This is a genomic window from Mycobacterium sp. SMC-4 (assembly GCF_050205565.1).
Taxonomy (GTDB): domain Bacteria; phylum Actinomycetota; class Actinomycetes; order Mycobacteriales; family Mycobacteriaceae; genus Mycobacterium.
Genome location: NZ_JBNMQU010000003.1, coordinates 111,469 through 224,688 on the forward strand (window position 1 = coordinate 111,469; position 113,220 = coordinate 224,688).

Here is a 113,220-nt window from a genome sequence, read left to right on the forward strand (position 1 = left end):
CCGGCCGCCAGTTGCCGCACCACCGAACCCCACGCCAGGCTGAGCACGCCGGGCTGCAGCAACATCGGGGTCTCGTCGAGGCTACGGCCGAACCCCATGACGTCGAACATCACCGTCGCACTGTCATAGGTGTCGTAGTTGATGATCTCCATGCACCGGATCTGCTGAATGCTCTGGCAGGTGCCCGCCAGCGCCATGGGCAGCAGATCGTTGGCGAAACCGGGATCGATGCCGTTGACGAACAGGGTGGCCTCGCCCTCGGCCGCGGCGTGTTCGATCGGGCTGATCATCTCGTCGGGCAGCACTTTCCACGGGTGCTGCAGGAACACCGCGCTGCTGCCGACGACGTTGACGCCGGCGGCGAGGATGCGCCGGTAATCCTCGAGTGCCTCGGGCAGCCGGTTGTCGGCCATCGCGGTGTACACCACGCAGTCCGGGCCGGTGGCGAGTACCTCGTCGAGGTCGGAGGTGGCCGTCACTCCGGTCGAGACGTCCAGTCCGGCAAGCTCTCCGGCATCCTTGCCCACCTTGGACTCCGAGGACACCCACACCGCCGTGAGCTCGAATCGTGGATCGGTGATCAACTGCGTCAGGGCGTGCCGACCGACGTTTCCGGTGCCTACTGCGGCGACTTTGATTGCCATGGGCTGGGCTTCCTTACAGGTCGGGGAGGGGCATGTCGAGATTGGGGAACGTCAGACCGCCGTCGACCTCGAGGGTCTTGCCGGTCAGATAGCTGCCGGCCGGCGAGGCCAGGTAGACCGCAGCGGCGGCGATGTCGGTGGCGTCGCCCAGCCGGCGCAGCGGCGTCGCCTGCTCCATCGGCGTGCGCAGTTCGTCGTTGCTGGCCACGATGTCCAGTGCCGAGGTGAGGATCGAGCCGGGCGCGATGGCATTCACCCGGATGCGCGGGGCCAGGTCGAGCGCGGACAGCCGGGTGTAGTGCGCCAGTGCGGCCTTGGCCGTGCCGTACGCAGCGAAACCGCGCCCGGCCAACCGTCCTATCGCGGAAGTGACGTTGATGATGCTGCCGCCGCCGGCGTGCTCGAGCATCAGTGGAACCGCGGCGGTGGTCAGTGCGTGCGCGGTCGCGACGTTGAATGCGAACGCGTCGCGCAGATCCTTGACCGAGGTGTTCAGCAGCGCGTTGGGCATGGTGCCGCCGACGTTGTTGACGACGATGTCTAGTCTGCCGAACGCATCGACGGCCGCGGCGGCGAGCGCGGCCGTGTCCTCGGCGTGTGCCAGGTCTGCGGCGACGATGTGCGCACGTCGACCCGTCGCCGAGATCTGCTCGGCGACCTCCTCGAGCTGCGACTGCGTGCGCGCGGCAATCAGCACGTCAGCGCCCGCTTCGGCGAAGGCGACGGCCATCGCGGCGCCCAGGCCGCGGCCGGCCCCCGTCACCACGGCCACCTGATCATCGAGTCGGAACCGGTCCAGAATCACGGCGACACGCTAGCAAGGCGTTCTGGCCGGCGTGACCGGTTTCTGGAACACGTTCTATTTTGCCTGGACGCCGGTCGGGGCTCGGCGTCGGCGCCCGGGCTCACGCGTCGGCGCCCCGGGCGGGCTCACGCGTCACACGTATCCGCTTTTTGCAGCAGAAGTTCGAGTAACCCGCTGACAAACGTGGATATGTGTGACAGCTGAGGTCAGCTCTTCTTCGCGGCGGCTTTCTTCGGCGCAGACTTCTTGGCCGGTGCCTTCTTGGCCGCGGACTTCTTCGCGGGGGCCTTCTTGGCCGCGGACTTCTTCGCCGGTGCCTTCTTGGCCGGCTTGTCGTCATCAGAGTCCGAGTCGCCGTCATCAGAGTCGTCAGAGTCGGAGTCGTCGTCATCCGAGTCGTCGGACTTGCTCGAGGAGCGCGACGAACCTTGCTCCTTGCGGGCTTTCACGCTGGCCTCGAGCTTGGCCAACAGATCGGAGACGTCCTCGGTCTCGTCGAGCTCCTGAGGTTGTTCCTCGGTGGTGAACGCCTCGCCGCCTTCGAGTTTCGCCGTGATGAGCTCGCGCAGCTGTTCCTGGTAGTCGTCGTGGTAGCGGTCGGGGTTGAAGTCGTCGGTCATCGAATCGACGACCTGGCCGGCCATCTTCAGTTCCGCCGGCTTGACCTCGACCTCTTTGTCGAGCACCGGGAAATCGGGGTCGCGGATCTCGTCGGGCCACAACAGCGTGTGGACCATCATGACGTCGCGCTTGCTGAAGTCCTTGACCCGCAGTGCCGCCAGCCGGGTCTTGTTGCGCAGCGCGAAGTTCACGATCGCGATCCGGTCGGTCTCCTTCAGTGTTTTGGCCAGCAGCACGTAGGACTTCGACGACTTTCCTTCAGGCTCAAGGAAGTACGACCGGTCATACATCAGTGGGTCGATATCGCCGGCAGGCACGAATTCCAGAACTTCGATTTCGCGGCTGCGTTCCTCGGGCAGCGTCGCGATGTCGTCGTCGGTGATGATGACCGTCTGACCGTCGTCGGATTCGTACGCCTTGGCGATGTCGCGGTACTCGACGACTTCGCCGCAGACCTCGCAGACCCGCTTGTAGCGGATGCGTCCGTTGTCCTTCTCGTGGACCTGGTGGAACTTGATGTCGTGGTCCTCGGTGGCGCTGTAGACCTTGACCGGGACGTTCACCAGGCCGAAAGCGATGGAGCCCTTCCAGATGGACCGCATCAGCCCAGTATGTCCGATGCGGCGGCCCGATCGCGGGTGACACGGTCGGGCAGATCGGCGCCCGCGCGCATCACCGTCAGCGCCGAGGTCAGGGTGGCGGCCCGGACCGCGCTGTTCAACGCGTCCGTCTCGATCGCCGCGAGACGGTCTCGGCGCTGCCCACCGAGCAGATCCATCGACCACAACGCGTCGATCAGGCCGGTCATGAACGCATCACCCGCTCCCACGGTGTCCACCACCTCGACATCTGGCGCAGATACCCGCACCGTGCCGTCGGCACACATCGCCAGGGCGCCGTAACGCCCGAGCGTCACCACGACGACCGAGATCCCGAGTGCCAACCACGCCGCGGCCATCTGCTCGGGAGTGCGTGTCGGATCGAGGTAGTACAGATCCTCGCTGCTGACCTTCACGACGTCGGCCTTCTCCAGCAGCCGGTCGACGCGCGAACGTGCCACGTCCATGTCTTTGATGAGATCCGGACGGATGTTCGGGTCGAAGGTGACGGTGGCCGAGACCCGATAGGCGTCGACCAGAGCCTTGGCCGCCAGGCATCCGGGTTCGAGCACGGTCGCGATGGAACCGGTGTGCACGACCAACGGCGGGGGGACCTCCGGGATTCCGCTGAGCTGCCAGTCGATGTCGAAGGTGTAGGTGGCCGAGCCGGACCGGTCGAGCACCGCCCGTGCCGTGGCTGTTCGCGCGGCCGTGGTGCTGCCCGAAACCAGCTTGGCGCCAGACGATCCGACGTAGTCGGCGATGCGTCGACCGCGGTCGTCGGTGCCGATGTGGGTCAGGAAGTCGACGTCGCGGCCCAGGCGGGACAGCCCGACGGCCACGTTCAGTGGGCTGCCGCCGACGTGCTCGCGGGTCGGACGGCCGGCGCCTTCCACGATGTCGATCAACGCCTCGCCGATGACCAGTGCGCGCCCGGTGGTCATGACGCCGTCCCGGAGACGAGTTCTTCGAGCGTGGCCCGCGCCCCGACCCGGTGCAGCGAATCCAGCGTCCAGGTGTAGGCCTCCACGAACCGCTGCTGTTCGGCGAGATCGCCGAACAGGTCGCGGTACTCGATGAAGGCGGTGGGGTTCTCGCGCTGCGCTTTGGCGAGCGGCATCAGCGCTTCGGCGCGCGAGTCCTGCACGTCGATCGGCTCGCCTCGTTCGTCGACGCCCTCGGCATACCGGGCCCAACTGGCCACCACGGCGGCCGAGAGCCGGACCGGCGCACCGCTTTTCAGATTCTCTCTGACCACCGGTAGCAGCCACTGGGGGATACGGTCGGAACTGCCGTAACACAGCCGTGCGATGGTGTCCCGTACGCCGGGGTTGGCGAACCGCTCGATCAGGGTGCGCTTGTAGTCGTCGAGGTCGATGCCGGGCACCGGGCGCAGGGTCGGCGTGGCCTCGGAATCCATGTACTGGCGCAGGAAGTCGGCGAACAGCGGGTCACCTGCCGCGTCGTGGACCAGTCGGTATCCGGACAGATATGCGAAGTAGCACAGCGCCTGGTGGCCCGCGTTGAGCAGACGTAGCTTCATCAGCTCGTAGGGGGTCACGTCGTCGACCAGCAGGACACCGACGTCGTCGAGTGGCGGCCGGCCGTCGGTGAACGAGTCTTCGAGTACCCACGCGGTGAACGGCTCGGCCACCACCGGCCATTCGTCATCGATCCCGAATTCTGCTGCCACAGTGTTGATTACACCTGGTGTGGTGACCGGGGTGATGCGGTCGACCATCGAGTTGGGGAAGCGGGTGTGGATGCCGATCCATTCGGCCAGTCCGGGATCGGTGCGTTCGGCGTAGGCGGTGAACGCGGTCCGCGCGACGTCGCCGTTGCCCTCGATGTTGTCGCAGGACACGATGGTCGGTGCGGTGACGCCCCGCGCACGGCGCCGCGCCAGTGCCTCGGTGACCAGAGCGAAGACGCTCACTTCCGGCAGCGCGTCGAGGTGATAGCCGCCTTCGGTGATGGTGAGAGAGACGACGCGGGTCGTCGGTGCCGCGAGCATCTCGATCACGCCCTCGGGGTCGTCCGGGCCGTAGCGGTAGTCGACGATCGAGCCGATCACCCGGGCCTCCCGGGTGCCGTCGGGGTTCTCGAGCAACAGTGTGTAGAGCCCGTCCTGGGCGGCCATCACCTCGGCCATCCGGCGGTCGCCGGGCAGGAGGCCGACTCCGCAGATGCCCCATTCACGCGCCTTGCCCTGTTCGAGGAGACGGTCGACGTACATCGCCTGATGTGCCCGGTGGAATCCGCCGACGCCGAAATGCACGATACCGATCGAGATTTCGGAGCGGTCATAGGACGGCTTGGCGACATCGAGCTGTGCGAGCGTGTGCGCGTCGAGCTTCATGAGACTCTCACCACCGCTTTGACGCTACCCGGTGTGCGGTCGGCGTTCAGCGCCTCGGCGGCCTGCTCGAGCGGGAACCGGGCGGTCACCATCGCGTCGACGTCCACGCGCTTGGACTCGATCAGTGCGATCGCCGTGGGCCACGTGTTGGCGTAGCGGAAGATGCCGGTGAGGACGAGTTCCCGGTTCTGGATCACCTGGGTGGGCAACTCCATGGTCTCCGCGCCGGAGCCGACGAGCACCACCGAGCCGGCCGGGCGGACGGTCCGGATGCCCGCTGACACCGCCGACGGCGCTCCGGAGGCGTCGATGAACGCGTCGACACCGAGGTCGCCGGGCGGGCCGTCGGTCGGGTCGAGCACCGAGGTGGCGCCGAAGCCGAGTACCTGGCGCCGGCGTGCCTCGTCGGGGTCGCTGACGATGATCTCGGTGGCGCCGTATGCGTGCGCGAGTTGGGCGATGACGATCCCGATCGGCCCGGCGCCGGCGATGAAGACGCGGTGGCCTCCGCCGACGCCGGCTTTGCGGATGGCGGCGATGCCGACCGACAGCGGCTCGCACAGTGCGGCGGCATCGTCGGACACGGTGTCGGGGACGGGATGGGCGAACCCGGCGCCGATGGTGACGTAGTCGCAGAAGGCGCCGTCGATCGGTGGCGTCGCATAGAACTGCATGTGCGGGCAGAGGTTGTAGTGCCCGCGTCGGGTTTCCTCGGTGTCGGGGTCCGGCCGCTGCGGTTCGATCGACACCCGCTCGCCGATGCGTGCGGAGTCCACGCCGGCGCCGACGCCGACGATGGTGCCGGCCGCCTCGTGCCCGAGCACCAGCGGCGACTCGACCACGAACGATCCCAGCCGTCCGTGCCGGTAGTAGTGGGTGTCCGAGCCGCACACGCCGACCGACGACACCCGCACCAGCACGTCACCGGCCTGCGGGGTGGGCACCGGCCGCTCCTGCATCTCGATCGTCTCGGGAGCGACCAGTACGGCGGCCCGCATCTGGCCTTCCGGAAGGGATGTTGTCTGCGTCACACCGTCATGCTACCGTCATGAGCATCTGAACGGGACCGTGAGCATATGCTCACGGTGGATGTGAGGTGGTGTGGCCATGACGGTGTCGAGCGTCGACAGCGCTGCGACCCCCAACCGCGCCCAGCCTGAAGACCTCCGACTCGCACTGCGCGCTGCGACGCTGTACTACCTCGACGGGCTGACCCAGGCGCAGATCGCCACACGACTCGGCGTCTCGCGTCCCACCGCCGGTCGCCTCGTCGCACGCGCCAAGGCGCGCGGGCTGGTCCGCATCGAGGTGGTGGTGCCCCCCGATCTGCGCGACGACCTGCACGCGGAGGAGGAGCGCGATCTCGAGCAACGGTTCAGATTGACCGAGGTCGTGGTCGTCGGTCACGGGGTCGACGTCGGCGGTCCGGGCCACCCGGCCGCGTTCGCCAGTGTCGGACGCGCCGCCGCGGCCCTGCTGATGCGCCGGCTGCAGCCCGACGACGTCCTCGGCTTCACCTGGGGGCCCGAGCAGGTCGCGGTGGCGACCGCGCTCGCTCCCGGAGTGGCGACCTGTCGCGCGGTGGTCCAGCTCGACGGCTCGATGTCCAGCGCGGCATACCAGACCGGCGTCGAACTGTTCCTCAGTCGCTGCGCGGATACGCTGCGCGCCGAGACCATCCGTCTGCCCGCACCGCTGTACGCCGACCCCTCCACCGTCGCGTCGATGCGCAGTGACTCCATGATCTCCCGCACCCTCGAGGCCGGCCGACGCGCCGACATGATGCTGTTCGGTGTCGGAGCGGTGTCGACGTCGACCACCCTGTTCGAGGGCAGCTTTCTCGACACCCGCATGCTCGACGAGCTGGTGTCGCTCGGAGCGGTCGGGGAAATCGGCGGCCGGTTCTTCGACGCCGACGGCCGCCCCGTCGACAGTGAATTGCAGGACCGCGCGGTGTCGGTCCCGCTGGAGGATGTCCGCGCGTGCGCGCGGACGCTGCTGATTTCGTCCGGATCCGCCAAGCATTCCGCCACTCTGGCCGCTCTGCGCGGAGGTCTGGCCCGACTACTGGTGTGCGACATCGATTGTGCGCGTTGGCTGCTGACGCAGTAGGCGTCGCCGGAAAGAGAGGTCATCGGATGACTGGACATGTGTTACGCCGGATCGCGGCGTGCATCGCCTCGGCCGGGCTGACGTTCACGGCGGGATGCTCGGGAGCCGGCAGCCTGGGCGCATCGGAGGATCAGGTGACCATCGCCCTGGTCTCGAACTCCCAGATGACCGATGCGCAGCAGCTGTCCAGCGATTTCGAGGCGCAGAACCCGGGCACCAAGCTGAAATTCATCACCCTGTCGGAGAACCAGGCCCGCGCCAAGATCACCATGTCGACCGCGATGGGTGGTAGTGAGTTCGACGTCGTGATGATCAGCAACTTCGAGACTCCCCAGTGGGCGCGCGACGGCTGGCTGCGCAACCTCAGCGAATACGCAGCGCAGACACCGGGATACGACGAACAGGACTTCATCCCGTCGCTGCGCGAGTCGCTGTCGCACGAAGGTGACATGTATGCGGTCCCGTTCTACGGGGAGTCGTCCTTCCTGATGTACCGCAAGGACCTCTTCGAGCAAGCGGGCATCACCGTCGACCAGAGCCCTGACTATCAGCCCACCTGGCCCGAGGTAGCCGAGTGGGCGGCCAAGGTGCAGACGCCCGACCGTGCCGGAATCTGTCTGCGCGGCAAGCCCGGCTGGGGCGAAGTGCTCGCCCCGCTGAACACGGTGATCAACACGTTCGGCGGCCGGTGGTTCGACGAGCAGTGGAACGCGCAGCTCGACAGCCCCGAGGTCAAGAAGGCCGTCAACTTCTACGTCGACCTGATCAACGAGTCCGGTGAGCTGGGCGCGGCGTCGACGGGATTCCAGGAGTGCGCCAACCTGTTCGGACAGGGGCAGACGGCGATGTGGTACGACGCCACCTCGGCGGTGTCGGTGCTCGAAGACCCGCAGTCCTACCCGGAACTGGTCGGCAAGATCGGCTACCTGCCGGCGCCGATCGTCGAGAAGCCGAACGCCGGCTGGCTCTACACCTGGGCGTTGGGAATCCCGCAGGGCGCCAAGAACCCCGACGGCGCATGGGAGTTCATCTCGTGGATGACCAGCAAGGACTACATGAAGCTGGTGGGGGAGAAGCTCGGCTGGGCCCGCGTCCCACCCGGTAGTCGTACCTCGACCTACACCGAACTGCCTGAATACGAGAAGATCTCGCAGTCCTACGGGCCGCTGACGCTGCAGTCGATCGAGAACGCGACGCCCGATGAGCCCACCGTGCAACCGGTTCCGTACACCGGCATCCAGTTCGTCGGGATCCCCGAGTTCCAGGATCTCGGCACCCGCGTCAGCCAGCAGATCAGCGCCGCGATCGCCGGGCAGAAGTCGGTGGACGAGGCACTGGCCCAGGCCCAGCAGTACGCCGAGGTCGTCGGCCGCACCTATCAGGAGAACTCATGACCGTCGCCTCCGACAGCTCAGCCCTCGGAACCGGCGCCGACGCGCAAGACGTCGCCGAACGGGTCCGAAAGATCAAGGAACGTCAGGACGTCGGCGTCAGCCGCGCCGAAGGATGGCGGCGGCGAGGACCGCTGCTGCCGGCGCTGATCTTCATGATCATCGTCACCCAGGTTCCGTTCGTGTTCACGCTGTATTACTCGACGCTGTCGTGGAACCTGGTCCGGCCGGGCTCACGGCAATTCGTCGGCCTGCAGAACTACGTGGCGGTGGTCAAGGACAGCCAGTTCTGGTCGGTCGCCGTCAACACCGTCGTGTTGATCGTCGGCGTGGTGCTGGTCTCGGCGTTCCTGGGACTGCTCCTGGCGCTGCTGCTCGACCGCGCGTTCCTGGGCCGGGGCATCGTGCGGACCCTGCTGATCACCCCGTTCCTGGTCACACCTGTTGCTGCGGCGCTGATCTGGAAGACCACCATCCTCGATCCCAACAACGGCATCCTGAACTGGCTGCTCTCGCTGGTCGGGGTCGGCAAGGTCGACTGGATCGGGCAGTTCCCCCTGACCATGGTCATGGTGGTGCTGATCTGGCAGTGGACCCCGTTCATGATGCTGCTGATCCTCGCCGGCCTCCAGTCGATGCCGCGCGACATCCTCGAGGCCGGTCGAGTCGACGGGGCGGGTGCGTTCCAGCTCTTCCGCGAGCTGACGCTGCCGCACCTTCGGCGCTTCATCGAGCTGGGCGTGGTGCTCGGAGCGATCTATCTGGTCAACACCTTCGACGCGATCTACATGATGACGCAGGGCGGCCCGGGCATCGCCAGCGCGAACCTGCCGTTCTACATCTACCAGCGCGCGTTCCTGGGCTTCGACATGGGCCAAGCCGCGGCCATGGGCGTCGTGGTGGTCGTCTTCACGCTGATCATCGCGAGCTTTGCGCTGCGGTTGATCTTCAAATCGTTCACCGGAAAAGAAGAGGCGGCCTGACCGTGAGCACCACCGCTGTCGAGAATGACGCACAGACAACCGAATCCGTTGCCAAGCCGCAGAAGAAGAGTCGGCAGTTCAGCCCGTGGGGGTTGGTGGCGTGGCTGGCCGCGCTGGGATTCTTCTTTCCGGTGTTCTGGATGATCCTCACGGCGTTCAAGCAGGAGTCCGACGCGGCGACCAGTCCACCGACGTTGTTCTTCACCCCCACGCTCGACCAGTTCGGTGAGGTGTTCGATCAGGCGATCGGTCCGGCGATGCTGAATTCGCTGTTCGCAACCGGCATTTCGACGGTGCTCGTGCTGCTGCTCGGGGTACCCGCGGCGTTCGCGCTGTCGCTGCGGCCGGTGCGCAAGACTTCCGATGCGCTGTTCTTCTTCATGAGCACCAAGATGCTGCCGATCGTCGCGGTGATCCTGCCGCTGTACGTGATCGTGTCCAACATCGGTCTGCTGGACAACATCTGGGCACTGGTCATCCTCTACACCGCGATGAACCTGCCGATCGCGGTGTGGATGATGCGGTCGTTCTTCCTGGAAGTGCCCGGCGAGCTGCTCGAGGCGGCCAGCCTCGACGGGGCCAGTATGTGGCGCACCGTGCGCGAGGTCATCCTGCCGCTCGTGTCACCGGGTATCGCGGCGACCGCGCTGATCTGCGTGATCTTCGCATGGAACGAGTTCTTCTTCGCGGTCAACCTCACCGCCGTGAACGCGCAGACGATGCCGGTGTACCTCGTCGGGTTCATCGCCGGCGAGGGCCAGTACTGGGCGGTGTTGTCGGCGGCCGCCACGATGGCGGCGGTCCCGGTGATCCTGTGCGGCTGGTTCGCACAGAACAAGCTGGTGCGCGGCCTGTCCTTCGGCGCAATCAAATAGCCCGACACCCAACGAGACGGAGTAACGATGGCAACGATCACCTACCGCAACGCCTCTTGCATCTACGAGGGGTCGGACAAACTCGCGGTCGACTCGCTGAACCTCGACATCGCCGACGGCGAGTTCGTGGTGCTGGTGGGTCCGTCAGGCTCGGGCAAGAGCACCGCGCTGCGCATGCTCGCCGGTTTGGAGCACATCGACGAGGGCTCCATCGAGATCGGCGGCAAGGACATGACGGGCGTGCCCTCCAAGGACCGCGACATCGCGATGGTGTTCCAGAACTACGCCCTGTATCCGAACAAGACGGTCGCCGAGAACATGGGGTTCGCGTTGAAGCTGCGCGGGGTGTCGGCCGATGAACGGCGCCGCAAGGTGGAGGAAGCAGCCAAGATCCTCGACCTCACCGAGTTCCTGGACCGCAAACCGGCGAAACTGTCCGGCGGACAACGGCAGCGCGTCGCGATGGGTCGGGCGATCGTGCGTGAGCCGCAGGTGTTCTGCATGGACGAGCCGCTGAGCAACCTCGACGCGAAGCTTCGCGTGCAGACGCGCACGCAGATCGCGGCTCTGCAACGGCGATTGGGCACCACCACCGTCTACGTCACCCACGACCAGGTGGAAGCGATGACGATGGGCGACCGCGTCGCCGTGCTGCGCTCCGGAAAGCTGCAGCAGTTCGCGTCGCCCAACGAACTCTACGATCGGCCGGCCAACGCGTTCGTCGCCGGCTTCATCGGATCCCCGGCGATGAACCTGGTGACCGTGCCGGTCACCGCGGACGGCGTCAAGATCGGTGACTCGACGATCGAGCTGGAACGCGAGGACATCAACAAGGTCAGCGACGCGGGCCTTCGCGAGGTCACCCTCGGCATCCGGCCCGAACAGCTCGAACTCTCGACCGACGGTGGCGTCGACGTCGTCGTGGACTTGGTCGAAGACCTCGGCAGCGAGGCCTACGTATACACCCATGCGGGTCCGGGCTCCGGTGTCGAGCTGGTGGCCCGGTGCAATCCGCGCACCGCACCGAGGCTGGCGGACTCGGTGAAGCTGCGTCGTCACCCCGATGGGGCCGTGCACCTGTTCCACCCGCAGACCGGTGAACGCCTGAACTAGGTGTCTTCTGCGGTCCGGTAACGGGTAATACCGTGACGTGGTGGATCACTACGGGCGGGTGCGGCTGACCAATCCGGACAAGGTGCTCTACCCCGCGACGGGCACCACCAAAGCCGAGGTCTTCGAGTACTACGTCGATATCGCCGAGGCGATGCTGCCGCACGTCGCCGGGCGCGCCGTCACGCGGAAGCGCTGGCCCAACGGCGTCGGCGAGCTGGAGTTCTTCGAGAAGCAGCTGGCCAGCTCCGCTCCCGATTGGCTGGACCGCGGGACGATCGTGCACAAATCCGGCACCACTACCTACCCGCTGATCAACACCCGCGAAGGCCTGGCCTGGCTCGCGCAGCAGGCATCCCTGGAAGTGCATGTCCCGCAGTGGCGGTTCGTCGGAGAACCTGGTGACCTCCAGCCCGGCCCGGCCACCCGCGTCGTGTTCGACCTCGACCCCGGCGACGGCGTCACCTTCCGCCAGCTGTGCGAGGTTGCCCATGAGGTGCGCGACCTGATCACCGGCATGGGACTGACGGTGTATCCGCTGACCAGCGGCAGCAAGGGACTGCATCTCTACGTGCCCCTCGACGAGCCGATCAGCAGCCAGGGCGCCTCCGTGCTCGCCAGGCGGGTGGCCCAGCAGCTCGAGAAGACCATGCCCAAGCAGGTGACCGCGACGATGACCAAGAGCCTGCGCGACGGCAAGGTGTTCGTGGACTGGAGCCAGAACAACGGCAACAAAACCACCATCGCGCCGTACTCGATGCGCGGCCGCGACGAGCCGACCGTCGCCGCGCCGCGCACCTGGGACGAGATCGCCGACCCTGACTTGCGGCATCTGCGATTCGACGAGGTGCTGGAACGCGTCGAGCAGTTCGGCGACCTGCTTGCCGATCTCGACGAGAAGGTCCCCGTCGAAGACCGGCTGACCAAGTACCGCAGCATGCGCAACCCCGCGAAGACACCGGAGCCCGTTCCGCCCCGGCCGCCGGTGGTAGGCAACAACGACCGCTTCGTCATCCAGGAGCACCACGCCCGTCGGTTGCACTACGACCTGCGTCTCGAACGCGACGGCGTCCTGGTGAGCTGGGCGGTGCCGAAGAACCTGCCGGACAGCCCTGCCGAGAACCGGCTCGCCGTGCACACCGAGGACCATCCGCTCGAATACCTCACCTTCCACGGCACCATCCCCAAAGGGGAGTACGGCGGCGGCGACATGACCATCTGGGACACCGGCACGTACGAGACCGAGAAGTTCAACGACCACCCACCGGACGGTCCGGCCAAGGGCGGCGAGGTGATCGTCACCCTGCACGGCAACAAGATCGACGGACGGTACGCGCTGATCCAGACCGACGGCAAGAACTGGCTCGCGCACCGGATGAAGGATCAGGCCAATCCGACCTTCGAGGACTTCGCGCCGATGCTCGCCAGCCACGGATCGGTCGAGAAGTACACGGCCAAACAATGGGCCTTCGAAGGAAAATGGGACGGCTACCGGCTCCTGGTCGACGCCGACCACGGCAAGCTGTGCCTCAAATCGCGCAGCGGCCGCGACGTCACCGCTGAGTATCCCCAATTGCAGGCGCTGGCAGCCGATCTCGCCGACCACCACGTGCTGCTCGACGGAGAGATCGTCGCGCTCGACGAGAAAGGCGTGCCGAGCTTCGGTCAGATGCAGAACCGAGCCCGCGCCACCCGCATCGAGTTCTGGGCGTTCGACGTCCTGCGTCTGGACGGTCGATGGCTGCTGAAGGCCAGGTACCGCGACCGCCGGAAGATTCTCGAAACCTTGGCTGTGGGCGGAGCTCTCATCGTCCCCGACCTGCTCGACGGCGACGGACCAGAGGCGCTCGAACACGCCCGCGAACGCAAGTGGGAGGGCGTCGTCGCCAAAAAGTGGGACTCCACCTATCAGCCCGGCAGACGCTCGTCGGCGTGGATCAAAGACAAACTGTGGAACACCCAGGAAGTCGTGATCGGCGGGTGGCGGCAAGGGGAGGGCGGCCGCAGCAGCGGCATCGGAGCGCTGGTGCTCGGCATTCCCGGACCGGACGGGCTGGAGTTCGTCGGACGCGTCGGGACCGGCTTCACCGACAAGGCGCTCGCCGACCTCAAGAAGACCCTGAAGCCGTTGCACACCAAGGAATCACCCTTTGCCGCCAGGCTTCCTACCCAGGACGCGAAGGGAGTGACGTTCGTGCGGCCGGAACTCGTCGGCGAGGTGCGCTACAGCGAACGCACCTCCGATGGTCGCCTGCGGCAGGCCAGCTGGCGCGGGTTGCGGCCGGACAAGTCACCCGACGAGGTGGTCTGGGAACAATAAACGGTCAGTGGGTTGTCGCGGTGCTCTCTACGGTCGCGCCGAGTGTCTGATCGCCCCTTCGACCGCCGATTTTTTGTCGGTGGTCGAATGTATGTTCGAAGTATGTCGGGTGGGGATTTGCAGGCCGCGGTTGCGGTGTTGCGTGCTGCATTTGAGGAGGTGGCCGCCTGTGATGTGGATTTGTTGACCCGACCCGAGCTGGTTGGCGCCCTCGATGAGCTGGAGGCGCTGGGGTGTCAGTTGCCCACGATGAGTCACCGTCTGCTGGCCCGGTTGCAGGCCGAGGCGACACCGCAGTCGATGGGGGCCAAGTCGTGGAAAGAAGTGTTGACCGTGCGGTGGCGCATCTCGGCGCGTGAGGCGCGCCGACGGTTGGCTGAAGCCGCGGTGTTGGCGCCGCGGCAGTCCTTGATCGGGCCCGCTTTGGAGCCGGTGTTGGCGGCGACTGCGGCTGCGCAGGCCCATGGGTTGATCAATGGTGAGCATGTCGAGGTGATCCGTCGGGCTGTTGATCGGTTGCCGGGTTTCGTCGACACGGCCACCCGTGAGCAGATCGAGGTGGATTTGGTGCGCACCGCGGCCGGGGTGGGGCCCAAGGAACTGCATGACGTCGCTGAGCGGGTTCTGTTTCTGTTGGATCAGGACGGCCCCGAGCCTGATGACACGGAACGCGCCCGTAAACGCGGGATCACGCTGGGTAAGCAGCGCGACGATGGAATGAGCGCTATCAACGGGGACTTGACGCCCGAGGCGCGGGCGGTGTGGGAAGCCATTTTCGCCAAGTTCGCCGCACCCGGGATGTGCAATCCCGACGACCCGCAGCCGTGTACCTCGGGCACTCCGTCGCAGGCCCAGATCGACACCGATTACCGCAGCCTGGCCCAGCGTCAGCACGACGCGCTGGTCGCGGTCGGGCGTATCGCGTTGATGAGCGGTGAGCTCGGTCAACTCAACGGTCTGCCGGTGTTGGTGATCATCCGCACCACCCTGCAGGATTTGGAGTCCCGGGCCGGGGTCGGCAGCACCGGCGGCGGCACCATCATGCCCATCAAGGACGTGATCCGGCTGGCCTCGCATGCTAACCACTACCTGGCGGTGTTCGACCGCGCGACCGGGTCCGCGCTGAATCTGTTCCGCACCCGACGGATAGCCTCACCGGCGCAGCGGATCATGCTGATCGCGCGTGACGGCGGCTGCACCAAACCCGGCTGCACCGTGAGTGCCTATGGCTGCCAAGCCCACCACGGGTCGGCCGACTACTCCAAGGGCGGCAACACCAACGTCGACGAACTCGCCCTGGCCTGCGGATCTGATAACCGCAGCGTCGACGAGGGCGGCTGGAGCACCCGAATCAACGACCGCTGCGAAGTCGAATGGATCCCACCACCCCAGCTGGATACCGGCCAGGCCCGCGTCAACTACTACCACCAACCCGAACGACTCCTCCGCCCATCCGACGGACCAGAAACCTTGAGCGACAGAGAGACTGGGGCGATCGTCGACGGCACCGAGGAGGCCGACCCGGGGCCGGACACCGAGCCGCCCCCCGACGGTAATGGGGCCAGCGACGCCGAGCCAGGCACCGAGCCGGGCACCGAGCCGCCCGCCGCCGCCACCGACGATCCCGATGAACCCGGCGGGCCCGCACCACCCGACAACCGGGTGGCTTGACTGATGGCGCCGCCATCGAATGCCAGCTTCAGGCGACCACTCGGAAGTGCTTCGCCTTGGGGTCGGTCGCGTCAGGCAGTGTCATTCCGGCCGCGGCCCCCGAACGCAGGTAGTCGATCACCGCATCGTTGAGTTGCTCCCCGGGCACCACCGCCGGGATGCCGGGCGGATACGGCGTGATCTGTTCTGCCGCAACGCGTCCCGTCGCCTTGTCGGCAGACACTATCTCGGTGGCGCCGAAAAACGCGTCGCGTGGTGCGATGACGGTCTCGAGCTGTAGCTCCTCCGGCGACGGCAGCGCGATCTTCGGCGGTGGCTCGAAATCCCTTGCGGCAGACCGCCATGACGCCAGCGCGTCCAACAGCCGACCGGTGGTGTGCCGATCGTCGGCGAACGACATGGTTGCCAACATGCGCCGATGGTCGCTCATGCCGAGATCGAGCATGCAATGCTCCCGCATCCAATCAACGCCCTGGTAGCCCGATGTACCGGTCGCTTCGATGTCGATGAGCACCTGCAATCGGTCGAGGTCATGGGAGGCCTGTTCGCCCAGCAACTCGCTGTCGAGCACCTCGATGTCCGGGATCTCCTCAATCCGCGCGCGGACGTCCTCGGCAAGCTCGAGCGCCGCACCCAGCAGGTCGTGTCCTCGCTCGACCATGTGCCGACGCCACGCGTCAAGTGCCGCGTACACCATCACGTTCGGACTCGTCGTCATCAGCAGGTCAGCGCACTTCGACAACTTCACCGGATCGACGAGGTCGCCCTGAATGTGGAACACCGAGCCCTGCTCGAAACCAGCGCCCATCTTGTGCACGCTGACCACGCAGACGTCGGCGCCGGCGTTCATCGCCCAGGTGGGCAGATCCTCGTGGAACGGCAGGTGCGCGCCCCAGGCCTCGTCGACGATCAGCGGCTTGCCCCGGCGGTGGCACACCTCGGCGATGCCTTCCAGATCGGCGCATGTGCCGTACGGGCTGGGACTGACAATCAGCGCACCCGCGGCGTCAGGATATTTCTCCCACGCCTGAGCGACCTGCTCCGGCGAGGGCGGATGGGAGAAGTGCCGCTCGGCGTCCCACTGCGGGGTGACCCAGCGCGGCTGCATACCGGACAGGATCAACCCCGCCACCACCGACTTGTGGCTGTCGCGGCCGAGCAACAGTCCGCCGCCGTGACCGCCGGCGACGGCCATCATCGCGGCCTTCACCGACAGCGAGCTGCCGCACGTGGAGAAGAACGTGCTCTGCGCGCCGACAGCCTCGGCCATCAGGTCTTCAGCGTCCGACAGGTAGCCGCCACGCGACATCCGATCGTCCAGTCCGCCGGAGGCCAGCACGTCGTCGCGGAACGGATCCTTGCCGAGGATCGCGAGCGCGCGTTCGTCGGCGCCGCGGCCCTGGCGGTGACCGGGCGGGCTGAAACCGTACCGTTCGCTGCGGTGGTAGTCGGCCAGTGCGTCGAGGAGAGGTGCCTTCGTCTGATCCACGCTCCTCGACTACCCCTATCGCGGATTGTGAACCGAGGGCGTGCGGTCAGACAGGCGCCGAAGCAGCCTCGATCGCCTCCTGCATCCCGCGCGTCGCGAGCACATCGGCCAGCTCGTTGTCGGCGACCCCCGAGTGTCCCTTCACCCAGAACCATTCGACTTGATGTGGCGCACAGGCCAATTGGAGCCGCTTCCACAGGTCGACGTTCTTCACCGGCTGCTTGGCGGCCGTCATCCAACCATTGCGTTCCCAGCCGAGCACCCACTTGGTGATGCCGTTACGGACGTACGTGCTGTCGGTGTACAGGTGCACCACGACGGGCCGTGTCAACGCCTCCAGCGCCATGATCGGCGCCGTCAACTCCATGCGGTTGTTGCTCGTCTGCGGCTCGCCACCGCACATCTCGCGCACATGCGTACGCTGGCGCAGCACCGCGCCCCAGCCGCCGGGCCCCGGATTGGGCCGGCAACCGCCGTCGGTGTGGATGATGACGGGCTCCTCGGTGGACGCGCTCATGGGCTCTGAGGATAAGGGGCCGAGATCATCGCCGTCCGTACCGACATTCCCAACTCGAGGTTCCGCAGCGTGGTGATCCGGCGGCCGGGCTGAACCGCGTCCTTCACCGGCGCGGCGTGGTCGCCGAAGAACGCCGCGGTGGCGTCGATGTCGGTGACGACGTAGGTGATGCCCCACAGGGTGGAGGGTCCGTCGCCTGCCGATTCGGGTTCGCCGACGACTTCCAGGACGACCTCTCCGAGGCGGTAGAAGAGTTGGCGGATCGACCGTCCGCCGAGCTCGGTGTCGCGCTCGCGGCGCAGGTCCATGCCGGCGGCGGCCAGGGACGCAGCCGTGCGCTGCAGATTCGGTGACATCAGGACGACGTGGTCGATGGCGGTGACGCCGTTGGCGTGTGATCCGGGTGCCGCCGGTTGCGTGTCGGAGCGGGTCGTGGGGATGCCGTCGAGGTCATCGGCGTGGTGGTTCGCGAGCCCGGCCAGCGACCAGCCGACGATCCCGGCACCCCCGTCGCGCCCGAGCAGTCGGATGCACACCCCGCCGACTCGGCACACGTCGTCGGGGCCGACGTCGAACCCGGACCCCGTCCACGCGTCGGCGGTATCGGCGACCCGCAGCTCGTGCAGCGAGACGGTCATCGGCCCAGGTTAGTTCGCCCGGTGATGTCAGTGCCCGCGCCTAGCGTGCAGGGCATGGGTAGGAGTGATGCCGTGTCGGTCGCGATGGTGGTGCCAACGCCGGAGCTGCTCCGGCAGATGCTGCAGCAGAAGCCGGCGTGCTGGTCGTGGGCTGCCTTCGCCTCGGTTCTTTTTCAACGCTGGGCCGCGTTGGAGGAGCGCAAAATTGCGCAGGTGTGCGACGTCCCGGTGGCTCCGAGTGTGCAGCTGCGCAGCGCTTCGGAGGTGGCGGAGTTCGTCACCGGGCAGATGCGCGGAACCGACGACATCGTCGTGCAGGTCAACGCGTTCCTGGGGTCGCCTGGGTTCGCCGGGGTGTTCGGTCGTGCCGATGAGAGCGACGCCGACGCGGACGGCATTCTCGCGGCCGCGGACTACGTCGCTGACTGCTACGAACGGCTGCTCGAGTTGGCCGAGCACTCCCGCAGACAGTCGGTCCCAGAGCAGTACACCGGCCTGCTCGCGGACTGCACCCGGTTTTCGAATCAGCACCTCCAGGACTTCTGCGGCTTCCTCAACGACGTGCTGGACCGCCTCGACGAGATGCAGAACCGGGTCATATTGGGTCAGAAGCCGAGCACCGGGGAACCCCTGAGGATGCGCACCATCACTGACGACCGGTTGATCTGGTCGATTCTTGATCGACTCCAGGCGATGTGGTGATCTCAGAGGGGACAGCGGCGCAGCAGGAGGTAGGCGATGAGGTTCGGGATATCGACGTTCGTCAACGACGACACCATCGATACCGTCACCTTGGCGAAAGCCGTCGAGGAACGTGGCTTCGACTCCTTGGTGGTCGCCGAGCACACCCACATCCCGGCCAGCCGCGAATCTCCTTATCCGGATGGCGGCGACCTGCCGAGCATCTACTACCGCACGCTCGACCCCTTCGTGACCCTCGCGGCCGCGGCCGCGGTCACGTCCCGCATCGAGCTGGTGACCGGCATCGCCCTGCTGATCCAGCGCGACCCCATCATCACCGCCAAGGAAGCCGCCAGCGTCGACCTCATCTCCAACGGACGGTTCGTGTTCGGCGTGGGGGCGGGCTGGAACATCGAGGAACTGCGTAACCACGGCACCGACCCGAAAACCCGGGGTGCGCTGCTCGACGAACGCATCGAAGCGATCAAGGCGCTGTGGACCGAGGAACCCGCCGAATATCACGGCAGATTCGTCGATTTCGACGCGTCGTACCTGCGGCCCAAACCGGTGCAGAAGCCGCATCCGCCCATCCTCATCGGCGGCAATTCCGATGCCACCGTCAAGCGCATCATCCGCCACGGGGCAGGGTGGATCTCCAACCCGTTGCCCGTCGACGAGTTGACGCGTCGTGTCGCGCAGATGCGTGACGGCGCCGGCCACGACGTCGCGTTGACGACGTTCGGCACCCCGGTCAAGCCCGACTACTGGGAAGCCTTGGAAGGTCTCGGCTACCGACAGGCCAACCTGCTGCTGCCCACCAAGCCGCGCGACGACTCGCTCAGGGTGCTCGACGACCTAGCCGAGCGGGTCGCCACATATCGGGGCTGACGATCAGTCGTCGTCCTTCTTGTCGGAGTCCTTCTTGTCGTCGTCGGACTTGTCCGAGTTCTTCTTGTCATCGGACTTGTCGTCGTCGGACTTGTCGTCATCGTCGTCCGAGTCGTCGTCTTTCGACGATGTGCCGACGAACTCGAGCACGGCCCAGTGGCTCGGCGACAGCAACACCGACCACTCTCCCTTTTTGCGGCCGAGCTTGAGCACGCCGTCGTCGAGGTCCCAGACGGTGTCGTCATCGTGTTGAGATTCTTGTCCATCGGAGTAGGTGAGTTTGAATGCCATGCAGCGGAATGCCCGCAAACCGATCCGAACTAAACCGACGGGCTGCGCGCCAAGAACGTATGCACGATGTTGCGCTGCCACCCCGGCACCGTCATCTGTTCAACATCGACAAAACCATTGCGGCGCAATCGATCCTGGAATGCGCCGACACCGTCGAATTCGTTGACGCTGCGTCGTAGATAGCGGTAGAGGCCCGCGTCGCCCGAACGGATCCTTCCCGCGGGAATGATCACCGCGGCGCAGACGGCGTTCCACAGCAGCGTCGCCGTCCGTGAATCGCGCACCGAGTACTCGTGCACCGCGAGAACCCCGCCCGGGCGTAGCAGCGCACAGAGCGACCGCAGCACTGGATCCGGATCGGGCAGATTGCGGACCAGGTACGCGGCCAGTATCCCGTCGAACGGACCCGACACACCCGACTCTGCGAGATCCTCGGCGAGGCTGTGAACGAAGGTGACTGTAGGCGGCCAATTTTTCGCCCTGGCTTCGGCGAGCATGCCGGACGAACCATCGACGGCGACGATCTCGGCGTGCGGCGCGACTCCGAGTAGTGCCGCCGTCGAGGCGCCGGTGCCGCACCCGATGTCCAGAAGCCGCAACCCCGCACCCTGGTCAGGCAGCGCCATTCGCTGAGCGGAGAGCGTGAGATGGTCGTGGTAGCCCGGATTGGCGCTGACCAGGACGTCGTAGGTCGTCGCCCCCGCGTCGAAGGCGCCAGGAACGTCGTAGCGACCGGCTGTCATCGCGTCCGACTCTACCGAGATCACGCCGCTCTGCATCGCAGTCGGCGGTATCCGCCAAAGAAGCTGTGCAGCAATCTTTTCGACGGGCACGTCGCGAATCACGCTACAGTCGACGAGTGTCAAGCACGATCACATCGAGCAGTCGGCAAGTTCGCAAGACGTCGACAGGAACGTAAGGACCAGGTTTGGCACGCTATCTCCTTGCCGCGACCCCACTGCGGGGCCACCTGGCGCCGATGCTCGTGATCGGGTCCGGTCTGCAGTCTCTGGGCCACCACGTCACCGTCCTGACCGGGGCATCGCTCACCGACAGCGTGCGTGCTGCAGGTCTGGACGTGGTCGCCCTGCCGGACAACGTGCGCATCGACCCGCCCGCGGCCGCGCCGATGCTGTTGCGCAACCTGCCCGCGCCGCTACGTCGCTTCTGGCTGGGGCGCGCCGAACTCCGCTCGGTGTTCGTCGAACCGCTGGTGGCCGAGGCACACGCATTGCGCGGGATCCTCGACGAGGGTCCTGTCGACGCCATCCTGGCCGATGTCACTTTCACCGGCGCGCTGGCGATCCTCCTGAGCGAAGCGCCGCGGGCCCCGATCGTGGCGTGCGGAGTCGCGCCGCTGACGTTGTCGAGCGTCGACACCCCACCGTTCGGCATGGCCTGGCAACCCCAACAGGGGGTGGACTACAGCCGGATGACGGCCGCCGCGCACCAGGTGATCATGCGCGACAGCCAGCGTGCGTTCGAGGCTGCGCTGCGCCGCGCCGGAGTTGACCGCGTGCCGGTCTTCATCAGCGACTGGCCGCGGCTGGCCGACGCGCTGGTGCAGTTGTCGGTGGCCGGCTTCGAATATCCGCGCTGCGACCTCCCCGACACCGTGGAGTTCGTCGGCCCGGCACTGCCGAGCCCGGACGACGCCTTCGAGAAGCCGTCGTGGTGGTCCGATCTCTTCGCCGCGTCGACCGTCGTCCTGGTCACCCAGGGCACGTTCGACAACACGGACCTCGACCAACTCATCACGCCGACCTTGCGCGGACTCGCCGACCTCGACGACGTCCTCGTGGTCGCCACCACCGGCGGGCGCGCAGGACAGGAGCTGCCGCAGCACGTTCCCGCCAACGCCCGGGTCACCGATTGGGTGCCGTACTCGGCGCTGATGCCGCACGTCGACGTGATGATCACCAACGGCGGCTACGGCGGTGTGCAGTACGCCCTGAGCCACGGCGTGCCGCTGGTGGTGGCGGGTGAGACGTCGGACAAGGCCGAGGTGGCCGCACGGGTGACCTACACCGGTGTGGGCGTCGACCTGAAAACGTCCACGCCCACACCGCAGGCGGTGCGTGCCGCGGTCGTGCAGGTCCGCGACGACAGGCGGTACCGCACTGCAGCTCAGCGACTGCGTGCCGAAATCGACTGCGCCACACCGATCGACACGATCGCGAACACACTCAAGCGCTGCAGCGATGCCTGACTACACCTTGGCGATGACGTTCTCGGCGAACATCTCCAGATTGCGGATCTTGGTGTCCAGCGGTTCGGTGTCCTGCCCCATGATGTAGGGAATCCGGAAGCCGACGATCACATCGGTGACGCCCTTGTCCTCCAGGCGCTTGATGCCGTCGGCGGTGTAGGCGTCGAGCGAGATCACGTGAATCTCGTAGTCCTCCTTGTCGGCGGTACCGGCTTCGTCGCGGAATTTGTCGAGCTTGCCCAGCAGCGCGTCGAGCTCCTCCGGGTCGCCGCCGCCGTGCATCCAGCCGTCGTTGCGGGCGGCGCGGCGTAGCGCGGCATCGGCGTGGCCGCCGATCAGGATCGGCACCGGCTTCGACGGCGCCGGCGTCATCTTCGTCTTCGGGATGTCGTAGAACTCGCCGTGGAACTCGAAGTACTCGCCGGAGGTCAGGCCGCGGATGATCTCGATGCACTCGTCCATGCGCTTGCCGCGCCGGGCGAACGGCACGTTCATCAACTCGTAGTCCTCCGGCCACGGGCTGGTGCCGACCCCGAGCCCGAGCCGGTTGTCGAACAACGCCGCCAGCGACCCGGCCTGCTTGGCCACCAGTGCCGGCGGCCGGATCGGCAGCTTGAGCACGAAATGGTTGAACCGCAACGTCGTGGTCACCGCGCACAGCGCCGCCGTCAGCACGAACGACTCGATGAAGGCCTTGCCGTCGAGGAACTCCCGATTGCCGTCCGGGGTGTAGGGATACGTCGAATCCGACTCGAACGGATAGGCGAGGCTGTCGGGAATCGTCATCGCGTGATAGCCGGCCGCTTCGGCCGCCTTGGCCAGCGGGATGTAGTACGTCGGGTCGGTCATCGCTTCGGCATAGGTGAAACGCACATCGCCTCCTGAATCGGGTGACCGAATACTAGAACGTGTTCTAGTCCGCTGGGGCCGAATGTCGGGTGATCATGGACCGATGACACCGTTTCTGCTGCGTGCTGCACTGACCGGACTCGCGCTGTGGGTGGTGACGCTGCTGGTGCCGGGCATCAGCTTCGTCGGCGGCGACACCGCGGTGACCCGAGTCGGGATCATCTTCGTCGTCGCGGTGATCTTCGGCCTGGTCAACGCGTTCATCAAGCCCGTCGTGCAGATCCTGTCGATCCCGCTCTACATCCTCACCCTCGGACTGTTCCACGTCGTGATCAACGCATTCATGCTGTGGCTGACCGCGTGGATCACCGAGCACACCACGCGCTGGGGTCTGGCGATCGACGACTTCTGGTGGACAGCGATCTGGGCGGCCATCGTGTTGTCGATCGTGAGCTGGGCGCTGTCGTTGATCATCAAGGCACACTGAGTGGTATGCCGGAGCTGCCCGAGGTCGAAGCGCTCGCCGATCACCTGCGTCGTCACGCGGTCGGACTGACCGTCGGCCGCGTCGACGTCGCCGCACTGTCGGTGCTCAAGACCTTCGACCCACCGCCCACGGCGCTGCACGGACAACAGGTCAGCGGCGCCGAGCGGTGGGGCAAGTATCTCGGCCTGCGGGCGGGCGAGTGGTATCTGATCACCCACCTCTCGCGCGCCGGGTGGCTGCGGTGGTCGGAAAAGCTCGCCGCCGCCCCACTGCGGCCGGGGAAAGGGCCGATCGCGCTGCGCGTGCACCTGGGCACGCCCGGCGAAGCGCCGGGTTTCGACCTCACCGAGGCCGGCACGCAGAAGCGGCTGGCGGTCTGGCTGGTCGACGACCCGATGAACGTGCCGCAGATCGCCGCACTCGGTCCGGACGCGTTGTCGCTGACGCCGGACGCGCTCGGCGCGGTGCTGGCCGGACAGTCGGGCCGGATCAAGACCGTCATCACCGACCAGAAGACGATCGCCGGCATCGGCAACGCCTACAGCGACGAGATCCTGCACGTGGCCCAACTGTCGCCGTTCGCGACGGCCAACAAACTCAGCGACGCCCAACTCGCCGACCTGCACGAAGCGATGATCTCGGTGCTCACCGACGCGGTGACGCGCCTGGTCGGACAGCAGGCCGCGACGCTGAAAGGGGAGAAGCGCTCAGGGCTGCGGGTGCACGCCCGCACCGGCCTGCCCTGCCCGGTGTGCGGGGACACCGTGCGGGAGGTGTCGTTCGCCGACAAGTCGTTCCAGTACTGCCCGACGTGTCAGACCGGCGGCAAGGTGCTCGCCGACCGTCGGATGTCCCGGCTGCTCAAGTAGCGCCGAACTTGCATTCCACGCGCGTCAACTTGCGACTTGACGCGCGTGGAATGCAAGTTCGGCGGAACACGGGGGCGTTACGCTGCCGCCATGACGCGGCAGAAGATTCTGATCACCGGCGCCAGCTCCGGACTGGGCGCAGGAATGGCCCGCAATTTCGCGGCCAAAGGCCGCGATCTGGCGTTGTGCGCCCGTCGTACTGACCGTCTCGACGAACTCAAAGCCGAGTTGCAGGCCCGTCACCCCGGCATCGCGATCGCTGTCGCAGCACTCGACGTCAACGACCACGAGCAGGTGCCCAAGGTGTTCGGCGCGCTGCGCGACGAGCTCGGTGGCCTCGACCGCGTCATCGTCAACGCCGGGATCGGCAAGGGTTACCCGCTCGGCGGCGGCAAGCCGTGGGCCAACAAAGCCACGATCGAAACCAATCTCGTGGCCGCCCTTGTGCAGATCGAGACCGCGGTGGAGATGTTCACGCAGGCCGGCGGCGGGCATCTGGTGCTCATCTCCTCGGTGCTGGGCAACGTCGGTCTGCCCGGCCACAAGGCCGCGTACTGCGCGAGCAAGGCGGGGCTGAGCTCGCTGGGGCAGTCGCTGCGCGCCGAACACGCGTCCGGGCCGATCAAGGTCACGGTGATCGAGCCCGGCTACATCGAGTCGGAGATGACCGCCAAGTCGAACACGACCATGCTCATGGTGGACAACGACACCGGCGTGCGGGCACTGGTCGCGGCCATCGAGAAAGAGAAGGGCCGCGCCGTCGTACCGGGATGGCCGTGGTGGCCGCTGGTCGAACTTCTGAAGGTGCTGCCCCCACGGTTCACGCATCGCTTCGCCTGACAAATCGATCGAGTTACTTGACAGATGGTTGGGTTTTCCTAACACTTGGTTAGGTGAGTCCTGTCAGGCGGGGAGAGGCGCGCCCCATTCACAACCGCATCGGGGTGCTGCGCGCCGAGCGCAAGATGTCTCGAGCGCAACTCGCGGAACTCATCGACGTCAACCCGCAGACCGTCGGCGCGTTGGAACGAGGCGACCACTACCCGAGTCTCGATCTCGCGTTCCGCATCTGCGACGTCTTCGAGCTGCCGGTGGAGGCCGTGTTCTCGCGTGAACCGTTCACCCCGTTGTCGGCCGAGCTCTACCGGAAGAACACCTGAACCTGAGGAGAATGCTCATGCCGAACACCGCCAACATCATCGACCGCTACCAGCAGCGCCGCACCGAGCGCTTCCTGAAAAGCGAACAGGCATACGCCAATTGGCTACCGTCCTGGCGCACCCAGCGGCGCCGCCGCATCCTGGTCGTCGGCATCGCCCTGAGCTTCGCGGTCATGGCCGTCGTCAGCGTCGTGTGCGCCTTCGGATACCGCGAAGCCGCGCTGATCTGGCTGCCCGCCACGATCGTTTTCTTCCCGCTGTGGCTGATGCTGCAGATAGTCTCCGGTCGCCAAGGTGACGCTCCGCTGGCCACCCTCGACGAATTCGAACTGGCCCAACGCAACAACGCCCGATCGATCGGCCTGACAGTCACTCAGAACCTCATGCTGCTGCCGATCTTCTATCTCATATTCGGAGCGGTGATCACCGACTTCGACGACGGCAACATCGCCTACGCCGGGGGGCTGATGGCCATCACCGTGCTGCTCATCGGCGGATGCCTGCCGGCGATGATCCTGGGATGGACGCGACCCGATCCCGACGCCTGAGCATTCGGGACCTGCATCGGTAGTGTGGTCAGCCGTAGCCGTAGAAAGGAATGCGATGCTCTCCCTGACCATCTGGACCGGAGGACTGCTCGTCGCGACCGGCGTGATCGCCTACATCGCCAGTGGAGCGGTCAGCATCACCGCACTGATCCCAGCATTCGTCGGAGTCCTGCTGCTCATTGCCGCGCTGATCGGGCGGCGCTCCGACCGGGCCCGTCAGCACGCGATGCATGCGGCACTCGCGATCGCGCTGCTCGCCGCGCTCGGTGCGCTGCGGAACGTGTTCGGTCTCGGCGAGGTCTTCGCGGGCACCGCCGAACGTCCCGCCGCCGTGATCACCAGCACGATCATGTTCGTCCTGCTGCTGGTGTACCTGGCGCTGGGTGTGCGCTCGTTCATCCAGGCACGCGCCGCACGCTGAGTCAGACGCTGCGACCACGCTGCGCGCGGTACTTGCGGACCAGGGTGTCCGTCGACGAATCCGACTGTTCAGCAGGGGATTCGGTGTCCGTGAGTACCGGCAACAGCGCCTTGGCCTGGGTCTTGCCCAGCTCCACACCCCACTGGTCGAACGAGTCGATGCCCCAGATGACCCCTTCGACGAACACCTGGTGTTCGTAGAGCGCGATCAACTGTCCGACCGTCGACGGCGTCAACTTGCCGGCGAGGATTGAGGTGCTGGGCCGGTTGCCCGGCATCACCTTGTGCGGGACCACATCTGAGGGTGTGCCGTCGGCCGTGATTTCGTCGGCCGTCCTGCCGAACGCCAGCACCTGGGTTTGCGCGAAGAAGTTGCTCATCAACAGGTCGTGCATGCTGCCGGTGCCATCGGCGGTCGGCAGGTCATCGGTGGGTTCGCCGAACCCGATGAAGTCCGCAGGCACCAGTCGGGTGCCCTGATGCAGCAGCTGGTAGAACGCGTGCTGGCCATTGGTGCCGGGCTCGCCCCAAAAGATCTCGCCGGTGTCCGAGGTGACGGGAGTGCCGTCGGCGCGCACCGACTTGCCGTTGGACTCCATCGTCAGCTGCTGCAGATACGCGGCGAAGCGGGCCAGGTCATTCGAATAGGGCAGAACCGCACGGGTTTCGGCGCCGAAGAAGTTGTTGTACCAGAGTCCGATCAACCCCAGTAGCACCGGCGCATTGGCCTCCAGCGGCGCGGACCGGAAGTGCTCGTCCACCAGACGGAACCCCTCGAGAAATTCCGCGAAACGTTCCCGGCCGATGGCTGCTATCACCGAGAGCCCGATGGCCGAATCCACCGAATACCGGCCGCCCACCCAATCCCAGAAGCCGAACATGTTCGCGGTGTCGATACCGAACTCGGAGACCAGCTTTGCGTTGGTGGACACGGCGACGAAATGCTTGCTGACGGCGTCGTCCCCGAGTGCGTCGGTGAGCCAGCGCCGTGCTGCCGTCGCGTTGGTCAGCGTCTCGAGGGTGGAGAACGTCTTCGATGCGATCACGAAAAGCGTTGTGGCCGGGTCGAGTCCGTCGAGCTTGGCGACCAGGTCGGCCGGGTCGACGTTGGACACGAAGCGGGCCGAAATGCCGGCGTCGGCGTAGTGCCGCAGCGCCTGATACACCATCACCGGACCCAGATCCGAGCCGCCGATACCGATGTTGACCACCGTGGTGATGCGTTGGCCCGTCGCACCCTGCCACTCGCCGCTGCGCAACCGGTCGGTGAAATCGCCCATCCGGTCGAGCACCTCGTGCACGTCGGCGACCACGTCCTGACCGTCGACCGACAACGACGCATCCCGCGGCAGGCGCAGCGCAGTGTGCAGCACCGCCCGGTCCTCGGAGGTGTTGATGTGCGCGCCGGCGAACATCGCGTCGCGCTTGGCGGGCAGATCGGCTGCGCGTGCCAGATCGGTGAGCAGGCGCAATGTGTCGCGCGTGACGCGGTGCTTGCTGTAGTCGATGTACAGGTCACCGACCGTCATCGCCAACTCGGTGCCGCGACTCGGGTCTTCGGCGAACAACTCCCGGAGATGCGTGGCGCCGATGTCGTCGTGATGGCGCGACAGCGCCTGCCATTCGGGTGTGGCGGTGATGTCAGAGCCCATGTGCAGAACATTAGTGCGATCACTTGGGGGAAGGTGTATGACGTGGATATGGACACCGCGACGTTGTTGAAGTCAGTTCCCACCGGCCTGTGGATCGGCGGTGAGGAACGCGAAGGGACGTCGACGTTCAATGTGCTCGACCCCAGCGACGACGAAGTGCTGACCGCCGTCGCCGACGCCACCGCCGACGACGCCGTCGCCGCGCTGGATGCCGCCTGTGCGGTCCAGGCCGAGTGGGCGGCGACGCCGGCGCGCAAGCGCGGGGAGATTCTGCGTTCGGTCTTCGAGGCGATCACCGAACGTGCGGACGATATCGCCGCGCTGATGACCCTGGAAATGGGCAAGGTGCTCGCCGAGAGCAAGGGCGAGGTGACCTACGGCGCGGAGTTCTTCCGCTGGTTCGCCGAGGAAGCCGTCCGCATCGAGGGCCGCTACACCCACAGCCCGGCCGGGACAGGCCGCATCCTCGTGACCAAACAGGCCGTCGGCCCCTGCTACGCGATCACCCCCTGGAACTTCCCGCTCGCCATGGGCACCCGCAAGATGGGCCCGGCGTTCGCCGCCGGCTGCACGATGATCGTCAAGCCCGCCCAGGAAACGCCGCTGACCATGCTGCTGCTGGCCAAGCTGATGGACGAGGCCGGACTGCCCAAGGGTGTGTTGTCGGTGCTGCCCACCAGCAGCCCGGGACCGGTCACCGAGACGCTGGTCAACGATGGACGGCTGCGCAAGCTCACGTTCACCGGCTCCACCGGCGTGGGCAAGTCGCTGGTCAAGCAGTCGGCCGACAAGCTGCTGCGCACCTCGATGGAGTTGGGCGGCAACGCCCCGTTCATCGTGTTCGACGACGCCGACATCGACGCCGCAGTCGACGGCGCGGTACTGGCCAAGATGCGCAACGGCGGCGAGGCGTGCACCGCGGCCAACCGCTTCCACGTCGCCAATGCGGTCCGTGAGGAGTTCACCGACAAGCTCGTCAAGCGGATGAGCGAATTCACCCTCGGCAAGGGCCTCGACGAATCCTCTAAGCTCGGGCCGCTGATCAATGCCAAGCAGGTCGCCACCGTCACCGAGCTCGTCTCCGACGCCGTCTCGCGCGGAGCGACCGTCGCCATCGGCGGTGTCGCGCCCAGCGGACCCGGCAACTTCTACCCGGCCACCGTGCTGACCGACGTGCCCGCCGACGCCCGCATCCTCAAAGAAGAGGTCTTCGGACCCGTCGCGCCGATCACCGGCTTCGACTCTGAAGAGGACGGCATCGCCGCGGCCAACGACACCGAGTACGGGCTGGCGGCCTACGTCTACACACAGTCGCTGGACCGCGCACTGCGTGTCGCCGAAGCACTGGAGTCGGGGATCGTCGGCATCAACCGCGGAGTCATCTCCGACGCGGCGGCACCGTTCGGCGGCATCAAGGAATCCGGCTTCGGCCGCGAGGGCGGCACCGAGGGCATCGAGGAGTACCTCGAGACCAAGTACATCGCTCTAACCAACTAGTCGGCCCGTTCCTCTCCGCGAGCAGACGCGAACTCACCCGAAATGGGCCCGAATTGGGGGAGTTCGCGTCTGCTCGGCAAGCCTCGCGCGCGCCTCCCCGGTTCGGCCCCGCCGCGCCCATAGACTTCCTTGCTCGTAGTCGGACGCTTGCAGTCGGACAGGAGGAGGACCCCAGGACGTGACAGCCGTGAGTGCGGCGCCGATCCGTGTGGGGCCGCGCCGCTATGTCGGTCCCGGTCAAGTCATTCCGGCGCTGGACGGGGTGCGGGCACTCGCCGTCGCACTGGTGCTCGCCGCACACGGCGGCGTGCCGGGATTCTCCGGCGGGTTTCTGGGCGTCGACGTCTTCTTCGTGCTCAGCGGCTTCCTAATCACCTCGCTGCTCATCGACGAGGTCGGCCGCACCGGCCGAATCGGGTTGAAGGGCTTCTGGATCCGCCGCGCCCGCCGCCTGCTGCCCGCGCTGCTGGTGATGGTGCTGACCGTGGTGATGGTGCGCGAACTGTTCGCCTCGGAGTCGACGGAAGGTCTGCGCGCCGAAGCGGTCGCCGCGTTCTTCTGGGTCTCGAACTGGGTGTTCGTCGCCGACCAGACCGACTACTTCTCGCAGGGCGCTCCGCCATCACCGCTACAGCACACCTGGTCGCTGGGCGTCGAAGAGCAGTACTACGTGCTGTGGCCGCTGCTGCTGGCCGCGGTCGTGGCCGGCCTGGCCGCCCTCGCGTACCGCCGTGGTGTGCCGTTGTCGATCCGCGCGGTGCGGGTGGCGGTGCTGGTGATCGCGACGCTCGGCTGCCTCGCATCGGCGACCGCGACCGTGCTGTTCACCACCGAGGAGTCCCTCAACCGCGTCTACTTCGGCACCGACACCCGCGCGCAGGCGCTGCTCATCGGCGCCGCCGCGGCCGCGCTGCTGGTCCGTGACTGGCGCGGCATGACCGCCGGCCTGGAAATCCTGCGCACCCGGTGGGCTCGCTGGGTCGCCCGGATCCTTCCGGCCATCGGGCTGGTGATGCTGGTGACCGCGGCACGCTTCGCCACCGGCAGTGCCGAGGAGTTCCGAAGCGGGTTGCTGATCATTGTCGCGCTGGCCGCGATACTGGTGATCGCGCCGGTGGCGCTGGCACAGGACGGCCCGGTGGCGAAGGTGTTGTCGATGCCGCCGCTGGTCGGGCTCGGCGCCATCTCCTACGGCGTGTACCTGTGGCACTGGCCGATCTTCCTGGTGCTCAACGGGGAACGAACCGGCTCGGAAGGGTGGCAGCTGTTCGCGCTGCGCTGCGCGGCGACAATCGCCGTCGCGGCGGTGTCGTGGTGGCTGATCGAGCAGCCGATCCGCGAGTGGCGGCCGCGGCTGGTGCCGATGCTGCCGCTGGCGGCGGCGACCGCGTCGACCGCGGCCGTCGTCACGCTGACCGTCATGCCGCCCGGCGTCACCGCGCCGCGAGCGCCGGATCCGTTGATCGACTCCGCGGCGCTGGTGGCCCCCGAGGTGCCGGTGGCGGTGACGCGGACGCCGCAGGCCCACGCGCCCGGGGACCTGCAGGTCGCGGTGTTCGGTGATTCGATCGCGTGGACGCTGATGCGGTATCTGCCCGACACCCCGGGTGTGCGGTTCGGCGACTACACCACGATCGGCTGCGGCATCGCGCGCGGCGGACCGTACGAATACGTCGGCCAGGAGCTGAACCAGAAGCCCGAGTGCGATGCGTGGCCCAGCCGTTGGGCCCAGCGCATCAACCACGCCAAGCCGGATGTGGTGCTGCTGGTCGTGGGCCGCTGGGAGGTCGTCGACCGGATGAACGAGGGCCGGTGGACCCACATCGGCGAGCCCGGCTACGACGCCTACCTGCGCGCCGAGCTGCGTCGTGCCCTCGACATCCTGGGCTCGACGGGCGCCCGCATCGTCGCGACCACCGAGCCGTACAACCGGCGCGCCGAGAAGCCGGACGGCAGCCTGTACCCCGAAGACCAGCCCAAGCGCGTCGAACGCTGGAATGAGCTGCTGCGCAGCGTGGTTGCCGAGCACCCGAACGCCTCGGTGCTCGATCTCAACCGCAAGCTCAGCCCGAACGGCTACTACCAGACCCGGGTCGACGGCATCCGGTTGCGCAGCGACGGCGTGCACCCGACACCGGAGGCCGTCGAGTGGCTGACGCCCTGGCTGGTGGAGGGGCTCAAGCCGCTGTCAGTGACCGAGCCGGCCGCGGCCCAGCCGTAGCAGCAGCATCGCGAGGTTCTTGCCCTCGGGACCCAGCTCGCTGTAGCGCTCGATGACCTTCATCTCCCGGCTGTGCACCAGTCGGGTGCCGCCGGAGGCCATCCGGGCCTTGCCGATCATCTGCGACACCTCGGTGCGGCGCTTGACCGCTTCCAGAATCTCGGCGTCGAGACGGTCGATCTCTTTGCGCAACTCGTCGATATCGGGCACCTGGGTGGTCTCCGTCGTCATCTCGTGGTCCTCCGGATTCTCGTCGTGAAGGCCGGGCCTCATCCGGTGTCGGGCCTCACAAGAGACGAGCCCCGGGTCGCCGGAAGCGGACCGCGGGGCTGAGGGGAAAGCAGCTAAGCCACGGGCACCGCTGTCGGGTACCCGTAGATAAATCGCCACTGCGCGCGAAGCACTCGTCGAGTGTGCCACTACCCGCCGTGCCAGCGCAAAGAGTGTCGGCGGGCAGCGGTAGGTTGGTAACGATATGACTTCGCTTTACCCCGCCACCAGCACCGACGAGCTGCTCGAGGGTCTCAATCCGCAGCAGCGCCAAGCCGTCCTGCACGAGGGCTCGCCGCTGTTGATCGTCGCCGGCGCCGGCTCCGGCAAGACCGCCGTGCTGACCCGCCGCATCGCCTACCTGTTGGCGGCGCGCGACGTCGGGGTGGGGCAGGTTCTGGCCATCACGTTCACCAACAAAGCCGCCGCCGAGATGCGCGAACGTGTGGCCGCGCTGGTCGGGCCGCGGGCCCGCAACATGTGGGTGTCGACGTTCCATTCCACCTGCGTGCGCATCCTGCGCAATCAGGCCTCGCTGTTACCCGGGCTGAACTCCAACTTCTCGATCTACGACGCCGACGACTCCCGCCGGCTGCTGCTGATGATCGGCAAGGACATGGGGCTCGACACCAAGAAGCACTCCCCGCGACTGCTGGCCAACGGCATCTCCAACCTGAAGAACGAGCTCATCGGTCCCGAGCAGGCCGCGGCCGAAGCGTCCGAGGCCGCCGACGATCTGGCACGGATCATCGCCGAGGTGTACGGCGAGTACCAACGCCGGCTGCGCGCGGCCAACGCCCTGGACTTCGACGACCTGATCGGCGAGACCGTCGCGGTGCTGCAGGCGTTCCCGCAGATCGCCCAGTACTACCGCCGCCGATTCCGCCACATCCTGGTCGACGAGTACCAGGACACCAACCATGCGCAGTACGTGCTGGTGCGCGAACTCGTCGGGACCGAGGTCGTCGACGGGGTGCCTCCCGCCGAGCTGTGCGTCGTCGGTGACGCCGACCAGTCCATCTACGCGTTCCGCGGTGCCACCATCCGCAACATCGAGGACTTCGAGCGCGACTTTCCCAACGCCACAACGATTCTGCTGGAACAGAACTACCGCTCCACCCAGACCATCCTCAACGCCGCCAACGCCGTCATCGCCCGCAACACCGGCCGGCGGGAGAAGCGATTGTGGACCGACGCCGGTGAGGGTGAACTGATCGTCGGCTACGTCGCCGAGAACGAACACGACGAAGCCCGTTTCGTCGCCCAGGAGATCGACGCGCTCGCCGACGCCGGCAACGGTTTCAGCTACAACGACGTCGCGGTGTTCTACCGCACCAACAACTCCTCGCGCGCCATCGAAGAGGTCTTCATCCGCGCCGGCATCCCGTACAAGGTCGTCGGCGGTGTCCGGTTCTACGAGCGCAAGGAGATTCGCGACATCGTCGCCTACCTGCGGGTGCTCGACAACCCCGGCGACTCGGTGAGCATGCGGCGCATCCTCAACACCCCGCGCCGCGGCATCGGCGACCGCGCCGAAGCCTGCGTGGCTGTCTATGCCGAGAACACCGGCGCCAACTTCAACGACGCCCTGCTCGCGGCCGCCGAGGGCAAGGTGCCGATGCTCAACACCCGTTCTGAGAAGGCGATCAAAGGCTTCGTCGACCTGCTCGACGACTTGCGTGGCGGTCTCGACGGGGAACTCGGCGACCTGGTCGAAACGGTCCTCGACCGCACCGGCTACCGCGCCGAACTCGAATCGTCCAACGATCCGCAGGACCTGGCCCGGCTCGACAACCTCAACGAATTGGTCTCGGTGGCACACGAATTCGCCATCGACCTGGCCAACGCGCGTGCGCTGGCCGACGAGGAGCCGCAGGACGAAGACATCCCGGACACCGGGGTGCTCGCGTCATTCCTCGAGCGCGTCTCCCTGGTCGCTGACGCCGACGACATCCCCGAGCACGGCGCGGGCGTGGTGACGCTGATGACCCTGCACACCGCCAAGGGCCTGGAGTTCCCGATCGTGTTCGTGACCGGCTGGGAGGACGGGATGTTCCCGCACATGCGGGCGCTCGGCGACCCGGTCGAGCTGTCGGAGGAACGGCGCCTGGCCTACGTCGGCATCACCCGCGCCCGTCAGCGGCTGTACCTGAGCCGCGCCAAGGTGCGCTCGTCCTGGGGGCAGCCGATGCTCAACCCGGAGTCCCGCTTCCTGCGCGAGATCCCGCAGGAACTCATCGACTGGCGTCGCACCGAGGCGCCGCAGTCCCGGTTCTCAGCTCCGGTCGGCAACGCGGGCCGCTACGGCACACCGCGGCCCGCGCCGGGGCGCGCGTCGGCCGGTAAGCGTGCGCTGATCGTGCTCGAACCGGGGGACCGCGTCACCCACGACAAGTACGGGCTGGGCCGCGTCGAGGAAGTGTCCGGTGTCGGTGAGTCGGCCATGTCGCTGATCGACTTCGGCAGCGCCGGCCGGGTGAAGTTGATGCACAACCACGCACCCATCAGCAAGCTCTAGCTGTATTCGGCGGGCCAAGCCAAGATCATCACATGCCGACCGCCGTCCGACTCATCCGCTCGTCCACGCTGTCCGATGTCGCCGAGTACGCCTATGCGGCAACTGCTCCCGCGAATGCCAGGTTGATCTTCTTGGCGGGCGCCTGCCCGCTCAACGACGACGGCACGACCGCCGCGGTCGGGGACTACCCGGGGCAGGCCGCGGCGTGCGTCGAGACGTTGAGGCGGGCGCTGGCTGATGCCGGGGCCGCCCTGCAGGACGTGATCAGCACCCGGGTACTCGTCGCGTCCACCCAGCAGCAGGACCTTGTCGCCGCATGGGAAGTGGTCCGTGACGCATTCGGCGACCACGACGTGCCCAGCACGCTCCTCGGGGTGACGGTTCTCGGGTACGACCACCAGCTCGTGGAGATCGAGGCGGTCGCAGCCGTCGTCGATCCCTAGACGCGGGCCCAGCGTCCCGTCTGGGGAAGCGCGGCGAGTCCGACGGTGATGACCGGCAGCAGTGGCAGCGCATAGACCACGCCCGGCAGGTCGGCTCCGGCCACGAACAGGCCCGCGAACATCAGTAGCGCCACGACCGCGCCCACAACGATCAGCAACCGGCCGGTACGTTGCCGCAGCAGCATCATGATCAGGCCCGTGATGTTCGCTGCGGCCGAGATGGCGGTGAGGAAACCCATCGCGACGCAGAACAGCGGGTCGGTGCTCCACCAGCCGGTGATCAGATCGGTGGCGATGACGGCCGTCGCCCAGCCGGACAGGATGGCCATGACGGCCGTGGCGATCGCCGCCCACGGATTCGTCCGCGTCCGATGCGGCGCGACGGTTACACGCGGAACCAGACTGGTCGGCGGCTCGTGCGTTCGATGCTCCTCGCGCAAGCGCTCGTCGGTGGTTCGATGCTCCTCGCGCAAGCGCTCGTCGTGCGAAACGGGGAGGGCGCCGGTCGGATGGCGACGGATGATCCCGGTCGCGGGCTCCGCGGATGCGTCGCGCGGAGCGCGACGGAGAATGCGGGTTTCTGCGTCGGAGTCGGGAGCGTCAGCAGACGGGTGATCGTCGCGGGCCACTCAGCCAAAGTAACTGCCGGGGGCCAGCCCCCGCTTGGACAACCAACCCACCGGGTCGACGCGCGTGCCGCCGAGGTGGACCTCGAAATGCAGGTGCGGACCCGTCGAGTTGCCCGTGTTGCCCATCTTGGCGATCTGGTCGCCGGCCATCACGCGGTCGCCGACGTCGACCAGGATCGAGCTGTTGTGCCCGTACAGGGTCACGGTGCCGTCGGAGTGCCGCAGCTTCACCATGTTGCCGTAGCCGCCTTCGGCGCCGGCGGCGATGACGACGCCGTCGGCCGCCGCCAGAATCGGAGTCCCGATCGCGTTGGCGATGTCGATGCCGGCATGCAGCACACCCCAGCGGTAGCCGAAGCCGGAAGTCCACACGCCGCGGGTGGGCATGGCGTACTGGGGGCGCGCCAGCCGGGCTTCACGCTCGGCGCGTTCCTGGGCGAACGCGGCCGCCTTGGTGATCTCCTCGGCGTGCACCGCCGACGACGCGGCCGGGGTGACCGTGACGATCTGCATGCCGCCGGCCGAGCCGGAGGCGGCGTCGGCGACGCCGGTCATCGTCGGCGCGGACGCCAGCACCGTGCCGCTCGCGTCCTCCTGCGCACTGTTGGTGACCGTGTACGCGCCGGCCGCCGTGGCGCCGACGGCCATCGCGGCGACCATCAGGCGGCCCTTGACCGGCACTTCCTGCTTGCGGTGCGCACCGCCCCGGCGGCCCCGCATGTCGATGATGTCGGTCTTGGCGGTGCCGTCGCTGAGGTCGGTGTGACTGTCGCGGTAGGCGCGCGTCGACGTCGACTTCGCGTCGGTTTGGAATTCGGCGGGCACGGCAAGTCGCAGCGGAGCGAGGTCGTCGGTGTCGGTCAGATCATCGAGTTCCGGCGCGTGGATCACCTGCGCTTCGCGGTCGAACGCGGCGTGGGGGAGAACGTCGAGGTCCGAGAAATCGTCCATCGGACCGAACTCATTGAACGGAATGATGTCGGTGATCTCGCTGGGACCAGGTGCTGCGACGGCTACAGAAGGCCGAGGCGAGCGATGCTGAGGCAACCTGAAAAGTCCTTGTCGTCGTGATCAGACCGTTACTAAGACCAGTGGACGTTAACCAAATTCCAATCCGCGCGGCAACCCGAGCGCCGGATCACTTCGCGAATGTGACTTGAATCACCACCGCACCTGCGGTGAGATCGACCACATGAACGGTGGGCGGTAACAAGCACCGCCACCCGGGTGGATACAGTTCCCCACGAGCCCGTCGGGCCGCAAGTTTCTAGCCGCAGACAGACAGAATGTTTCGGAGTCCATGGACCTCTTCGAGTATCAGGCGAAAGAACTCTTCGCCAAGCACAACGTACCCACCACTCCCGGCCGGGTGACTGACACGGCCGAGGACGCCAAGGCGATCGCCGAGGAAATCGGCAAGCCGGTCATGGTCAAGGCGCAGGTCAAGGTCGGTGGCCGCGGCAAGGCCGGTGGCGTGAAGTATGCCGCCACTCCCGACGACGCGTTCACGCACGCGTCGAACATCCTCGGCCTGGACATCAAGGGCCACGTCGTCAAGAAGCTCCTGGTCGCCGAAGCCAGCGACATCGCCGAGGAGTACTACATCTCCTTCCTGCTCGATCGCGCCAACCGCACCTACCTGGCCATGTGCTCGGTCGAGGGCGGCATGGAGATCGAAGAGGTCGCCGCCACCAAGCCCGATCGGCTGGCCAAGGTGCCCGTCGACGCCACCAAGGGCGTCGACGAGGCCTTCGCGCGCGAGATCGCCGAGAAGGGCCACCTGCCGGCCGAGGTGCTCGACGCCGCCGCGGTGACCATCGCCAAGCTGTGGGAGGTCTTCGTCAAGGAAGACGCCACGCTGGTCGAGGTCAACCCGCTCGTGCGTACGCCGGACGACCAGATCCTCGCCCTCGACGGCAAGGTCACCCTCGATGCGAACGCCGACTTCCGCCAGGAGGGTCACGCCGAGTTCGAGGACAAGGACGCGACCGATCCCTTGGAGCTCAAGGCCAAGGAGAACGACCTGAACTACGTCAAGCTCGACGGTCAGGTCGGCATCATCGGCAACGGCGCCGGTCTGGTCATGTCGACCCTGGACGTGGTCGCCTACGCCGGTGAGAAGCACGGTGGGGTCAAGCCCGCCAACTTCCTCGACATCGGCGGTGGCGCCTCGGCCGAGGTGATGGCCGCGGGCCTGGACGTCATCCTCAACGACGATCAGGTCAAGAGCGTGTTCGTCAACGTGTTCGGCGGCATCACCGCGTGTGACGCGGTGGCCAACGGCATCGTCAGCGCGCTGAAGATCCTGGGCGACGAGGCCAACAAGCCGCTGGTCGTGCGGCTCGACGGCAACAACGTCGACGAAGGCCGACGGATTCTCGCCGAGGCCAACCATCCGCTGGTCATCCAGGCCGACACCATGGACTCCGGTGCCGACAAGGCCGCCGAGTTGGCGAACAAGTAAGGGACTTCAGCCAATGTCGATTTTTCTGAACAAGGACAGCAAGGTCATCGTCCAGGGCATCACCGGCGGCGAGGGCACCAAGCACACCAAGCTGATGCTCAAGGCCGGCACCCAGATCGTGGGCGGCGTGAACGCTCGCAAGGCCGGCACCAAGGTGGCGCACCAGGACAAAGACGGCAACGACGTCGAGATCCCCGTGTTCGGTTCCGTCGCCGAGGCGATGAAGGAGACCGGCGCGGACGTCTCGATCGCATTCGTGCCGCCGAAGTTCGCCAAGGACGCGATCATCGAGGCCATCGACGCCGAGATCCCGCTGCTGGTGGTCATCACCGAGGGCATCCCCGTGCAGGACACGGCCTACGCATGGGCCTACAACGTGTCCAAGGGTGAGAAGACCCGCATCATCGGGCCCAACTGCCCGGGCATCATCACCCCCGGTGAGTCGCTGGTGGGCATCACGCCCAACAACATCACCGGCAAGGGCCCGATCGGGCTGGTGTCGAAGTCGGGCACGTTGACCTACCAGATGATGTACGAGCTGCGTGACCTCGGCTTCTCCACCGCGATCGGCATCGGTGGCGACCCGGTCATCGGCACCACGCACATCGACGCCATCGAGGCGTTCGAGAAGGATCCCGAGACCAAGGTCATCGTGATGATCGGCGAGATCGGCGGCGACGCCGAGGAGCGTGCGGCCGACTACATCAAGGCCAACGTCAGCAAGCCCGTCGTCGGCTATGTCGCGGGCTTCACCGCCCCGGAGGGCAAGACGATGGGCCACGCCGGCGCCATCGTGAGTGGCTCGTCGGGCACCGCGGCAGCCAAGCAGGAAGCTCTCGAGGCCGCCGGGGTCAAGGTCGGCAAGACGCCGTCGGAGACCGCCCGCCTGGCCCGCGAGATCTTCGAGAGCCTGTAAGGGGTCACCGACCCTCGCGAGCAGACACAAAATCGCCCTCAGACCTACGGTTTGGGGGCGATTTTGCGTCTGCTCGGCACTCAGACCCGGCCACCCAGTTCCGTTGGCGGCGACGCGCTCCATTAGCGTGGCGAAACAACGCTGCCAGGAGGTTGGTCATGGTCGATCCGCGCACACCGGTCATCGTCGGCGTCGGGCAGTTCACCGAACGCATCGACGACGACGGCTACCGCGGCATGTCGGCAGTCGACCTCGCCACCGAGGCGACCCGGGCTGCGCTGGCCGACACGGGTGCCGACGTCTCTGCCGTCGCGCGTGCCATCGAAGTGTTCGCCGGCCTGCGTCAGTTCGAGATCTGCACCCCGTTCGCTGACCCGCCGCTGGGCGCATCGGACAACTATCTGCGGTCAGTGGCGCAGCGCGTCGGCGCTGACCCGGCCCGCGCGGTTCTCGAGCCGATCGGCGGCAACGGCCCGCAGAAGCTGACGACGGAGTTCGCCGGCCTGATCGCCGCCGGCGACATCGAGGTGGCGCTGATCGTCGGGTCCGAAAATGGCTCGACCCTCAAGTACTTCTCCGAGAAATCCGACAAGCCCGACCACACCGAACACGTCGGCGGGCAACTCGAGGACCGCGGATACGGCTTCGAGCAGTACATGAGCGACTACACCGTCGCGCACGGCCTGACCGGCGCGCCGGTCCAGTACGCCCTGCTCGACAACGCGCGGCGCGCCGCGTTGGGCCTCGGCGTCGCGGAATACCGCCGCGAGATGGCCGAGTTGTTCGCTCCGTTCTCGGCGGTGGCGGCGAAGAACCCGTACTCGTCGTCCCCTGTGGAGCGGTCGGTCGATGAGATCGTCACGGTCACCGACCAGAATCGGATGATCTGCGATCCGTATCCGCGTCTGCTCGTCGCCCGCGACACCGTGAACCAAGGCGCGGCCGCGATCGTCATGTCAGTGGACGCGGCGCGGCGCCTCGGGGTCCCCGAGGAGAAGTGGGTGTACCTGCGCGGGCACGCCGACCAGACCGAGCAGGCCTTGCTGGACCGCGAACGCCTCGGTGCCAGCATCTCTGCGAAACAGGCTGTGGCAGAAGCGCTCCGGGTGGCCGGCATCGGCATCGACGCTGTTTCGACGTTCGACCTGTACAGCTGCTTTCCGTTCCCGGTGTTCGCCGTGTGCGACGAATTCGGCTTGGCCGCAGACGATTCCCGCGGTCTCACGTTGACCGGCGGCCTGCCGTACTTCGGCGGCCCCGGCAACAGTTACTCACTGCACGCGATCGCCGAGACCGTCGCCGAGATGCGCGCCAACCCCGGTGCGTTCGGACTCGTCGGCGCCAATGGCGGTGTGATGAGCAAGTATTCGGTCGGCGTGTACTCGACCGAGCCTGCCGACTGGAGCGCCGACCAGAGCAAGGCGCTGCAAGCCGATATCGCCGCGCTGCCGAAGGTGCCCGCCACGCGGCATCCCGACGGGTCGGGGACGATCGAAACCTATTCGGTGCGCTACGACTGGCCGGTCCGCACCGGCATCATCATCGGCAGACTCGACGCCGACGGTTCCCGGTTCATGGCGATGACCGAGGATGCTGAGCTGCTGGCTCTGATGACCGACGGCGATCCGCTGGGCGCCGCCATCACCGTGACGCCCGACGGGGAGGTCAACCGCGCGGTGCTGCGATAGTCAGAAGAGGGCTCGTGTTCGCGAGAGTGCGCTCACGGTCGTGAAAGCGGTGCCATCGCGACCGTGGGTGCACTTTCGTGGTGGTCTGCCGCGGTTCCTCGCCAGAAGTGGATCCGGAAGTGCCCACTACGAGCGAATTTGTCGGGGAGTCTGTAGGTGCGCTGTGCAGACGCCGACTTTGTCGCTCGCCGTGGGCAGCTCCGAAGCCGCCTCTCGTGGCAACGGGAAAGTCCACGCCCGGCGCGCACCGCCTGCAGTGCGCGTCGGCTACACCAGCGCGCTGAGCTTGCCGGCCAGGCGTTCGACGTATGCGGCGACCTCGGAGTCGGACCTGTCAGGCAGTCCGAACAGCACTTCGGTGACACCGATTTCGCGCCAGTGGGCCAGCTTGTCGGCATCGGGTTTGAAGTCCAATGCCACGATCTGTGGCGCCCCGTCGCGACCCGCGGCCGCCCAGGTGTCCTGCAGCAGTTTGACCGGCTCGTCGATGACGAATTCGCGCGGCGTGGTGATCCAGCCGTCGGCGGAGCGCGCGATCCACTTGAAGTTCTTCTCGTTGCCCGCGGCGCCGACGAGCACGGGAATGTGCGACTGCACCGGCTTGGGCCACGCCCAGGACGGCCCGAACGACACGAACTCGCCCTCGTACTCAGCTTCCTCCTGGGTCCACAGCGCGCGCATCGCCTCCAGATACTCGCGCAACATGGTCCTGCGTCGGCCCGGCGGAACCTTGTGGTCGGCCAATTCATCGGTGTTCCAACCAAATCCGACACCCAACGAGACCCGGCCACCGGACAGGTGGTCCAGCGTGGCGATCGACTTGGCCAACGTGATCGGGTCGTGCTCGACCGGCAGTGCCACAGCCGTCGACAGCCGGACGCGCGACGTCACCGCCGCGGCGGTGCCCAGCGACACCCACGGGTCCAGCGTGCGCATGTAGCGGTCGTCGGGCAGCGTCTCGTCACCGGTGGTGGGGTGCGCGGCCTGACGCTTGATCGGGATGTGGGTGTGCTCGGGAACGTAGAACGTCGTGAAGCCGTGATCGTCGGCCAACTTGGCGGCCGCCGCCGGTGTGATTCCGCGGTCTGAAGTGAACAGCACCAACCCGTAGTCCATAGCTGAATTAGAACGTGTTTCAATCCGCCACCGCAAGGGTGGCCGCCCTGCCGGAGTTTCGGTCACGACGAGCGTTACCCGCGACGCAGCAGTGCCGAGTTGCTGTCATGACGCCATGTCCACCGAACACATCGCCGAACACGTCAAGTTCGCGTACTGGGTTCCCAACGTCAGCGGCGGCCTGGTCACCAGCGACATCGAGCAGCGCACCGACTGGAACTACGAGTACAACGTCAAACTCGCGCAGACCGCCGAGAACAACGGGTTCGAGTACGCGTTGAGCCAGGTCCGGTACGAGGCCAGCTACGGCGCCGAGTACCAGCATGAGTCCACCAGCTTCAGCCTGGCGCTGCTGCTGGCCACGCAGCGGCTGAAGGTCATCGCCGCCGTTCATCCCGGATTGTGGCAGCCGGGAGTGCTCGCCAAACTCGGCGCCACCGCCGACCAGCTCTCCGGTGGACGGTTCGCCGTCAACGTCGTCAGCGGCTGGTTCAAAGACGAATTCACCCACCTGGGCGAACCGTGGCTCGAACACGACGAGCGTTACCGCCGCAGCGCCGAGTTCCTGCAAGTCCTGCGCAAGATCTGGACCGAGGACGACGTGGATTTCCGCGGCGACTTCTACCGCATCCACGACTTCACCCTCAAACCCAAGCCGCTGAACACCGCACAGCGCCCCAACCCGGAGCTCTTCCAAGGCGGCAACTCCACCGCCGCACGACGCAACGGCGGGCGCTACGCCGACTGGTACTTCTCCAACGGCAAGGACTTCGAGGGCATCACCGAACAGATCGTCGACGTGCGTACCCACGCCCGAGAGGCCGGGCGGGAGGTCAAGTTCGGCCTCAACGGCTTCATCATCGCCAGGGACACAGAAAAAGAGGCGAAGGAAACGCTCCGCGAGATCATCGCCAAGGCGAACCGGCCGGCCGTCGAGGGGTTCCGGACCGCCGTCCAACAGGCCGGTAACGCCACCGCCGACGGAAAGGGAATGTGGGCCGACTCGACCTTCGAGGATCTCATCCAGTACAACGACGGCTTCCGGACCCGACTGATCGGGACACCCGAGCAGATCGCCGAGCGCATCGCCGCGTACCGCAAACGCGGCGTCGACCTGATCCTCGGCGGATTTCTGCACTTCCAGGAGGAAATCGAATACTTCGGAGCCCGGGTGCTGCCGTTGGTCCGCGAAATCGAGGAGGCGGAAAAGGACGCCGTGGACGCACCGGCGTTGGCAGGGGTGTGAGCGTTCGGCCTGCCCCGACGCGTGACCGGACGTCCGTCGGGTGCGCTAGCGTGGTTCATCGAACCAGAGGCGGTTCCTCGCGGATCGCAGTCGACTACGTCGTTGAACCCGATGCGGCGCCCGCACAGCACAGGAGAGGTCATGTCGTTTCCACAAGGCCCGCCCGGAGGCCCCGGCTACCCGCCCGCCCAGCAGCCCACCACTCAGTTCACCGCCCCGACTCAGCAGTTCGCCAAAGTGCCCGATCAGGACTTCGGCGCGCCCGCGGGTACCCCTGCGGCCAGCAAGCTGCCGCTGTACCTGACCGCCGCGGTCGCAGTGCTCGGCCTGCTCGTGTACCTGTCGAGCTTCGCGCCGCAGTTCACGATGTCGGCGTCGGACTTCCCGATGCTCGGCGAGATCAGCGGCAGCTCGATCGGACTGGCACTGGCCGTCATCGCGTCGCTGGTCGCCGCGCTGCTGGCCGGGATCAGCCTGCTGCCCAAGCAGCGCAGTTTCGTCAACATCGCCGCGGTCGCGGCGGTGCTGAGCTTCCTGCTCGTGGTTGCCGAGGTGGTCAACAAACCCGGTAACGCGACGGTGGACTGGGGCCTCTACCTGGTCATCGCGTTCACGCTGCTGCAGGCAGCCGTCGCAGTGGTGACGCTGCTGTTCGAGTCCGGGATCATCAAGGCCCCGGTTCCGCGTCCCAAGTACGACCAGAACCAGTCGTACGGTCAGTACCCGGGCTCGTACTACGGGCAGCCTCCGGGCCAGCCGCAACACCAGCAGCAGCGGCCGGGCTACCCGACTCCGTACGGCGGCAGCGGCGGCTACCCGAGCACCGGCCAGTCGACCGGAGGCTTCCCCGCGTCGCCGCAGGGACAGTCGCAGCAGGGACAGTCGGCGCAGGGGCAGTCGTCCTCGGGGCAGCAGCCGTCCGGACCGCCGACCCCGCCGACCGGCTTCCCGACCTACGGTCAGCCGCCGTCGGGCAGCAACCCCGGCACGCAACACCCGCCGTCGTCATCCTCGCAGTCGGGTCAGTCCTCGTCGTAGTCTGAGCCGCGCGTGCGCGAAGGTCGCGCCACCGAGCGTGTGCGAGGAGCGGCTCTGCCTGTGAACGGTCCACCAGTCGGGACGCGCCAGGCGCGTGATCTGGTCCGGGTGGCGTTCGGGCCTGCGGTGGTCGCGTTGGTCGTCATCGCCGCGGTGGTGCTGCTGCAGCTGCTGATCGCCAACAGCGACATGACCGGTGCGTTGGGCGCGATCGCCAGCATGTGGCTGGGGGTGCACCAGGTCCCTGTGTCGATCGCCGGCAGCGCGCTCGGCGTGATGCCGCTGCTTCCGGTGCTGGCCATGATCTACGGCACCGCGCGCACCACCGCGGCGGCGACCGTCAGCTCCTCGTGGTTCGTCACGCGCTGGGTGGTGGCCTCCGCCCTGGGTGGTCCGCTGCTGATCGCGGCCATCTGTCTGGCGGTCATCCACGACGCCGCGTCGGTGTTGACCGACCTGCAGACCCCCGACGCGCTGCGGGCCTTCGGCGGGGTGTTCGTCGTCCACGCGATCGGGGTGGCGGTCGGTGTGGGCTCGCGGCACGGTCGACGGCTGCTGGACGCCACGCCGCTGCCGGCCTGGACACCGGACGCGGTGCGCGCCGCGGCGGCCGGGGTCCTGGCCCTGTTGGGCCTGTCCGGCGCGGTCGTCGCCGGCTCGCTGGTCGTGCACTGGTCGACCATGCACGAGCTGTTCTCGATCACCGACTCGGCGTTCGGCCAGTTCAGCCTGACGGTGTTGAGCGTGCTCTACATACCGAACGTGATGGTCGGGGCCGCGGCGGTCGCTGTGGGCTCCAGCGCCCACGTCGGACTGGCCACCTTCAGCTCGTTCACTGTCTTCGGTGGCGAGGTGCCCGCGCTTCCGGTGCTGGCCGCCGCACCGACGCCGCCGCTGGGACCGGTGTGGGTGGCGTTGCTGATCGTCGCGGCGGTTGCGGGGGTGGCGCTGGGCCAGCAGTGCGCGCGCCGGGCGCTCCCGCCACTGCAAGCCACCGCGAAGCTGGTGCTCGCCGCGGCTCTCGCGGCGCTGACGATGGCGCTGCTGGGCCTCGCCGCGGGCGGCGAGCTCGGCAACTTCGGCGACGTGGGTGTCGACCAGGCCACGTTCGGCCCCGCGGTGTTCTTGTGGTTCGCCGGCATCGGCGGCCTGACGGTGGCGATGTCGGGCGGTCTGCAACCGCGGGTGCGACCCGCGCGCGTCACCGCCGAGGCCGAACCGGATGACCAGGACCTCGTCGACGTCGACGACACCGGCGAGGCCGACACCGAGATCATCGACGTCGACCCAGTCACCGCCCCGGTTGATGTCGACCCCGATCCCGAGCCCGCCCCCGACGAGCCGGAGGCAGCCCCTGCCGACCCCGTCGACTTCGACCCGGAGGAGCACTTCGTCGTCGACGAGGGCGGCGACGATCCTCCCGGCAACCGCGCACGCGGCACCGAGTGAGGACACATTAGGCTTCTCGCGTGCAGCCCGACGTGAGAGTGCCCCCGAGCGCGCCGGCACGGTTGGTCGTACTGGCGTCCGGGACCGGCTCGCTTCTCGCATCGCTGCTGCAGGCAGCCGTCGGTGACTACCCCGCGCGCGTGGTCGCCGTCGGGGCCGACCGGGTGTGCCCGGCATTGGACATCGCCGCCGCGGCATCGATCCCAACGTTCACCGTGCGCGTCGGCGACTATCCCGACCGGGCAGCGTGGGACGCCGCGATCGCCGATGCCGCCGCTGCGCATCAACCCGACCTGGTGGTGTCGGCGGGGTTCATGAAAATACTTGGCGCGGCGTTTCTTTCCCGGTTCCCGGGCCGCGTCGTCAACACCCATCCGGCGTTGCTGCCCGCATTCCCCGGCGCGCACGCCGTCGCCGACGCCCTGGCTTATGGCGTCCGCGTCACCGGTTGCACCGTGCACCTGGTCGACGGCGGCACCGACACCGGTCCCATCCTCGCCCAGCAGTCCGTGCCGGTGCTCGACGGCGACGACGAGGCCACCCTGCACGAACGAATCAAGGTGATCGAGCGAGAGCTCCTCGTGGATGTCCTGGCGGCGCTGGCTACCCGCGGCGTGACCTGGACGGGAAGAAAGGCGACCATAGGATGACCGCGACAGAAGGGCGCCGGCAGATCCGTCGAGCGCTGATCAGCGTCTACGACAAGACCGGTCTGGTGCCGCTGGCGCAAGGCCTGCACGAGGCCGGTGTGGCGATCGTGTCGACCGGGTCGACCGCGAAAACCATTGCCGCAGCCGGTGTTCCGGTGACCCCCGTGGAAGACGTCACCGGGTTCCCGGAGGTGCTCGACGGGCGGGTCAAGACGCTGCACCCGCGGGTGCACGCCGGCCTGCTGGCCGATCAGCGCAAGCCCGAGCACGTGTCCGCACTGTCCGAGCTCGGTGTCGAGGCGTTCGAACTGGTTGTGGTGAACCTTTATCCGTTCACTCAGACCGTCAACTCCGGCGCCGACGTCGACGAGTGCGTCGAACAGATCGACATCGGCGGGCCGTCGATGGTGCGCGCGGCCGCCAAGAACCACCCGAGCGTGGCAGTCGTGGTCGATCCGCTCGGCTACGACGGTGTGCTCGCCGCGGTGCGAGCCGGCGGTTTCACGCTGTCCGAGCGAAAGAAGCTGGCGGCGTTGGCGTTCCGGCACACCGCCGAGTACGACGTGGCGGTCGCGTCCTGGATGGGGTCGGTGCTGGCCCCGGAGGAAACCGACGGACCGCAGCTGCCGCCGTGGTTCGGTGCGACGTTCCGGCGGGCCGCGGTGCTGCGCTACGGCGAGAATCCACATCAGGGTGCGGCGCTCTACAGCGACGAGGGCGGCTGGCCGGGCCTGGCGCAGGCCGAGCAACTGCACGGCAAGGAGATGTCGTACAACAACTACACCGACGCCGACGCCGCGTGGCGCGCGGCGTTCGACCAGGACGACATCTGTGTGGCGATCATCAAGCACGCCAACCCCTGTGGCATCGCGGTGTCGTCGGTGTCGGTGGCCGACGCGCATCGCAAGGCCCACGAGTGTGACCCACTGTCGGCGTTCGGCGGAGTGATCGCGGCGAACACCACGGTCAGTGTCGAGATGGCCGAGACGGTGGCCGACATCTTCACCGAGGTGATCGTGGCACCGGCCTACGAGCCCGGCGCGGTGGAGGTGCTGACCCGCAAGAAGAACATCCGCGTGCTGGTCGCGTCCGAGCCGCCGCGCGGGGGCACCGAGTTCCGTCAGGTCAGCGGTGGCCTGCTGGTGCAGCAGCGTGACGCACTCGACGCCGCCGGCGACGACCCGAACAACTGGACGCTGGCCACCGGCAGCCCGGCCGATCCGCAGACGCTGGCCGACCTGGCGTTCGCGTGGCGTTCGTGCCGCGCCGTGAAGTCCAACGCGATCGTCGTGGCCAAGGACGGCGCGACCGTCGGCGTCGGTATGGGGCAGGTCAACCGGGTCGACGCGGCCCGGCTGGCAGTCGAGCGGGCCGGTGATCGCACCGTCGACGCCGTCGCGGCCTCGGATGCGTTCTTCCCGTTCCCGGACGGTCTGGAGACCCTCACGCGGGCCGGTGTGAAAGCCATCGTGCATCCCGGCGGCTCGGTGCGCGACGACGAGGTCACCGCAGCCGCCGAAGCAGCGGGCATCACGCTCTATCTCACGGGCGCGCGGCACTTCGCGCACTGAGTGCGGGCTTGGTGCACGCGCGGCAGCTTCGAACACTGAGTGTTGGGTTCGTGCACGCTTGAACGCAGCGGGCGTGCGCTAACCCAACGTTCGACGGCGTCATCCACAGCCTGGTCGACTGGAAGCAGTCAATTGTCTGCCAGCGGTGTCACTGTCCCGGCATGGGGAGTAACTGGCCGTTCCTCGGGACCGAACGCAGTGCAGAGCTGAGCCGACGCGCGCTCCGCAACCGCCATCAGCGTGTGTACCGCAACGTCTACCTACCGCGGGACGTGGCCGTGACTCCGGTCACCCGCGCAGCTGCCGCATGGCTGTGGTCGGGCCGCGCAGCGACGGTGGCCGGTTTGTCGGCGTCCGCACTGCACGGCGCACGCTGGATCGACGGCAACGCGCCGGCGGAGTTGATTCGCCGGCAAGCCGCCGCGGTCAACGGCATCGTCATCCACCGAGACACCTTGGCCGACGACGAAGTGTGCACGGTCCGGGGAATCCCGGTGACGACTCCGGTGCGCACGGCGTTCGACCTGGGAAGGTGGAATCCGCTCGTCGACGCGGTGATACGTGTCGACGCGCTCGCGAATGCCACCCGCATCACCTCTGCCGATGTCGAGCCGCTGGTGGACAGGCATCGCGGGGAGCGCGGACTTGTCGGCCTTCGCACCGTGCTCGATTCGATGGACAGCGGTGCTGAGTCTCCGCAGGAGACCAGGACGCGGTTGCTGCTGCTCGCCGCCGGGTTCCCACGTCCCCGCACGCAGGTCCTGGTGTGCGACGAACACGGGTACTTCATCGGCCGCCTCGACATGGGTTGGCAGCGTTGGAAGGTCGGCATCGAGTACGACGGTCCGCAGCATTGGACCGATCCCGCGGTACGGGCCCGCGATATCGACCGGTCCGCCGAGCTGCAGGAGCAAGGCTGGACGATCATCCGGGTCAGTCGAGACATACTCAAATACCGATCCGAGGTGTTCCTGGCGCGGGTGCGAGACGCTCTGCGCGCTGCCGGATGGGCCGACTACGAGCGGATCAGCCTCGATGCTGGACTCGCCGAGTGGACTGGCCGTCCAGTGTTGGATTGAGGCCCGCTTCACGGACACGACCGTGCCGTAGCCCCACGTTCGCGGTGGGTGAATGTGCAAAAACGCGAGCGAGCGGTCCAGAACTGGCGAGGCGTCGTAGCGTGGAGTGGTGACTTCACCTAACGACCTGCCCCGGACCGTCGGCGAGCTGCGGGCTTCGGGACATCAGGAACGCAGCGTCAAGGCCGAGATCCGCGAGAATCTGCTGACGGCGTTGCGCTCGGGTGCGGACGCCGAGCAGCTGTGGCCCGGCATCCTCGGCTTCGAGGAGACCGTCATTCCCCAGCTCGAACGCGCACTGATCGCCGGACACGACATCGTGCTGCTGGGCGAGCGCGGACAGGGCAAGACCCGACTCCTGCGCGCCCTGACCGGACTGCTCGACGAGTGGACTCCGGTGATCGAGGGCTCCGAGCTGGGCGAGCACCCGTACAGCCCCATCACCCCGGAGTCGATCCGGCAGGCCGCCGACTCCGGCGACGACCTGAAGATCGCGTGGCGGCACCGCAGCGAGCGCTACACCGAAAAGCTGGCCACCCCCGACACCAGCGTCGCGGACCTCGTCGGCGACATCGACCCGATCAAGGTGGCCGAGGGTCGCAGCCTCGGCGATCCCGAGACGATCGCCTACGGCCTGATCCCGCGCGCGCACCGCGGCATCGTCGCGGTCAACGAGCTGCCCGACCTCGCCGAGCGCATCCAGGTCGCGATGCTCAACGTGATGGAGGAGCGCGACATCCAGGTCCGCGGCTACACCCTGCGGTTACCGCTGGATGTGCTGGTGGTCGCCAGCGCCAACCCGGAGGACTACACGAACCGCGGACGGATCATCACCCCGCTGAAGGACCGCTTCGGCGCGGAGATCCGCACCCACTATCCGCTCGAGCTCGACGCCGAGGTCGGCGTCATCCAGCAGGAGGCCCACCTGGCCGCCGAGGTGCCCGTTTACCTGCTGCAGGTGCTCGCGCGCTTCGCACGCAGCCTGCGCGAGTCCACCTCGATCGACCAGCGCTCCGGGGTCTCGGCCCGCTTCGCCATCGCTGCGGCCGAGACCGTCGCCGCCTCTGCCCAACACCGGGCCGCGATCCTCGGTGAGGACGAACCGGTGGCCCGCGTCGTGGACCTGGCCACGGTGATCGACGTGCTGCGCGGGAAGTTGGAGTTCGAGTCCGGCGAGGAAGGCCGCGAGCAGGCGGTGCTGGAACACCTGCTGCGCCGTGCCACCGCCGAGACGGCGCAACGCCTGCTCGGCGGTATCGACGTCGGCCCGATCGTCACCGCGGTGGAGAACGGCTCGCCGGTCACCACCGGCGAGCGGGTGTCGGCGCGCGACGTGCTCGCCGCGCTACCGGAGGTGCCGGCCGTCGCCGAGATCCAGCGTCGCCTCGATGCGAGTTCGGAGGGGCAGCGCGCCGCGGCTGTGGAGTTGGCCCTCGAAGCGCTGTACCTGGCCAAGCGCATCGACAAGGTGACGGGGGAGGGTGAGACGGTCTATGGCTAAGAAAGCGCGGTATTCGCGCTACACCGGTGGGCCTGATCCGTTGGCGCCACCGGTGGATCTGCGCGAAGCGCTGGAAGCCATCGGCCAGGACGTCATGGAGGGCACGTCACCGCGGCGTGCGCTCTCAGAGCTGTTGCGGCGCGGATCGAAGAGCATGCGCGGTGCGGACAGGCTGGCCGCCGAAGCGAACCGCCGCCGTCGAGAACTGTTGCAGCGCAACAACCTCGACGGCACGCTCGCCGACATCAAGAAGCTGCTCGACGAAGCGGTGCTGGCCGAGCGCAAGGAACTGGCGCGGGCCCTCGACGACGACGCGCGCTTCGGCGAACTGCAACTCGACTCGTTGTCGCCGTCGCCGGCCAAGGCCGTCCAGGAACTCTCCGAGTACCAGTGGCGCTCCCCGGAAGCCCAGCAGAAGTACGAGCAGATCAAGGACCTGATGGGCCGCGAGATGCTCGATCAACGCTTCGCCGGGATGAAGGAGGCGTTGGAGAACGCCACCGACGAGGACCGGCAGCGCGTCAACGACATGCTCGACGACCTCAACGACCTGCTGGACAAGCACGCCCAGGGCCAGGACACCCAGCAGGATTTCGAGAACTTCATGGCCAAGCACGGCGAGTTCTTCCCGGAGAATCCGCGCGACATCGACGAGCTGCTGGACTCGTTGGCCAAGCGCGCCGCCGCCGCCCAGCGCTTCCGCAACAGCCTGTCCGAGCAGCAGCGCGCCGAGCTGGACGCGCTGGCCCAGCAGGCGTTCGGTTCGCCGTCGCTGATGAACGCGCTGAACCGGCTCGACTCGCACCTGCAGGCCGCCCGCCCGGGGGAGGACTGGACCGGCTCGGAACGGTTCTCCGGTGACGACCCCCTCGGCATGGGTGAGGGCGCGCAGGCGCTGTCCGACATCGCCGAACTCGAAGAGCTCGCCGAGCAGCTGTCCCAGAGCTATGCCGGCGCGAGCATGGACGACGTCGACCTGGACATGCTGGCCCGCCAGCTCGGTGACGAGGCCGCGGTGGATGCGCGCACCCTGGCCGAACTGGAACGCGCCCTGATGAACGAGGGATTCCTCGACCGGGGCGCCGACGGTCAATGGCGGTTGTCGCCCAAGGCCATGCGTCAGCTTGGTCAGGCGGTGTTACGGGATGTCGCGCAGCAACTCTCGGGCCGGCACGGCGAGCGCGACACGCGCCGCGCCGGTGCGGCCGGGGAGCTCACCGGAGCGACGCGGCCGTGGCAGTTCGGCGACACCGAACCGTGGAGCGTCACCCGCACGCTGACCAACGCGGTGCTGCGGGAAGCCGGCACCGGTCAGGCCACGCCGCCGCTGAAGATCACCGTCGACGACGTCGAGATCAACGAAACGGAGACGCGCACCCAGGCGGCGGTGGCGCTGCTGGTCGACACGTCGTTCTCGATGGTGATGGAGAACCGGTGGCTGCCGATGAAGCGGACCGCTCTGGCGCTGAGTCACCTGGTGAGCACCCGGTTCCGCTCCGACGACCTGCAGATCGTGGCCTTCGGCCGCTACGCGCGCACGGTCACGCCCGCCGAGTTGACGGGTCTGGAGGGCGTCTACGAGCAGGGCACCAACCTGCATCACGCGTTGGCGCTGGCCTCCCGGCACCTGCGCCGCCACCCGAACGCGCAGCCGGTCGTGCTGATCGTCACCGACGGTGAGCCGACGGCCCATCTGGAGGACTTCGATCGCGACGGGCGTTCTGCTGTTTTCTTCGACTACCCGCCGCATCCGCGCACCATCGCCCACACCGTCCGCGGTTTCGACGAGATCTCCCGCTTGGGGGCGCAGGTGACCATTTTCCGACTCGGTAGCGACCCGGGCCTGGCTCGGTTCATCGATCAGGTTGCGCGACGGGTCGGCGGCCGGGTGGTCGTGCCCGATCTGGACGGGCTGGGCGCAGCGGTCGTCGGCGATTACCTCGGCGCCAAGCGGCGCCGTCGCTGACCGCCGCCGGGAACTAGGAGCCTTTGCGTTTCTTGCGCTTGACTTTGACACTGCCCCACAGTGCGAGGCCGGAGACGCGCACGCAGGGCGCGCCGGGGGAGCCGTTGCCGTCGACGTGGTGGTCGAAATTCCCCATCACGGCGCGACCCCGGACGTCGGTGTTGACCTCCGGCGGGATCAGGATGGTCTGCCCGCCCATGATGGAGTAGGCCCGGATCTCGACGTCGTGGGCGGTGAAGTCGGCGTAGCGCAGATCGACGATGCCGCCCCCGAACAGTGCGAAGGTGGTCAGTTTCTGGGGGACGTTCCATCGGCCGCGGCGCTCGAATCCGCTCATGATCGCCAGCAGGACACTGGACGGTGCGGGTCGACCGGGGCCGCCGCGACCCCGCGTCACCGCCCCGGGTAGGTCGGCGGAGAGCCGGTCGAGTTCGTCCTGGGTCTCGGCGGCGTAGGCCCTGGTCAGCCGATCTTCGTACTCGGAGACGCCGAGCTTGCCGGACGCCGCTGCGTCGGTGAGCAGCTGGGCGACCTGGATCCGATCTGTGTCGGCGGCACGCATCGACCCGTTCCTCGAGGCGGGCGTGCTCATGGTGACCCTTTCCTCATCGACCGTTCCTCGCGCCGGTGATCGCCTTGGGCACACGCGGCATACATCGCCTACGAGCCTACGACGTACGCCAATTCATGCAAGAGGGTTGATCAAACTGTAAGCGCGCAGACCACCCCCGGTTCGGGACCGTTTCCGATCCGAGCAAACCGGTCGACTCCAGCGTCAATTTCGGTGCGGTGCGGTCGAAGTCGTCAGTACGACCGCGGCAGGCCGAGTGACGTCTGGGCGACGAAGTTCAGGATCATCTCCCGGCTCACCGGAGCGATGCGGGCCAGCCGGGACGCAGTGAGCACCGAGGCGATGCCGTACTCCTTGGTCAGCCCGTTGCCGCCCAGGCACTGCACGGCCTGGTCGACCGCGCGCACCGACGCCTCACCGGCGGCGTACTTGGCCATGTTCGCCGCTTCCGCCGCGCCGGCGTCGTCGCCGCTGTCGTACAACGCCGCAGCCTTCTGCATCATCAGCTTGGCCAACTCGATCTCGATGTGGTTCTGCGCCAACGGATGTGACAGACCCTGGTGCGCACCGATCGGCGTCTTCCACACCTGGCGGGTCTTGACGTAGTCGACGGCTTTGCCGATGGCGAAGCGGCCCATGCCGACCGCGCTGGCTGCGCCCATGATGCGTTCGGGGTTCAGCCCGGCGAACAACTGCGCGATCGCGGCGTCCTCCGAGCCGACCAGGGCGTCACCCGGCAGTCGCACCTCGTCGAGGAACAGCTGGAACTGCGATTCCGGGCTCAGGATCTCCATGTCGATCTTGGTCCAGCTCATGCCCTTGGCGTCGGTCGGCACGATGAACAACGCCGGCTTCAGGTTCCCGGTTTTGCGTTCTTCGGTCCGGCCGACGACGAGCACCGCCTGGGCTTGGTCGACACCGGAGATGTAGACCTTCTGGCCGGACAGGATCCAGTCGTCGCCGTCGCGGCGCGCCGTGGTGGTGATCCGGTGGGAGTTCGAGCCGGCGTCGGGTTCGGTGATCGCGAACGCCATGATGATGGACCCGTCGGCGATGCCGGGCAGCCAGCGTTGTTTCTGCTCGTCGGTCCCGAATTTGGCGATGATGGTGCCGTTGATCGCAGGGGAGACCACCATCATCAGCAAGGCCGAACCGGCCGCGGACAACTCCTCCATCACCAGGCTCAGTTCGTACATGCCCGCACCGCCGCCGCCGTACTGCTCCGGCAGGTTCACTCCGATGAACCCGAGTTTGCCTGCCGCCGACCAGAGTTCGTCGGTGTGCTGCCCGGCGCGCGCCTTGTCCAGGTAGTAGTCCTGTCCGTAGTCGGCGGCCATGGCTGCCACTGCGGCGCGCAGTGCCTGCTGCTCTTCGGTTTCGACGAAGCCGCTCATGACTGGTACCCCAGGGTCTTCGCGGCCAGAGAGGTCAGGATCTCGGTGGTTCCTCCACCGATGCCGAGGATGCGCATGTCGCGATACTGCCGTTCCACCTCTGTGCCGGTCATGTAACCCATCCCGCCGAACAGCTGCACCGCGCGATCGGCCACCCACTCGCCGGCTTCGACCGCGGTGTTCTTGGCGAAGCACACCGCCGTGATCAGGTCGGTCTCACCTCGCCCCGATGTCGCCGCCTGCGCGGCTCCGGCGAGTTGTCGTTCGACCACCTGCCGGGTGTACACCCGGGCGACGTCGATGCGGCGCGCCATCTCGGCCAGCGTGTTCTGCACCGATTGACGCGCGATCAGCGGCGCACCGAAGGTCTCGCGGCTGCGGCACCAGTCGACGGTCAGGTCCAGACACCTCTGCGCGCTCGAATAGGCCTGCGCGGCAAGGCCGGCGCGTTCGCTGACGAATGCCGCGGCGATCTGCAGGAAGCCGGTGTTCTCGACGCCGACGAGATTTTCCGCCGGCACGCGGACATCGGTGTAGGACAGTTCCGCGGTGTCGGAACTGCGCCATCCCATCTTGTCCAGCCGACGGGTCACCTCGAACCCGGCGGTGTCCTTGTCGACGACCAGAAGGGAGACTCCGGCCGCGCCCGGTCCGCCGGTGCGCACCGCGGTGACGACGTAGTCGGCGCGCACCCCGGACGTGATGTAGGTCTTGGCCCCGTTGACGACGTAGCAGGCGCCCTCGCCGGTGGATCCGCCGGTCGGGTCCACCCGTGCGCGGGTGCGCAGATGCCCGACATCGGAGCCGCCGCCGGGTTCGGTGATGGCCAGTGCGCCGATCTTCTCGCCGCGCAGAGTGGGGCGCACATAGGTGTCGATCAGGTGCGCATCGCCCGAGGCGATCATGTGCGGAACGGCGATCCCGCACGTGAACAGCGATGCGTAAACCCCGGCGGGACAACCGCTGTGGTGCATCTCCTCGCAGATCACGACAGCGTCGGCGGCATCCCCGCCGTCCCCGCCGACGGCTTCGGCGAACCCGGCGCCCAGCAGTCCGGCCTCGGCGGCCTTACGGTGCAGATCGCGGGGAAGTTCCCCGATGCGCTCCCACTCGTCGGCGTAGGGCAGTACCTCTCGTTCGGCGAACGTGCGGACTGTCTTCCGCAGCTGTTCGCGTTCCGGGGTGGTCCACATGCTCATGTCAACAGCTCTTCTCTCACACCGCGCTCCCGTCTCAGGCCTCACCCAACCAGTCGGTAGATTACCGGGGACCGTCGGTACCGACTGAGGGTTTCGACCAGACCAGGCAAACGGCGGCCGACCGGAGTTTGGAGCCCGCCACCCGCAGCCGCTATTCTGGTCAGCAATTGCCGGCGCCCGGTAGTCCAGGCTCGCGGGCAGTGCCCCTGCCGGATAACCCCCGAACGATGGAGCTCGATCATGGCTGTGCCCAAGCGCAGGATGTCGCGCGCGAACACCCGTAGCCGGCGCGCGCAGTGGAAAGCCACCAAAACCGACCTCGTCGGCGTCACCGTCGCAGGTCAGCAGCACAAGGTGCCGCGTCGCCTGCTCAAGGCCGCACGCCTGGGTCTGATCGACCTCGATCGTCGCTGACGTCCTGAAAGGCGCCGCTCCCGCGGCGCGCCTCTCAGGTCACTCTCAGTCGCGGGGACAAGACTGTGCCAGTGCGCATACTTGTCGTAGACGATGACCGCGCGGTTCGTGAGTCACTCCGGCGCTCCCTGACGTTCAACGGGTACTCGGTTGAACTCGCTCAGGACGGGCGGGAGGCGCTCGACGCAATCGCCAGCAACCGCCCCGACGCTGTCGTCCTGGACGTGATGATGCCCCGGCTCGATGGCCTGGAGGTGTGCCGACAACTTCGCAGCACGGGCGACGATCTGCCCATCCTGGTGCTGACCGCCCGCGACTCCGTCTCCGAGCGGGTCGCCGGACTGGACGCCGGGGCAGACGACTACCTGCCCAAGCCGTTCGCCCTCGAGGAATTGCTGGCGCGGATGCGCGCGCTGCTGCGTCGCACCACCCCCGACGACGGCTCGGGCGAATCGGCCGCGATGACGTTCTCGGACCTGTCACTGGATCCCGTCACCCGCGAGGTCACCCGAGGGGACCGGCAGATCAGCCTGACCCGCACCGAGTTCTCGCTGCTGGAGATGCTGATCGCCAACCCGCGCCGCGTCCTGACCCGCAGCCGCATCCTCGAAGAGGTGTGGGGCTTCGACTTCCCGACCTCGGGCAATGCCCTCGAGGTGTACGTCGGCTATCTGCGCCGCAAGACCGAGGCGGAAGGAGAGCCGCGGCTGATCCACACCGTGCGCGGAGTGGGTTACGTGCTGCGCGAAACCCCGCCCTGATGAACTACGGCCCTCACCAGCCCTGGCCGCTTCGGCCGCCCGCGCCTCCGACCGCGAGTTCCCTGTCCGTCCGGTGGCGGGTGATGCTGCTGGCGATGTCGATGGTGCTGATCTCCGTCGTTCTGATGGCCGTGGCGGTGTACGCGGTGGTTTCCCGCGCGCTCTACGACGACATCGACGATCAACTGCGCACCCGGGCGCAACTGCTGATCGAGAGTGGTTCGCTGTTCGCCGACCCGGCCAAGGCCATCGAAGGCACCGCATTCTCCGACGTCAACGCCATCTACTACGTACCGGGCCGAGTCAAGTACACCTACCAGCAGGCAGGTCAGACGCTGCCCGTCGGAGGTCCCGAACGCGACGTGATGGAGGGCAAGCTCCTGATGTCGCTGCGCACGGTCAGTCAGCAGCGGGTGCTGGCGGTGCACATACCGGAGACTGGTTCCTCTCTGTTGCTGTCCAAGAGCCTGGGGCCGACGGGGCTGGTCCTGCGGCGGCTGGTCAGCGTGTTGCTCATAGTCACGGGGCTGGGCGTGGCCGTCGCCGCGATCGCCGGAGGTATGGTCGCGCGCGCAGCGCTGCGGCCGGTGGCGCGGCTGACCGAGGCCGCCGAACGCGTGGCGCGAACCAGCGACCTGCGCCCGATCCCGGTTTTCGGCAGCGACGAGTTGGCCCGCATGACCGAGACGTTCAACCGGATGCTGGGGGCGTTGGCCGAATCACGCGAGCGCCAATCGCGTCTGGTGGCCGACGCCGGCCACGAACTGCGCACGCCGCTGACGTCGCTGCGCACCAACGTCGAGCTGCTGATGGCATCCCAGAAGCCGGGCGCGCCCCGGATTCCCGACGACGAGATGGCCGAGCTGCAGGCCGACGTGATCGCCCAGATCGAGGAACTGTCGACGCTCGTCGGTGACCTGGTGGACCTCACCCGTGACGACGCCGGGGGCGTGGTCCACGAGACCGTCGAGATGGCCGATGTGATCGAGCGGTCGTTGGAACGAGTTCGCCGTCGTCGCAACGACATCGAATTCGACGTCGCCACGGTGCCGTGGCAGGTCTACGGTGACGCGGCCGGCCTCGCGCGCGCCGTGCTGAACCTGCTCGACAACGCGGCGAAGTGGAGTCCGCCGGACGGCCGCGTGCAGGTTCGACTGACCCAGGTGGACCCGCTGCGCGCCGAGCTCGTGGTCGCTGACATGGGTCCCGGAATTCCGCCTCAGGAACGTCATTTGGTGTTCGAGCGGTTCTATCGCGCGACGGCGGCCCGTGCGATGCCCGGATCGGGTCTGGGGCTGGCGATCGTGAAACAGGTCGTCACCCGTCACGGCGGCACCGTCTACGTCACCGACACCGTGCTCGGTGGCCAACCACCGGGCACGTCGATGCATGTGCTGTTGCCGGGCCGTCCGTCGGCACCCCGGTCCGATGTCGAGGCAAACGGCGACACGCGGTAGCCGATCTCGGCGCTGATGCGTGACACGAGCGCGATGGTGACGCACAGTTTGCGGGTATACCGACCTACCTCTAAGGGGATTCTCAGTCCCGCTGGGCACCCTGAAGCAGAACCGATCGTTGTACGAAGCGACACGAACCTCACTCAGGAGAGCATCGCAGCAAATGACCAACCACCCGAGGTACTCGCCGATCCCGCCGCAGGGTCACCAATCCGGCATGCCCGGGGGACAAGTCGACCCGCAACGCTCCGGCGCCTACGACTATCAGGGCTACGACTGGCGGTACGCGACCGAGCAACAGCGCCAAGCATTTCGACCGTCGTATGACCCGTATCCGGGCGCACCGATGCCGCAGGGCCCGGGTCAGTACCCGGGGCCGGGCGCGCCCGGCGGTACCTCGCCGCAATCCCGAAAGCGTTCGCGCGCAGGGGCACTCGCTGTCGGTGCGACCGTACTGGCGTTGTTGTCCGCGGGCGTCGGCGGCGGCGTTGCGATGCTCGTGCACCCAGATCACAACGGTGGCGGCGGCATCAGCGCGCTGGGTGCCGCGCCCAGCCGACCCGCGGCCGCAATCCCGGCCGGGTCGGTGGAGCAGGTGGCCGCGAAGGTGGTGCCCAGTGTGGTCAAGCTCGAGGTGCAGCAGGGCCGCTCCGCCGAGGAGGGCTCGGGCGTGATCCTGTCGTCGGATGGGTTGATCCTGACCAACAACCACGTCGTTGCCGCGGCGGCCGATTCGGCCGGACCCGGCGGTCGCGCCGTCACCAAGGTGACTTTCGCCGACGGAAAGAGCACCCAGTTCACCGTCGTGGGCACCGATCCGGGCAGCGACATCGCGGTGGTCCGAGCACGCAATGTCTCCGATCTGACGCCGATCACCATCGGGTCCTCGGCCGATCTACGGGTGGGCCAGGACGTCGTCGCCATCGGGTCACCCCTGGGGCTGGAGGGCACCGTCACGACGGGCATCATCAGCGCCCTGAACCGCCCGGTCGCCGCCGGCGGGGACGCCCGCAACCAGAACACGGTCCTCGACGCCATCCAGACCGACGCAGCCATCAACCCGGGCAACTCCGGTGGCGCGCTGGTCAACATGAACGGCGAACTGGTCGGCGTGAACTCCGCGATCGCCACCCTGGGCGCCAACGCCGGGGGCAGCCCGCAGGGCGGCTCGATCGGCCTCGGCTTCGCCATCCCGGTCGATCAGGCCAAGCGCATCGCCGACGAACTGATCCAGAGCGGGAGCGCATCGCGCGCGTCGCTGGGCGTACAGGTCGGCAACGACCCCGAAGTGGACGGCGCGAAGATCGTCGAGGTCGATGCCGGCGGTGCAGCCGCCGCGGCAGGGTTGCCCGGCAACGTCGTGGTGACCCGGCTCGACGACCGCGTCATCAGCAGCGCCGACGCGTTGGTGGCCGCGGTGCGCTCGAAGGCGCCCGGCGACACGGTCACGCTCACCTTCGTGGACCCCAACGGCAAGGAACAGACGGTGCAGGTCACCCTCGGTAAGGCAGCGCAGTGACGTCCACGCATGAGCAGCCGCAAGCCAGCCTGCGTCTGGCTGTTCCCACTCCGGTCCCGACATATACGGTTGAGCTCATGGAACAGCCGCATGCTTTGGTGGGCCGCGCCCTGGTCGTGGTCGTCGACGACCGGACCGCTCATGGCGATGAGGAGGACCACAGCGGTCCCGTGGTCACCGAGCTACTGGGCGAGGCCGGATTCGTCGTCGACGGTGTCGTGGTGGTGTCCTCCGATGAGGTGGAGATCCGCAATGCCCTCAACACCGCGGTCATCGGCGGTGTGGATCTCGTGGTCTCGGTCGGCGGCACCGGCGTGACCCCGCGCGACGTGACCCCCGAGGCCACGCGCGATCTACTGGACCGCGAACTGCTCGGGATCGCTGAGGCGCTGCGTGCGTCCGCGTTGTCCGCCGGCATCGGTGACGCCGGTGTCTCCCGCGGCCTCGCAGGTATCTCGGGCAGCACGCTCGTCGTGAACCTGGCGGGTTCGCGCCCGGCCGTGCGCGACGGAATGGCGACGCTCGGCCCGCTCGCCGCTCAGGTGATCGGCCAGTTGTCGAGCCTGGAAATTTGACACTTTCTGTCTTTTCAAACTTCCCTGACCTGCAACGTTAAGTTCAGGTGAACAACCGCCCCGCCTCTCGAGTGATCTTGATCACAAGACGGAGGACCGTTGGCCGAGAGCCGTAAACCTTCCAAGGAAGATCTGGACAAGATCTTCGGCACCGCGCTGCCCGACACCACGGCCGACGAACGCGATCCTGCCGCGGCCGGCGGTGACTCCGCCCACGATCGGTGGCTGCGCGACAACGTCCCACCGCACCACGACTGACCTGTGGTTTCGAGTCGGGCAATTCACACCCGGCCCAGTTGTAACGCCCCTCACACCGGTTGCGAAGTACTCACTGCGGGGCCAGTGCGGCGACGAAAACACTCCATCTCCCCGCCGTCGCAGCGAAGGGGGTCGGCTGTCATCGACATCAGTGGACCATCGGCGCGAGGCCTGGCGTGAGCCTCTCGACTTCGGCGCTCGCGTTGCCGGTCCGAAGCCCCACCGTTATGTTCCTCGTGTCAAAACGATGAGTGATTCGTAAGACTCAGATGTGGAGTTTCTAATTCTCTTCACATGTGGCTCTTGCGAAGTGTGTGGTGGAGCGGTAAGCCAGGCACGAACAAAACCACCGGTGGCCCATCCGGGGCGCCTTCGGATCACTAAAGGGAGAGCAGTGAAAGCTATCAGTCGGGTGCTGGTCGCGGTGGTGGCGTCCATCGCGGCTTTGTTCGTCAGCACTGGCACTTCGAACGCCGGCTTGGACAACGAGCTGAGCCTGGTCGACGGCCAGGGGCGGACGTTGACGATCCAGCAGTGGGACACCTTCCTCAACGGTGTGTTCCCGCTCGACCGCAACCGCCTGACGCGCGAGTGGTTCCACTCGGGCAAGGCGACCTACATCGTCGCCGGTGAGGGTGCCGACGAGTTCGAGGGCACCCTCGAGCTGGGCTACCAGGTCGGCTTCCCGTGGTCGCTGGGTGTGGGCATCAACTTCAGCTACACCACCCCGAACATCGCCTTCGACGGTCTGCAGGGTGTCGGTTTCTTCGACACCACCTTCGGTAACGAGTTCTCCGGCATCGTGACCCCGCCGCTGTTCCCGGGTGTGTCGATCAGCGCCGACCTGGGCAACGGCCCGGGCATCCAGGAAGTCGCGACGTTCTCGGTGGACGTTGCGGGCCCGGGTGGATCGGTCGCGGTGTCGAACGCTCATGGCACGGTCACCGGTGCTGCCGGTGGTGTGCTGCTGCGTCCGTTCGCCCGGTTGGTGTCCTCGGCCGGTGACAGCGTCACCACCTACGGCGCCCCCTGGAACATGAACTGACCTCGATCAACGCGTGGGCCCCGGCGAAAGTCGGGGCCCACGTGCACAACTGAATAGCCGAGACGCTGTCTCACGAGTGGCTTAACGAGCGGGGGTGGCTGGCCCGCCCTGTTACCGCCCCGATATGTTGCTCGTGTTTATAGAGTCTTCGGAGGATCGGTAAGCCAGGCACGAACAACGATCGGCAGTCCACCCGGACCGCCGGCTGAAGCTAGGGAGAAAATGAAAACAATCAGTCGGGTATTGATCGCGATGGTGGCGTCGATCGCGGCTTTGTTCGTCAGCACTGGCACTTCGAACGCCGGCTTGGACAACGAGCTGAGCCTGGTCGACGGCCAGGGGCGGACGTTGACGATCCAGCAGTGGGACACCTTCCTCAACGGTGTGTTCCCGCTCGACCGCAACCGCCTGACGCGCGAGTGGTTCCACTCGGGCAAGGCGACCTACATCGTCGCCGGTGAGGGTGCCGACGAGTTCGAGGGCACCCTCGAGCTGGGCTACCAGGTCGGCTTCCCGTGGTCGCTGGGTGTGGGCATCAACTTCAGCTACACCACCCCGAACATCGCCTTCGACGGTCTGCAGGGTGTCGGTTTCTTCGACACCACCTTCGGTAACGAGTTCTCCGGCATCGTGACCCCGCCGCTGTTCCCGGGTGTGTCGATCAGCGCCGACCTGGGCAACGGCCCGGGCATCCAGGAAGTCGCGACGTTCTCGGTGGATGTCGAGGGTCCGGGTGGATCGGTCGCGGTGTCGAACGCTCATGGCACGGTCACCGGTGCTGCCGGTGGTGTGCTGCTGCGTCCGTTCGCCCGGTTGGTGTCCTCGGCCGGTGACAGCGTCACCACCTACGGCGAGCCCTGGAACATGAACTGACCTGAAGTCTCGGTACGACATCGGCCCCCGGCGAACCGCCGGGGGCCGATCTCGTTTCCCGCCCGTTCACTCGCCCTTGTGGGAATCCTTTTCCTTGACGCCGTGCCTTCCCGCACCGGAGGTGTCGGCCTCGGCCTTGAGAAGGTCGCGGATCTCGGTCAGCAGCGTCAGTTCGGTCTCTGTGCTCGCAACTTTCTTGTCGCGTTCCTTCAGCTTCTTGAAAGGCACCACGATGATGAAGTAGATGACCGCGGCCACGATCAAGAAATTGATTGCTGCGGACAGCACGGCGTTCAGGTCGACAAATTGATCACCGCCCAGCGGAATGCGGAGAATTCCGTATTCGGCTTCGGGGCCGGCTCCGATGCGGTCGACGAGTGGCTGAATGACATTTTCGGTGAATGCCGTCACCAGTCCTGTGAACGCGGCACCGATCACGACGGCGACGGCCAGATCGATCACGTTCCCACGGGCGATGAAGTCTTTGAACCCTTTCAGCATTGCGTCCGTCCTTCCTGGAAGTCGAGCCCCGGCAGGGTGACCCGGTGGCCTGGACAAACGGTAACCGCAGATGCGGTGAGAACGGTCGTACCTCGAGAAATGCAGTCAGGTCGGGTCACCGGGCGCGGTCGCGGTGTGCGGGCCGCGGCGGCGCTTCCCGGAATCGAATTCACCGCAAATCGGGTGGAAAAGTGTTGCCGTGAAAGGGCTTCGGAGGGGGCGGCCGCAGCGCGCGGTGCGCGCGTGCCAGTGCCGTGGCCCTCGGATGGCACTGGGGGTGACTCGCGTCTGCGCAGGGGGGCGGACGGTCCAGACAACTGCGGCTCCGCCCGTCCCCGGTGCACCGGGGACCGGTGTGACGTCGTGGTGCCCGCGGACGGGGATCCGCCATCCGCGGTGCGGCGGCAGGAGCGCCACGGCATGTGCGACGGGGTGGATGTCATCGAGAGCCATTCCGAAATCCAAGGCTCGCGCTGTCGGAACCTTCGGCGGAAAATGATGACCGCTGTCATGAAGATTGGGGCAATTTCTGGTGAGCCGAGCGCGCTGCTGCGAGGAACGAAAAGCGCCCTCGATTCTTCGTTGATTGGATAATCAGGTGTTAGCTATCTTGTCCGGAGACAGCAGTGCGAGGTGTGCGTTCTGCTGGTAATCTTCTTTCAGCTTGACCACACCTATCAATCGCTGGACTACATCCGTCACAGAAAGAAGCAGGCGCATGGCCGCAGATGCCCGCACCGCCACTCGCAAAACGCGACTCGGTGTTCTTGGAGTTGGCGCTCTCGCCCTCACCACAGCCGCCCTGACGTTTGGTGCGGGGACCGCCGGAGCAGAGCCGAACGACCCGGCGCACCAGGAGTTCTCGCCCGACGGCCAGGTGCGTTCGTCGCAGGCCGCCAGCGTGGCCGGCAGCGAACCCTGTGTGCCCAGCGCGGGAACATCCGGCGGAGACGTGCGCGTCTCGGAGATCGGCACGCCGAAGCAGCACGCGCAGGAAGCCGGTCCCTCGTGGGTCGGTTCCGACGGTTGGCAGGCGCAGGGAATCTCCCGCACCAACCCGTGGGGCGGCGCGTTCGATCCGCGCAACACCCCGACGGGCCCGAAGTGCAGCCCGGTTTCGACCCGAGGCTTCCACTAGAGCTTTCGAAAACAGCCCCCGGCGTTCGCGCCGGGGGCTGTTTTGTCTGTCAGTGCAAGGTCACCGTGACCGCCTGAACCAGGGTGGCTCCGGCGACGACCCGGGCGGCCGCTGCCGGGAGTGCGACCAGCACCACCCGGTCACCCCCGCGTGCCGCGAGTCCGCCGGCCTCTTCGGACACCAGGACCACCACGGCGTCGGTGGCGATCAGCCGCGCATCGGTGTCGGCATCGGCGGACGCCGGAGCTGCCACGATGTCGACGACGTCACCGACTCGGATCAGGTCGACCACGGCTGCGTCGGCCAGCGGTAGCGGCACGATGCGGGCGCCGGGCCCGGCCGACGACTCGGCCAGCCGAGAACTCAGGAGCCGGACATCGGTCACGATCTCACCGCGGCGCGCCGGACCGGCCAGGGTGGTGCCGACGACCAGCTCGAGGTCGCTCTGCGCGCCTGCCGGAAGCTCACTGGCCCTTCGGGTTTCGAGACGGACGTCGTCACCGGTCAGTTCGACGCCGGGGGCGAGATCGGCCGTGGCGACCACAACCTCGGTGTGGTCGGCGTGTGGGTCGTCGCGCCACGCCGCCACCGCCGCCAGCACCACCAACACAGCGGCCAGTGCGCGGCGCGCCGCATGTGTGCGCGACCAGTCCGGCCGAAGTGCGGTCAGGCGGTGCAGAGCCGACGGGTTCAGTGAATCCCCCATGCGGCCACGCTAAAGGCGCGGCACGGGCGCGACAGCTCCGAGTCGAGCGGCTGTGGATAACTCAGCTCGCCGCGGCGGCGGCGGGCGCCGACGTGCTGCCCGAGGAGCTCGACGACGAATCCGACGAAGACGACGACGATGAAGACGATGAAGACGACGAGGCCGAGGAGTCCGACGCCGACGAAGACGAGGAGCCGGAGCTACCGCTGGAGCTCTTGGTGGACTCGCGGCTGTCGGTGCGATAGAAACCGCTGCCCTTGAACACGACCCCCACCTTGCCGAACACCTTGCGCAACCTGCCGTGGCACTGCGGGCACTCGGTCAGCGAATCGTCGGTGAATGCCTGCACCACGTCGAACTTGTTGCTGCATTCGGTGCACGCATACGAATAGGTAGGCACAGATACCTCCGAGGTGGTCAAAAGTGATTAGCACTCTACCGGCTCAAGTGCTAGAACCGCCAGTTGCCGATGGTCATTCCCGCCCGGCCAGGGCGACCAAACCCCGACCCGGGGTCAGCGCGTGCGTCATCGGCACGTCGTGGTCCTCGGACGGGAGTTCCTCGACCACCTCGTCGTCGCGGACCACGGCGACCAGTCGCGCCGCGGGAGCGGCGAGTCCGAGCGTGCGGTCGTAGAAGCCGGCGCCCCGTCCGAGGCGGGTGCCGCGCCGGTCGACGGCCAGTGCCGGGACGAGCACCGTGGCGGCCAGCGCGACGTCCTCGGCCGGTGACCACGGGGGCGCGGGCTCGCGCAGCCCGAATGGTGCGTCGACCAGCGCGCCCGGTCGGTAGCGTCCCCAGCGCAGCGGTTGTGCGGTGCCGTCGATGTCGTTGCGCGCCACCGGAAGCAGGACCACCACTCCGCGTGCGTCGAGTGCGTCCAGCGCTGCCGCCGACCCGGGTTCGCTGCCCACGGGGACATAGGCGCACACCGTGGAACCGGACGGGATCAGCGCCTCGAGATGACGGGCGACGGCGGCGGCCTCCGCGCGCCGTCGTTGCTCAGTCAACGACCTCCGCGCGGCGAGAATTGTGCTGCGCACCTGTGTTTTCGTGGCTGGCACCGGGAATCCCCCCGCAGGGTGGGTAAGCCGAGAACAACGGACACCGAAAGGTTAATGTGTGAACGATGAGCCGGTCTGATGCCCCTACGCCATACACCGCTGTCGTGCCCGCAGCCGGTCTGGGAACGCGGTTTCTGCCTGCCACCAAGACGGTGCCCAAAGAGCTGCTGCCGGTGGTCGACACTCCGGGGATCGAACTGGTCGCTGCCGAGGCCGCCGAGGCCGGCGCCGGTCGGCTGATCATCATCACCTCGGAGGGCAAGGACGGCGTCGTCGCGCATTTCGTCGAGGACCTCGTGCTGGAAGGCACGCTGGAAGCGCGCGGCAAGAAGTCGATGTTGGAGAAGGTGCGCCGCGCGCCCGCACTGATCAAGGTCGAGTCGGTCGTGCAGGCCGAACCGCTCGGTCTGGGACACGCCGTCGGCTGTGTCGAGGACAGCCTGGCGCCGGACGAAGACGCCATCGCCGTGCTGCTGCCCGACGACCTGGTGCTTCCGACGGGTGTTCTGGAGACCATGGCCAAGGTGCGCGCCAAGCGTGGCGGGTCGGTGCTGTGTGCGATCGAGGTGGAGCCGGAGAAGATCAGCGCGTACGGCGTGTTCGACGTCGAATCCGTGCCCGACGCCGAGAACCCCAACGTGCTCAAGGTCAAGGGCATGGTGGAGAAGCCCAAGGCCGAAGATGCGCCCTCGCCGTATGCGGCGGCCGGCCGCTATGTGCTCGACCGTGCGATTTTCGATGCGCTGCGGCGTATTCCGCGCGGAGCCGGTGGCGAGCTGCAGCTGACCGATGCGATCGCGCTGCTGATCGAAGAAGGACATCCGGTGCATGTGGTGGTCCATCGCGGATCTCGACACGACCTGGGAAATCCCGGCGGCTACCTGAAGGCTGCGGTTGACTTTGCGTTGGAGCGGGACGACTACGGCCCCGAGCTGCGCAATTGGTTGGTCGAGAGGCTGGGACTCGCTTCCGAGACGACCGAACACTAGCGAGCGCATCGCATCGACAGCCGGTCGTCGCCGGCGGGTCTGACGGGAGAAAGGCGTGTCTTGCGTTCGGTGGAGGAGCAGCAGGCTCGGGTGGTAGCGGCCGCGGTCGCCCCGCGTCCGGTGCGGGTGGCGATCGCCGAAGCCCAAGGGTTGATGTGCGCCGAAGAAGTGGTCACCGAACGCCCCCTGCCGGGCTTCGACCAGGCGGCCATCGACGGCTACGCCGTGCGCAGCGTCGACGTGCTCGGTACTGCCGGCGGTGAGGACGATGACGACGATCGCGAGGACGGCGAGGAGCCGGGCGATCGGGAGATCAGTCTGCCGGTGATGGGTCTGATCGAGGCCGGGGCGCGCACGCCCAGTCGGCTGCAGCCGCGCCAGGCGGCGCGAGTGCAGACCGGCGCCCCGATGCCGACCTTGGCCGACGCGGTGCTTCCGCTGCGTTGGACCGACGGCGGAGAATCCCGGGTGCGGGTCCTGCGTGGGGTTCGGTCCGGGGCCTACGTCCGTCGCACCGGCGATGACGTGCAACCCGGTGACGTGGCGGTGCGTGCCGGCGCCATCATCGGCGCCGCTCAGGTCGGGTTGCTCGCGGCGGTCGGCCGGGAGAGGGTGCTGGTCCATCCGCGGCCGCGGCTGTCGGTGATGTCGGTGGGCGGGGAACTCGTCGACATCTCGAGGACCCCGGGCAACGGGCAGGTCTACGACGTCAACTCCTATGCGCTGGCCGCGGCGGGTCGGGACGCGGGCGCGGAGGTCAACCGGGTCGGGATCGTCCCCACCGATCCGAAGCTGCTGCGCGAGGTGGTCGAAGGCCAGCTCAACCGCGCCGAAGTCGTGGTGATCGCCGGAGCCGTCGGGGGCGCGGCTGCCGAGGGGGTGCGCGCGGTGCTGTCCGAACTCGGTGAGATGGAGGTCGCGCGGATCGCGATGCACCCGGGCTCGGTGCAGGGGTTCGGGCAACTGGGGCCCGATCGGGTGCCGGTGTTCCTGCTGCCGGCCAACCCGGTCAGCGCTCTGGTGGTGTTCGAGGTGATGGTGCGTCCGTTGATCAGGCTCTCGCTGGGCAAGCGGCAGCCGATGCGGCGGATCGTGCGGGCGCGGGCCCTGTCACCGATCGGATCGGTTCCGGGTCGGAAGGGCTACCTGCGCGGCCAGTTGATGCGCGATCAGGACACCGGCGAGTATCTGGTGCAGGCACTCGGCGCAGCGCCGGGAGCCTCGCATCTGCTCGCGACGCTGGCTGAGGCGAACTGCCTGGTGATCGTTCCCAGTGAGGCAGAACAGATTCGGACCGGCGAACTGGTCGATGTCGCTTTCCTGGCGCAGCGCGGCTGACCGACGGTGAATCTCCTGACCCCACGTTCCCAGCACCCTGGGTGGCCCATGGTGGTCGGGCCGCTGCGCGTGCGCGCGGGTGTGGTGCGGTTGCGTCCGGTGCGGTTGCGCGACGCGGCGCAGTGGAGCCGGATCAGGTTGGCCGATCGCCGGCACCTGGAACCGTGGGAACCGTCGACTGAACTGAATTGGGAAGTGCGGCACTCTGTTTCGGCGTGGCCATCGGTGTGTTCGGGACTTCGGGCGGAGGCCCGGAAAGGGCGGATGCTGCCCTATGCCATCGAGTTGGACGGTGAGTTCGCCGGCCAGCTCACCATCGGCAACGTGACCCACGGCGCGCTGCGGTCGGCCTGGATCGGTTATTGGGTGGCCAGCGCGAACACCGGCGGCGGGGTCGCGACCGCGGCCCTGGCGCTCGGGCTGGACCACTGCTTCGGCCCGGTGATGCTGCATCGCGTGGAAGCGACGGTCCGTCCGGAGAACGCGGCCAGTCGGGCAGTGCTGGGAAAGGCCGGGTTCCGCGAGGAAGGTCTGCTCAAGCGCTACCTCGACGTCGACGGTGCGTGGCGGGACCACTTGCTGGTCGCGCTGACGATCGAGGAAGTCAACGGCTCGGTGACCTCGACGTTGGTCCGCGCCGGGCACGCCTCCTGGGCGTGACGGAAGCGTTGCCCGCTTCTACTGTTGCACATGTGACACAAGTGACGATTGGTGCTTGTCTGAGATGAATTACAGGTGTGTAATTGTCTCGGCGCGCCGCCCACGGATGCGCTGGTCACACGACCTAGCCTGACGGGGAAAGGAGCAGGCGCCATGCCAAGCATCCCCCAATCTCTTCTCTGGATCTCGCTCGTCGTGCTCTGGCTTTTCGTGCTGGTGCCGATGCTGATCAGCAAGCGCGAGGCGGTGCGACGTACCAGCGACGTTGCACTGGCCACCCGTGTGCTCAACAGCGCCTCCAGTGCTCGGCTGCGGCGGCGAGGGCCGGCGGCGGGCCATCGCAGCGACCCGGACTGGCAACCGACCGAGACCGACTACGACGACACGGCCGACGTCGCCGCCGAGGCCGCTCCCGGTCGGACGATGGTCAAGGCCGCCGCCGAGCGCGTCACCGGCGACGACGAGCCCGACTACCTGGACGTCGACGTCGTCGAAGACTCGAGCGCCCTGCCCCTCGGCGCGTCCGTCGTGGGCGGCGAGTCTGCCGAGGCGGTGAGCGCGATCGCCGAGGAGCCGGTCGAACCGGCCCAGCCCGTGGAGGCCGTCGAAACCGCAGTCCAGAGCGACGAGGACCGCGCCGACGACGAGTACGAGTACGTCGAGGATTCGGCCGACACCGAGGAAGCCGAGGACGCCGACCTGCGCATCGCGGAACCGGTCGGCGCGTCCCGTCGTCGCCGCCGCGAATCCGACACCGCCGCCGTGGTGGCGGCGCGCAAGTACCGGTTCCGCACCCGCACGCTGACGGTGATGGCCGTTCTGGTGTTGACCAGCGCGGTCGCCGCGCTGACCTGGTCCTCGTCGATGTGGTGGGTGTGCGGCGTCGTCGGTGCCGTCACGGCGCTGTATCTGGCCTACCTGCGACGCCAGACCCGCATCGAGGAGCAACTGCGGCGTCGGCGCGCGCAGCGGATGGCGCGTTCGCGCCTCGGCGTGGAGAACACCAGCGACCGCGAGTTCGACGTGGTCCCCTCCAGGCTGCGGCGCCCCGGCGCCGCGGTGTTGGAGATCGACGACGAAGACCCCGAGTTCGAGCATCTCGAGTACGTCGCGTTCGCCCGCCACTACGACCTGCCGCGGGCGGCCGGCCAGTAGTCACCTCACGATTTCTGCCGGTGCGCGCAGACTGATAACCTGTACCGGCACTAGGGGCTATGGCGCAGTTGGTAGCGCGACTCGTTCGCATCGAGTAGGTCAGGGGTTCGATTCCCCTTAGCTCCACAGAGTTTGAACAGTGGGCCTCCCGGCGGCCCCGCGCCGCGCGCAGCAAATGTGACGATGTGCCGAATCAGACGTCTCGGCGCTTCGGTCTCACTACGATGCGGCCTATGAGGTGGGGGGAACGATCGCCGTTCGGTGGGCGGGATCCGGCCCGGCGGACTGTGGCAACGAGCGCCGGCGTGCGGTAGCGGCGCGGTGCCCGAATGAAGAATCTGGTGGGCGAGCTGATCGCCTCTGTCGACCCCCTGTCACTCATGCACAGAATCGTCGAGCAGGTGTGTGCTCGCATGCCGACGGCCACCGGAGCGTCGGTGTGCCTGCTCGATGCGCGCGGCAATGTCGAAGTCCTGGCCACACACGGCTCGGCCGCACCGGTGAAAGGACGCATCACTCCCGCTGGACAGACGTTCCAGAGCTACCCCCTGAAGTCGTGCCGACCCGAAATCGTCAACGATGCCCTCATCGATCCCCGGCTACCGCCCGAAGTGCGGGACCTCAGCACCAGACTGGGCGCGCGCAGCTGTCTGTCCATCCCGTTGATCGACAATGGACGAGCGATCGGGACACTGTCGCTGATCGCCGAGGCGCCCTACGCATTCAGCGATCGCGACGTGGCCCGGGTCTCCTCGATCACCGAGTTCCTGGGGGTGTTGATCAGCTCGACTTCGGAGTTGGCCCGCCTGCTGCGGGACCTACTCGAACCGACGAAGTCTTCGACGGAAACGGATTCGGCGGCATACCTTCTCGCTTCTGTCGTGTTGCCGGAACTGACCCAGAACGACGAACTGCGTGGCGAAGTGGATCGGCTGATCGTCGATGACGGCGTGCATGCGGTGTTCCAGCCCATCGTGGATCTCGCCACCCGCCACGTGGTGGGCTTCGAAGGCCTGTGTCGTTTTCCGAGTGATGAGGCCAAGGGTCCCGATGAATGGATCAGGTCGGCGCACCGCGTCGGTCGCGGAAGTCAGTTGGAGCTCAAGGCGCTTCGAACTGTGCTCGCCGCAGCGCGCTCCATTCCGGAGAGGTACTACGTCGCAGTGAATCTGAGTCCGCGCGTCATCGCCGACGTCATGATTCAGTGCGAGCTGCGTTCTGTGCAGCGTGATCTGGTGGTCGAGCTGACCGAACACGACCCCGCGCCCGACCTCCTCAAGGCGAGCCTGGAACCTCTGCGCGCCAACGGTATCCGGTTGGCGGTCGACGATGCGGGCTCGGGCTTCGCGGGGCTGGCCACCATTCTGCGCTTGAGTCCGGACATGATAAAGCTGGACCGCGAACTCATCGCCGGCCTGGAGTCCGATCCGGCGAAGCGGGCTCTGGCCACCGCGTTGGCGCACTTCGCGCGGGAGACCAACGCGGTCGCCGTCGCCGAAGGCATCGAGAACGAACGGCAGGCACAGGTGCTCCACGAACTCGGCATCCGGTACGGGCAGGGCTTCTTCCTGGGGATGCCGCAGACCGTCTGCGAACTGCTGCCGCCGATGGGGGGTAGTCCGCAGTAGGTCAGAACGGACTGCTGTTGGACTGGTAGCGGGCCTCTTCCGGGCGCGGGCCGTACTTGCGGATGTAGTCCTCGTGCATGCGGGCCTGCTTCTTGCGTTTGATCACGTCGACCAGGTTGGGATCGAGGCCGTGCTGCGCCAGCCGGTGTCGGCGCCACACCTTGTTCAGTGCGATCGCCATCAGGATGGCCCAGACGTAGATCGGCGCAGTCATTTCCAGGCGCATGTAGAAGGGGACGGGGATGAGCCAGAACGGCGCCAGGATCAAGGCCGGCGGGATCGAGTAGCGGATCATGTGCCGGCGGATCGCGCCCTGGCCCGCGAGGTCTTCGGCCACCCAGCGGTTCATCGACTCCGGCAGTCGTCGTCCGTAGCAGTACGTGAGGTACTGCCATAGGGTCGGTTTGGCGGCGGTGGTCATTACGACTCCTTGGTTCTCGTGGACGGCTAGAGCGCTCCGGCGGCCAGCGCGGCCTGGTTGACGCGGGTGAGCACCTGATGCAGTTGCTCGAGTTCCTCGATGTCGACGCCCAGGCGCGCGGTGACCGCGGCCGGGATGTCGAGTGCGCGCTCGCGCAGCGCGACGCCGGCGTCGGTCAGGCGCACCTCTGTTGCGCGTTCGTCGGTGACGCTGCGGGACCGGGTGAGCAGGCCCAGGGCCTCCAAGCGCTTGAGCATCGGCGACAGCGTCGCCGAGTCGAGCTGCAGCAGCCCGGCGATCTGCTTGACCGACAGCGCGGTGGCCCGGCTCTGGCGGTGGTGGTCCCACAACGCCAGCATCACCAGGTACTGCGGATGGGTCAGACCGAGAGGCTCCAGCAGCGGTCGGTAGACCGCCAGCACCGCGCGATTGGTGACCGCCAGCGCGAAGCAGACCTGGCGTTCGAGCGTGAGGGGGTCAGCCTGAGGAACCACAGACATGGTTCCATAGTGCCCGATTAGTTAGCGTCCTAACAATATCGGTTGGCTCACACCGTCACTCCGGGGACGGTGTACCGATCAGCACCGCGCTGAGTCGGCATCCCTGCGGCCCGGCCCGCCAGGCGTGGTCCACCCCGGTCAGGACGACCAGGTCGCCTTGAGCCAGCGCATGTGCGCCGTCGTCGAGAATCAACTCGACGGTGCCCGACAGCACCGTCTCCAGATCGACGGTGTCGGTGTGATGCATCGGCGTCTCCGAGTCGGGACCCAGCTCGACGACCATCCACCGGGCCAGACCCGGCGCGATGCCCTGGTCGATCAGCGGTGCCGATCCGGTCGGTCGAGGTGGCGGGGGACTGGTCGTCGTCGCGTACGGCACTCCCATCGCGAAGCCGGGTGCGAGTTCGTCGAGCGTCAGTTCGCTGTCGCTCACGACGCACGACCTGCCCTCGGCGTCGGTTCCGGTGATCAACGTGCGCACGGCGTTCCTTTCGCTGAAAGGTAGGGGTCACCGACGATCATCCGGTACGGGCGACCGGGCGCGCCTGCCGGGTGCGCGCCTAGGACGCGGGCTCCGGCGACGGCCACGAACCGTGGTGGTGACACTGGTTGCCGCCCAGACGTTTCGCGGTGTACATCGCGACGTCGGCCGCAGCGACGAGATGGTCGACCAACGATTCGACCGGCCAGCGGGTGGTGGTGTCCAACGGGGCGTACACGGTGCCGACGCTCGCCGTGACGCCGGCGGGCAGGGCGGCGACGGCGTCGCAGACGTCTTGGAAGTCCGCGGTTCTGTGGGGCGCGGATACGACATCGGCGATCAGGAACTCTTCACCGCCACTGCGCGCGACGACCGCGCTCGCCGAGACGTTGCCGCGCAACGCATCCGCCACAGCGACGAGTGCGTGGTCGCCGGCGATGTGGCCGTGGGTGTCGTTGAGCGATTTGAAGTCGTCCAGATCGATCAGTGCGACGACCAGGTAGCGGTCGTCGGCGTGACGGTGCGCGATCAGATCGGAGGTCTGCTTGCGGAACGCGCGCCGGTTGAGCAGCCCGGTCAGCGGATCGAGCTGCGCGTACTTCAAGTCGACTTCCAGCGCGCGCAACAACAGATGGGTGGCCAGCGGCATGACGATGTTGATCTGCAACACGAGGAACAGGTCGACGGCGGCCAGCGCGGCGCGCCCCTGGGCTGCGATCTCCAGCGCGTTGACGCCTCCGACCACCGCAGCCACGGTGAAATTGGCCAATACCAGCCGGGTCGAGTGGAAGAACGCCAGAAAGGCGCCGTTGGTCGCGAACGCGATGCAGCCGAGCAGCGCCGCCAGCGGATCGGGATAGGCCAGACAGATGGCCGCGATCGACGCCGAGGTCAGCGTGGCGAACATGCGGGACTGCCGGTGCGTCGGCCACCGCCAGACCCACAGCGCCGCCCCGACGACGCCCCCTCCGAAGGCGAACCACATGATGGCCAGTCGCAAAGCGCCGCGCGGCGCCTCGAGATCCCCGATGAGGACCACAACGGAGGCCGCCATCGCCAGTGTGATGCCGGCCAGCACCATCCGCACGGTCGACTTGGCGCCCCGTGCATGGAGGTAATCGCTGAACCACTCGTAGTGTTCGGCGTGTCGGTGGCTGCTCGGCATCTGGTCCCGTCGCGAGGTTCTTCTGCTGTAGCAAATCAGATACCCAGGACCGGTGAACACACGGAATCAGTGACGGACCACCGCGATTGCTTGCCGGGCTTCGGCGAGCGGTCGTAGCCTCGTGAAATGTCGCGCCCGACGGCCGCGTGCGCCGAAGACCTCGCGCATCTCGCGGTGTTCGCCGGGGTGCCGGTCGCAGCGCTGGCGCCACTGGCCGCCCGACTGCGGCCGTTGTCGGCGTCGCCCGGCCAGGTGCTGATGCAGCAGGGCGAACTCGCGGTGTCGTTCCTGCTCATCGAGTCCGGTCACGCCGAGGTGACGCACGTCGGCCAGGACGGCCACGACACGGTCGTCGCAATCGGACCCGGCCTGATCGTCGGCGAGATCGCGCTGTTTCGCGACGCGCCGCGCACCGCGACCGTGGTGGCTACCGATGCGTTGTCCGGCTGGGTCGGCGGGCGCGAGGCTTTTTCGACGATGCTGGAGGTGCCCGGCATGGTGGATCGGCTGGTGCGCACGGCGCGTCAGCGGGTCGCCGCGTTCATCACCCCGGTGCCGGTGCGGATGCGCGACGGCACCGAGTTGTTTCTGCGGCCGGTTCTGCCCGGCGACGTGGAGCGCACCGCCGACAGTCGCGTCGAGTTCTCGACCGACACGATCTACAAGCGGTTCCAGTCCGTCCGCAAGCCGACGAAATCCCTGATGACCTACCTGTTCGAAGTGGACTATCTCGAGCATTTCGTGTTCGTGCTGACCGACGGAGTGGACGGGCCGGTGGTGGCCGACGCGCGGTTCGTGCGTGATCCCGCGGACCATTCCGAAGCCGAGGTGGCGTTCATCGTGGGCGACGCGTTTCAGGGACGCGGCATCGGCACGTTCTTGATGTGGGCGCTGTCGGTGGCCGCCCGTGACGACGGCGTGCGCCGCTTCACCGCACGGGTCCTCGCCGACAATCAACCCATGCGGGCAATCCTCGACCGGTTCGGCGCGACATGGCATCGCGACGATCTCGGAGTCGTCGTGACCACCGTCGACGTTCCGAAGGCCGGTGATCTGCCGCTGCCGGCCGAACTGGTCCGGGAGATCCGCAGTATGGCCCGTCAGGCGATCCGCGCGGTCGGCTGACGACGCCCGTCAGACGATGATCCGCGTCTCTTTGTCGATTGCGCTGGTGGCGTCCATCAGCGGCACGGCCTGATCTTCGTTGCCTTCGGCCTCGATCTGCAGCACGAACAATCCGTCCTGCCCGGGAATGGCCACCGTCTTCTGGGCGATCATGTGCGGAAGCCCTTCGCGGACGTAGATGCCGCCGATCGTCACCGACTCGAAGCCGCTGAGGTTGCCGCGTTGCCCTGCGTCGGGTCCCTGGAACTCGGGCAGCGTGCGCAGGTGTGCGGGCGCGTACTCGAGGACCTTGGCCGGGTCGACGTTGCCGGTCAGCTGGAAGACCCGGGTGACGATCGTCGCCGGTTCGGCCGACAGGGCGGGATCTCCGGTGAACGCGAGCGCGCTGTAGGCCCCTTCCGGGGCATCGGCTCCCATATCCGTCCAGCCCGGCGGGGTCGGCAGTTCGATGGTCGGGGCACCCGGATCACCGGGGGTCACCGGGGTGCGGACCAGGTTGTTCTCGGCGATGTAGTCGTCGAGGGTGATGCCGGCGGCGGCGTCCTCCTCGCCGGTGGTGGGCGCCTCGGTCGGTGTCGACTCTGTCGTCGCCGTCGGCGACGATGTCGTTTCCGTTGATTCGCCGGCTGAGCCGCAGGCTGCCAGGCCGATTCCGAGCGCGACCGCGGCGATGCCGACGATACCGGCTCGCATGGGGTTGGTCATGTCGTCTCCTGTCCGCCGGGCTCCGGGGTGTGTGCGCAACGAAGGCCGGGTCGAACCGCAGCATATCGGTCGCCGTGATATCAAGACCCACGTGAGGTGGCTCGCCGGGTGCGCACTGGCAGTGTTGTGCGTGGCCTGCGGGACGAATCCGCCGCAGGAACCCGAGCCGTCGACGTCGGCGTCGCTGCGTCCGGTCGACCCGGCCCGGATCGATCGGGCCCGCGGACACGTCCCCGATGGTTACGAGGTGGCCGCCTACCACGGTGCGCCGTCCCCGATTGCGTTGTGGGGCTTGGGCGATCCCGTCACCGCGGATCCACCGGAGTGTCTTGCGTCGGCGGCCCCGGCCGTGGACCCGGTGACGACCCGTGGCTGGTCGGCGTCGGGCCCGGGCGGCATCATCTATGCAGTGGTGACCGCGGCCGACGCACCACCCGATGTGGACTGCTCGAGGTGGCAATTGGCCTCGCCGCGCAGTACCGCGACGGTCGCGGCCGTTCCGGCCCCGGCTCTGGTCTCGGCGCGCACTGACGGAATGAGTGCGGAGGTGCGCACCGTCGTCGAGGGCGGCACCGAAACGCACACGCACGCCGACACATTCGTGGCGTACCTGGACGGCTATCTGTGTCTGGTCGCGGTGGTCACCGACCCGGGTGCGACCCATCCGCCGCTGACGAACGAATTCGCCGCTGATCTGCTCACCGAAACGGTGGCGGCGTTACGCGGTTGACGCGTGCCGCCCGGGTACATTGGCGCCGATGTTCATCCGGGTCGAGGTACTGGCGGCACTGACGGCATGTGGGTTGCTGGTCGCGTGCCAGTCCGACCGGGCGCCGGACCTGTCGCAGGCCGACATCACGAAGGTCGCCGAACTGCAGGCGAATTTCGGTGCGCCGTTCACCACCAGCTCGGTCGGTCCCGCCGCCGTCGACCCGCGCCTGCTGGCGCCGCAGACCCTGCCCCCGGGGTTGACCTTCGATCCTCAGGACTGCGCGTCCAGCGCCGGCCAACAGTCGGTGCCCGAAGGAACGAAGGGCAACATGGCCGCCGTCACCGCCGAAGGCGACGGCGTGCGCTACATCGTGATCGCGGTCGAGACGTCGGCGCCGGTACCGGTCCACGAACCCAGCGAACACTGCCGCAAAGTCGCGTTCAGCGGCGCAGGGATGCGCGGCCTGGTCGAAGTCGTCGAGGCGCCGCAGATCGCCCACGCCCACACTGTCGGCACCCACCGCGTCCTGCAGACCACGACACCCCAGGGGCCGCGCACCGGCGAGCTGTACAACTACGTCGCCAAGTTCGGGAACTTCATCGTGATCGTCACTGCGAACCCACTGGTGGTGGCCGACAAACCCGTGGCCAAAGTCGACACCGGCCGCGCCCGCGAACTGGTCACCCAGGCCGTCGATTTGGTGTCGGGCTGACTCAGCGCACGGCGTGCGGGCGGAACTGGATGCTGATGCGCGGCCCGGTCGGGCGCGTGGTCTTGGGCACCGCATGCTCCCAGGTGCGTTGGCAGGAGCCGCCCATCACGAGCAGATCCCCGTGGTGGTGACGCAACCGCAGCGACGGTCCGCCGCCGCGGGGCCGTAACGCGAAAACCCTTGTCGCACCGAGCCCGACGATCGCCACCATGGTGTCGTGGGTGCTGCTGCGGCCGATGTTGTCGCCGTGCCAGGCCACCGAATCGTCACCGTTGCGGTAGAGGTTGAGCCCGGCCGTGACGAACGGTTCGCCGAGTTCTCCGGCGTAGATGTCGTTGAGCCGGCGCCGCAGTTGTTTCAGCCGCGGATGTGGGGCGGGTTGGTCGACCAGGTGGTGATAGCTGACCAGTCGGGGCACGTCGAGCACCCGGTCGTACATCTGGCGGCGCTCGGCACGCCACGGAATGGTGGCGAGCAATTCGTCGAAAAGGTCGTCGTCGCGCACCCCGTCCTGCGACAGCCAGCCGGAACGGACCTCGAGCCAGGCTCCGTTGCCGAGGTCGCGACGGTCGGCCTGGTCGAACAGAGAGCTCTGCAACGCCTGCTCCATGCGACCACACTATCGCACAACTGTTCGACTTCTACAGACCTGGCGCGCCCGGCCCCTGTCGCGCCAGCACGTCGTCGGGGTTGACCAGTGTGCACGCCTTCAGGCTCAGGCAACCGCAACCGATGCACCCGGACAGGTTGTCGCGGAGCCGTTCCAGATGGGCGATGCGCTCGTCGAGCTCGGTACGCCAGCCTGCCGACAGCCGGGCCCAGTCCTTGCTGGTGGGAACCCGGTCGTCGGGCAGCGTGGACAGCGCCTCCCGGACGCGCGACAGCGGGATGCCCAGGCGCTGTGACATCCGGACGAACGCGACCCGACGCAATGTCTCGCGCGCGTACCGGCGCTGGTTGCCGCCGGTACGGGTGCTGGTGATCAGCCCTTGGCGTTCATAGAAGTGCAATGCCGACACCGCGACCCCGCTGCGTGCCGACAGCTCGCCCGGAGTCAGCTCGGTCCGCCCGTCCACGACCTCAACCATAGTTGAGGACGCGATTCGCGTTACGGTGCTAGATGTGGCGCAGGCGGTGCTGGGATGCAATTCAGAAGTCGGAACGCTGCGGGTCGTCGTCCTGCATCGGCCCGGCGCGGAACTGCAGCGCCTGACCCCGCGAAACAACGACACACTGCTGTTCGACGGATTGCCGTGGGTGGCCCGCGCCCAGCAAGAACACGACGCGTTTGCCGCGCTGTTGCGGTCGCGTGGTGTCGAGGTGCTGTTACTCGGCGACCTGTTGACCGAGGCGCTGGCCAACAGCGGTGCCGCCCGCATGCACGGCATCTCGGCGGCGGTCAACGCCCGTCGGCTGGGCGCGCCACTGGCGCAAGAGCTCTCACAGTATCTACGGACGCTGCCGGCGCCGGACCTGGCGCGGGTGTTGATGGCCGGCATGACGTTCGACGAGCTCCCGTTCGGTGAGAACGAACTGTCACTGGTGCGCCGAATGCACCACGGCGCGGATTTCGTCATCGACCCGCTGCCGAATCTGCTGTTCGCTCGCGACTCGTCGTTCTGGATCGGTCCGCGGGTGGCCATCACCTCCTTGGCCCTGCCCGCGCGGGTGCGGGAGACGTCGCTGACCGACGTGATCTACGCCCACCATCCCCGGTTCCTCGGCGTACGTCGGGCCTACGAATCGCGTTCGGCGCCCGTCGAGGGCGGCGACGTGCTGCTGCTGGCGCCCGGTGTGGTCGCTGTCGGCGTCGGGCAGCGCACCACGCCTGCTGGTGCAGAGGCCTTGGCGCGCAGCCTCTTCGACGACGGCCTGGCCCACACGGTGCTGGCCGTGCCGATCGAGCAGGGTCGCGCCCAGATGCATCTGGACACCGTGTGCACGATGGTCGACACCGACGCGGTGGTGATGTACCCGAACATCGTCGACTCGTTGACGGCGTTTCCCATCCGTCGTGCCGCCGACGGTGTGAAGATCGACCGCGCTGCACCGTTCGTAGACGTCGCGGCCGACGCGATGGGTATCGGGAAACTGCGTGTGATCGATACCGGCCTGGACCCGGTCACCGCCGAGCGGGAGCAGTGGGACGACGGCAACAACACCCTCGCGTTGGCGCCCGGTGTGGTGGTGGCCTACGAGCGGAACACTGAAACCAATGCACGCCTTGCGGATTCGGGTATCGAGGTGCTCCCGATCGCAGCCTCGGAGTTGGGCACCGGACGCGGCGGGCCACGCTGCATGTCCTGCCCGGCCGCCCGCGATCCGCTCTAGCTGCCGCGCCTGCGCCGCCGGCTCATCGCGTCCCGGCACTGCTTGAAGAGGTGTGACCACTGTTGGTCCGGCAGCGCCTCGATCAGCTGCCAGTCGTTGCGTCGCAACAGATCCCGGAAACGCACGTCGGCGTCGAGGGTGCGGCGATGCTTACCCCACTCGACGCCGACCTTGTAGCGTGGCCAGCCCATACCGATCCGGTCTTCCCACCATCCTGCGGCGATCGGGACCGAGGTCTGCGGCCTGGGTAGTCCGGCCTCGATGAGGCGCAGTCGGATCACGGACTCCTGGGGTGATCGAGATCCTCCGTCCATCACCCTGATGGCCTTGAGAGCGGAGGCCATACCGCGTGCACCTCGATAACGCGGATGTATGGACGTGACATCGCTCACGGTCAATCTGGTTGCAGCGCAGAGCTGGTCGAGGTGGATGATGGCCTCCTCGGGGGGAAGCTGTCGTGCCAAGTCCAGCGCCGTCCGCGCTGGGGACGTGAGACGCAACTGGCCGTACCTGCCGATCTCGTCGTCTTCGATGCGTTCGTCGCGGATGATCACACCGGGGCGAGCGCGCCTGCGTTTGGCGATCAGTTCGATGTCGGGGTAGGTCTGCGCTCTCTTGGCGCCGTGCAGGGCGGCGGCGGTATGCCCGGCCAGGATTCCCGTGCGGCCGGTCCACAACCACGCTGCCGTCGCCCGGGTGAAAACATCGAGGCGTCCGTTCTTGTGGACGTAGACGTCCGGGTAGATCCGGCGATAGTTCCAGCGCAGCTCTGCTCGGGTCAGTTCGCCTGCGGCGATGGCTTCGCTGCCGATGATCGCTTTGTGCATGACTCCAGCGTCTCGCCGGGCTCTGACGTGTCGAGGCCGCAAGCTGCCGAACGTCGTGGCCGCTGTGGAACAACTGTCGGCTGGGGAACAACTGTCGGCTGGGGACGGCCTGTTCGGCTGGGGAACAACTGTCGGCTGGGGACGGCCTGGTCGAGGCGACGAGGTGTTCGTCATTGGTTGTTCTGCCGAGATGCACCTGGGGGCTGTGGAAAGCGGTGGGGTTGATGAAATCGGCAGCCGTGGTGTCAGTCTGGCCAGAACAACAGCGAGAGAACGTCGGCGGCCGGCCGGCTACCGCCGCCCGCTACCGCCGCCGGCACCCGCCGCCGGCACCCGCCGCCCGCTACCGCCGCCCGCTACCGCCGCCCGCTACCGCCAGGAGGGTAGCCAGATCTGCATGTTCCAGGTCTGCTGCGAGATCGGCAGGCCGGTCAGGACCGGATACAGCCATGCGAAGTTCGTGACCACCAGCGCCACGTAGAAACACACCACCAGTAGCCCCAGAGTGCGCCGCTCGGCGTTCTGCCGCGGCTGATACAGGATGTCGCCGAGGATCATCGCGATGATCATCACGAAGAACGGTGCCATGGTGGCGGCGTAGAAGAAGTACATCTGCCGGTCGATGTCGGCGAACCAGGGCAGGAAACCGGCGCTGTAACCCACCAGCAGCGCCGCATACCGCCAATCGCGCTTGACGAACGCCCGCCACACCGCCCACGCCAGCACCGGGACCGCGAGGAACCACATCGCCGGGGTGCCGACCAGCATCACCGCCTTGACGCAGGACTGCGCCCCGCAGCCCGACACGTTCTCCGAGTCGATCGCGTACAGCACCGGGCGCAGCGACATCGGCCACGCCCACGGCTTGGATTCCCACGGATGATGGTTGCCGTCGGCGTTGGTCAGCCCGGAATGGAAGCTGTACGCGGCGTAGGTGTAATGCCACAGCGATCGCAGCGCATCGGGAATCGGCAGCACGCTGTCGGGTCCGATCGCGCGGCCCACCTGATGCCGGTTGATCGCCGTCTCCGAGGCGAACCACGGCGTGTAGGTCGCCAGATACACCGCGAACGGGATGATCACCAGCGCATAGAGCGCCGGGCCGACGTCGCGTCCCAGGGTGCCCACCCATGGCCGCGACACCCGGTACTGCTTGCGCGCGGCGACGTCGAACGCCACCGCCATCACGCCGAAGAACGCCACGAAGTACAGGCCCGACCATTTCGTCGCGCAGGCCATCCCGAGCAGGACCCCGGCGCCGAACCGCCACCATCGCACCCCCAGTCGCGGCCCCCACGTCGTCTCGGTGATCCGGCCGGCCAGATACGCGGCGTGCATACGTTCGCGCACCTGGTCTCGGTCGACCATCAGTGCGCCGAACGCGGCCACCACGAACAGCGTCAGGAACCCGTCGAGCAGTGCGGTGCGGGACGTGACGAACGTGACGCCGTCGGCGACGATCAGCAGCCCGGCGATCCCCCCGACCAGCGTGGACCGGCTGATCCGTCGCGCGATGCGAACGACGAGAACGACCAGCACCACACCGCAGACCGCACCGGAGAACCGCCATCCCAGCGCGTTGTAGCCGAACAGCGCCTCGCCCAGTGCGATCAACTGTTTCCCCAGCGGAGGATGCACCACCAGGCCGTAACCGGGATTGTCCTCGACGCCGCTGTTGTGCAGCATCTGCCAGGCCTGCGGCGCGTAGTGCTTCTCGTCGAAGATCGGTGTGCCGGCGTCGGTGGGGGAGCCGAGGTTCAGAAAGCGCGTGATCGCGGCCAGTGCCGCCAGGACCGCCGTCATCGCCCAGCCCTGCAGCCGGTCCAGCGGTCCGAAGTCGGCGACCGGCACCAGCGGCGCCGGACTCGTCACCGGGGCCGCGCGCGCGGCTTCGGTGGCGGGGGCGGTCACGCAAGCGATCGTAGGCTGTCGAACATGACGATCGGACGACTGCTCATCGGTGCCACGCCGCTCGGGCAGCCATCTGACGCGTCGATGCGGCTGGTGCGCGCCCTGGCCAAGTCCGACGTGGTCGCTGCCGAGGACACCCGCCGCGTCCGTGCGCTGGCCGCCTCGCTGGAGGTGCGGATCGCCGGCCGGGTGGTCAGCCTGTTCGACAACAACGAGGCCACCAAGGTGCCCGCGCTGATCGACGACATCCGCGCCGGTGCGACCGTGCTGCTGGTCAGTGACGCCGGCATGCCGCTGATCAGCGACCCCGGCTACCGCCTGGTCTCGGCGTGCATCGACAGCGACGTGCCGGTGCAGTGCCTGCCCGGGCCGTCGGCGGTGACCACCGCCCTGGCGGTGGCCGGGTTGCCGGCCGAACGGTTCTGCTTCGAAGGGTTCGCACCCCGCAAGCAGTCGGCCCGGTCGACGTGGTTGCAGTCGTTGGCGCTGGAGCCGCGGACGTGCGTGTTCTTCGAGTCGCCGCGGCGACTGGCGGACTGCCTGCGTGACGCGGTCGAGGTCCTCGGTCCGCAGCGGCGCGCAGTGGTGTGCCGGGAGCTGACCAAGACCCACGAAGAGATCGTGCGGGGAACCCTCGGCGAGCTGGCCGAGTGGGCCGCCGACGGAGTGCTGGGGGAGGTCACCGTCGTGCTGGCCGGTGCGACGCCGGTCGCCGACACCGACACGCTGGTCGAGCAGGTGAACCGATTGGTCGAGGAGGGGATGCGGGTCAAGGACGCGTGCGCGCAGGTGGTGGCGTCCACACCGGGCGCGCCGTCACGCCGGGAGCTCTACGACGCGGTGCTGCGGGCTCGCGGCTGACTGGTCACGCCGAGGATCGGTGCCGCCTTGTGCAGGCACTCCTCCCACTCGGCGACCGGGTCGGAATCGGCGGTGATCCCGCCGCCGACGCCGAGCACCGCTGTGCCGTCCGCGGCGAACTCGACGGTCCGGATCGCCACGTTCAGTTCACAGCCGGCCACCGGCGACGCGAATCCCACGGTGCCGCAGTACACCCCGCGGCTGTGCGGCTCCCAGGCCGAAAGCAGCTGCCGAGCACGTGTTTTCGGGGTTCCGGTCACCGAAGCCGGCGGGAAGGTGGCGTCCAGCAGCGCGCCCATCGGGAGGTCGACGGGGACGTCCGCGGCGACCGTCGAGACCAGATGCCACACGCCGGGCGCGGCGCGGACGGCGAGCAGTTCGGGCACCGTCACCGTCCCGGTGCGTGCGACCCGGCCCAGATCGTTGCGCACCAGGTCCACGATCATGATGTTCTCGGCGACATCCTTGACCGACGTGCGCAAGGTGGCAGGGTCGGCGGTCCGCGGCAGTGTGCCCTTGATCGGGCTGGAGGTCACCGAGTCGCCACGGCGGCACAGGAACAACTCCGGGGACAACGACGCGACCGCGCCCCAGTCGCCGGCGACGTACGCCGCCCGGGACGGCGCCGTGCGCGACACGGCCTCGGTGAAGAAGTCGGCCGGGTCGCCGTCGAGCGTGCCGGTGAACCGGGTGCACACGCACGCCTGGTACACGTCGCCGGCCGCGATCGCCTGCAGGCAGGCCGCGACGCCGTGTTGATGGGCGGCCCGGTCGGCATCGCCCCAACTGACGGTGGCATCGGTGGCCGGGGGTGAGCTGGTCAGCGCGTCCGCCACCCAGTCGGGAAGCGCTGCGCCGCTGAGACTTTCGTGCCACCAGATGCCGTCGCTGTCGCACCGCAGGACGTAGTCCGACCACCCGCCCGCGGCCGGGGGGACGCGCGGTGCGCCGCCGCCGCCGTCGGCGCCGGCGTCCGGGTAGGCGAGGTAACCGAACCAGCCGCCACCGACGGGTCCGTCGGCGCGGTCGCCGGGAGCTACGTCGAACACCTCGGTGACGGCCACCGACCTCGCATCCAGCGACGGTGCGAGCACGGCGCGCGAGGAGAACCAGTCGCCGATCAGCGCCGCCGGCGGCGGCAGGACGAGCCGGGCAGTCGCCGCGGACAGCGCCCGCAACACCGCCGGGGCGTCCCCCAGGTCGCCGAGCCGGTCGATACGCACCTGGTCAGCCTGACAGATCAGGCCCGGACCGCGCGCATCCGACCAACCCCCGAATCGCGACATTTGTCCATTTGTGAGCGACAATTTCGACATTTGTCAGGTTGTGGCCGGCACCACGGCTTCTTACCGTTACGCGAAGCGCCAACGACGTCGCGCCATCCAGCGGACGTTCTTTGAGTTAGGGAGCCAGTGAAAGCAGATTCGGCGGTACCTACCGCGCGCCCGAGACGGGCTGCGTTGGCCGCCCTCGCGGGGACCAGCATCGAGTGGTACGACTTCTTCATCTACGCGACGGCCGCGGCGCTGGTCTTCCGCGAGGTGTTCTTCCCGCCGGACATGGACCCTGTCCTCGGCACCATCGTCGCGTTCGGAACGACGTCGTTCGGCTACCTCGGCCGCCCCATCGGCGCGTTCGTCTTCGGGCACCTCGGCGACCGCTACGGCCGCAAGCCGGTACTGATAGCGACGCTCCTGCTGATGGGCGTCGGCACGTTCGGCATCGGTCTGCTGCCGTCCTACGAATCGGTCGGCGCCGTCGCACCGCTGCTGCTGATCGTTCTGCGCCTGCTCCAGGGCGTTGCGATGGGCGGCGAATGGGGTGGCGCGGCCCTGCTGGCCATCGAACACGCACCCAAGGACCGTCGCGCGTTCTTCGGGTCGTTCGCTCAACTGGGCTCGTCGGTGGGAGCGACCCTGTCGTCGGCCGTGTTCGCGGTGTCCGAGAACATCGGCGACGGCCTGGTCGCCGGATCGTGGCGCATCCCGTTCCTGCTGTCGGCGGTGCTGGTGGTGATCGGTTTGATCGTGCGGCTGGTCGTGGGCGAATCGCCCGAGTTCGCCCGGGCCCGCGAGTCCGCCGAACTGTCCACCGCGCCGGTCCGCGAGGTATTCCGTGCACCACGACCGCTGCTGATCGGTATCGGTGCGATGCTGGTCGCCACCGGCGGCTACTACGTCACCTCGTCGTTCTTCCTGTCCTACGCCTCCGAGCAGGCCGGGGTTCCGGTCGATCTGCTGCTCAACGCCCTCATCATCGGCGGTCTGTTCGAGATCATGTTCGTGCCGTTGGCCGGATGGCTGGGCGACAAGTGGCGGCCGCAGTACGTCACGGTGATGGGCCTGCTGGGCATCGCCGTCGTCGCCATCCCGCTGTACCTGGTCGCGCACACCGGATCCTTCGTGGTGATCACCTTGATGCTGATCGTCACGGCTCTGTTCACCGGCTTCAACTACGGCCCGATCGCGGCCGTGCTCGCCAGTATCTTCCCGGTCCGGGTGCGCTACACCGGCACGTCGCTGGCTTACCAGGGCGCCGCGCTGACCGCCGGTGCGTTGACACCGATCGTCGTTCCCACCCTGCTCGGCATGACCGGCGGTTCGCCGTGGCTGATCTTCGCCTACCTTGCGGTGCTGTGCTTCGGCGCGGCGGGCTGTGTGATGGCCACCCGCCGGCTCGCGGCCGAGGCGGCCGATCCGGTGAAGGAACCCGCGTCGTGACCAACGTGCTCGACGAACTGCTGGTTGTCGGGGGCACCATCCGGCCCCATGCCGGTGAGGCCACGGTGGCGGCGATGCTCGTGCGCGGCGGCCGGGTTGTCGCAGTCGGCAGCGAATCCGATTGCCGCGCAGCAGCTGTCGGGACACCGGAGGTTCTCGACGTCGGCGGCGCGACCGTGCTGCCGGGATTCGTGGACGCTCATTGCCACCCACTGATGTACGGGCAGTTCGACTCCTGGGTGGACTGCGGCTGGGAAGCGGCGCCGGGTATCGACGACGTCGTCGCCGCACTCACCGAACGGGCGGCACGTCAGCCGGGGCCGGTGCGCGGCAAGGGCTTTCACCACGGCAACGTCGCCGAGGGCCGGCTGCTCACCCGCCACGACCTGGACCGGGTGGCGCGCGACCGCGAAGTGCTGGTGTTCCATTCCAGCGGGCACGGGGCCATCGTCAACAGCTTCGCGCTGCAGGCAATGGGCGTCGACGCCGACACCGCCGACCCGCCGGGCGGGCACTTCGGGCGCCAGGACGACGGCACGCCCGACGGCACCGTGTGGGACGCCGCCGCCGACTGGCTCACCGGCCACGGCGGGGTGAAGATCACCAACAACGGGCCCAACTTCCACCTGCCCGACGCGCCCGCGGCGCTGGACGCGTACCTGCTCGACGCGCAGACCCAGATGCATGCCCGCGGTATCACGACGATCGTCGACGCGCAGGTGACCGCGCGCGAACTGTCCACCTACCTTCGCGTGCACAACTCCGGCGCGCTGACGATGCGCGCCGAGATGCTGGTGATCTCCAGCCTGATCGGCGCTCTGGAGGCGCTCGGAGTGGGCGGCCGGTTCGGCGACGATCGGCTGGCCATCGCCGGGGTCAAGCTCTACGCCGACGGCGCGCTCACCGGAGGCACCGCCCGCTTCTCGCAGCCCTACTGCTGCAGCGTCGACGACTTCGGGTACCTCTACCACCCCAATGGTGAACTCGCCGAGCTCATTTCGCGGGTCACGGCGCTGGGGCTGCAGGCCGCCACCCACGCCCAGGGCGACGCGGCCATCCAGCTGGTGCTCGACGCCCACGCCGCGCTCGGCTCCTCCGCGCAGGCCCGCCACCGCATCGAACACTTCGGTGCGCCGACACCGGAGCAGGTCCGGTCCTGCGCGCAACTCGGCCTGTGGCCGGTCACCCAGCCGCAATACCTGCTGCGGTACGGCGACGAGCTGACCGACTCACTCGGCGAGCGCGCGGATCGCCTGACGCCGTTGGGTGAGCTGCGTGACGCCGGCGCCCCGGTGGTGCTGTCGTCGGACGCACCGGTGTGCCCGCCCTATCCGCTCGAGGCGGTGGCCGCCGCGGTGGGGCGCCGGACCCTGTCCGGCCGGCGCCTCGGCACCGACGCCCAGAGCCTCACCGTCGCCGAGGCGCTGCGGGCGCACACGCAGACCGCGGCGGCCTCGGCGCACCGCGAGGCGGCGGTCGGATCGCTGGAGCCCGGCAAGTTCGCCGACTTCGCGGTGCTGGCGGCCGACCCGCTGAGCGTCAGCGTCGAGGAACTGCCCGATATCGAGGTCACGGCCACCTGGGTGGACGGACGCGCAGTGTTCGAACGGTCCGGTCAGTCCTCGTCCACCAGCTGAATCGCCGCCCACAGTTCGAGGCGGCCCCGCAACGAGTCCAGCTGTAGGCCCAGCAGGTGCCCGGCCTGCTCGATCCGGCTGCGCAGCGTGTGCCGGTGGATGCCCAGCTCGCGCGCCGATGCGTCCCAGGCACATTCGTTTCGCATCCACACCTGCACCGTGGTCAGCAGGTCGGTGCCCTTGGCGGCGTCATGGTCGGCCAGCACTCGCAGGATCCCACGCGCCACGACGCCGGCCCGGGCGCCCCGAAGGAGCCCGAGCACCCCGCGATCGATGAAATCCGGGAACGCAACGCTGGGTTGCCCGGTGTCGGTGGCGTGGCGCAGCGCGCGCTGTGCCTCGGCCAGCCCGTGCGCCAGCGCGCCGTAGCCGACCTTGCCGGAACAGCCCACCGGGACGGGATGACGGCCGAACAGCTCCACCACGTCGCCGGCGAAAGCGATCTCGGCCAGCACCACCAGATGCTCGCCGCGCTCGGTGAAGAAGATCCGGCTGCGGCGTTCCTCGGCGGCGCGTTCCAGGGCGTCGAGCAGGAAATCGCGATGGTGGGGCACCGGCGCGACCAGCACCGTGAGCGGTTCGGCGGGCAGACCCTCCCACACCGACGTGGCGGTGCGCATCGCCAGGTCCAACTCGCCCTTGAGGAGTTGTTCGAACAGGCCGGCCCGCAGATGCGCGTGCGCCTTGTCCAGCGCGCGATTCTGGGTCAGCGCCAGCCCGGCCAGCGCGATCACGCTGTTGACCAGGTCGGCGGCCGCGGGGTCCGACCACTCCAGACCTCCGAGCACCAGCGCACCGTCGAGTTGATTGGCGTGTCCGATGGTCTGGATCGTGTACTCGGAGTCGTCGACCACCACCCGCGACGAGGACCGCAGACCGCGCTCCAGCGTGGCACGCACCGCATCGCGGATCGCGTGGTCGTGTGCGGTGTCCAGCGACTCGCCCGGCGGGCGGATGCGCGCGCCGACGGCGTCGAACAGCAGGGCAGAACACTGCAGCTGGCGTTCCAGCTCCGTCAGTATCGAGGTCAGGCCGTCGGGCCGCATCGCGGCCCGCGCGACCGCGCGCTGGGCGTCCAGTGACCACCGGATCCGTGCGCTGCGTTCGCGTTCCAGTGCGTCGGCGACGAAGCGCGCGATCGCCAGAAACGGGGTGTAGTCGGTGATCAGGAACAACGGCAGCTCGTGGCGGCGGCACGCCGCCTCCAACTCCGGTGGCAGCCGGCCGTGGACCAACGGGATGCCGAATCCGAGCCCGATGATGCCGTTTTCGCTCAACCGGGCGACGTAGTCCTCGTAATGGCGTGCCTCGGTCGCGCCCGGCAAGAACTGGCTGCCATCGGTGAGAAGGAGATGCCCCTCGTCGAGAAACGGTGTGGGGTCGGGCAACTCGGAGCTGTGCACCCACGACAGGGGTTCGTCGATGGACGGTCGATCCTGTCCCTCGTCCGGCACGACGAGCCGCAGGCTGGTGCCCCAGTGGGTCAGCAGGGAACGGATCGTTACGGGCACCTGCTACCTGCTGATCTGCCGGGGGACGGTGACGGTGGCCAGCTTCTCCGGGTTGCGCATCGCGTAGAAGTTGGTGATCTTCCCGTCGATTACCTCGAAGGTCACCACGCCTTCGAGGTGGTCGCCCAGGTAGAGCACCAGGGCGGGGGCACTGTTGTACACCGCTGCTTCCACCCGGCCCTGATCGCCGGCGAGCCGGACGAAGCCCATGATGAGCCGGGCCACCCGGTCGGCCCCCGACACCGGTCGACGGGCCGCGCTGACCCTGCCGTCGCTGTCGGCCGTCCACACCACATCCGGTGCCAGCATGGCCATCAGCCCGTCGAGATCCCCGGTCGCCGCCGCGGCGAAGAACCGCGACGTGATCTCGGTGGACACCTTGGCGTCGACGGGCTCGAACCGCTTGCGGCGCGACTGCACGTGTTCGCGGGCGCGGTGCGCCATCTGCCGCACCGCGGCCGTCGACTTGCCCAGCGTCGAGGCGATCTCGTCGTGACCGAAGCCGAACACCTCCCGCAGCACGAACACCGCGCGCTCGTCGGGACTCAACGTCTCGAGCACCACCAGCATGGCCATGGACACCGATTCGGCCAGTACCACGTCGGTCGACGGATCCTGTTGGGTCAGCAGCGGTTCGGGCAACCACGGGCCGACGTAATCCTCCCGCCGCCGGGACTGCGCGCGCAGCGCGTTGAGTGACTGGCGGGTGACGAGCTGGGCCAGGTAGGCCTTGGTGTCGGCGACCGTCGCCAGATCCACCTCCGCCCAACGGAGGTAGCTGTCCTGCAGTACGTCGTCGGATTCGGTTGCGCTACCGAGGATCTCGTAGGCGATCGTGAACAGCAGCGGGCGCAGATGCGTGAACCGTCCGGCGTGTTCGTCCTCCCGCGCCGTGGTCATGAGACGGCCACCGCCGTACTCGCCGAGCGGTCCGGGCCCTGGCGCAACGCGTAGGAACCCGGCTGCTCGGCCTCGCCGGCCATCCACTTCACCGTCCACCGACACACCTGCTCTTTGATGAACGCCCCGGCGCGGCCGCCCACGTAGAGCGGGAGCGGAGTGTCGTCGGAGCGCTGCAACTGCAGCGTGCCGCCGCGGCGACCGAGGCTGATGCACTGGGCGCTCATCGGGATCGTCGCGTCGGCCGCCGGGGCGCCGTTGATGCGCGCCAGCACGGTGTTGGCGGCGTGCGCACCCATCGGCATGCCGGCCTGGCAGCTCATCCGGTACGGCATCCGCGACGGTGCGGCGGCGTCTCCCGCGGCGACGATGTGGTCGTCGTCGATGCTGGTCAATGTCTCGTCGGTGACGAGGCGACCGAGGTCGTCGGTGGTCAGTCCGCTCGCCGCGGCCAGTCCGGGCACGCCGAACCCCGCGGTCCAGATTGTCACCGCGCTCGGGATCCGGCGACCGTCGGCCAGCGCCACGTGTTCGCCGGTCACTGCCACGACGGATGCCTCGAGGGTCGCCACCCCGAGCCTGCGCAGCTGCCGGGTCACCGACCGGCGTCCCGGCGCGCTGAGCGACGGCGCGATGGCCGCGGCGACCAGGGTGACGTTGCGTCCGGCCTCGGCGAGCTCGGAGGCCGTCTCGATCCCGGTCAACCCGCCTCCGACGACCACGATCGGCGCGCTCTCGGCGGTGTCGTCGAGCTTGGCGCGGAGTCGCTGCGCCTGTTCGAATTCGCTGATCGGATGGACGAGTTCGGCGCCGCGCAGGGTCGGTGCCACCGCGCCGGTGCTACCGACGGCATACACCAGGTAGTCATAGCCCACCGTGTCGCCGGAGCTCAGCTCGACACGGCGACCTGTCACGTCAATGGCGGCGGCCTGGTCGACCACCACGTCGACGTCGCGGCGCAGGACCGTCGCGTAGTCGACGACGGCGTCGTCGTTACCGGCTGCCAACTGGTGCAACCGGATCCGCTCGACGAACTGCGCACGCGGATTGATCAGGGTGACGTCCGCGTGCGGGGCGATGCGGTTGGCGGCCATCACCCCGGCGTATCCGCCTCCGATGACAACGACGCTGGTGTTCTCGGTCATGACGATCTCCCTCAGGTCATCCGGCATGCTGATCAGCCGGTCTGCCCTCGAGACACCACGCACCCCGAAAGTGTGACACCGCGGCCACCGAATGTGGCTCAGATCACTACACGAGGCCGAGGGCCAGCATCGCGTCGGCGACCCGGATGAATCCGGCGATGTTCGCGCCGGCGACGTAGTTGCCGGGCTGGCCGTACTCGTCGGCGGTCACCAGGCAGCGGTTGTGGATGCGGCGCATGATCTGCTCGAGCCGCATCTCGGTGTCGGCGAACGTCCAGGAGTCGCGCGAGGCGTTCTGCTGCATCTCCAGCGCACTGGTCGCGACACCGCCGGCGTTGGCGGCCTTGCCGGGCGCGAACTGCACTCCGGCGTCGAAGAACTGCTTGATCGCGCTCGGCGAGCACGGCATGTTGGCGCCCTCGGCGACCACGCGACAACCGTTCTTGATCAATGCGGCCGCTTCGTCGCCGTTGATCTCGTTCTGGGTGGCGCACGGAATCGCGATGTCGCACGGCACTTCCCACACGTTGCGGCTCTCCACCGAGGAAGCCCCGTTGCCGCGCAACTCGGCGTAGTCCGACATCCGGCCGCGGCGAACCTCCTTGATCTCCTTGAGCAGCGAGAGGTCGATGCCCTTCTCGTCGACGACGTAGCCGCTGGAATCCGAGCAGGCCACCACGTTGCCGCCGAGTTCGTGGATCTTCTCGATCGCATAGATCGCGACGTTGCCCGAACCGGAGACCACCACGTTCTTGCCTTCGAACGTGTCGCCGGAGGCCTTGAGGATCTCGTTGATGAAGAACACCGTGCCGTAGCCGGTGGCCTCGGTGCGGACCTGCGAACCGCCCCACGTCATGCCCTTGCCGGTGAAGACGCCGGACTCGTATCGGTTGGTGATCCGCTTGTACTGGCCGAACATGTAACCGATCTCGCGCATCCCGACGCCGGTGTCGCCGGCGGGCACGTCGGTGTACTCGCCCAGGTGGCGGTAGAGCTCGGTCATGAAGGACTGGCAGAACCGCATGACCTCGCCGTCGCTGCGGCCTTTCGGGTCGAAGTCCGAACCGCCCTTGCCGCCGCCGATGGGCATACCGGTCAGGGAGTTCTTGAAGATCTGCTCGAAACCGAGGAACTTCACGATGCCCAGATACACCGACGGGTGGAAGCGCAGCCCGCCCTTGAACGGCCCGAGCGCGGAGTTGAACTCGACGCGGAAGCCGCGGTTGATCTGCACGATGCCGTTGTCGTCGATCCACGGCACGCGGAAGATGATCTGGCGTTCGGGCTCGCACAGCCGTCGGATCACGGCTGAGTCGACGTAGTCCGGGTGCTTTTCGACGACCGGGCCGAGGCTGTTGAGGACCTCGTATACCGCCTGGTGGAACTCGGCCTCACCGGGGTTGCGGTGCGCGACTTCGTCGTAGATGTCTTGGAGTTTTCCGTGTAAGTCAGTCATCTCTTGTCGTTTGGTAGCGGGGAAATACGCCCGTGGGCGCCGGTAATGCGATGCCCGGGGTGAGCCGGGTGCCCACCGCGGTGAAATTCCGCTGGTCCTCGGTCTGGCCCAGCAGGTCGAGCAGGGTGGTCATGGAGTCCGGCATCACGGGCTGGCTGAGCAGCGCGGCGATCCGCACCACCTCCAGGGTGGTGTACAGCACGGTGGCGAAGCGCTCGGGGTCGCTCTTGCGCAGCACCCACGGCTCCTGAGCAGAGAAGTAGCGGTTGGCCGCACCCAGCACCGACCAGATCGCTTCCAGCCCGAGGTGCATGGCGGTCGCGGAATAGTGTGCGCGCACCCGCTCGAGCAGGGCGTCCGCCTCGGCCAGCAGTGCCTTGTCCTCGGCGGTGAACTCGCCGGGGCCGGGCACCACGCCGTCGAGGTTCTTGGCGACCATCGACAGCGAGCGCTGCGCCAGGTTGCCGAACTCGTTGGCCAGGTCGGCGTTGATGCGCGCGATGATGCCGTCCTCGCTGTAGCTGCCGTCCTGCCCGAACGGCACCTCGCGCAGCAGGAAGTAGCGCACCTGGTCGACGCCGAAGGTGTCCACGAGGTCGTGCGGGTCGACGACGTTGCCCACCGACTTGCTCATCTTCTCGCCGCGGTTGAACAGGAAGCCGTGCGCGAACACCTTTTTGGGCAGTTCGATGCCTGCCGACATCAGAAACGCCGGCCAGTAGACGGTGTGGAAGCGGATGATGTCCTTGCCGATCATGTGCAGATCGGCCGGCCAATACCGTTGGAAGACTTCGGAATCGGTGTCGGGGAAGCCGACGCCGGTCAGATAGTTGGTCAGCGCGTCCACCCACACGTACATGACATGGTCGGGATGGTCGGGGACCGGGACGCCCCAGTCGAACGTGGTCCGCGAGATCGACAGGTCGCGAAGACCGCCGGAGACGAAGCTGACGACTTCGTTGCGCCGCACCTCGGGCTCGATGAACTCCGGGTGCTCGGCGTAGTGCGCGAGCAGCCGCTCGGTGTAGGCCGACAGCCTGAAGAAGTAGGTCTCCTCCTCGGTCCACGTCACCGGCGTGCCGGTCTCGGTGGCGATGCGTGTCCCGTCCTCGCCGACGGTGGTCTCCGATTCGGCGAAGAAGCGTTCGTCGCGCACCGAATACCAGCCGGAGTACTTGTCGAGATAGACGTCACCGGCGTCGACCAGGCGCGTCCACAGCGCCTTGGACGCCTCGTAGTGGTCGGCGTCGCTGGTGCGGATGAAGCGGTCGAACGAGATGTTGAGCTTCTCCTGCAGCCGCTGGAAGACATCGGAGTTCGAGCGCGCCAGCTCGGCGGTCGGAACGCCCAGCTTGGCCGCGGTTTCGGCCATCTTCAGTCCGTGCACGTCGGTGCCGGTCAAAAAGCGCACGTCGGACCCGTCGAGCCGCTTGAACCGTGCGATGGCATCGGTGGCGATGTACTCGTAGGCATGCCCGACGTGCGGGTCGCCGTTGGGGTAGGCGATCGCCGTGGTGATGTAGTAGGGCTCGCTCATGACCACCTCACCCTAGAGTGTGGCCCGTGAGCTCCACTAAACAGCGGCGCGAGCCGCCGCCTCTGCCGGAACCCCTCACACCGCTGGTCGACGCTCACACGCACCTGGACGCCTGCGGCGCCGCCGACGCCGACGACGTCCGGGCGATCCTCGATCGCGCCGCGACCGCCGGGGTGCGGGCCGTGGTGACCATCGCCGACGACCTGGATTCCGCGCGCTGGGCCGCCGCGGCCACCGACTGGGACGACCGGGTGTACGCCGCGGTGGCGCTGCACCCGACGCGCGCCAACGCCCTGACCGACGAGGCACGCCGCGAGATCGAGCGGCTGGCCGAGCATCCGCGGGTGGTCGCGGTCGGGGAGACCGGCATGGATCTGTACTGGCCGGGCCGGCTGGACGGCTGCGCCGAGCCGGCCGAGCAGCGCGACGCGTTCGCCTGGCACATCGACCTGGCCAAACGCACCGGCAAGCCACTGATGATCCACAACCGGGAGGCCGACGCCGAGGTGCTCGACGTCCTGCGCGCCGAGGGCGCGCCCGAGAATGTGATCTTCCACTGCTTTTCGTCCGGTCCGGAGATGGCGCGGGCGTGCGTGGAGGCCGGCTGGGTGTTGAGCCTGTCCGGGACGGTGAGCTTCCGCAACGCGCGTGACCTGCGGGAAGCCGCCCCGCTGATTCCGCCGGAGCAGCTGCTCGTGGAAACCGACGCGCCGTTTCTGACGCCGCACCCGTACCGCGGCGCGAAGAACGAGCCCTACTGCCTGCCCTACACTGTGCGAGCGCTGGCTGAGCTGTTGAATCGGCCGGCGCAGGCAATCGCCGAAGAAAGCTCGGCAACGGCTGAGCGGGTCTACGGTCTGGCGAGTTGCCCAACGTAGACCTTTTCGTTACGGTCCTGTGATCGAAATAGAAGGCCGTCGCTGCTGCTGCGCTGGTCGGGGATAGACGACATCTTGAATGCTCTGAACAAGCTGCACCAGACGCGCTCGCCGTTGCTGCGAGTGCTGATCGCGGCGCTTTTGCTCACTTTGATCTTTGCCGGCGCCACGGCGGTGACCGCGCACAAGACGGTCACACTGACCGTCGACGGCGCTTCGATGACCGTCCCCACGATGAAGTCCCGGGTCATCGACGTCGTCACCGAGAACGGATTCACCGTCGACGAGCGCGACGACCTGTACCCCTCCGGTGACACGCTGGTCAGCCAGGCCGACACCATCGTGCTGCGCCGCAGCCGTCCACTGGAGATCTCGACCGACGGCGGCGGCACCGAGCAGGTGTGGACAACCGCGTCCACCGTCGACGAAGCCATGGCGCAGCTGCAGATGACCGACAAGGCGCCGCTGGCCGCCTCGCGCGGCAGCCGCGTGCCGCTCGCCGGAATGGCCCTTCCGGTGGTGAGCGCCAAGACGGTTCAGCTCGACGACGGAGGCGCCGTCCGGACCGTCCGCGCCGCCGCACCGAACGTGGCCGCCTTGCTGGAAACGGTGGGGGTGCCACTTCAGCAAAATGACACCGTTGTGCCCCCGCCCTCGGCGCCCGTCGCGGAAGGCATGCGGATCGCGGTCACGCGCGTCCGGATCGCCAAGGTCACCGAGCGTCTGCCGCTCGAGCCCGATCACCACCGCATCGAAGACCAGACGCTCAACATGAGCCGCCAGGTCGTGGAGGATCCCGGTGCTGCCGGCGTGCAGGATGTGACGTTCTCCGTGGCCACGATCAACGGGGTCGAGACGGGGAGGTTGCCAGTAGCCAATGTCGTCGTCACGCCCGCGCGCGATGGTGTGCTGAGAGTCGGCGCCAAACCCGGTACCGAGGTCCCGCCGGTGACCAACGGCTCGACGTGGGACGCGCTCGCGCGCTGCGAAGCCGGAGGTAACTGGGCCATCAATACTGGCAACGGATATTTCGGCGGCGTGCAATTTGATCAAAACACCTGGGAGCGAAACGGTGGTCTGAGGTATGCTCGGCGAGCAGATCTGGCGACTCGTGAGGAACAGATCGCGATTGCTGAAGTGACCAGGGCGCGCCAAGGCTGGGGGGCGTGGCCGACATGTAGCGGGAGGATCGGTGCGTCGTGACCATACGACTGCTGGGACGAACTGAAATTCGCCATTTGGCCAAGTCGATCGACTTCCGGCCGCGAAAGTCGTTCGGTCAGAACTTCGTCCACGACGCGAACACCGTCCGCCGGATCGTCTCGGCGTCCGGTGTGAACCGCAACGACCACGTGCTGGAAGTGGGGCCCGGTCTGGGTTCGCTGACGCTGGCGCTGCTCGATCGCGGAGCAAAGGTCACCGCGGTGGAGATCGATCCGGTGCTGGCCCGTCAGCTCCCGATCACCGTCGGCGACCACTCGCACAGCGAGATCAATCGGCTGACGGTGCTCAACCGCGACATCCTGACCTTCGAGCGCTCGGAGATGACCGAGGAGCCGACGGCTCTGGTTGCCAACCTGCCGTACAACGTGGCGGTTCCGGCGTTGCTGCACCTGTTGGCCGAGTTCCCGTCCATCCGCACCGTGATGGTGATGGTGCAGGCCGAGGTCGCCGAGCGTCTCGCCGCTGAACCCGGTGGCAAGGACTACGGGGTGCCCAGCGCCAAGGTGCGCTTCTACGGCAACGTCCGCCGTTACGGCATGGTCTCGCCGACGGTGTTCTGGCCCATCCCGCGCGTGTACTCCGGCCTGGTGCGCCTCGACCGCTTCGAGACGTCCCCGTGGCCGACCGACGCCGAGTTCCGCGACCAGGTCTTCGAGTTGATCGACATGGGCTTCGCGCAGCGGCGCAAGACCGCCCGCAACGCGTTCGCCGAGTGGGCCGGCTCGGGCAACGAGTCCGCCAGCCGTCTGCTGGCCGCCAGCATCGATCCCGCCCGTCGCCCGGAGACGTTGAGCATCAACGACTTCGTGCGGTTGCTGCAACGCTCCGAGGACTGGCACGTCGTGCCCAAGTCCGAGCCCGCGGCCAAGGCGGACTCCGCCGTGGAGACCAAGGACTCACAGGTCTCGTCGCTCTGAGCCCGACAGCCGTCTGGCACGTTGTCGCGTTAGTGTCGTGCGGTGTCTGTGGATGAGGGCAGTACCGCCACCGATTGGGTGACCACCGGGTCGGTGACGGTTCGTGTTCCCGGCAAGGTGAACCTCTACCTGGAAGTCGGGGACCGGCGCGACGACGGCTACCACGAATTGGCCACCGTCTTCCATGCGGTGTCGCTGTTCGACGAGGTCACCGTGACCACCGCGGACCTGCTGTCGTTGGAGTTCACCGGGGAGGGCGCCGCCGCGCTGCCCACCGACGAGAACAACATCGCGTGGCGGGCCGCCGTGCTGATGTCCGAACACGTCGGCCGATCACCGGACGTCGCCATCAAGATCGAGAAGTCGATTCCGGTCGCCGGCGGTATGGCCGGCGGCAGCGCCGATGCCGCCGCGGTCCTCGTCGCGATGAACGAACTCTGGGAACTCGGGGTGCCGCGGCGTGATCTGCACAGCCTGGCCGCCCGGCTGGGCAGCGACGTCCCCTTCGCCCTGCACGGCGGCACCGCCCTGGGCACCGGGCGCGGCGAGGAGCTGACCACGGTGCTGGCCCGGGACACCTTCCACTGGGTGCTCGCGTTCGCCGCGGGCGGGCTCTCCACGGCCACCGTGTTCGGTGAGATCGACCGGCTGCGCGCCGAGGAGGGGCCGAGGCTGCCGCCCCGACTGGAATCGCCCGAACCGGTGCTGTCGGCGCTGGCCTCCGGTGATCCGGTCCGGCTGGCCGCGCTGCTGGGCAACGATCTGCAGCCGGCCGCGCTGAACCTGGACCCGTCGTTGCGACGCACCCTGCGCGCCGGCGTCGAGGCCGGCGCACTGGCCGGTGTGGTGTCCGGGTCGGGGCCCACGTGCGCGTTCCTCTGCTCGTCGGCCGACTCGGCGGTGCGGGTCGGCGCCGAGCTCGCGGGGATGGGTGTGTGCCGCACCGTGCGGGTCGCCAGCGGTCCGGTGCCCGGCGCGCGGGTCGTCCCGGGGACGTCGCCGCCCGCCTGAGGGGTGTGACACGTGCCTCAATAATCGCTTGCGTTTGGCAGCTACTTAAGAGTTGCTTAAGATGAGCGACGGTGAGTGCTAGCGGTCGAGCAGTGGACGCGGTCAGCTCTCCCGCCGGAAGCGGCGGGTGGCGGGCTGCCGCTGGCTATGACCTGGCCTTCTGGACATCACCGATTCGAGACACAATCGCTCCCCAATCGTGTGCGCGCCTGCGTGAAAAGGCGGCTGCGCAGGCGGAGCATGGCAAATGGGCATGTGCACCGCTGCAGATGTCGGCGAGGAGGTCGTCGTGAGCAGGTTCACCGAAAAGATGTACGAGAGCGCTCGTAACAGCTCGCGTGGCATGGTGACCGGCGAACCGCATACGCCGGTGCGCCACACCTGGCTCGAGGTGCATGAGCGCGCTCGCTGCATCGCGGGTGGGTTGGCCGCGGCCGGTGTCGGCCTCGGCGACGCCGTCGGTGTCCTGGCCGGTTTCCCGGTGGAGATCGCCCCCACCGCCCAGGGCCTGTGGATGCGCGGCGCCAGCCTCACGATGCTGCACCAGCCGACCCCACGCACCGACCTCGCGCTGTGGGCCGAGGACACGCTGACCGTCATCGGCATGATCGAGGCCAAGGCCGTCATCGTGTCGGAGCCCTTCACCGTCGCGATCCCGGTGCTCGAGGAGAAGGGCATCAAGGTCCTCACGGTCGCCGACCTGCTGGCCTCGGATCCGATCGACCCCATCGACGTCGGCGAGGACGACCTCGCGCTGATGCAGCTGACGTCGGGTTCGACGGGGTCTCCCAAGGCCGTCCAGATCACGCACCGCAACATCCGGTCGAACGCCGAGGCGATGTTCATCGGCGCCGAATACGACGTCGACAAAGACGTGATGGTCAGCTGGCTGCCGTGTTTCCACGACATGGGCATGGTCGGCTTCCTGACCATCCCGATGTACTTCGGTGCCGAACTGGTCAAGGTCACCCCGGTGGACTTCCTCCGCGACACCCTGCTGTGGGCGCGGCTGATCGACAAGTACAAGGGCACCATGACCGCGGCCCCGAACTTCGCGTACGCGCTGTTCGCCAAGCGGTTGCGCCGGCAGGCCAAGCCCGGTGAGTTCGACCTGTCCACGCTGCGCTTCGCGCTGTCGGGCGCCGAGCCCGTCGAGCCGGCCGACGTCGACGATCTGATCGACGCGGGCAAGCCGTTCGGGCTGCAGCCCGAGGCCATCCTGCCCGCGTACGGCATGGCCGAGACGACGCTGGCGGTGTCGTTCTCGCCGTGCGGCGCGGGTCTGGTGGTCGACGAGGTCGACGCCGATCTGCTGGCCGCGCTGCGCCGCGCCGTGCCGGCGACCAAGGGCCATACCAAGCGGCTGGCCACCCTTGGTCCGCTGCTCAAGGATCTGGAAGCCCGCGTCATCGACGACCACGGCAACGTGATGCCGCCGCGCGGCGTCGGTGTAATCGAACTGCGCGGCGAATGCGTGTCCCCGGGCTACATGACGATGGGCGGCTTCATCCCGGCGCAGGACGAGCACGGCTGGTACGACACCGGTGACCTCGGCTACCTGACCGAAGAGGGTCACGTCGTCGTGTGCGGTCGCGTCAAGGACGTCATCATCATGGCCGGCCGCAACATCTATCCCACCGACATCGAGCGCGCTGCCGGCCGCGTCGAAGGCGTGCGCCCCGGCTGTGCCGTCGCGGTCCGGCTGGACGCCGGCCACTCGCGGGAGACGTTCGCCGTCGCGGTCGAGTCGAACGCCTGGCAGGATCCGGTCGAGGTGCGCCGCATCGAGCACCAGGTGGCCCACGAGGTCGTCGCGGAGGTCGACGTACGGCCGCGCAATGTCGTGGTGCTCGGGCCGGGCAGCATCCCGAAGACCTCGTCGGGCAAGCTGCGTCGTTCGACGTCGGTCTCGTTGGTCACCTAGTCACCTCGTTTTGCCGAGCGCGCGTGTCTGTTGGTTGACACGCCGCGCGGGTGCAGCAGTTCACGCGCACTCGTGGCCGGCGAGCGCGCGCACAGGACCAACTATCGCGGCGTGTCCAGGAACAGACATGCGCGCTCGCGCAAACGGGGTGACAGCCGAAAATCCCGGCAGCCCAAAGAGATCGGGCCCGCCGGGACTCGGTGCTCGCCTCAGCCGAGGGACTTCCTCGAGACGGTGATCAGCTCGTAATCGTCGGCCTGCCAACCGCCCATGAACACACCCAGCGGGATCGCCTTACCCTGCCCGACCAGCTTGCCGTCATCAGACATCGAGCTGTCGTTGACATAGACGAGTCTGCGCTTGAGATCGACCTGGGTGACGACGGCCGCGTGGTCGGCCACGGTGTAGCTGTCTCCCGGCCCGGGCGTGAAATCGGTGACCGCAGTCCAGATCACGGAAACCGGGTAGCTGACCATCACCGCGTGGCCGGTGGCCAGGGCGAACTGCATGTCGAGCAGTGCGCGTTCGCCGTCCTCCGGCGTGGCCGCGGTGATCTGGTTGCCGTACTTGTCGTAGGTTCCGTACTTCTTGTAGGTCGCCTCCAGACCGAAGTGCTGTCGGATCAACTCGACCGCGTCGCGCTCGCTGACGCCTTCGTCGATCTTCTCGTGCAGATACATCTTGCGGCCCGGGTCCGCCACGCTGTCGGTGGTCTTGGCGAGGTCGACCATGTACGCCTCGGTCGGCGGGGTGCCCATGGTGGCTTGGCCGATGGCCGCTGCAGTCGCCTGTAGCACGCAGTTGGAGTAGCTCTGAGCCACCCAATACTCCTTGGCGTCCTCTGCGTCGCCGTACTGCTGGTCACCCACAACCGCGACGTCGATCTGTTGATCGATGGTGTCGGCCTCGGCGAAGCCGAGCCGGACAGCGAAATTGTGCAGCAAGGTCTGCAGAAGGCCTGCCAGACCTGGCATTCGGGCCGCAGCTCCGTTGTCGATGGTGATGACGAAGCTGTCGGTGATCCCTGGACGGATCAGTGCTGCGTTCGCGACGTACGTGTAGGTCCCCGGCGTGGAACCAGGCACCAGGGTGCCGTATCGCGGTTTCTCCTTGATCGTGTATGTGACACCAAATCCGTTGTTGCCCCGGCCATTCAGCTCGACGACGATTTCCTTCGTCGTTTCGTCCTGCCCGGAGATCTCGACATCTGCGCTCGGTGCCCGATTGAAGAAGATGTAGGACAGCATCCGCCCGAGGTCGAAGCGCGGTGCCGGAGTGCTCCACGAGGACGCTGCCATCGACGCGCTCGTCGCAGCAGGACCGTCCTCACCGGGCTTTCCCTCGTTCCCGTCGGCTGCGCGTGTGCCGGCGCTGTCGGTCCCGCCGACCCCACCGGCTCCCGCTTCACCGCCCTGTCCGCCGCCGCCGTCGACAGGAGCACCACCGCCGCCGTTGCCGCCGTCGCCACCGGCTCCGCCGACACTGGCAGTTCCCGCATTGCCGCCGTTGCCGCCTTGGCCGCCCGCACCGCCGTTGCCGCCGTCGCCACCTTGTTCGCCGTCTTCGCCGGGGCCGCCCGAGCCGCCGTTTCCGCCGTCGCCGCCGGCGCCCGCATCGCCGCCCGTGTGGTCTTCGTCTGCGTCTCCGCCTCGGCCGCCGTTGCCGCCCTCACCACCCGCGCCGCCGGCTGAACCCGCACCCCCGACGGCGCCGTTGCCGCCGTTGCCCCCGTTGCCGGCATCTCCGCCGTCGCTGCCGTCGTTCGACTCGCCGCCGTCGCCACCTGCGCCGCCTGCGCCGCCCGCACCGCCGATCCCGCTGTCGCCTGCGGTGCCGTCGGCGCGAATGAAGAAGAGGAGTCGGCCGCTGCCGGCGAGGCCTCCGAGGGATCCGCCAGGTCCGCCGCTGCCGCCGTTCCCGCCGTGTCCGCCGTCGGCGCCGGGACCGGTTTCGACCTGCCACGGACTGAGGCCGGTACCGCCCTTACCGCCTGTGCCGCCCGCACCGCCTGCGCCCCCGTCGCCGCCGGCACCGAAGATGCGGCTGCCGTTGCCCCCGTTGCCGCCGCTGCCGCCGGCACTGCCCACGGCGCCGTCACCGCCGTCGGGAATCTCAACGGAGCCATTGGTTCCCGGTACACCGTCCTGGCCGCGACCGCCGTCACCGCCGTCGCCGCCCGCACCGAACAGGGACAAGAACCCGACGTTCCCTCCGTGACCGCCGTCGCCACCGCCGGCGCCACCGGCACCGCCGTCGCCTCCGTTGCCGATGAACAACCCGGCGCGTCCGCCGTTGCCGCCGTCTCCGCCGTGGTTGCCGCTGCTGCCGTGCCGCGGGCTGTTGCCGCCGTCCCCGCCGACACCGCCCGTGGCGACCACCGCCAGGAACCCGGCGTTGCCGCCGTCTCCGCCCCGGCCGCCGAAGCTGGCCGCGCCGCCCGTACCGCCCGCGCCCGCGGTGCCGGCCAGCGAGATCAGGCCGGTGTCGCCTCCGCGGCCGCCGATGCCGCCGGTTTCCCCGTTGAGGATGGCGCTGCCACCGCGGCCGCCGGTGCCGCCGTCACCCCAGAGCATGCCGCCGTTGCCGCCTCGACCGCCGGTCCCACCGTGGAACTGGCCGGTGGAGGAGCCGCCGTCGCCGCCTGCGCCACCATGACCGAGCAGTCCCGCCGAGCCGCCGCGACCGCCCACCGAGCCCTCGACGGTGGTCGCGCCGTCACCGCCGATGCCGCCGTCGCCGTAGACCAGGCCGCCTCGTCCGCCCGCTCCGCCGGCTCCTCCGTTGAGGCCGGCGACGCCGTTGCCGCCGTTACCTCCGGCACCGAAAAGCCCGGCGTTTCCGCCGTTTCCGCCGTTGAAACCGTCCCCGCCGGAGCCGAAGATCCCGCCGTTGCCGCCTCTGCAGGACGTGGTCACAGGACAGGTGTCGGCCGTCCACGAGTAGCCGTCGCCGAACAGGATGCCGCCGTTGGGTCGGGCGGCCGTGCCGTTGCCGAACAAGAACGAGAAGAGCCCCGGAGTGGCCAGGGGATTGACCGGAGCGAGGTTCTTGGCGGCGACTTCTTGTGCTGCCTCGATGGTTTCGTCCGACAACCAGAATTCGGTCGTCGTCACCACAGGAGCGGCGGCGCGCTTGGGGGTGACTGCCGGCTCGCTCACTGCGGTGGAGACGCCCTCCGGCTCCGGGTCGTCCGTGCGGTCAGAGCGCAGCGGCAGGGCGTCGTCGTCGGCGTCCTCGGCCTCGATGGCCGAGCTCTCGTCGACAGGGGTGGTGACCGCGGCACTGCGGGCCGCGGTCCGCCGGTCGCGCGTATCGGAACCCGTCGACGAACGGGACCGCCTGTTCGTGGCGTCCGAATCCCGGGACGGGCGGTCGCTTTTCGCGCGTGCGGAGTCCGAGGAACTCGACGTGGAGCCGGCTTCGTCCGCTGCGGCCACACCGACCTGTGGCCCCATCAGGGAAAAACCCACGAGGGCCGCGCCGAGACCCGCGGAAGCCGCACCGAGCTTGAGCCACCGCCGTACGGGGAAGTCCTCTGACCGCCGTCGGGCCGTACCTGGCTGTGCCGGCGCGGCGTCGTGGAGCTCGGGTTCGCTCGGGCTTTCCGGTGCAGCAGTCATCGACGATCGTCCCCCTCGCTCGTTCCGTGACGACACACGGAAAAGATTGACGCCCGCGTAAATCGGGGCTTGCTCGGATAGTAGGGACGCGGCAGTGGCATTGCTGGCAAATTTCCGAAATTTTCCCGAGCAAGTTCGTGCACCGGCAATTGCCTGCGATTACCCGAGGTTCAGGACGGTCAGGTCGGACGGACCTTTCGGCGCCATTAGCCTGTGGCGACGTCTCACGGTTCTGTCGCCGTGACCGGATAACGTCGAGGCCATGCACTCAGCACCCGCGATCGAAGCGGTCGATCTGGTGAAGCGGTTCGGCGACGCGACCGTGGTCGATCGGGTCAGCTTCGCCGTCCCGCCGGGCACCGTGCTGGGACTGCTCGGTCCCAACGGCGCGGGCAAGACCACCACCGTGCGGATGATGACCACGCTGACCGAACCGACCAGCGGAACGGCCCGCGTCGCAGGTTATGACGTCCGCACCGAGCCCGACCAGGTGCGCCGCCACATGGGGCTGACCGGCCAGGTGGCCAGCGTCGACGAGGTGCTCACCGGTCGGGAGAACATCCGGATGATCGGTGGCCTCTACGGGATTCGCAGAAAGCACCTGGACAGACTCGGTGATCAACTACTGGAACAGTTTTCGCTCACCGACGCCGGCGACCGGGTGGTCAAGTCGTACTCCGGCGGCATGCGGCGCCGTCTGGATCTGGCGGTCAGCCTGCTGGCGTCACCACCCGTGCTGTTCCTCGACGAACCGACCACCGGCCTCGATCCGCGCAGCCGCACCGAACTGTGGGAGGTGTTGCGCGAGCTGGTGGGCCACGGCACCACGCTGCTGCTGACCACGCAGTACCTCGAGGAGGCCGACCAGTTGGCCGACAACATCGTCGTGATCGACAAGGGCCGGATCATCGCGCAGGGCTCACCGCTGGAACTCAAACAGCAGGCCGGCAGCGCGAGCCTGGTGGTCACCGTCTCGGCGGGCGCCGACCTCGACCGCGCTCGGGAACTGTTGGGCCGCAACGGTGCCGAGGTCTTCGTCGACATCGGTGCGCGCCGGCTCACCGCGTCCGCCGACGGACTCGACGACATGATCACGGTTGCGGGCCGGCTGCGCGACGCCGGCATCGCCGTCGACGACATCGGGTTGTCGCGGCCCAGCCTCGACGACGTCTTCCTGTCCCTGACCGGGCACCGCACCGACGACCACGAGGAGGCCGGCGCATGACCGCACTCGATTCCAAGGCGCGCGCCGCCGTGCGACCCGACCCGGTGCCGACGCACCCGACCAACATCGCCCAGCAGTCGTGGATCATGGTCAAGCGCAACATGATCCACACCAAGCGCATGCCGGAGATGCTCAGCGACGTCACGGCACAGCCCATCATGTTCGTGCTGTTGTTCGCCTTCGTCTTCGGGGCGTCCATCAACACCGGCGGGTCGTCCTACCGGGAATACCTGCTGGCCGGAATCCTGGCGCAGACCATCGTGTTCTCCGCGTTCGTCGTCGCCTCGGGGATCACCGCCGATGTGGAGAAGGGCATCATCGACCGGTTCCGGTCGCTGCCGATCTCCCGCTCGGCGGTGCTGATCGGGCGCAGCATCGCCAGCCTGATCCACTCGTCGTTGGGAGTGGTGGTGATGTCGGTGACCGGGTTGGCGATCGGCTGGCGTATTCGCAACAGCGTGGCCGAGGCTGTTCTGGCGTTCGCGCTGCTGTTGTTGTTCGGCTTCGGGATGATCTGGTTCGGCATCCTGGTGGGCTCGCTGATGCGCACGGTCGAGGCGGTCAACGGTGTCATGTTCACCGTGCTGTTCCCGATCACGTTCCTGGCCAACACTTTTGTCCCCACCGAACCGATGCCGCACTGGCTGCGCGTCATCGCCGAATGGAACCCCGTCTCGTCGCTGGCCCAGGCCATGCGCGAACTGTGGGGCAACGGGGGACCGGCACCCGCGGGAGCCCAGCTGCCGCTGCACCACCCGGTGCTGTCGACCGTGCTGTGGTCGCTGGCGCTGACAGCGGTGTTCGCGCCGTTCGCGCTGTACGCCTATCGGCGGCGCACGTCGGACTGAAACTCAGCCCCAGGCGTGCACGGTGTTCTGCGCGGTTTCCAGCCCTTGGGCGATCAGGAGTTCGGTGGCGTCGGCGGCCTGCTCACAGATGGTGCCGACCTCGGGCCGCTCCCGCGAGTTGAAGTTCTCCAGCACGAAAGACGCCCCGGACTGGCGACCGGGCGGGCGGCCGATACCGATGCGTACCCGCTGAAAGTCGTTGGTGCCCAGGGCCGATCCGACTGACCGCAGACCGTTGTGCCCGGCGACGCCGCCACCGAACTTCAACCGGATCCGGCCGAAGTCGATGTCGAGCTCGTCGTGGAGCACGATCACGTCGGCCGGAGCCACGGAGTAGAACTTCGCGAGTGGGCCGACATGGCGGCCCGACTCGTTCATGTACGTGCGCGGCTTGGCCAGCACCACCGACTTCCCGCCGAGGCGCCCGGTGACCACCTCGGCCCCCGACTTCTTGTGCACCTTGAATCCGGTGCCGATGCGATCGGCGAGGATGTCGGCGACCAGGAAGCCGAGGTTGTGCCGGGTGGTGGCGTACTGCGGACCGGGGTTGCCCAGGCCGACCACCAATACGGGCTCGGCCATGAACGTGTCGTCCTACTCGGCGTTGTCGCTGTCGGAAACGCCGGCCTCGGCGGCTTCGGCCGACTGCTCCTCGAGAGTCGCGCCGCCGCCCTCGGACTCGAGCTCCTCGGCCGTCGGGGCCGCGACGACGTTGACCACGAGCGTCTCCGGATCGGTCACCAGGGTCACGCCGGACGGCAGCTCGAGCTGGCCGGCCAGGAACTGGGTGCCTTCCTCGACGCCTTCGACCGAGACGGTCAGCTGCTCGGGGATCGACAGGGCCTCGGCCTCGATCTCGACGGTGTTGACTTCCTGGGTGACCAGAGTGCCGGGGACGGCCTCGCCTTCGAAGACCACGTTGACCTCGACGACGACCTTCTCGCCGCGCTTCACGACCAGCAGGTCGGCGTGCTGGATGGAGCGGCGGATCGGGTGGATGTCGAGGGCCTTGGTCAGCGCGAGCTGTTCGGTGCCGTCGATGTCGAGGGTCAGCACCGCGTTGGTACCGGCGTGGCGCAGCACGGCCGCGAAGTCGCGGGCGTTGAGCTCGAGGTGCTGCGGCTCGGTGCCGTGGCCGTAGAGGACCGCGGGGACGCGGCCCTCGCGGCGGGCGCGACGCGACGCACCCTTACCGGTGGCGTTGCGGACCGTCGCGGTCAGATTGTTGGTGGGGGTCTGTGCCATGGTGCTGCTCCTGTGCCGAAGGTCGAATACTCGGGCACGGCCAGGGTCGCTCACAGATGAAGTACTGGTTCCCGTCGATAACGGTGGCTCGCAGGGGGCCACCCTCGCCGTGACGCGTCCGCCAGATTAGCGCAGTGGGCCCTCAGAGCGGAAATCGCACACCGGTGAGGTCCTCGGACAGCGACCACAGACCTGCGGCTTTGGCGCGATCACGCGCCAGTGGGCTGCGCCAGCGCGAGCCCGTCGTGCCCGTCGTCATGAACCGCGGTCCGACGAAGCTGTCGCCGGGCACGTCGGCGGCGACCGCGTACAGCGTCTGCCGTGCGCCGAAGTCCGCGTCCGTGGCCATCACGCGGTTGCCCATCGCGGCGACGCGAGTGCCGAAGCGGTTGCCGCTCTGCCCCTGCAGGTTGGTGGCCGAATAGCCGGGGTGGGCGGCCACCGCCCGGACCGCTGAGCCCGCGGCGGTCAACTTGCGGTGCAGCTCGCTGGTGAACAGCAGGTTGGCCAGCTTCGACTGTGCATAGGCCGGCCAGGCCAGGTAGGGGCGGGACTTCCAATTCAGGTCGGTCAGGCTGACGTAGCCGAACAGGTGCATCAGCGACGACACCGTCACCACGCGCTCGGTGATCTTGGGCAGCAGCAGGTTGGTCAGCGCGAAGTGGCCCAGGTGGTTGGTGCCGATCTGGCTTTCGAAGCCGTCCACGGTGCGCGCGTAGGGCACCGCCATGATGCCGGCGTTGTTGACCAGCACGTCGAGGTGGTCGGTGCCGTCGGCGAATTCCTGCACCGACGCCAGGTCCTGCAGGTCGAGCTTGCGGACCTGCACGTCGCCGGTCATCGTCGCGGCGGCCTCCCGCCCCTTGTCCAGGTTGCGCACCGCCAGGATGGTGGTGGCGCCGGCGCGGGCCAGTTCGCGGGCCGTGACCAGGCCCAGCCCACTGTTGGCGCCGGTGACGACGACGGTTCGGCCGGCGAAGGAGGGAAGATCGGCTGCGGTCCAGGCGGTCATGGCCACACCCTAGTGCGGACGGGTGTCAGGGACGTGGCGTCTTGGGTACCTCGACGGTGAACCCGTTGATGATGGCCTCGATGTCGGATGATTCCTCGGCGGCCTTGTCGGCGAACCCGGTGACGGTGAACTGCACCAGATACCGCTGCCGCTGGGGCGGCGCGCCGGTGGGCAGCACGATGCGGTTGTAGCTGTGCATCCGGGCGCCGTTGAGGTCGTAGCTGCCTTCGATCATCGACGACGGGAAACCCTTGAAGTCGGCGCGGGAGGCGTTGAGCTGCCGGAAGTTCTCCGAGGTCTGCGCGTCGACGTCGGCGTGGTTCAGCGCCTCGGCCACATCGAAGTCGCCGGTGAGCTCGAAGACCATCAGCATCGCGGTGGGATATGTCGCGCCCTTGGCGATCACCCGGGTGCCCGGGCTGAGGTTGGGATTCTGGTAGGGGTGCCACCCCGGCGGTGTCGGCATCGTGACGGTCAGGTCGGTGAGCTTGTCGGGGGCGACCTGCTGACCGGCCACGCCCTGGCGTTCCAGCCACGCCGCGATCGACAGGCGCTCTTCCTGCTCGCCCTCGGGACCTGCGGCGGCTGCCGAGGTGGTGGTGGTCGTCGTCGACCAGATCGTCTGGTAGTCCGGCGCTTCGGGCGCACACGCCGTCAACGCCAGCATCGCCACGACCGTCGGTATCGGCCGGCGGCGAACTCTCACAGAATCTCGCGGACGTTGTCGAGGGGACGCGCCAGGCGGGTGCCCTTTCCGGTCACCACGAACGGACGCTCGATGAGGATGGGGTGTTCGGCCATCGCATCGAGCAGTTCGTCGTCCGATGCGTCGGCCAACCCGAGTTCGGTGTACAGCGCTTCGCGTTTGCGGACCGCGGTGCGCACGTCGATGCCGGCCTCGCGGATCATCTCCTCCAGTTCGGCGCGTGTGGGCGGCGTCTTGAGGTACAGCACGATCTCGGGCTCGATGCCGCTGTCGCGCAACAGGTCCAGCGTTTTGCGTGACGTCGAGCACTTGGGGTTGTGGTAGATGCGGGCGTCGCTCATGTCAGGCTGACCCATCGAAAAGGCTTGTCACAGAACCGTTGTCGAAGACGGCGCGGATGGTGTTGGCCAGCAGCGGCGCGATCGACAGGATCGTCAGCTGCGGGAACCGCTTCTCTTCGCTGATCGGCAGGGTGTTGGTGACGATCACTTCGCAGGCACCGGAGGAGGCGAGCCGCTCGCGGGCGGGGTCGGACAGCAGGCCGTGCGTCGCGGCGATGATCACGTCGCCGGCGCCGTCCTCCTTGAGCAACCGCACCGCGCCGGCAATGGTGCCGCCGGTATCGATCATGTCGTCGGTCAGCACGCAGGTCTTGCCGCGGACGTCGCCGACGACCCGGTTGGACACCACCTGGTTGGGCACCAACGGATCACGCGTCTTGTGGATGAAGGCCAGCGGCACGCCGCCCAGGGAGTCGGCCCACTTCTCGGCGACCCGCACGCGTCCGGAGTCGGGGGAGACGACCACCATGTCGCGGTCGGTGTAGTTCTCGGCGATGTAGCCGGTGAGCAGTTTCTGGGCCCGCATGTGGTCGACGGGGCCGTCGAAGAAGCCCTGGATCTGGTCGGTGTGCAGGTCGACGGTGACGATTCGGTCGGCACCGGCGGTCTTGAGCAGGTCGGCGATCAGTCGCGCGGAGATGGGTTCGCGGCCGCGGTGCTTCTTGTCCTGCCGCGCATAGGGGTAGAACGGCAGGATCGCGGTGATGCGTTTGGCGCTGCCGCGTTTGAGCGCGTCGATCATGAGCAGTTGCTCCATGATCCACTCGTTCAGCGGCGCCGGGTGGCTCTGCAGTACGAAGGCGTCGCAGCCGCGGACGGACTCTTCGAACCGGACGAAGATCTCGCCGTTGGCGAAGTTGCGGGCAGTCTGCGCGGTGACCGGGACGTCGAGCTCTTTGGCGACCTGGTCGGCCAGTTCGGGGTGCGCCCGGCCCGAGAAGAGCATCAGGTTCTTGCGGTTGTCGGTCCAGTCGTGGCTCACGGGCTGCCTTCGGCGTCGGCGGTGGATACGGGGCCATCGTACGTAGCGCTGACGCGCCTGCGCTGGCGGGTTACCAGAATGCCAACAAAGGGCGGCGAAACGCTACTCGCCGGTAGTTTCGGTGGGATTTCCGGCAGTTTCTGCCCGATTTTCGGCTGCTGCGGCGGCGGTGGCCGCGGCGCTGCCGGGACGTTTGCGGGCCACCCAACCTTCGATGTTGCGTTGATGGGCATCCGACACCGCCAGCGCGCCGGGCGGCACGTCCCTGCGGACCACCGTGCCGGCGCCGGTGTAGGCGCCGTCGCCGACGGTGACGGGCGCGACGAACATGGTGTCCGAGCCGGTGCGGACGTGGGAGCCGATTGTGGTGCGGTTCTTGGTTTCTCCGTCGTAGTTGACGAAGACGCTGGACGCGCCGATGTTGCTGTGTTCGCCGATGTCGGCGTCGCCGACGTAGGTCAGGTGCGGCACCTTGGTGCCGGTGCCGATGGAGGCGTTCTTGGTTTCGACGAACGCACCGAGCTTGCCGGCGCCGCCCAGCACGGTGCCGGGTCGCAGGTAGGTGAACGGGCCGACGACGGCGTCGGCACCGATCGTCGAGGCGTTGCCGTGGGTGCGCACCACCGAGGCGCCGTCGCCGACGGTGACGTCGGTCAGGGTGCTGTCCGGGCCGATCTCGCAGCGCTCGCCGACGACGGTCTGTCCGAGCAGTTGGGTGCCCGGGCGCACCGTGGTGTCGCGGCCGATGGTCACGTCGACGTCGATCCACGTGGTGGCCGGGTCGATGACGGTGACGCCGGCGCGTTGATGCCGTGCCACGATGCGGCGGTTGAGTTCGGCGCCGAGTTCGGCCAGCTGGACGCGGTCGTTGACGCCGGCCACCAGCGCGGGGTCGGCGACATGCTCGGCGCGGACGACGTGCCCGTCGGCGCGGGCGATGGCCACCACGTCGGTCAGGTACAGCTCGCCTTGCGCGTTGTCGGTGCGCAGCCGGCTCAGCGCCGAGCGCAGCGTCGCCGCGTCGAACGCGTACACCCCGGTGTTGACCTCGGTGATGGCCTGCTGCTCGGGGGTGGCGTCGGTTTGTTCGACGATGCCGGTGACCTCGCCGTCGGTGTTGCGCAGGATGCGTCCGTAGCCGGTCGGATCGGACGCGGTCGTGGTCAGCACGGTGGCCGCGGCGTCGGCGGCGTCGTGGGTGGCGATCAGGCCGGCAAGCGTGTCGGTGTCGAGCAGCGGGACGTCACCGGCGGTGACGACGACGGTGCCGGTGAAGTCCTGCGGCAGCGCCGACAGGCCGCGTTCGGCGGCGTGTCCGGTGCCGAGTTGCTGTTCCTGGACGGCGATTTCGATGTCGCGGCCCAGTTGCTGCCCGATCGCCGATGCTGCCGGCGCGACGCGTTCGCGGTCTTTGCCGACCACCACGACGACGTGGTGCGGCGCGACTCCGGCGACTGCGTGCAGCGCGTGGGCGAGCATGGTGCGTCCGCCCAGCGCGTGCAGCACCTTGGGGGTGTCCGACTTCATCCGGGTGCCCGCACCTGCGGCCAGAATGAGAACCGCGGCCTGCCGCATACTTCGTCGTCCTTCCCCCGCGAGTGCGCGTGTCTGCACCTGAACACACCGCTGCAGGGTGTCCTTCAGCGCACGCTCGCGATGATGCTCCGTCGCCAGGACTCGAACCTGAACTATCTGAACCAAAATCAGAGGTGCTGCCGATTACACCACGACGGATCGGAGACGGATCGGACGTCTCGTCAAGCGTGCACTTTAGCCGACGTGGCGATCAGCCGGCGGCAGCGCTGTCGAGCTCGTGAGCGCCGAACGGCTTGGCCGTCAACACCGTCACCTGCTGGATGGTGCCGTTGGGCAGCTGGTAGCTGCGCTGCTCACCGGGCTTGGCGCCCAGCAGCGCGCTGCCCAGCGGGGAGTTCACCGTGTAGACGTCCAGTTCGGTGTCGGAGGTGCCCCGGGTGCCGAGCAGGAAGGATTCGGTGTCGCCGGCGTCGTCGTAGCGCACGGTGACCACCATGCCGGGTTCGACGACGCCGTCGTCCGGCGGGAGGGTGGACCCGTCGGCCTTGCTCAGCAGCTCGTGGATTTCGCGGATGCGTTCCTTGCGCGCCAGCCATGCGTCGACGACCTGGTCGGTGCGTTCGCCTTCTTCGGCGTCGGCCGGGTTGGGGAGGGCCAACAGTTCGGCGAGCTCGGTTTCCAGGCTCTGGCGGGTCTGCGGTGTCATCCAGATGCGGTCGTTGTCGTACACGGGAGTATTTCCTTCCGGTGAGAGTGGTTGCCGTCAGGGGCGGGCCGAAGAAGGAAAGCTCCGCCCCTGACGACCGGGGAAACCCTCGAGAACGAGGGAGTGAAGTGGTCAGCCGCCGGTGGGTGGTTCCGACGTCCGTGGCCGACGCCGTAGCGGGTCGAACGGCCGTAGTGCCTCGGGTTGTTTGCCGGTGGTGATCTGCTCGGCCAACAGCCGGCCGGTGGCCGGGCCGTGCGCCAGACCCCACATGCCGTGGCCGCCTGCGGTGTAGACGCCGGGTTCCAGCTCGCCGATCAGTGGTTTGCCGTCGTCGGTGACCGGTCGCGGTCCGACCCACAGGTCGTGCCGCTGGTCCCATCGCACGCCGTCGAGCAGCGGAGCTGCCGACGCGACGATCGCCTCGATGCGGCGCGGCACCAGCGGTTCGGACGGGCCGCGGAACTCCATGGTTCCGGCGACGCGCAGACCGCCGCGGTAGGGCGTGCAGGCGACGCGGGCTTCGGGCAGGTAGATGGGGCCCGGAAGGGCCCGGTCGACCGGCACGGTGAACGAGTAACCGCGACCGGCCTGCAGGCGGACCCGCACGCGATGGCCGGTCAGCGAAGGCAGCCAGGCGCCGGCGGCGAGCACGACGGCGTCGGCGTGCACCGATTCGCCGCTGCGTAGCAG

107 protein-coding genes, 2 tRNA genes and 2 pseudogenes (2 of these 111 cut by a window edge) are annotated in these 113,220 nt (G+C 67.8%); 61 read left to right on the plus strand and 50 right to left on the minus strand.

Going from position 1 to position 113,220, the window contains the following annotated elements; all coding sequences use genetic code 11:
• From ACQI46_RS07315 to ACQI46_RS07340, 6 genes and pseudogenes are all read right to left on the minus strand, one after another.
• Positions 1-644 carry the 5' portion of a diacylglycerol kinase gene (locus ACQI46_RS07315; RefSeq protein ID WP_427093311.1) on the minus strand. It extends 457 nt beyond the left edge of the window, so the window shows 644 of its 1,101 coding nt (coding positions 1-644); its start codon is at positions 642-644; its stop codon lies off the left edge, out of view.
• A gap of 13 nt (positions 645-657) precedes the next feature.
• Complete coding sequence (locus ACQI46_RS07320; protein WP_427093312.1) at positions 658-1,449, minus strand: SDR family oxidoreductase; 792 nt, start codon at positions 1,447-1,449, stop codon at positions 658-660.
• Between the two features lie 419 nt (positions 1,450-1,868).
• Positions 1,869-2,672, minus strand: a pseudogene (locus ACQI46_RS07325) (Ku protein); the annotation flags it as partial.
• Positions 2,672-3,613 (minus strand): carbohydrate kinase family protein, encoded by a 942-nt coding sequence (locus ACQI46_RS07330; protein WP_427093313.1) that lies wholly within the window; start codon positions 3,611-3,613, stop codon positions 2,672-2,674. The pseudogene ACQI46_RS07325 and the gene ACQI46_RS07330, both read right to left, overlap by 1 nt.
• A complete protein-coding gene (locus ACQI46_RS07335) occupies positions 3,610-5,028 on the minus strand; it encodes a mannitol dehydrogenase family protein (RefSeq protein WP_427093314.1) in 1,419 nt (472 codons plus the stop codon). The genes ACQI46_RS07330 and ACQI46_RS07335 overlap by 4 nt, the downstream gene beginning before the upstream one ends.
• Positions 5,025-6,026: an NAD(P)-dependent alcohol dehydrogenase gene (locus tag ACQI46_RS07340; protein ID WP_427093583.1), complete on the minus strand. Its 1,002-nt coding sequence runs from the start codon at positions 6,024-6,026 to the stop codon at positions 5,025-5,027. The genes ACQI46_RS07335 and ACQI46_RS07340 overlap by 4 nt, the downstream gene beginning before the upstream one ends.
• Positions 6,027-6,135: 109 nt before the next feature.
• Here ACQI46_RS07340 and ACQI46_RS07345 point away from each other — a divergent pair, with 109 nt between their 5' ends.
• From ACQI46_RS07345 to ACQI46_RS07375, 7 genes are all read left to right on the plus strand, one after another.
• On the plus strand, positions 6,136-7,140 hold the full coding sequence (locus tag ACQI46_RS07345) for a sugar-binding transcriptional regulator (protein ID WP_427093315.1): 1,005 nt from the start codon (positions 6,136-6,138) through the stop codon (positions 7,138-7,140).
• Between the two features lie 26 nt (positions 7,141-7,166).
• Positions 7,167-8,534: an ABC transporter substrate-binding protein gene (locus ACQI46_RS07350; RefSeq protein WP_427093316.1), complete on the plus strand. Its 1,368-nt coding sequence runs from the start codon at positions 7,167-7,169 to the stop codon at positions 8,532-8,534.
• Positions 8,531-9,514, plus strand: a complete 984-nt coding sequence (locus ACQI46_RS07355) for a carbohydrate ABC transporter permease (protein WP_427093317.1) — start codon at positions 8,531-8,533, stop codon at positions 9,512-9,514. The genes ACQI46_RS07350 and ACQI46_RS07355 overlap by 4 nt, the downstream gene beginning before the upstream one ends.
• Positions 9,515-9,516: 2 nt before the next feature.
• Positions 9,517-10,389 (plus strand): carbohydrate ABC transporter permease, encoded by an 873-nt coding sequence (locus ACQI46_RS07360; protein ID WP_427093318.1) that lies wholly within the window; start codon positions 9,517-9,519, stop codon positions 10,387-10,389.
• Positions 10,390-10,416: 27 nt separating this feature from the next.
• Entirely contained in the window at positions 10,417-11,502 is a 1,086-nt protein-coding gene (locus ACQI46_RS07365; protein ID WP_427093319.1) for an ABC transporter ATP-binding protein, read from the plus strand.
• A 37-nt stretch (positions 11,503-11,539) separates the two neighbouring features.
• Positions 11,540-13,819 carry an ATP-dependent DNA ligase gene (locus ACQI46_RS07370; RefSeq protein ID WP_427093320.1) on the plus strand — a complete coding sequence of 760 codons (2,280 nt, stop codon included), beginning with the start codon at positions 11,540-11,542 and terminating at the stop codon, positions 13,817-13,819.
• A gap of 87 nt (positions 13,820-13,906) precedes the next feature.
• Positions 13,907-15,490 (plus strand): DUF222 domain-containing protein, encoded by a 1,584-nt coding sequence (locus ACQI46_RS07375; RefSeq protein WP_427093321.1) that lies wholly within the window; start codon positions 13,907-13,909, stop codon positions 15,488-15,490.
• Positions 15,491-15,518: 28 nt separating this feature from the next.
• Here ACQI46_RS07375 and ACQI46_RS07380 read toward each other — a convergent pair whose 3' ends face one another.
• From ACQI46_RS07380 to ACQI46_RS07390, 3 genes are read right to left on the minus strand one after another with little or no spacing between them, the layout of a single operon-like run.
• Positions 15,519-16,979: an aminotransferase class I/II-fold pyridoxal phosphate-dependent enzyme gene (locus ACQI46_RS07380; RefSeq protein ID WP_427093322.1), complete on the minus strand. Its 1,461-nt coding sequence runs from the start codon at positions 16,977-16,979 to the stop codon at positions 15,519-15,521.
• A gap of 46 nt (positions 16,980-17,025) precedes the next feature.
• On the minus strand, positions 17,026-17,496 hold the full coding sequence (rnhA, locus tag ACQI46_RS07385; RefSeq protein ID WP_427093323.1) for a ribonuclease HI: 471 nt from the start codon (positions 17,494-17,496) through the stop codon (positions 17,026-17,028).
• A complete protein-coding gene (locus tag ACQI46_RS07390) occupies positions 17,493-18,134 on the minus strand; it encodes a glyoxalase (protein WP_427093324.1) in 642 nt (213 codons plus the stop codon). The genes rnhA and ACQI46_RS07390 overlap by 4 nt, the downstream gene beginning before the upstream one ends.
• 54 nt (positions 18,135-18,188) lie before the next feature.
• Here ACQI46_RS07390 and ACQI46_RS07395 point away from each other — a divergent pair, with 54 nt between their 5' ends.
• Both ACQI46_RS07395 and ACQI46_RS07400 read left to right on the plus strand, forming a co-directional pair.
• A complete protein-coding gene (locus ACQI46_RS07395) occupies positions 18,189-18,836 on the plus strand; it encodes a hypothetical protein (RefSeq protein WP_427093325.1) in 648 nt (215 codons plus the stop codon).
• Positions 18,837-18,872: 36 nt separating this feature from the next.
• Complete coding sequence (locus ACQI46_RS07400; RefSeq protein WP_427093326.1) at positions 18,873-19,703, plus strand: LLM class F420-dependent oxidoreductase; 831 nt, start codon at positions 18,873-18,875, stop codon at positions 19,701-19,703.
• Positions 19,704-19,706: 3 nt separating this feature from the next.
• Here ACQI46_RS07400 and ACQI46_RS07405 read toward each other — a convergent pair whose 3' ends face one another.
• Together ACQI46_RS07405 and ACQI46_RS07410 are read right to left on the minus strand one after the other, a co-directional pair.
• Positions 19,707-19,994: a hypothetical protein gene (locus ACQI46_RS07405; protein ID WP_427093327.1), complete on the minus strand. Its 288-nt coding sequence runs from the start codon at positions 19,992-19,994 to the stop codon at positions 19,707-19,709.
• A 29-nt stretch (positions 19,995-20,023) separates the two neighbouring features.
• The gene (locus ACQI46_RS07410; protein WP_427093584.1) at positions 20,024-20,737 is read right to left on the minus strand and encodes a class I SAM-dependent methyltransferase; all 714 of its coding nucleotides are present in this window, start codon (positions 20,735-20,737) and stop codon (positions 20,024-20,026) included.
• Positions 20,738-20,922: 185 nt separating this feature from the next.
• Between ACQI46_RS07410 and ACQI46_RS07415 the strand changes: the two genes are divergently transcribed.
• Positions 20,923-22,203: a glycosyltransferase gene (locus ACQI46_RS07415; RefSeq protein ID WP_427093328.1), complete on the plus strand. Its 1,281-nt coding sequence runs from the start codon at positions 20,923-20,925 to the stop codon at positions 22,201-22,203.
• Here ACQI46_RS07415 and ACQI46_RS07420 read toward each other — a convergent pair whose 3' ends face one another.
• Positions 22,204-23,076 carry an LLM class flavin-dependent oxidoreductase gene (locus ACQI46_RS07420; protein WP_427093329.1) on the minus strand — a complete coding sequence of 291 codons (873 nt, stop codon included), beginning with the start codon at positions 23,074-23,076 and terminating at the stop codon, positions 22,204-22,206.
• Between the two features lie 79 nt (positions 23,077-23,155).
• On the opposite strand from ACQI46_RS07420, the gene ACQI46_RS07425 reads away from it, so the two are divergent.
• The 7 genes and pseudogenes from ACQI46_RS07425 (at position 23,156) to ACQI46_RS07455 (ending at position 26,537) form a co-directional block, all read left to right on the plus strand.
• Positions 23,156-23,539: a phage holin family protein gene (locus ACQI46_RS07425; RefSeq protein ID WP_427093330.1), complete on the plus strand. Its 384-nt coding sequence runs from the start codon at positions 23,156-23,158 to the stop codon at positions 23,537-23,539.
• 5 nt (positions 23,540-23,544) lie between these two features.
• Positions 23,545-23,787 (plus strand): annotated as a pseudogene (locus tag ACQI46_RS07430) (DNA-formamidopyrimidine glycosylase family protein); the annotation flags it as partial.
• Positions 23,788-23,934: 147 nt separating this feature from the next.
• The gene (locus tag ACQI46_RS07435; protein WP_427093585.1) at positions 23,935-24,408 is read left to right on the plus strand and encodes a zinc finger domain-containing protein; all 474 of its coding nucleotides are present in this window, start codon (positions 23,935-23,937) and stop codon (positions 24,406-24,408) included.
• 90 nt (positions 24,409-24,498) lie between these two features.
• Positions 24,499-25,248 carry an SDR family oxidoreductase gene (locus ACQI46_RS07440; RefSeq protein WP_427093331.1) on the plus strand — a complete coding sequence of 250 codons (750 nt, stop codon included), beginning with the start codon at positions 24,499-24,501 and terminating at the stop codon, positions 25,246-25,248.
• A 53-nt stretch (positions 25,249-25,301) separates the two neighbouring features.
• Complete coding sequence (locus tag ACQI46_RS07445) at positions 25,302-25,568, plus strand: helix-turn-helix transcriptional regulator (RefSeq protein ID WP_427093332.1); 267 nt, start codon at positions 25,302-25,304, stop codon at positions 25,566-25,568.
• Positions 25,569-25,585: 17 nt separating this feature from the next.
• Positions 25,586-26,116 (plus strand): hypothetical protein, encoded by a 531-nt coding sequence (locus ACQI46_RS07450; protein WP_427093333.1) that lies wholly within the window; start codon positions 25,586-25,588, stop codon positions 26,114-26,116.
• A gap of 55 nt (positions 26,117-26,171) precedes the next feature.
• The gene (locus ACQI46_RS07455) at positions 26,172-26,537 is read left to right on the plus strand and encodes a hypothetical protein (RefSeq protein ID WP_427093334.1); all 366 of its coding nucleotides are present in this window, start codon (positions 26,172-26,174) and stop codon (positions 26,535-26,537) included.
• Between the two features lies 1 nt (position 26,538).
• On the opposite strand, the gene pgi is transcribed toward ACQI46_RS07455, so the two are convergent.
• A complete protein-coding gene (gene pgi / locus ACQI46_RS07460; RefSeq protein WP_427093335.1) occupies positions 26,539-28,188 on the minus strand; it encodes a glucose-6-phosphate isomerase in 1,650 nt (549 codons plus the stop codon).
• A 48-nt stretch (positions 28,189-28,236) separates the two neighbouring features.
• Between pgi and ACQI46_RS07465 the strand changes: the two genes are divergently transcribed.
• Positions 28,237-29,685 (plus strand): NAD-dependent succinate-semialdehyde dehydrogenase, encoded by a 1,449-nt coding sequence (locus tag ACQI46_RS07465; RefSeq protein ID WP_427093586.1) that lies wholly within the window; start codon positions 28,237-28,239, stop codon positions 29,683-29,685.
• A gap of 178 nt (positions 29,686-29,863) precedes the next feature.
• Complete coding sequence (locus ACQI46_RS07470; RefSeq protein ID WP_427093336.1) at positions 29,864-31,906, plus strand: acyltransferase family protein; 2,043 nt, start codon at positions 29,864-29,866, stop codon at positions 31,904-31,906.
• Here ACQI46_RS07470 and ACQI46_RS07475 read toward each other — a convergent pair.
• Positions 31,874-32,179, minus strand: a complete 306-nt coding sequence (locus tag ACQI46_RS07475) for a chorismate mutase (RefSeq protein WP_427093337.1) — start codon at positions 32,177-32,179, stop codon at positions 31,874-31,876. The genes ACQI46_RS07470 and ACQI46_RS07475 overlap by 33 nt on opposite strands.
• 202 nt (positions 32,180-32,381) lie before the next feature.
• On the opposite strand from ACQI46_RS07475, the gene pcrA reads away from it, so the two are divergent.
• On the plus strand, positions 32,382-34,694 hold the full coding sequence (pcrA, locus tag ACQI46_RS07480; RefSeq protein ID WP_427093338.1) for a DNA helicase PcrA: 2,313 nt from the start codon (positions 32,382-32,384) through the stop codon (positions 34,692-34,694).
• A gap of 32 nt (positions 34,695-34,726) precedes the next feature.
• Positions 34,727-35,137 carry a RidA family protein gene (locus tag ACQI46_RS07485; RefSeq protein ID WP_427093339.1) on the plus strand — a complete coding sequence of 137 codons (411 nt, stop codon included), beginning with the start codon at positions 34,727-34,729 and terminating at the stop codon, positions 35,135-35,137.
• Here ACQI46_RS07485 and ACQI46_RS07490 read toward each other — a convergent pair.
• Both ACQI46_RS07490 and ACQI46_RS07495 read right to left on the minus strand, forming a co-directional pair.
• Positions 35,134-35,766, minus strand: a complete 633-nt coding sequence (locus ACQI46_RS07490) for a hypothetical protein (RefSeq protein WP_427093340.1) — start codon at positions 35,764-35,766, stop codon at positions 35,134-35,136. The two genes, ACQI46_RS07485 and ACQI46_RS07490, sit on opposite strands and share 4 nt — an antisense overlap.
• Positions 35,767-36,813, minus strand: a complete 1,047-nt coding sequence (locus ACQI46_RS07495; RefSeq protein WP_427093341.1) for a M23 family metallopeptidase — start codon at positions 36,811-36,813, stop codon at positions 35,767-35,769.
• A gap of 253 nt (positions 36,814-37,066) precedes the next feature.
• Here ACQI46_RS07495 and sucC point away from each other — a divergent pair, with 253 nt between their 5' ends.
• The 3 genes from sucC (at position 37,067) to ACQI46_RS07510 (ending at position 40,834) form a co-directional block, all read left to right on the plus strand.
• Positions 37,067-38,230: an ADP-forming succinate--CoA ligase subunit beta gene (gene sucC / locus ACQI46_RS07500; protein ID WP_427093342.1), complete on the plus strand. Its 1,164-nt coding sequence runs from the start codon at positions 37,067-37,069 to the stop codon at positions 38,228-38,230.
• A gap of 13 nt (positions 38,231-38,243) precedes the next feature.
• The gene (sucD, locus tag ACQI46_RS07505) at positions 38,244-39,146 is read left to right on the plus strand and encodes a succinate--CoA ligase subunit alpha (RefSeq protein WP_427093343.1); all 903 of its coding nucleotides are present in this window, start codon (positions 38,244-38,246) and stop codon (positions 39,144-39,146) included.
• 158 nt (positions 39,147-39,304) lie between these two features.
• Positions 39,305-40,834 carry an acetyl-CoA acetyltransferase gene (locus ACQI46_RS07510; protein WP_427093344.1) on the plus strand — a complete coding sequence of 510 codons (1,530 nt, stop codon included), beginning with the start codon at positions 39,305-39,307 and terminating at the stop codon, positions 40,832-40,834.
• Between the two features lie 267 nt (positions 40,835-41,101).
• Here the strand turns inward: ACQI46_RS07510 and ACQI46_RS07515 are convergent, their stop codons facing one another.
• Positions 41,102-41,950: an LLM class F420-dependent oxidoreductase gene (locus ACQI46_RS07515; protein WP_427093345.1), complete on the minus strand. Its 849-nt coding sequence runs from the start codon at positions 41,948-41,950 to the stop codon at positions 41,102-41,104.
• 115 nt (positions 41,951-42,065) lie between these two features.
• Between ACQI46_RS07515 and sfnG the strand changes: the two genes are divergently transcribed.
• The 8 genes from sfnG (at position 42,066) to ACQI46_RS07555 (ending at position 52,450) form a co-directional block, all read left to right on the plus strand.
• Positions 42,066-43,196, plus strand: a complete 1,131-nt coding sequence (gene sfnG / locus ACQI46_RS07520) for a dimethylsulfone monooxygenase SfnG (protein WP_427093346.1) — start codon at positions 42,066-42,068, stop codon at positions 43,194-43,196.
• A 141-nt stretch (positions 43,197-43,337) separates the two neighbouring features.
• Positions 43,338-44,234 (plus strand): DUF5336 domain-containing protein, encoded by an 897-nt coding sequence (locus ACQI46_RS07525; RefSeq protein ID WP_427093347.1) that lies wholly within the window; start codon positions 43,338-43,340, stop codon positions 44,232-44,234.
• A 60-nt stretch (positions 44,235-44,294) separates the two neighbouring features.
• A complete protein-coding gene (locus ACQI46_RS07530) occupies positions 44,295-45,683 on the plus strand; it encodes a DUF6350 family protein (protein ID WP_427093348.1) in 1,389 nt (462 codons plus the stop codon).
• A 20-nt stretch (positions 45,684-45,703) separates the two neighbouring features.
• Entirely contained in the window at positions 45,704-46,333 is a 630-nt protein-coding gene (purN, locus tag ACQI46_RS07535) for a phosphoribosylglycinamide formyltransferase (RefSeq protein ID WP_427093349.1), read from the plus strand.
• Complete coding sequence (gene purH / locus ACQI46_RS07540) at positions 46,330-47,904, plus strand: bifunctional phosphoribosylaminoimidazolecarboxamide formyltransferase/IMP cyclohydrolase (RefSeq protein WP_427093350.1); 1,575 nt, start codon at positions 46,330-46,332, stop codon at positions 47,902-47,904. Before purN ends, purH begins: the two co-directional genes overlap by 4 nt.
• 161 nt (positions 47,905-48,065) lie before the next feature.
• A complete protein-coding gene (locus ACQI46_RS07545; RefSeq protein WP_427093351.1) occupies positions 48,066-48,983 on the plus strand; it encodes a DUF559 domain-containing protein in 918 nt (305 codons plus the stop codon).
• 109 nt (positions 48,984-49,092) lie between these two features.
• Positions 49,093-50,484, plus strand: coding sequence for a sigma 54-interacting transcriptional regulator (locus ACQI46_RS07550; protein WP_427093352.1), 1,392 nt, complete (start codon positions 49,093-49,095; stop codon positions 50,482-50,484).
• Entirely contained in the window at positions 50,477-52,450 is a 1,974-nt protein-coding gene (locus ACQI46_RS07555) for a vWA domain-containing protein (protein ID WP_427093353.1), read from the plus strand. The genes ACQI46_RS07550 and ACQI46_RS07555 overlap by 8 nt, the downstream gene beginning before the upstream one ends.
• 13 nt (positions 52,451-52,463) lie before the next feature.
• Here ACQI46_RS07555 and ACQI46_RS07560 read toward each other — a convergent pair whose 3' ends face one another.
• The 3 genes from ACQI46_RS07560 to ACQI46_RS07570 form a co-directional block, all read right to left on the minus strand.
• Positions 52,464-53,042, minus strand: coding sequence for a DUF1707 SHOCT-like domain-containing protein (locus ACQI46_RS07560; protein WP_427093354.1), 579 nt, complete (start codon positions 53,040-53,042; stop codon positions 52,464-52,466).
• 212 nt (positions 53,043-53,254) lie between these two features.
• A complete protein-coding gene (locus tag ACQI46_RS07565; protein WP_427093355.1) occupies positions 53,255-54,415 on the minus strand; it encodes an acyl-CoA dehydrogenase family protein in 1,161 nt (386 codons plus the stop codon).
• On the minus strand, positions 54,412-55,614 hold the full coding sequence (locus tag ACQI46_RS07570; RefSeq protein WP_427093356.1) for an acyl-CoA dehydrogenase family protein: 1,203 nt from the start codon (positions 55,612-55,614) through the stop codon (positions 54,412-54,414). Before ACQI46_RS07570 ends, ACQI46_RS07565 begins: the two co-directional genes overlap by 4 nt.
• Before the next feature lie 240 nt (positions 55,615-55,854).
• Between ACQI46_RS07570 and rpmF the strand changes: the two genes are divergently transcribed.
• The 8 genes from rpmF (at position 55,855) to ACQI46_RS07610 (ending at position 62,516) form a co-directional block, all read left to right on the plus strand.
• Positions 55,855-56,028: a 50S ribosomal protein L32 gene (gene rpmF, locus ACQI46_RS07575; RefSeq protein WP_370489932.1), complete on the plus strand. Its 174-nt coding sequence runs from the start codon at positions 55,855-55,857 to the stop codon at positions 56,026-56,028.
• Positions 56,029-56,099: 71 nt separating this feature from the next.
• Positions 56,100-56,789: a response regulator transcription factor gene (locus tag ACQI46_RS07580; RefSeq protein WP_427093357.1), complete on the plus strand. Its 690-nt coding sequence runs from the start codon at positions 56,100-56,102 to the stop codon at positions 56,787-56,789.
• Positions 56,789-58,246 carry an ATP-binding protein gene (locus tag ACQI46_RS07585; protein WP_427093358.1) on the plus strand — a complete coding sequence of 486 codons (1,458 nt, stop codon included), beginning with the start codon at positions 56,789-56,791 and terminating at the stop codon, positions 58,244-58,246. Before ACQI46_RS07580 ends, ACQI46_RS07585 begins: the two co-directional genes overlap by 1 nt.
• A gap of 163 nt (positions 58,247-58,409) precedes the next feature.
• Positions 58,410-59,765: a S1C family serine protease gene (locus ACQI46_RS07590; protein WP_427093359.1), complete on the plus strand. Its 1,356-nt coding sequence runs from the start codon at positions 58,410-58,412 to the stop codon at positions 59,763-59,765.
• A gap of 77 nt (positions 59,766-59,842) precedes the next feature.
• On the plus strand, positions 59,843-60,340 hold the full coding sequence (locus ACQI46_RS07595) for a MogA/MoaB family molybdenum cofactor biosynthesis protein (protein ID WP_427093360.1): 498 nt from the start codon (positions 59,843-59,845) through the stop codon (positions 60,338-60,340).
• A 99-nt stretch (positions 60,341-60,439) separates the two neighbouring features.
• A complete protein-coding gene (locus tag ACQI46_RS07600; protein WP_427093361.1) occupies positions 60,440-60,598 on the plus strand; it encodes a hypothetical protein in 159 nt (52 codons plus the stop codon).
• A 394-nt stretch (positions 60,599-60,992) separates the two neighbouring features.
• On the plus strand, positions 60,993-61,643 hold the full coding sequence (locus ACQI46_RS07605; protein ID WP_427093362.1) for an MspA family porin: 651 nt from the start codon (positions 60,993-60,995) through the stop codon (positions 61,641-61,643).
• A gap of 222 nt (positions 61,644-61,865) precedes the next feature.
• Complete coding sequence (locus ACQI46_RS07610; RefSeq protein WP_427093363.1) at positions 61,866-62,516, plus strand: MspA family porin; 651 nt, start codon at positions 61,866-61,868, stop codon at positions 62,514-62,516.
• Between the two features lie 66 nt (positions 62,517-62,582).
• Here ACQI46_RS07610 and mscL read toward each other — a convergent pair whose 3' ends face one another.
• The gene (gene mscL, locus ACQI46_RS07615) at positions 62,583-63,017 is read right to left on the minus strand and encodes a large-conductance mechanosensitive channel protein MscL (protein WP_427093364.1); all 435 of its coding nucleotides are present in this window, start codon (positions 63,015-63,017) and stop codon (positions 62,583-62,585) included.
• Positions 63,018-63,735: 718 nt separating this feature from the next.
• Here mscL and ACQI46_RS07620 point away from each other — a divergent pair.
• The gene (locus ACQI46_RS07620; protein ID WP_427093365.1) at positions 63,736-64,155 is read left to right on the plus strand and encodes a hypothetical protein; all 420 of its coding nucleotides are present in this window, start codon (positions 63,736-63,738) and stop codon (positions 64,153-64,155) included.
• A gap of 49 nt (positions 64,156-64,204) precedes the next feature.
• Here the strand turns inward: ACQI46_RS07620 and ACQI46_RS07625 are convergent, their stop codons facing one another.
• The 3 genes from ACQI46_RS07625 to ACQI46_RS07635 all read right to left on the minus strand — a co-directional run bounded on the left by ACQI46_RS07625 (position 64,205) and on the right by ACQI46_RS07635 (position 65,925).
• A complete protein-coding gene (locus tag ACQI46_RS07625) occupies positions 64,205-64,861 on the minus strand; it encodes an SAF domain-containing protein (RefSeq protein WP_427093366.1) in 657 nt (218 codons plus the stop codon).
• A 61-nt stretch (positions 64,862-64,922) separates the two neighbouring features.
• Positions 64,923-65,261, minus strand: coding sequence for an FmdB family zinc ribbon protein (locus ACQI46_RS07630; protein WP_427093367.1), 339 nt, complete (start codon positions 65,259-65,261; stop codon positions 64,923-64,925).
• Between the two features lie 73 nt (positions 65,262-65,334).
• Positions 65,335-65,925, minus strand: coding sequence for a 5-formyltetrahydrofolate cyclo-ligase (locus ACQI46_RS07635; protein WP_427093368.1), 591 nt, complete (start codon positions 65,923-65,925; stop codon positions 65,335-65,337).
• Between the two features lie 65 nt (positions 65,926-65,990).
• On the opposite strand from ACQI46_RS07635, the gene ACQI46_RS07640 reads away from it, so the two are divergent.
• From ACQI46_RS07640 to ACQI46_RS07665, 6 genes are all read left to right on the plus strand, one after another.
• A complete protein-coding gene (locus ACQI46_RS07640) occupies positions 65,991-66,914 on the plus strand; it encodes a UTP--glucose-1-phosphate uridylyltransferase (RefSeq protein WP_427093369.1) in 924 nt (307 codons plus the stop codon).
• 60 nt (positions 66,915-66,974) lie between these two features.
• Positions 66,975-68,252, plus strand: a complete 1,278-nt coding sequence (gene glp / locus ACQI46_RS07645) for a gephyrin-like molybdotransferase Glp (RefSeq protein ID WP_427093370.1) — start codon at positions 66,975-66,977, stop codon at positions 68,250-68,252.
• 6 nt (positions 68,253-68,258) lie between these two features.
• Positions 68,259-68,912, plus strand: coding sequence for a GNAT family N-acetyltransferase (locus ACQI46_RS07650; RefSeq protein ID WP_427093371.1), 654 nt, complete (start codon positions 68,259-68,261; stop codon positions 68,910-68,912).
• 153 nt (positions 68,913-69,065) lie between these two features.
• Positions 69,066-70,067: a divisome protein SepX/GlpR gene (sepX, locus tag ACQI46_RS07655; RefSeq protein WP_427093372.1), complete on the plus strand. Its 1,002-nt coding sequence runs from the start codon at positions 69,066-69,068 to the stop codon at positions 70,065-70,067.
• 53 nt (positions 70,068-70,120) lie between these two features.
• A tRNA-Ala gene (locus ACQI46_RS07660) sits at positions 70,121-70,193 on the plus strand.
• Between the two features lie 203 nt (positions 70,194-70,396).
• Complete coding sequence (locus ACQI46_RS07665) at positions 70,397-71,695, plus strand: EAL domain-containing protein (protein WP_427093373.1); 1,299 nt, start codon at positions 70,397-70,399, stop codon at positions 71,693-71,695.
• 1 nt (position 71,696) lies between these two features.
• On the opposite strand, the gene ACQI46_RS07670 is transcribed toward ACQI46_RS07665, so the two are convergent.
• The 4 genes from ACQI46_RS07670 to ACQI46_RS07685 all read right to left on the minus strand — a co-directional run bounded on the left by ACQI46_RS07670 (position 71,697) and on the right by ACQI46_RS07685 (position 74,262).
• Positions 71,697-72,116, minus strand: coding sequence for a DUF5313 domain-containing protein (locus ACQI46_RS07670; RefSeq protein WP_427093374.1), 420 nt, complete (start codon positions 72,114-72,116; stop codon positions 71,697-71,699).
• Between the two features lie 26 nt (positions 72,117-72,142).
• Positions 72,143-72,616 carry a MarR family winged helix-turn-helix transcriptional regulator gene (locus ACQI46_RS07675; RefSeq protein WP_427093375.1) on the minus strand — a complete coding sequence of 158 codons (474 nt, stop codon included), beginning with the start codon at positions 72,614-72,616 and terminating at the stop codon, positions 72,143-72,145.
• A 55-nt stretch (positions 72,617-72,671) separates the two neighbouring features.
• A complete protein-coding gene (locus ACQI46_RS07680; RefSeq protein WP_427093376.1) occupies positions 72,672-73,097 on the minus strand; it encodes a cupin domain-containing protein in 426 nt (141 codons plus the stop codon).
• A gap of 79 nt (positions 73,098-73,176) precedes the next feature.
• Positions 73,177-74,262: a diguanylate cyclase domain-containing protein gene (locus tag ACQI46_RS07685; protein ID WP_427093377.1), complete on the minus strand. Its 1,086-nt coding sequence runs from the start codon at positions 74,260-74,262 to the stop codon at positions 73,177-73,179.
• 126 nt (positions 74,263-74,388) lie between these two features.
• On the opposite strand from ACQI46_RS07685, the gene ACQI46_RS07690 reads away from it, so the two are divergent.
• Positions 74,389-75,387, plus strand: a complete 999-nt coding sequence (locus tag ACQI46_RS07690) for a GNAT family N-acetyltransferase (RefSeq protein WP_427093378.1) — start codon at positions 74,389-74,391, stop codon at positions 75,385-75,387.
• Between the two features lie 9 nt (positions 75,388-75,396).
• On the opposite strand, the gene ACQI46_RS07695 is transcribed toward ACQI46_RS07690, so the two are convergent.
• Positions 75,397-76,092 (minus strand): LpqN/LpqT family lipoprotein, encoded by a 696-nt coding sequence (locus tag ACQI46_RS07695; RefSeq protein WP_427093379.1) that lies wholly within the window; start codon positions 76,090-76,092, stop codon positions 75,397-75,399.
• Between the two features lie 91 nt (positions 76,093-76,183).
• Between ACQI46_RS07695 and ACQI46_RS07700 the strand changes: the two genes are divergently transcribed.
• Positions 76,184-76,822 (plus strand): DUF5642 family protein, encoded by a 639-nt coding sequence (locus ACQI46_RS07700; protein ID WP_427093380.1) that lies wholly within the window; start codon positions 76,184-76,186, stop codon positions 76,820-76,822.
• Between the two features lie 28 nt (positions 76,823-76,850).
• The gene (locus ACQI46_RS07705; protein WP_427093381.1) at positions 76,851-77,516 is read left to right on the plus strand and encodes a DUF5642 family protein; all 666 of its coding nucleotides are present in this window, start codon (positions 76,851-76,853) and stop codon (positions 77,514-77,516) included.
• Between the two features lies 1 nt (position 77,517).
• On the opposite strand, the gene ACQI46_RS07710 is transcribed toward ACQI46_RS07705, so the two are convergent.
• Together ACQI46_RS07710 and soxR are read right to left on the minus strand one after the other, a co-directional pair.
• The gene (locus tag ACQI46_RS07710) at positions 77,518-78,126 is read right to left on the minus strand and encodes an alpha-ketoglutarate-dependent dioxygenase AlkB family protein (RefSeq protein ID WP_427093382.1); all 609 of its coding nucleotides are present in this window, start codon (positions 78,124-78,126) and stop codon (positions 77,518-77,520) included.
• A 31-nt stretch (positions 78,127-78,157) separates the two neighbouring features.
• Positions 78,158-78,604, minus strand: a complete 447-nt coding sequence (gene soxR, locus ACQI46_RS07715; RefSeq protein WP_427093383.1) for a redox-sensitive transcriptional activator SoxR — start codon at positions 78,602-78,604, stop codon at positions 78,158-78,160.
• 34 nt (positions 78,605-78,638) lie between these two features.
• On the opposite strand from soxR, the gene arcA reads away from it, so the two are divergent.
• On the plus strand, positions 78,639-79,847 hold the full coding sequence (gene arcA / locus ACQI46_RS07720; protein WP_427093384.1) for an arginine deiminase: 1,209 nt from the start codon (positions 78,639-78,641) through the stop codon (positions 79,845-79,847).
• Here the strand turns inward: arcA and ACQI46_RS07725 are convergent.
• On the minus strand, positions 79,844-80,674 hold the full coding sequence (locus ACQI46_RS07725; protein ID WP_427093385.1) for a hypothetical protein: 831 nt from the start codon (positions 80,672-80,674) through the stop codon (positions 79,844-79,846). The genes arcA and ACQI46_RS07725 overlap by 4 nt on opposite strands.
• A gap of 369 nt (positions 80,675-81,043) precedes the next feature.
• Positions 81,044-82,585, minus strand: coding sequence for a dolichyl-phosphate-mannose--protein mannosyltransferase (locus tag ACQI46_RS07730; protein WP_427093386.1), 1,542 nt, complete (start codon positions 82,583-82,585; stop codon positions 81,044-81,046).
• A gap of 24 nt (positions 82,586-82,609) precedes the next feature.
• On the opposite strand from ACQI46_RS07730, the gene rsmI reads away from it, so the two are divergent.
• Positions 82,610-83,446: a 16S rRNA (cytidine(1402)-2'-O)-methyltransferase gene (rsmI, locus tag ACQI46_RS07735; protein ID WP_427093387.1), complete on the plus strand. Its 837-nt coding sequence runs from the start codon at positions 82,610-82,612 to the stop codon at positions 83,444-83,446.
• On the opposite strand, the gene ACQI46_RS07740 is transcribed toward rsmI, so the two are convergent.
• The gene (locus ACQI46_RS07740) at positions 83,416-84,669 is read right to left on the minus strand and encodes an aminodeoxychorismate synthase component I (protein WP_427093388.1); all 1,254 of its coding nucleotides are present in this window, start codon (positions 84,667-84,669) and stop codon (positions 83,416-83,418) included. The genes rsmI and ACQI46_RS07740 overlap by 31 nt on opposite strands.
• A 189-nt stretch (positions 84,670-84,858) precedes the next feature.
• On the opposite strand from ACQI46_RS07740, the gene ACQI46_RS07745 reads away from it, so the two are divergent.
• Together ACQI46_RS07745 and ACQI46_RS07750 are read left to right on the plus strand one after the other, a co-directional pair.
• Positions 84,859-86,166, plus strand: coding sequence for an MFS transporter (locus ACQI46_RS07745; RefSeq protein ID WP_427093389.1), 1,308 nt, complete (start codon positions 84,859-84,861; stop codon positions 86,164-86,166).
• Positions 86,163-87,803, plus strand: a complete 1,641-nt coding sequence (locus ACQI46_RS07750; RefSeq protein WP_427093390.1) for an amidohydrolase — start codon at positions 86,163-86,165, stop codon at positions 87,801-87,803. Before ACQI46_RS07745 ends, ACQI46_RS07750 begins: the two co-directional genes overlap by 4 nt.
• Here the strand turns inward: ACQI46_RS07750 and ACQI46_RS07755 are convergent.
• From ACQI46_RS07755 to metG, 5 genes are all read right to left on the minus strand, one after another.
• Positions 87,782-89,314, minus strand: a complete 1,533-nt coding sequence (locus ACQI46_RS07755) for a PucR family transcriptional regulator (protein ID WP_427093391.1) — start codon at positions 89,312-89,314, stop codon at positions 87,782-87,784. The genes ACQI46_RS07750 and ACQI46_RS07755 overlap by 22 nt on opposite strands.
• Before the next feature lie 3 nt (positions 89,315-89,317).
• Positions 89,318-90,214, minus strand: a complete 897-nt coding sequence (locus tag ACQI46_RS07760; RefSeq protein ID WP_427093392.1) for an RNA polymerase sigma-70 factor — start codon at positions 90,212-90,214, stop codon at positions 89,318-89,320.
• Positions 90,211-91,359 (minus strand): NAD(P)/FAD-dependent oxidoreductase, encoded by a 1,149-nt coding sequence (locus tag ACQI46_RS07765; RefSeq protein ID WP_427093393.1) that lies wholly within the window; start codon positions 91,357-91,359, stop codon positions 90,211-90,213. The genes ACQI46_RS07760 and ACQI46_RS07765 overlap by 4 nt, the downstream gene beginning before the upstream one ends.
• 106 nt (positions 91,360-91,465) lie before the next feature.
• On the minus strand, positions 91,466-92,815 hold the full coding sequence (gdhA, locus tag ACQI46_RS07770; RefSeq protein WP_427093394.1) for an NADP-specific glutamate dehydrogenase: 1,350 nt from the start codon (positions 92,813-92,815) through the stop codon (positions 91,466-91,468).
• Entirely contained in the window at positions 92,808-94,352 is a 1,545-nt protein-coding gene (gene metG, locus ACQI46_RS07775; protein WP_427093395.1) for a methionine--tRNA ligase, read from the minus strand. Before metG ends, gdhA begins: the two co-directional genes overlap by 8 nt.
• Positions 94,353-94,378: 26 nt before the next feature.
• Between metG and ACQI46_RS07780 the strand changes: the two genes are divergently transcribed.
• The 5 genes from ACQI46_RS07780 to ACQI46_RS07800 all read left to right on the plus strand — a co-directional run bounded on the left by ACQI46_RS07780 (position 94,379) and on the right by ACQI46_RS07800 (position 100,306).
• Complete coding sequence (locus ACQI46_RS07780) at positions 94,379-95,230, plus strand: TatD family hydrolase (protein WP_427093396.1); 852 nt, start codon at positions 94,379-94,381, stop codon at positions 95,228-95,230.
• Between the two features lie 75 nt (positions 95,231-95,305).
• A complete protein-coding gene (locus ACQI46_RS07785) occupies positions 95,306-96,433 on the plus strand; it encodes a transglycosylase family protein (RefSeq protein WP_427093397.1) in 1,128 nt (375 codons plus the stop codon).
• Entirely contained in the window at positions 96,430-97,371 is a 942-nt protein-coding gene (gene rsmA, locus ACQI46_RS07790) for a 16S rRNA (adenine(1518)-N(6)/adenine(1519)-N(6))-dimethyltransferase RsmA (protein WP_427093398.1), read from the plus strand. Before ACQI46_RS07785 ends, rsmA begins: the two co-directional genes overlap by 4 nt.
• Positions 97,372-97,413: 42 nt before the next feature.
• Positions 97,414-98,382 (plus strand): 4-(cytidine 5'-diphospho)-2-C-methyl-D-erythritol kinase, encoded by a 969-nt coding sequence (locus ACQI46_RS07795; protein WP_427093399.1) that lies wholly within the window; start codon positions 97,414-97,416, stop codon positions 98,380-98,382.
• 289 nt (positions 98,383-98,671) lie between these two features.
• Entirely contained in the window at positions 98,672-100,306 is a 1,635-nt protein-coding gene (locus ACQI46_RS07800; protein WP_427093400.1) for a fatty acyl-AMP ligase, read from the plus strand.
• Between the two features lie 209 nt (positions 100,307-100,515).
• Here ACQI46_RS07800 and ACQI46_RS07805 read toward each other — a convergent pair whose 3' ends face one another.
• The gene (locus tag ACQI46_RS07805; RefSeq protein ID WP_427093401.1) at positions 100,516-103,926 is read right to left on the minus strand and encodes a hypothetical protein; all 3,411 of its coding nucleotides are present in this window, start codon (positions 103,924-103,926) and stop codon (positions 100,516-100,518) included.
• Between the two features lie 262 nt (positions 103,927-104,188).
• Between ACQI46_RS07805 and ACQI46_RS07810 the strand changes: the two genes are divergently transcribed.
• The gene (locus tag ACQI46_RS07810; RefSeq protein WP_427093402.1) at positions 104,189-105,151 is read left to right on the plus strand and encodes an ATP-binding cassette domain-containing protein; all 963 of its coding nucleotides are present in this window, start codon (positions 104,189-104,191) and stop codon (positions 105,149-105,151) included.
• Positions 105,148-105,999: an ABC transporter permease gene (locus ACQI46_RS07815; RefSeq protein WP_427093403.1), complete on the plus strand. Its 852-nt coding sequence runs from the start codon at positions 105,148-105,150 to the stop codon at positions 105,997-105,999. The genes ACQI46_RS07810 and ACQI46_RS07815 overlap by 4 nt, the downstream gene beginning before the upstream one ends.
• 3 nt (positions 106,000-106,002) lie before the next feature.
• On the opposite strand, the gene pth is transcribed toward ACQI46_RS07815, so the two are convergent.
• The 10 genes from pth to ACQI46_RS07865 form a co-directional block, all read right to left on the minus strand.
• Entirely contained in the window at positions 106,003-106,581 is a 579-nt protein-coding gene (gene pth / locus ACQI46_RS07820) for an aminoacyl-tRNA hydrolase (RefSeq protein ID WP_427093404.1), read from the minus strand.
• Positions 106,582-106,593: 12 nt separating this feature from the next.
• Positions 106,594-107,244, minus strand: coding sequence for a 50S ribosomal protein L25/general stress protein Ctc (locus tag ACQI46_RS07825; protein WP_427093405.1), 651 nt, complete (start codon positions 107,242-107,244; stop codon positions 106,594-106,596).
• Between the two features lie 142 nt (positions 107,245-107,386).
• On the minus strand, positions 107,387-108,256 hold the full coding sequence (locus ACQI46_RS07830; protein ID WP_427093406.1) for an oxidoreductase: 870 nt from the start codon (positions 108,254-108,256) through the stop codon (positions 107,387-107,389).
• A 25-nt stretch (positions 108,257-108,281) separates the two neighbouring features.
• Positions 108,282-108,923 carry an LpqN/LpqT family lipoprotein gene (locus ACQI46_RS07835; RefSeq protein ID WP_427093587.1) on the minus strand — a complete coding sequence of 214 codons (642 nt, stop codon included), beginning with the start codon at positions 108,921-108,923 and terminating at the stop codon, positions 108,282-108,284.
• A 35-nt stretch (positions 108,924-108,958) separates the two neighbouring features.
• Complete coding sequence (arsC, locus tag ACQI46_RS07840; RefSeq protein WP_427093407.1) at positions 108,959-109,303, minus strand: arsenate reductase (glutaredoxin); 345 nt, start codon at positions 109,301-109,303, stop codon at positions 108,959-108,961.
• A 1-nt stretch (position 109,304) separates the two neighbouring features.
• Positions 109,305-110,285 (minus strand): ribose-phosphate diphosphokinase, encoded by a 981-nt coding sequence (locus ACQI46_RS07845; RefSeq protein WP_427093408.1) that lies wholly within the window; start codon positions 110,283-110,285, stop codon positions 109,305-109,307.
• 102 nt (positions 110,286-110,387) lie between these two features.
• Positions 110,388-111,860 (minus strand): bifunctional UDP-N-acetylglucosamine diphosphorylase/glucosamine-1-phosphate N-acetyltransferase GlmU, encoded by a 1,473-nt coding sequence (glmU, locus tag ACQI46_RS07850; RefSeq protein ID WP_427093409.1) that lies wholly within the window; start codon positions 111,858-111,860, stop codon positions 110,388-110,390.
• A gap of 87 nt (positions 111,861-111,947) precedes the next feature.
• A tRNA-Gln gene (locus tag ACQI46_RS07855) sits at positions 111,948-112,019 on the minus strand.
• A 52-nt stretch (positions 112,020-112,071) separates the two neighbouring features.
• On the minus strand, positions 112,072-112,551 hold the full coding sequence (locus ACQI46_RS07860) for a GreA/GreB family elongation factor (protein WP_427093410.1): 480 nt from the start codon (positions 112,549-112,551) through the stop codon (positions 112,072-112,074).
• A 108-nt stretch (positions 112,552-112,659) separates the two neighbouring features.
• Positions 112,660-113,220: the 3' portion of an NAD(P)/FAD-dependent oxidoreductase gene (locus tag ACQI46_RS07865; protein WP_427093411.1), read on the minus strand. The gene runs 726 nt beyond the window's last position; only the last 561 of its 1,287 coding nucleotides appear in the window; its start codon lies off the right edge, out of view; it ends in the stop codon at positions 112,660-112,662.

Bases quoted from the DNA above. Each gene is read 5' to 3' on its own strand.
- ACQI46_RS07330 (WP_427093313.1), bottom strand. From the start codon at position 3,613: ATGACCACCGGGCGCGCACTGGTCATCGGCGAGGCGTTGATCGACATC.
- ACQI46_RS07335 (WP_427093314.1), bottom strand. From the start codon at position 5,028: ATGAAGCTCGACGCGCACACGCTCGCACAGCTCGATGTCGCCAAGCCG.
- ACQI46_RS07340 (WP_427093583.1), bottom strand. From the start codon at position 6,026: ATGCGGGCCGCCGTACTGGTCGCTCCCGAGACGATCGAGATGCAGGAG.
- ACQI46_RS07345 (WP_427093315.1), top strand. From the start codon at position 6,136: ATGACGGTGTCGAGCGTCGACAGCGCTGCGACCCCCAACCGCGCCCAG.
- ACQI46_RS07350 (WP_427093316.1), top strand. From the start codon at position 7,167: ATGACTGGACATGTGTTACGCCGGATCGCGGCGTGCATCGCCTCGGCC.
- ACQI46_RS07355 (WP_427093317.1), top strand. From the start codon at position 8,531: ATGACCGTCGCCTCCGACAGCTCAGCCCTCGGAACCGGCGCCGACGCG.
- ACQI46_RS07365 (WP_427093319.1), top strand. From the start codon at position 10,417: ATGGCAACGATCACCTACCGCAACGCCTCTTGCATCTACGAGGGGTCG.
- ACQI46_RS07375 (WP_427093321.1), top strand. From the start codon at position 13,907: ATGTATGTTCGAAGTATGTCGGGTGGGGATTTGCAGGCCGCGGTTGCG.
- rnhA (WP_427093323.1), bottom strand. From the start codon at position 17,496: ATGAGCGCGTCCACCGAGGAGCCCGTCATCATCCACACCGACGGCGGT.
- ACQI46_RS07390 (WP_427093324.1), bottom strand. From the start codon at position 18,134: ATGACCGTCTCGCTGCACGAGCTGCGGGTCGCCGATACCGCCGACGCG.
- ACQI46_RS07395 (WP_427093325.1), top strand. From the start codon at position 18,189: ATGGGTAGGAGTGATGCCGTGTCGGTCGCGATGGTGGTGCCAACGCCG.
- ACQI46_RS07400 (WP_427093326.1), top strand. From the start codon at position 18,873: ATGAGGTTCGGGATATCGACGTTCGTCAACGACGACACCATCGATACC.
- ACQI46_RS07405 (WP_427093327.1), bottom strand. From the start codon at position 19,994: ATGGCATTCAAACTCACCTACTCCGATGGACAAGAATCTCAACACGAT.
- ACQI46_RS07410 (WP_427093584.1), bottom strand. From the start codon at position 20,737: ATGACAGCCGGTCGCTACGACGTTCCTGGCGCCTTCGACGCGGGGGCG.
- ACQI46_RS07425 (WP_427093330.1), top strand. From the start codon at position 23,156: ATGACACCGTTTCTGCTGCGTGCTGCACTGACCGGACTCGCGCTGTGG.
- ACQI46_RS07435 (WP_427093585.1), top strand. From the start codon at position 23,935: ATGAACGTGCCGCAGATCGCCGCACTCGGTCCGGACGCGTTGTCGCTG.
- ACQI46_RS07440 (WP_427093331.1), top strand. From the start codon at position 24,499: ATGACGCGGCAGAAGATTCTGATCACCGGCGCCAGCTCCGGACTGGGC.
- ACQI46_RS07450 (WP_427093333.1), top strand. From the start codon at position 25,586: ATGCCGAACACCGCCAACATCATCGACCGCTACCAGCAGCGCCGCACC.
- ACQI46_RS07455 (WP_427093334.1), top strand. From the start codon at position 26,172: ATGCTCTCCCTGACCATCTGGACCGGAGGACTGCTCGTCGCGACCGGC.
- pgi (WP_427093335.1), bottom strand. From the start codon at position 28,188: ATGGGCTCTGACATCACCGCCACACCCGAATGGCAGGCGCTGTCGCGC.
- ACQI46_RS07465 (WP_427093586.1), top strand. From the start codon at position 28,237: ATGGACACCGCGACGTTGTTGAAGTCAGTTCCCACCGGCCTGTGGATC.
- ACQI46_RS07475 (WP_427093337.1), bottom strand. From the start codon at position 32,179: ATGAGGCCCGGCCTTCACGACGAGAATCCGGAGGACCACGAGATGACG.
- pcrA (WP_427093338.1), top strand. From the start codon at position 32,382: ATGACTTCGCTTTACCCCGCCACCAGCACCGACGAGCTGCTCGAGGGT.
- ACQI46_RS07485 (WP_427093339.1), top strand. From the start codon at position 34,727: ATGCCGACCGCCGTCCGACTCATCCGCTCGTCCACGCTGTCCGATGTC.
- sucC (WP_427093342.1), top strand. From the start codon at position 37,067: ATGGACCTCTTCGAGTATCAGGCGAAAGAACTCTTCGCCAAGCACAAC.
- sucD (WP_427093343.1), top strand. From the start codon at position 38,244: ATGTCGATTTTTCTGAACAAGGACAGCAAGGTCATCGTCCAGGGCATC.
- ACQI46_RS07510 (WP_427093344.1), top strand. From the start codon at position 39,305: ATGGTCGATCCGCGCACACCGGTCATCGTCGGCGTCGGGCAGTTCACC.
- ACQI46_RS07515 (WP_427093345.1), bottom strand. From the start codon at position 41,950: ATGGACTACGGGTTGGTGCTGTTCACTTCAGACCGCGGAATCACACCG.
- sfnG (WP_427093346.1), top strand. From the start codon at position 42,066: ATGTCCACCGAACACATCGCCGAACACGTCAAGTTCGCGTACTGGGTT.
- ACQI46_RS07525 (WP_427093347.1), top strand. From the start codon at position 43,338: ATGTCGTTTCCACAAGGCCCGCCCGGAGGCCCCGGCTACCCGCCCGCC.
- purH (WP_427093350.1), top strand. From the start codon at position 46,330: ATGACCGCGACAGAAGGGCGCCGGCAGATCCGTCGAGCGCTGATCAGC.
- ACQI46_RS07545 (WP_427093351.1), top strand. From the start codon at position 48,066: ATGGGGAGTAACTGGCCGTTCCTCGGGACCGAACGCAGTGCAGAGCTG.
- ACQI46_RS07555 (WP_427093353.1), top strand. From the start codon at position 50,477: ATGGCTAAGAAAGCGCGGTATTCGCGCTACACCGGTGGGCCTGATCCG.
- ACQI46_RS07560 (WP_427093354.1), bottom strand. From the start codon at position 53,042: ATGAGCACGCCCGCCTCGAGGAACGGGTCGATGCGTGCCGCCGACACA.
- ACQI46_RS07565 (WP_427093355.1), bottom strand. From the start codon at position 54,415: ATGAGCGGCTTCGTCGAAACCGAAGAGCAGCAGGCACTGCGCGCCGCA.
- ACQI46_RS07570 (WP_427093356.1), bottom strand. From the start codon at position 55,614: ATGAGCATGTGGACCACCCCGGAACGCGAACAGCTGCGGAAGACAGTC.
- rpmF (WP_370489932.1), top strand. From the start codon at position 55,855: ATGGCTGTGCCCAAGCGCAGGATGTCGCGCGCGAACACCCGTAGCCGG.
- ACQI46_RS07585 (WP_427093358.1), top strand. From the start codon at position 56,789: ATGAACTACGGCCCTCACCAGCCCTGGCCGCTTCGGCCGCCCGCGCCT.
- ACQI46_RS07590 (WP_427093359.1), top strand. From the start codon at position 58,410: ATGACCAACCACCCGAGGTACTCGCCGATCCCGCCGCAGGGTCACCAA.
- ACQI46_RS07595 (WP_427093360.1), top strand. From the start codon at position 59,843: ATGGAACAGCCGCATGCTTTGGTGGGCCGCGCCCTGGTCGTGGTCGTC.
- ACQI46_RS07610 (WP_427093363.1), top strand. From the start codon at position 61,866: ATGAAAACAATCAGTCGGGTATTGATCGCGATGGTGGCGTCGATCGCG.
- mscL (WP_427093364.1), bottom strand. From the start codon at position 63,017: ATGCTGAAAGGGTTCAAAGACTTCATCGCCCGTGGGAACGTGATCGAT.
- ACQI46_RS07620 (WP_427093365.1), top strand. From the start codon at position 63,736: ATGGCCGCAGATGCCCGCACCGCCACTCGCAAAACGCGACTCGGTGTT.
- ACQI46_RS07625 (WP_427093366.1), bottom strand. From the start codon at position 64,861: ATGGGGGATTCACTGAACCCGTCGGCTCTGCACCGCCTGACCGCACTT.
- ACQI46_RS07640 (WP_427093369.1), top strand. From the start codon at position 65,991: ATGAGCCGGTCTGATGCCCCTACGCCATACACCGCTGTCGTGCCCGCA.
- sepX (WP_427093372.1), top strand. From the start codon at position 69,066: ATGCCAAGCATCCCCCAATCTCTTCTCTGGATCTCGCTCGTCGTGCTC.
- ACQI46_RS07665 (WP_427093373.1), top strand. From the start codon at position 70,397: ATGAAGAATCTGGTGGGCGAGCTGATCGCCTCTGTCGACCCCCTGTCA.
- ACQI46_RS07670 (WP_427093374.1), bottom strand. From the start codon at position 72,116: ATGACCACCGCCGCCAAACCGACCCTATGGCAGTACCTCACGTACTGC.
- ACQI46_RS07675 (WP_427093375.1), bottom strand. From the start codon at position 72,616: ATGTCTGTGGTTCCTCAGGCTGACCCCCTCACGCTCGAACGCCAGGTC.
- ACQI46_RS07685 (WP_427093377.1), bottom strand. From the start codon at position 74,262: ATGCCGAGCAGCCACCGACACGCCGAACACTACGAGTGGTTCAGCGAT.
- ACQI46_RS07690 (WP_427093378.1), top strand. From the start codon at position 74,389: ATGTCGCGCCCGACGGCCGCGTGCGCCGAAGACCTCGCGCATCTCGCG.
- ACQI46_RS07695 (WP_427093379.1), bottom strand. From the start codon at position 76,092: ATGACCAACCCCATGCGAGCCGGTATCGTCGGCATCGCCGCGGTCGCG.
- ACQI46_RS07705 (WP_427093381.1), top strand. From the start codon at position 76,851: ATGTTCATCCGGGTCGAGGTACTGGCGGCACTGACGGCATGTGGGTTG.
- ACQI46_RS07710 (WP_427093382.1), bottom strand. From the start codon at position 78,126: ATGGAGCAGGCGTTGCAGAGCTCTCTGTTCGACCAGGCCGACCGTCGC.
- soxR (WP_427093383.1), bottom strand. From the start codon at position 78,604: ATGGTTGAGGTCGTGGACGGGCGGACCGAGCTGACTCCGGGCGAGCTG.
- ACQI46_RS07725 (WP_427093385.1), bottom strand. From the start codon at position 80,674: ATGCACAAAGCGATCATCGGCAGCGAAGCCATCGCCGCAGGCGAACTG.
- rsmI (WP_427093387.1), top strand. From the start codon at position 82,610: ATGACGATCGGACGACTGCTCATCGGTGCCACGCCGCTCGGGCAGCCA.
- ACQI46_RS07760 (WP_427093392.1), bottom strand. From the start codon at position 90,214: ATGACCACGGCGCGGGAGGACGAACACGCCGGACGGTTCACGCATCTG.
- ACQI46_RS07765 (WP_427093393.1), bottom strand. From the start codon at position 91,359: ATGACCGAGAACACCAGCGTCGTTGTCATCGGAGGCGGATACGCCGGG.
- gdhA (WP_427093394.1), bottom strand. From the start codon at position 92,815: ATGACTGACTTACACGGAAAACTCCAAGACATCTACGACGAAGTCGCG.
- metG (WP_427093395.1), bottom strand. From the start codon at position 94,352: ATGAGCGAGCCCTACTACATCACCACGGCGATCGCCTACCCCAACGGC.
- ACQI46_RS07805 (WP_427093401.1), bottom strand. From the start codon at position 103,926: ATGACTGCTGCACCGGAAAGCCCGAGCGAACCCGAGCTCCACGACGCC.
- ACQI46_RS07810 (WP_427093402.1), top strand. From the start codon at position 104,189: ATGCACTCAGCACCCGCGATCGAAGCGGTCGATCTGGTGAAGCGGTTC.
- ACQI46_RS07815 (WP_427093403.1), top strand. From the start codon at position 105,148: ATGACCGCACTCGATTCCAAGGCGCGCGCCGCCGTGCGACCCGACCCG.
- pth (WP_427093404.1), bottom strand. From the start codon at position 106,581: ATGGCCGAGCCCGTATTGGTGGTCGGCCTGGGCAACCCCGGTCCGCAG.
- ACQI46_RS07825 (WP_427093405.1), bottom strand. From the start codon at position 107,244: ATGGCACAGACCCCCACCAACAATCTGACCGCGACGGTCCGCAACGCC.
- ACQI46_RS07830 (WP_427093406.1), bottom strand. From the start codon at position 108,256: ATGACCGCCTGGACCGCAGCCGATCTTCCCTCCTTCGCCGGCCGAACC.
- ACQI46_RS07835 (WP_427093587.1), bottom strand. From the start codon at position 108,923: ATGCTGGCGTTGACGGCGTGTGCGCCCGAAGCGCCGGACTACCAGACG.
- arsC (WP_427093407.1), bottom strand. From the start codon at position 109,303: ATGAGCGACGCCCGCATCTACCACAACCCCAAGTGCTCGACGTCACGC.
- glmU (WP_427093409.1), bottom strand. From the start codon at position 111,860: ATGCGGCAGGCCGCGGTTCTCATTCTGGCCGCAGGTGCGGGCACCCGG.